Raw genomic sequence first — 112,774 nt, forward strand, 5'->3', positions numbered from 1 at the left:
GGACCACGGCGGCGAGGCGGAACTGAGTTTCGTCGAGGGGTCCGACGCCCACGCCCAGAACATGGACGCGGCCTCGGACGATCTGTACGGCGACGCCGCGCCTGGCGAACGGGTCAGCGACCGTCAGGAGGACGGCGCCGCCCAGCCCGGCCTGAACGACTGGTCCCGCACGGGGGCCGGCGGCATGGCTGACGGCGAAGAGCGCGAGCGCCCCGATCATCGCGACCTGACCCTGTGGGAGCACCTGCAGGCCCAGGCCTCGGCGGCGGGCCTGTCGGCGGCCGATCACGGCATCGCCCTGACCCTGATCGACGCCACGGACGAAGGCGGTTATCTGCGCGCCGATCTGGCCGAGATCGCCGAGCGGCTGGGCGTGGACGTCGCCCGCGTGGAAGCGGTTCTGAGCGTCTGCCACGGCTTCGAGCCGACGGGGGTGATGGCCCGTTCGATCGCCGAATGCCTGACGCTGCAACTGGTCGAGCGCAACCGTTTCGATCCGGCGATGGCGGCCCTGCTGGAGAACCTGGAGCTGCTGGCGCGGCGCGACCTGACCGCCCTGCGCAAGGCGTGCGGCGTCGACGGCGAGGATCTGGCCGAGATGATCGCCGAGCTGAAGGGCCTGACGCCGCGTCCCGGCGCCGGGTTCGGCGGCGAACCGGCCCAGACGGTCGTGCCCGACGTTCATGTGCGCCCCGACCCGGCCGGCGGCTGGCGGGTCGAGCTGAACGCCGACACCCTGCCCCGGCTGCTGATGGACAAGCGCTATCATGCGGTGGTCGCGGCGGGCGCCCGGTCCGACACGGAGAAGACCTTCGTCGCCGACTGCGCCGCCCAGGCCAGCTGGCTGGTCAAGTCGCTGGATCAGCGCGCCAAGACCATCCTGAAGGTCTCGTCGGAGATCGTGCGCCAGCAGGACGCCTTCCTGGCCTTCGGCGTCGAGTTCCTCCGTCCGCTGACGCTGAAGACGGTGGCGGAAGCCATCGAGATGCACGAATCCACCGTCAGCCGCGTCACATCGAACAAATACGTCTCCACCCCGCGCGGGGTGTTCGAGCTGAAGTTCTTCTTCACCGCCGCCATCCAGTCCAGCGACGGCGGCGCCGCACATTCGGCCGAAGCGGTGCGCCGCCGGATAAAGACCATGATCGACGCCGAGGACGCGGACGGCGAGGTGCTGAGCGACGATCGGATCGTCGAAATCCTCAATGAGGCCGGCATCGACATCGCCCGGCGCACGGTCGCCAAGTACCGGGAAGCCTTGAAAATTCCGTCGTCCGTCCAGCGCCGTCGCCTGCTCAAGACCGCCTGATCACGCCCCCGCCAAGCTTCACCACAAATCGGTGATCGACGTTGACACCAAACGCGGTCCGTCGCGTTGTATGGCTATGCAGATACAAGTCAGCGGCAAACAAGTGGATGTCGGCGAAGCGCTAGGCTCGCGCATCTCCCAGGAACTCGAAGAGGGCATCGGCAAATATTTCGCCCGCGGCGCCCAGGACGCCGAGGTCGTGGTCTCCAAGGACCGCCATGGTTTCCGCGTTGACTGCTGGGTGCGCCTGGCTTCGGGCCAATCGCTGGTGACGACCGGTTTCGGCGGCGACGCCCAGGCCGCTTTCTCCGACAGTCTGGACAAGCTGGAGAAACGGGTCCGCCGCTATAAGCGCCGCCTGAAGGATCACCATATCGGTCCCAAGGGCCTGTCCCCCGAGAAGACCGAGGACGCGGCGCGCGAAGTCGCCGCCCTGACCATCTTCCGCGATCCCGATTCGGTCGAGGATGAAGAGTTCGGCGACGCGGGCCGCCCGGACGAGCCGCCTCCGGTGGGCATGGTGATCGCCGAGACCCAGTCCGAGATCCGCACCCTGACCGTGGGGCGCGCCGTGGCCGAACTGGACATGACCGGCTATCCGCTGGTGATGTTCCGCAACGCCGCCCACGGCGGCCTGGCCGTGGTCTATCGCCGCCCTGACGGCAATGTGGGCTGGATCGACCCGGAGCGTACGGTGAACGGCGCGGTCAAACGCGTCGGCTGAAACACTTCCTATGGAAGGGCGAAGGCGCTATTAGGCCCTCGCCCTTCCGCACATGTCGGGTACCGTTTTCGGGGTAGTCATGGACATTGCTGATTTGCTGTCGCCGGACGGGATCGTCCTGCGAGGCGGCGCCTCATCCAAACGTCAGGCGCTGCACGCCGTCGCCGAGGCCTTCGCCAGCGCGACGGGAATGGACGCCGAGCGCGCCTTCGAGGCTCTGCTGGAACGCGAAGCCCTGGGCTCCACCGGCCTGGGATCCGGCGTCGCCGTGCCGCACGCCCGCATCAAGGGGCTGGAGCAGGTGTGCGCCGTCTTCGTCCGTCTGGATACGCCGGTCGCCTATGAATCGCTGGACGATCGTCCGGTCGATCTGCTGTTCGCCCTGTTTGCGCCGACGGACGCCGGCGCCGAACACCTGCGCGCCCTGGCGGCGGTGTCGCGCGCCCTGCGCTCGCCGGAGCTGCGCGAGCAACTGCGCCAAGCGCGCACCGTGGACGCCATCCGCGCCCTGTTCGTCAAGGACGTGTCCAAGACGGCCGCCTGACCGGCCAAAGGCGCGGCGCCCAGCGGCCCGCGCCTTTATTCTTTCAGCAAAATCAATGGACCGAGACCGGCTCAAGCTCGTGCGCGACGGCGGCGGCGAAGGCGGTTTCGCGATCCAGCATGACGGCCAGACGCTCTCCGTCGGCGCCGTGCACCGCGTACAGGATCTGGTCCGGGTCGATCTCGATGTCCGCCGCCGGCTCGACGTGGGCGTCGGCCATCACGTCCGAGGCGCGGATGGCGCGGACGTAGACGAGATCGGGGGCGCCGAAACCGGCGAAGTCCTTCTTGGTCATGATGGGCGTCATAAGACCGCCTCCTTACGCTTGACTGAACGCCCGGAAAGCCGAGCGGTTCGACGGCTTTTTCAGCCCGTCGTGGTGATGGGGATGCGCCGCACCAGCTTTTCCTGCTCCGGGCGGATCAGGTCGACGTGCAACAGGCCGTGCTCCAGCTGCGCGCCGGAAATCTCCAGCCCGTCGGCCAGGACGAAGCTGCGCACGAATCCGCGCGCGGCGATCCCGCGATGCAGAAAAGCCTGCGGGTCGCGGCCGGCGTCCTCGCGCTTGCCGGTGATGGTCAGCTGGCGTCCCTCGACGGTGACGGACAGATCGTCCGGCGTGAAACCGGCCACCGCCAGGGTGATGCGGACGGCCGCCTCGCCGATCTGTTCGACGTTATAGGGCGGATAGCTCTCGCCCGCCGCCTTGGCGGCGCGGTCGATCAGGGCTCGGGTTTGGTCGAAGCCCAGCAGGAAGGGGCTGTCGAACAGCAAGGCGCGGGTGGTCATGGGGTCCTCATGGAAAAGCGACCTCGGCCGTCCGGCGCCTCCCGCGATCGGCAAAGCGCCCGGCCGCTGTTACAGATGGGGGGCCGGGGCCGCGCGGTCAACGCTCGCCGCGGTCGCAACCGCTGTGAAAACCCAGCCGGTTCCGTTCATGACGGGTACAGATTGGAACCTTCACCATATGGCGGCGTTCCTGCGACCGGATCACTATCGAAAGGATCACCTATGCGCGCCAAGCTTGCCGTCACAGGCCTGAGCATCGCCGCCCTGCTGGGCGCCGCCGCCTGCACCACCACTGACCCCTACAGCTCTGCGCCGCGTCGCAACAACACCGGCACGGGCGCCATCGCCGGGGCCGTCGGCGGCGCCCTGCTGGGCTATCTGACCAACACCTCCAGCGGCGAACAGGGCCGCAAGAACGCCCTGATCGGCGCGGGCGTCGGCGCCCTGGCCGGGGCCGGCGTAGGCCAATACATGGACCGCCAGCAGCGCGCCCTGGAAGCCGAGCTGTCGGGCACCGGCGTCGGCGTGGCGCGCCAGGGCGACAACCTGGTCCTGCGCATGCCGTCGGACGTGACCTTCGCGTCCAGCCAGTCGTCGCTGGACGCCCGCTTCCTGCCGGTGCTGGACGACGTGGCCCGCGTGCTGAACGAGTATGACCGGTCGATGGTCGACGTTATCGGCCATACCGACTCCTCGGGCGGCGATGCGATCAACCAGCCCCTGTCGGAGCGCCGGGCGTCGTCCGTCGCCTCCTATCTGATCGACCGCGGCGTGATGCGCGAGCGCCTCTACGTCGCGGGCATGAGCGCCCGCAATCCGATCGCTTCGAACGATACGGTCCAGGGCAAGGCGCAGAACCGCCGGGTCGAAATCCTGATCCGTCCGTTCACCGGCTGATCCCGACGCCGGGTTGAGGATGCAGGGCGGCCCTTTAACGGGCCGCCCTTTTTCTTGGAACCGCCCTGCCCCAAGCCGGTTCGCCTATTGCGGTTCCCTGTCCGCGCGGCTTTGGTGTCCGCGATCAGGGAGCTTCACATGGATGACGACGCGGCGGGTCGGGCGCTGGGCAGGGCGTTGAGGCTTGGCGCCACAGCAGCGTTCGCCGCCGTGGTCACCGCCGCCGTCGTCATCGCGGCGGGACGGGCCCTGTTCTTCTAGAAGCCGTTGATCAGGCGGCGTGGTCGGGTCGGCCGATCGACGTATAGCGGAAGCCCCGCGCCTTCATGTCGTCCGGGCGATAGACGTTGCGCAGATCGACCATGACCGGCTGCTTCAACAGCAGCTTGACCCGGTCCAGATCCAGCGCGCGGAACTGGTTCCATTCGGTCAGGATCACCACCACGTCGGCGCCCTCGACCGCGTCATAGGGGCCGCTCTTGAAGACGACGCCGTCCAGAAGCTTGGCGGCCTCCTCCATGCCCTCGGGGTCGAACGCCTGAACCGTCGCCCCGCGCGCGATCAGGGCCGGCGCGACATCCAGGGACGGCGCATCGCGCATGTCGTCGGTGTTCGGCTTGAAGGTCAGGCCCAGCAGCGCCACCGTCCGCCCCTTCAGATCGCCGCCCAGCGTCTCGGCGACGCGGTCGGCCATCGCCTTCTTGCGGGCGTCGTTGATGGCCACCGTCGTCTCGATGAGGCGAACCGGCGAGCCGGCGTCGGTCGCCGTGCGCACCAGGGCCAGGGTGTCCTTGGGAAAGCACGAACCGCCGTAGCCCGGCCCGGCGTGCAGGAATTTCGAGCCGATGCGATTGTCCAGACCGATGCCGCGGGCCACCTGCTGCACATCAGCGCCGACCGCCTCGCACAGGTCGGCGACTTCATTGATGAAGGTGATCTTCATCGCCAGGAAGGCGTTGGCCGCGTATTTGATCAGCTCGGACGTGCGGCGGCCCGTGAACATGATCGGCGTCTCGTTCAGGTTCAGCGGGCGATAGAGTTCGGCCATGACGGCGCGGGCGCGCTCGTTGTCCGTGCCGACGACGACGCGGTCGGGGCGCTTGAAGTCGCCGATCGCGGCGCCTTCGCGCAGGAATTCGGGATTGGAGACGACGGCGAAGTCGGCGTCGGGACGGCGTTCGCGGATGATGCGCTCGATCTCGCCGCCGGTGCCGACCGGGACGGTCGACTTGGTCACCACTACCGTGAAGCCCTGCATCAGATCGGCGATCTCTTCGGCCGCCGCATAGACGTAGGACAGGTCCGCGTGGCCGTCGCCGCGCCGCGAGGGGGTGCCGACGGCGATGAAGACGGCGTCGGCCCTGCGGATGGCCTCGGCGCCGTCCGTGGCGAAGGACAGGCGCCCGTCCTTGACGTTGGTCGCCACCAGATCGTCCAGGCCCGGCTCATAGATGGGCATGATGTTCTGGTGCAGGCGGTCGATCTTGGAGGCGTCCTTGTCGACGCAGGTCACCGTGTGGCCGAAATCGGCGAAACAGGCCCCAGACACCAGGCCGACATAGCCCGTTCCGATCATGGCGACGCGCATCAAAGCACTCCTCTAGAAGTCGTCCTCAGCAGATAGCCGTCGATGAAGACAGGCGCCAGCAAGGGCGGCTTTGGCGCAAAGAAAAAGGACGATCGGCCCCTGCGGGCTGACCGTCCTTGATCTTATCGACGCTTCTTGGTCGCGGGGGCCGGGATGAACCGGCCCCCTTGAGCCTTAGAAGTTGATGTCGACGGTGGCGCGGCGGTTCAGCGGCTCGCGCACGCCGTCGCCGGTGGCCTTGGCCGGGGCGGTTTCGCCCTTGCCGTCCAGCGAGATCACGCCGCCGTTGACGCCTTGAGCGACCAGGGCGTCAGCCACGGTGCGCGCACGGCGGTTGGACAGGCCCATGTTGTAGGCCGCGTTGCCCGAGGTGTCGGTGTGGCCGACCACCAGCACGCGCGTCGGAGCGCCCGACTTGGCGTAGTTGGCGGCTTGCGTCACCACCGAGCGGGCTTCCGCCGTCAGGTCCGAACGGTCGAAGTCGAAGTAGACCACGAACTGACGGGCAGCCGGCTTGGCCGGAGGCGGCGGAGGCGGCGGCGGGGGCGGGGGCGGGGGAGGCGGCGGGGGCGGCGGCGGCGGGGGCGGCGGCGGCGGGGCGACCGGCTCGGCGCCGAACGCATAGCGCAGGCCCAGCGTCACGGTGTGCGACTGGTCATAGTCGCCCGCCAGGGTGCCGAACGGAATGGCGCCCGTGCCCGAGGTGCGGGTGTCGAACTCCATGTCGCCCGTCAGGTAACGGTACGTCAGGTCGACGTTGGCGCGGTCCGAGACGGCCCAGGCCAGACCGGCGATCGCCTGGGCGGCGAACTTGGTCGAGCTGTCGTCAGCGCCGAAGGTCACGCCCGGCGTCTGACGCAGGCGGCCGACGGTGTCGGTGTTGACGCGGTTGACGCCCACGCCCAGGCCGACGAACGGACGCAGGGTCCAGTCCGGCGTGCCGAAGTCATAGATGACGTTGGCCATCAGGGTGGTCGACGTGATGTCGCCTTCCGGCGAGTGGCACGGACCGGTGGCCGGCGTCAGGTTGCACAGGCCCTGCGGACCCGAGACGGCGCGCACGGTGCCGATGTCGCCCGAGCGGTAGCCGCCTTCGAGTTCAGCGCGCCAGTTCGGGTTGAAACGGTAGCCCAGGCGAGCAAAAGCCGCCCAGCCGTCGTTGACTTCCCAGTTCCAGTTGTGGCCGGTCGCCGAGGCTTCCGTATTGATGTCGTCGATGATGTGGTAGCCGGCGTCGATCGCGCCGTACCAGCCATCGGGCTCAGCCGATGCTGCGCCGGCCGACAGGGCCAGGGCGGCCGCCGCGCTCGACGCCAGGATCAAACTCTTGACACGCATGTGATGCGGCCCTCCGAGATCTGTTGACAATTGGGCGATATTGCAGGGTCACCGCCTAGGGTGACCCTTACCAGCGTCGCCATATGCGGTCGAGCACGAAACGGTTGATTCCCGCATCATGCAACCGCACAGTGTTCTAAAAGCTACAACAAGTTAACTTGCTCCTTAACTCAGAGAAAGTGCGGCAGCGTCGCCCTTCAAGGTTGCTGCTTCAGCTACCTGGGTAAAAGCAGAGACGATATGGTACAAAGAGCTAGCAGGCGACGCCTCTTCAATGAACCGGCCGCTTTCAAGTCTCTTATCTCGCCAAAGCCCATCGTCCGTAAGATACGTCCAGACGGCGCGCTGGGCGCGAGCAGCCTCGGAAAGAAAACGAGCTTCATCGGCCGGGCATAAAGCTGCAAGAAGCAGAGACGCCTTGAGCCACTCTGTCTGAGGCCAGAGCCGCGCACGCCGCTTACAAATGTTCCCATCCTCGTCCATGGCATCCACGGCGACTTGACCCCAAACCTCCACGCCTTCAAGCCCGCGGTAAAACAAGGTTTTTGCGGCTGCGAGCCAACGCGGATCACCTTCATGCCGGTATAGCCGCCCCAGCAGCCAGGCCCACTCGAATTGGTGTCCAGGTTCGACAAGACGCCCGGATTCTCCCGAAGCTGGCATCCAGTCAGCTTCAAAGAACTCTCTCAATCGACCTGTCTTTGAATCCATAAAAACATTGACCGCCAAGCTTGCGACCTGCTCAGCAAGCGCCTTCCATGCCGGATCGTAGCTGACTTCCGACCACGCCAGAGCCGCCTCCAGCAGGTGCATGTGGGCGTTCGACTGGTAGGGCTGATCTCCCGCTTCCACGATGGCACCCGATTGGTCTGCCATCTTGAGCAGACGAATTCTCACGTCGCGGGCAATAGCTTCACCCCGCCCCGCCCAATCGACGCCCGCTTTCTGCGCGGTCGCTAGCGCGAGTAGAAGAAAAGCCTGATCGTAGACCCGGAAATCATTGTCCAGAGGCGAGCCGTCATGCGCCACCAACGTTCGCATGAGGCCGTCAGGACGCAGGAAGGCCCGCTCCAAATATGAGAGTCCCGCAATGACATTCTGACGCCACGCTCCTTGCCAGCCAAGCAGGCCGGCCTGCGCGAAAACATAAATCTGTCGAGCTTGAACGCGCGCACGTCTCTCCGCCGCTACAGTTCGCCCATCAAGATTGAGCAACTCTGCAAAAGCTCCATTCTCAGACTGCCCAACGGACGACCAAAGCGGCAATGCGCGCAAGCGCAACCACTCACTAAATCTGCGCGATCCAACCTCGAGCGTCTCTACTTCCGGCTGAACAAAATCCATGTGCTGTGGAGAAGACTTTCGCAGTCTTTCCACCACCCTCTTCACGTCTTGAGCTCGAGCCAGATCGCATACCAAGACCGCGTCGTCTTCGACCACAATGCCCAGGTTTCGAACCCCCAACGCCGCGACGACCACGCCTTCGGGTGCGCGAGCCATACACCCCTCAGCGTCTTCGAAGATATGGCCGCCGAACTCCCCTTCGCCGGTTGCGGCGACCGCGTCCCAGGCCCCCAGATCCGACCATTGGAAATCCACCGGCATGACCCAAGCGCGCTGCGTACGCTCCATCAAGGCATAGTCGATCGAAATCTTGGGCGTCGAACGAAATTCGACGCCTAGTTCGACGACTTCGCCCGAACAGCCTTCAACCGACGCCATCGCCGCCTGAAGAACATCGGGAGCATAATGGGCGAGCTCAGAGAGAAGAATTTTAGCAGAAATTATAAAGTTGCCACTGTTCCAAAGAAAACCTTTCTTAATGTATTCCTGCGCTACAACTCGGTCTGGCTTCTCTACAAACTGCCGTACTGGGGCAATGCCATCCGCCGCCGCCTGAATATAACCATAAGCTGTCGAGGGCTCTGTCGGCTTGACGCCTAGAGTGACGATATGCCCCTTCGACGCGCATTCGCTTGCCTTCCGTACCGCATCGCAGAAGGCGCGATGGTCCGGAATGTGATGATCTGACGCGACAAAAATGTTCACGCCGTCAGCGTCGTGCTGTTCCGTCCATGCGGCCGCCGCGGCCATCGCGGCTGCTGAATCTCGCGCCTCCGGCTCAAGGAGAACTTGAGCAACGACATCGATTTCATGGAGCTGTTCTAAAATGGCGCCTCGATGCGCCTGGCCGCCAATAACAATTATGCGCCCACCGTCCGAAACCAGCGGCTGAGTTCGTAAAACTGCTTCCTGAAAAAGGGAGCGGTTACCTGAAAGCGGAATGAACTGCTTAGGCCTTGAGGGGCGAGATGCCGGCCAAAGCCTGGTTCCCGCACCGCCGCACATAATGACAGGATATAATCTCATGCGTGGATGCCTAATTTGAGTCGCGTCGAAGAAAGTACCCGATCACAGAATTACGAAAGAATGACAACCTCGCTCACTTCACCAGCACCTTGCCCGTGACTCCCGCGCCCTTGCCCGCTATCGAGCGCGCACCATGATAGAGACTGATCGGCAATCCGAGGAACGCGGCTGGGAGACGGCGAAGACGCTCGCTGAGGCCCTGCCCTATATCCAGGTGTATGACCGCGAGACCGTGGTCATCAAATACGGCGGCCACGCCATGGGCGAGAGCGCCGTGGCCCGGCAGTTCGCCGCCGACGTGGTGTTGCTGAAGCTGATGGGCGTGAACCCCGTGGTCGTGCACGGCGGCGGGCCGCAGATCAGCGCCATGTTGGACAAGGCGGGCGTGAAGTCGGCCTTCGTCGACGGCCTGCGCGTAACGGACAAGGACACCATGTCGGTGGCCGAGATGGTCCTGTCCGGCGCCGTGAACAAAGAGATCGCCCACTGGATCACCGTCGCCGGCAAGGAAGCCGACGTGCGTGGCGTCGGCCTGTCGGGCAAGGACGCTGGCCTGCTGACGGTCGAGAAGACCAAGCGCACCAAGCGCGACCCCGACAGCATGATCGAGCATGAGGTCGATCTGGGCTTCGTCGGCGAGCCGACCAAGGTCGATCCCAAGCTGATCAAGGGGCTGATCGCCTCCGAGACCGAGGACTGGGTGCCGGTCATCGCCCCCATCGGGGTGGCCGAAGACGGCCTGACCTATAACGTCAACGCCGACACCGTCGCCGGGGCCGTCGCCGGCGCGCTACACGCCAAGCGGATGCTGCTGCTGACCGACGTGCCGGGGGTCAAGGGCGCCGACGGGGAGATCATCCGCCAGATGACGCTGGAAGAGGCGCAAGGCCTGATCGACGACGGCGTCGCCACCGGCGGCATGATCCCCAAGCTGGAGACGGCCATGGCCGCCGTCCGCGCCGGGGTCGAGGCCGTGGTCATCCTGGACGGGCGACGTCCGCACGCCATGCTCGTCGAACTGTTCACCGAGCACGGCGCCGGCACCCTGGTGAAGGCGAAGTGACGGCAGACGCTTCGGGCGGGCCGCTCGCGGCGAGCACCGAGATCGGCGCCGACCTGCGCCACGTGCGGTCCTGGGTGTTCGACCTCGACAACACCCTCTACCCGCCGGAAAGCCAGTTCCTGACGCAGGTCGAGCAGCGCATCAACCAGTATGTGGTGCGCACCTCGGGCCTGCCGTCGGCCGAGGCCTTGAGCGTGCAGAAGGGTTATCTGCACGACTACGGCACCTCCCTGGCCGGGCTGATGCTGCACTATCAGATCGACCCGCACGACTTCCTGGCCGAGGTGCACGACGTGCCGTTGGACGTGCTGACGCCCGATCCCGGCCTGCACGCGGCGCTGGAGCGGCTGCAAGGCCCGCGCCTGATATTCACCAACGGCTCGATCGGCCACGCCCGACGGGTGATGGAGCGGCTGGAGCTGACGCGCTTCTTCGACGGCGTCTTCGCCCTGGAGGACGCCGACCTGATCCCCAAGCCGGACCCGCGCACCTTCGACAAGATGCTGGCCCGCTTCGGCGTCGATCCGGCGACCGCCTGCTTCTTCGAGGACACGCCCAAGAACCTCGAACCGGCGCACGCCATCGGCATGACGACCGTCCTGGTCGGGCCCAAGGCCTTCACCGCCGAGGGCGACCACATCCAACACCGGGCCGCCTCCCTGGGCCCCTTCCTGGCTGCCGCCATGCTTGACGGAGATCCGCAATGACCGACCTGACCCGCCTGGAATCCGTGATCGAAGCCGCCTGGGAAGATCGCGCCGAGGTATCCTCGGCCACGCGCGGCGAGGTGCGCGACGCCGTCGAGACCGCCCTGGCCCTGCTGGATTCCGGCCAGGCGCGCGTGGCCTCGCGCGGCGAAGACGGCGTGTGGACCACGCATCAATGGCTGAAGAAGGCGGTGCTGCTGTCCTTCCGCCTGAACGACAACGTCATCATGCGCGCCGGCCACGCGCCGACCCTGCCGCTGTCGGCCGATCACCCGGCCGCGGTCGGCCCCTTCTGGGACAAGGTGCCCAACAAGTTCGGCGACTGGAGCGCGGCCGACTATCAGGCCGCCGGCTTCCGCTCGGTGCCCGGCGCCATCGTCCGTCGCGGCGCCTATGTCGGCAAGAACGTGGTGCTGATGCCCTCCTTCGTGAACATCGGCGCCTATGTCGACGAAGGCTCGATGGTCGACGCCTGGGCCACGGTCGGCTCGTGCGCCCAGATCGGCAAGAACGTCCACCTGTCGGGCGGCGCCGGCATCGGCGGCGTGCTGGAGCCGCTGCAGGCCAATCCGACGATCATCGAGGACGGCTGCTTCATCGGCGCCCGCGCCGAGGTCGCCGAGGGCGTCATCGTGCGCGAGGGCGCGGTCCTGGCCATGGGCGTCTATCTGTCGGGCTCGACCAAGATCGTCGACCGGGCGACCGGCGAGATCTTCCGGGGCGAGGTGCCCGCCTACTCGGTCGTGGTGCCGGGCGCCCTGCCCGACCCGAACGGCGGCCCCAGCCTGTATTGCGCCGTCATCGTCAAGCGCGTAGACGCCCAGACCCGCGCCAAGACCGGCGTCAACGAACTGCTGCGCGACTGATTCCCAAGCGGCGCTGTCGAAACAGGCTCGTCAATCGTTCCGAAACCGGCCTAATGGCCCAATAGGTTTCGGAAGAGGGAACCATGGCTGTTCATCGACTGCGGCGGATCGCGATCTCGATCAGCGTCCTGGGCTTGCTGGCGACGCCGCTGGCCGCTTGCGGCGGGGGCGGAGGGGGTGGTGGAGGCGGCATCGTCACGCCCACGCCTCCACCGCCGCCGCCACCGCCGCCGCCGCCTCCTCCACCACCGCCCCCGCCACCCCCTCCGCCGATCCCGTCGGAAGCCTCGCGCGAATACCAACGCAACTGGGGCGTGGCCGATGCTCAGGCCATCGCCGCCTGGCGCACGGGCGCGACCGGGCGCGGCGTCACCGTCGGGGTGGTGGATTCCGGCATCCGCATGAACCATCAGGATCTGGGCGCGAACATCTCGCCCCTGTCCACAGACATCGTCGCCGGTCGCAACGAGCGCGAGGGCGAGGACCGGCACGGAACGCGGGTGGCGAGCGTCATCGCCGCGCCCTTCAACAATTACGGCACGGTCGGGGTGGCCTTCAACTCGACCATTCTGTCGGTCCGGGCCGACGTCAGCGACTGTACCGATCCGGACGACACGGTCTGCTTCAAGAGCAGCGACCTGGCGCGGGCCCTGGACTATGCGGTGCAGAACGGAGCGCGGGTGATCAATCTGTCGCTCGGCGGCGAGAGCCCCCTGGGCGCCCAGTTCGAGGCGGCCCTGCTGCGCGCGATCAATGCTGGCGTGGTCTTCGCCATCGCCTCGGGCAATGAGGAGGGCGCCAACCCCGAATGGCCCGGTCGCTACGCCAGCGATCCCCGGTTCGCTGGCGCCATCATCGTCACGGGGGCGCATGACCAGGCCCAGCAGATCGCCGCCTTCTCCAACCGCGCCGGCGTGTCGCAGAACGCCTTCCTGTCCGCGCCCGGCGTCGACGTCATTGTCGACTGCGAGGACGAGGGCTGCTGGCGGGTGAACGGCACCTCCTTCGCCTCGCCCGCCGTGGCGGGAGCGCTGGCCCTGCTGCTGGAGGCCTTCCCCAACCTGACCGGACGGCAGGCCATAGACATCCTGCTGCGCACCGGGCGCGAGGCGGGCGATGCGGGAACCGACATCGTCTACGGCCGCGGCCTGCTGGACATCGCCAGCGCCTTCCAGCCGGTGGGCGCGACCTCGGCGCCGATGGCGACCGGGGCGGCGGTGAATATCGCGCTGGAGCCCGGCGCCCATGTCGGCGGACCGTTCGGCGACGCCCTGGGCCGCACGGGGGCGCTGAGCACCATCGCCTATGACGAATATGAGCGGCTGTTCCGCGTGGACCTGGGCGCCGCCTACGGCCCCGCGCCGCGCCGCAGCTATCAACCCAGAAATCCGACGCCGATGCAGCAGTCGCAGGTGACGCTGGATGCGCCGGGCGGGACGCGTCTGTCGCTGGCCGCCGCCACGCAGGTGGCCGTGCCCGAGCCGGTGGTCGCCCGCTACACCCCGTTCGACGCGCCGTGGCTGGGCGACGAGACGCGCAGCGAGGCTCTGTTCGACGTGCAGGCGGGTCGGCTGTCCCTCACCGCCTGGCAGGGTCAGGGCGGTGCCAGTTCGCCCTTCCGCAGCGGGTCCGGCGACGGCTTCGTCGCCCTGACCCAGGCGGACCACGCCCTGCGCGGGGGGCTGAAGCTCGGCGCCCTGACCTTCAGCGCCGAGACCGGGTCGGGCGACCGCCGCGCGCCGCTGCGTCCGGTCGAGCGCGACGCCTCGACCTACGCCCGCGCCGGGCTGGACTGGCGTTTTGCAGGCGAGGAGCAGGATCGCGGCGGCCAAGACCGAGGGGGCCTGTCGTTCAGCGTCGGGGCGCTGGACGAACGGATGGGGCCGCTGGGCGCCTATCTGCCGACGCGCTCGGACTTCGCCCTGCCGTCGCGCACCCGCTTCGCGGCGGTCGGGGCGGATGTGGCGCTGGGGCGCGGTCTGATCGTGTCGGGCGAGGCGGGCCTGGGCCGCACCGAGCTGGAGGGGCGGTTCCTGCATCTGTCGGCCCCGGCGCTCAGCTCGACCTGGCGCATCGCCCTACAGTCGGCCTGCCCGTCCTGGTCCTTGGCCAAGGCGCTGGGCTGCAGCAGCCTGAGCTGGGAGATATCCCAGCCGCTGCGGATCGAGGACGGGACGTTCAGCGCCTTCCTGGCCGACGCCCCGCTGGAGTATTTCGACCCGGTGACCTTCTCGGAGCGGCGCTTCTCGGCCGCGCCCTCGGGGCGGCAGATCGACTTCAGCGTCCGCAGCCTGCACGCCCTGCCCGGCGGGTCGTGGCTGCAGCTGGAGGCCGTGGCCAGCCGCGAGGAGCAGCACCGCGCGGGTGCCCCCACCGGCTACGCCCTGCTGGGCAGCTGGCGGCGGGGATTCTGACGTACAGCTAGAGGATCATGTCTCTGAAAATGCCGAAAGTGGGCAACACCTGGCGCCGGGCGATAGCGGGGGCCGGTCGCGCTCGCCCCGCCAGCTGCCGCGCACTTACGCACGCCCTAATGACTTTATGGACGCTCGCCACAAAAAACGTGTAGACGCCATGGTCTATCCGAAGACGAAAGCGCCCCGCTGAACTCCCCGCCATCGGCCTCTAGAGCGATCGACCTCTAATGATAAATCACGCTAGGATTATCGGCGCCCTGATGATGCGGGAGACGAGCACCCGCTTTGGTCGTGAAGGCATCGGTTTCGCCTGGTTAATCCTAGAGCCGCTTATCTTCTGCCTTGCCGTCCTTGTTCTATGGACTTTGACAAAACCCGATTACTCGAACGGCATCAAAGTTTCCGCATTCATGATGAGCGGATATATGTGCCTAATCCTCCTGCGGCACATGGTGACATATAGCCTTTCCGCATTGCAGGCGAATATGGGGCTTCTTCACCACAGATTCGTCTCGCCCATTCATATATTCGCGGCTCGAAATCTTCTGGAATTCGGCGGCACAACCATCGCTTTTGTCTTCGTATACGCCATACTCATGTCCTTGGGGGAGATGAGCCTGCCAAAAGACATGATTTTGGTTTATTCTGGATGGGTTCTTTTAACCTGGATCGGCCTAGGTTTCGCACTTTTGCTTACCGGACTATCAATGCGATTTGAGATTTTGGAGCGTATTGTGGGACTCATGACCTACTTGCTCGTTCCATTCTCCGGAGCATTCATCATGGTTGCATGGATGCCGCATCAATTTCAGGAGCTTTTTCTTTATATCCCCTTCCCGCACCCAATCGAAATGTTACGGGCTGGCATATTTGGTGAGTTTGTGGAAACTCACTACAATGTAGCATACGCCTTTTTCTGGGGGCTTGGCATGAACACCATCGGGATCATCCTCATCGCCCTATCCCGAGACCGGATCGATGTCGAATAATTATGAACGTTCAAGCAAAGTATACGACCAATGACGCAGGTTGAGATTGAGTATCGCGGCCCAAGCTCAGACAATAACGAAGCAAAAACCAAGTCTCGCCAGTGGTGGAGCAAGCTTCCTGTTAGCTTCCTAGGCGTTGTCGTGGCTCCGACGCTGGCAGCTACCGTCTACTTTACCCTAGTCGCCACCCCCCAATACGTCTCCGAGGCTCGCTTTATCGTCAGACAGCCATCCCAGCCGCAGCCGTCTGGCTTGGGCGTCGCCCTCCAGGGTATCGGCCTGCCGGCAGGACAGACGGACGCTTTCGCCGTGCACGAGTACGTTCTGTCTCGCACAGGCATGCAGGGCTTGGCTAAAGATATCGACCTCCCGCAGGCTCTTCGCGCCAACCATGCGGACCCCCTTGCTCGATATCCCCGGCCCTGGGAGGGACGGTCGCAAGAAGATCTGTTCAAGGCCTACCTGAGATTTGTGGAGGTAGGGTATGATAGCTCGACGGGCATCAGCACCCTTCGCGCCCGGGCTTTCCGTCCTGAGGACGCACGGAGAATGAGCGCGTCGCTGCTCGCCCGCAGCGAACAGCTGGTAAACCAATTGAACGACCGCGCGGCGTCAAACGCCGTCCAGGAGGCGTTGCAATCGCGTGATGACGCCATAGCGCGGCGCGATCTGGCGCAACGCAAGCTAACCTCATTCCGTAACAGCTCCGGGATAATCGATCCGAGCCGCACAGCGTCCGAAATGACCCAGCTCATTGGAGGGCTCCTGGAGCAGGTAGCCGTGTTAAAAGCGGAGAAGGCGCAAGTGGCGTCACTCACGCCCAGCAGCCCACAGATCGAGGTTATCGATGCGCGCATACGCGCCTATGAAAATCAGATTTCGATAGAGCGTGCGAAAATGGCTGGCGCCGCGGGCTCCTTGGCGCCGCAGGTTGGCGGATACGAAGACCTTCTTCTCGCAAGAGAAATTGCGGACCGAGAAGTCACCCAGACAACCGCAGCCTATATTTCCGCTCGAAACGAAGCCCGGCGCCAGCAACTCTACCTGGATCGGATCGTCGAGCCCAACCTCCCGGACAAGTCGACCGAACCCCGCCGGCTGATCTCCATCCTCATCGTGCTCATGTCCACGCTCAGCGTTTATGGGCTGGGGTGGCTAATATGGGCGGGCATCCGGGAACACCGTCAATAATGGCCGCCGAATCCAATTCGCCAGGTCTTGTGGTAAAGGGGCTCGGTAAAAAATACCCGCAGTCGAACCGCCCAGTGTTCGCAGACATCTCGTTCAATCTTGAGCGAGATGGCCGCCTCGCCATTCTCGGCCGCAACGGACAAGGCAAGTCGACGCTCATCAAAATTTTGGGCGGAGCTCTTAAACAAAGTTCTGGCTACATAAAATGGGACATGACCTCGTCTTGGCCTATTGGCTTTGGAGGAGGCTTTCAAGGCAGCCTTACCGGACTCGACAACATTAGATTTCTGGCGCGCATCTACCGGAAAGACTACCGTGAGCTCACTGAACTAGTCGATGATTTTGCTGAATTGGGTCCTGCTCTAAAGAAGCCCGTTAAGCAGTATTCGGCCGGCATGCGCGCCCGCCTTGCATTCGGCCTGTCGCTAGCCATTGAGTTCGACTGCTATCTAGTCGACGAGCTGGTTGCGGTGGGCGACGCAAGATTTCAGCGAAAATGCCAAGAGGAGCTTTTTGAACGTCGCGCCCACCGGGCATTTTTGATGGCTTCCCACGACCTCGCCATGATCAAGCAGAATTGCGATCGCGCTCTGATAGTCGAGGGCGGCCGCGCCAAGATGTTCGCTGATATTGAAGAGGCGGTTGATATATATTCATGGCTGAGATCCTGACCCCTTCTCGTAGAACGTGCGCTATCGTCTATTCGCCGTTTCCAGACGCCAACACATGGCGCGCACAGCTAGATCAATCTGCAGCTAGCAACGGATGGACCGTCCGCGACGCATCGGCCCTCTCACCGGAGCAGGCAGCCACGCACGGGATGCTGATCACATGCGAGAGCATTGAACAGGCGCTGCCCTACACCACAAATATTTTTCTCGTCTCGGCGTCCCCGAACCATTGCGCCGATTATCTAGAAACTGTTGCCTCGATCGAGCCCATGTATGCGGTACAGTGGACCAGCAGGCATTTTTCTTCGTTGCATGAGCGATCCGACATTGGCTGGACCACGCTCGATCCCTACAAAAATTACTCGCCTGAAGAGACCGAACTGTCGTTTCCCATCCAATCCCTGGCGGCGACAGAAGTGCCGAGCCACGAGGTGCTCGATATGTTTCGCGTCCTGCCAGTGCCGGCCGGCTCACAATTCGACTGGCCCGAACGTGCTCTTTTTGAGGAGTCTCAGAATGGTGGCGAATTTCGGCCTCTGACCGGGCGCCGGCGATGCTTGACCTTCGGGCCAAACATCGTCCTCCCCCGTGGATTATGGCGGCTGGACTTCGACCTGGAGCTGCGCACCGACCATGATCCGGTCCTTCTCTCGATCGACTGGGCGCCTGTCGACGCGGCGGATGCAGGAAAGCACTTTTCGCTCGCCGCAGGCATCCATCACGTTTCCCTGAGGCGTCACTGGAAGTCGGGTGAGGTCAATACCCTTCGCTTGATCCTTGAACGACCGCGCATCGATGGATGGTGCCGATTGGGAAGTATAAAAGCGACATATATGGCCGACATATAAATACATGCCCATGGAACGTCCCCGGCTTGCACTAGTCTCTCCCGTTCCTCCGTCACCGACAGGAGTGGCCGACTACGCAATCGATCTCTGCGCCGCCCTGGAGATCGATTACGCGGTGGAGATCGTGACCGAATCCGTCCCGCCAGGGACCTTCGTCACTAGCCTTTCTCGCGCGGTGTCTCCCGCGGACTTTCTCCAAAAACAGCGTAATCACTATGACAGAGTGCTGTATCAGATCGGCAATTCTCGTTTTCACATATATGCTTGCGAACTTCTTCATCGCGTCCTGGGTGATGTCGTTCTTCATGACATCGTTCTTTCCGACCTTCTGACTGCCGCGCTCTGTGGGAGCGAAGAGCTCGATCATGTCACCATGAAAGACGCGCGCGTGCCCCACGACGTTACTGGTACGGCTGGCTACTCCATTGAATTCATAACGCAGCGTGCCAAGAGCGTAATTGTCCACTCCGATCACGCAAAGAGACTCATATCAAGCTCCGTAGATTCACAGAAAATACATTTTGTCCCTCAGATTCACCATATAGTTAGAAAAGACCGAGAAGTTTCGAGGTCTTTTCTTGATATTTCTAGCGACAAACTACTTGTTTGTTCGTTTGGAATTGTCTCCCCCACAAAATTGCACCACCTGATCGCCCATGCTGCGGACATTGCCTACCGCAAGGGGGCCAGAGAGCTAGTTCTCGCGTTTGTTGGAGATGCACCGGGCAAGTACGGACAGGCGCTGCGGCGTCACGCCCGAAATGCACCCTATGAGTTTCGCATAACCGGGCGAATCTCCAAGGACGTTTACGAGGACTACCTCGCCGCCGCCGACATCGCCATTCAACTTCGAGGAAGCTCGAAAGGTGAGAGCTCGCGTGCTGCCTTGGACACCATGTCTTCTGGGATTCCGACCATAACAAACCCGGTCGGATCTATGGCTGAGTTTCCCGACGATTGCACATATGCGATCGCCGCGAGCCCCAATCAGAAACAGCTTGGCGACGCCATTCTGACCCTCAGAAACGACAAGGATTTTCGACTTCACTTAGGCGAGCGCGCGCGCACTTACGTGGAGAAACGACACAGCGCAACAAGCGTCCGCTCCCAACTTAGAAACATATTTGCCTTTGAGCCAGACAGCAAGGATGTAGAGCGTGGTCGAGGGCCATTGTGCATAGACGCAACTGATTTGGCCCAGATAGCCGATCCCGAAATTCGGTCAGCGGCGTTTAGAAGCATCGCTTACCACCTCCAGGACACGGGCGCGGCGCCCAGAGGCATCGTATTTGGCATCCCCTCCCCCGATGGAGCGCCTCCCGAAATCCTTCCGTTGTCTACCGATGGCGCAATCATAAAGAGCGAGGCGTTCTGTCGACCTCGCAGAACATGCTCCGTGACTGACTGGCGCCCCACTCCGCGAGAATCGGAGCAAGTGAATGCAAGATTCCTGGCGGTTACATCGCCAGAAGAATATGACGCGATAGCTCAGGCGATCCATTCATTATCGCTAAACGTCAAATTTGAAAGAATTATTCTGGATCGGGATAAATACGACAGGCCCGGTGAACCCGACGATCCCGTCTCCACGAAGAAAGGAACGACGATTCTTATCTCTTCGTCAGTGGCACTATCCGTTTCATACCTTATTGAAATTCATCGGCATCACACCGGCACCATCTTCTGCGAAGATTCATCTCCGCTAAGACATTTTTTTGGCTCCCGCGCCATTTATGCCCCGGAAAACATATCATTCGCCGCATCATGCACGATGCTAATGCTCCGCTCGCAACTCAACCTCACAGACCGATGATACCTAAAGTCGCAACCACCTCGACGAGAGACCTGTGAAAAACTCCACGAGTTTCCGGCGGATTCTAGCACGCCGCACAAGAGTTCTGCGCGGCCGCCTGCCCAAGCTGTTCCGCCCTGCCGCTGCGGAAAGCCGCGTCACCCGAGAGACGAGCATCAGCCAGGACGTTCTGGAATTTCGCGCGCTCCAGGCAGGATGGCAGCGTTATCTGCCGTCCTTTATAGAAGCTATGGCCCAAGTTGAGCAGCTAAAGGCCGAGGTAGCGTCTCTAAGAGAGCAACAGGTCAGACTTGAAGTCGAGCTTAAGCGCCAATCTCAGGCCAATCCCTAGACGCCGAATCCCGATGGATAGCCCATCCAATCCCGCTAATGTAGCGCTAGTCGTTCCGTCTCTTTTCCATAGAGATGGAATTGGCCATGCTGTTTTATCGACAAGACAGGCGTTAAAGGAAAGCGGCTTCAACGTCACCGTATTCTGCCGAAAATCCGACTTCGAGGACGCCGACATTGTTCTTTTTGATACTGCGTTATCACTTGCCGTAAACGAGTCATACCTAAAGTCAGATATAATAATTTTCTTTGTCGGTATAGATCATCGGATATTCGATATAGTGTGGATGGGGAATGGAAGGGCATTGAAAATAGTACGGTTCCACAACATTACCCCCAACGTAATCGCAAATGATATTGTAGAATCATCATCAGAGTCAGTACAAAATAGCTACCCATACTTCATAAATAGCGCGGATGTCATATGGTGCGATAGTGAGTTTAATAAACGCTCAGTAATTGCCCACAACGTCGCTGCTGAGGTTATACCTCTGCCTGTTAGAAACATAAAGCCGTCTTCGACACGATGGTCGGCAAAACGTCTAATAAAAATTATTTATGTGGGACGTCTAGTTAAATCGAAGAATGTAAAGGACCTTCTTCTTGCCGTAGAAATTCTGTCTGCCGCAGTTGCATTTCCCGTCCAGCTAACTTTAGCAGGCTCATCCCGTCATGCTGATGCCGCCATCCTGGAGCTGATCCGGGATCAGGCGAGCAGGGCGGCCGGATCATATCGCATTCAGCTCAGGCTCGATTTATCCCAAGCCGCCCTCGACCGCCTCTATCGCGAAAGCGACATATTTGCGACAGCGTCGCTTCACGAGGGTTTTTGCATCCCCGTGCTGGAGGCTCTCAGCGCCGGAGCACTCCCCGTCACCTACTCAAACAGCAACCTCAAGTACATCGGAGGCGGCCTTGCCGTGCTTAGCCACAGTGATACCCCGAATGCGCTGGCAGCCGCCCTGGAGGAGGCCAGCCACATGCTCCTGAATCGACCAGCAGATGATCACGAGCCTTACCTAAAAGTGCAGGCCGGCACGTTTAGCTTTGCGGAGTTTGACATAGCTGCAGGAGCTTATTTGCAGAATTTCACTCTAAAAGCTCTGGGTTCGCAAATGATTCGGTCTATAGATAAGAAGATGAGGACGCGAGCGAAGGCGCGCTAACAACGCGTCGCTTCTAACGGTGCCGAATTGGCCATAAGCCATGACGCCATGGAGCTCTTGCTAGAGTTCAAGATGGAGATTGGACGAAATGGATACGCTTCGGCAGTATTTTTTGCGCCTGGTTAACAAACTTCGCGCGCGAAGCTCCGCCTTCAGGCCCACATCCCCGCCTCTTATCTGCCCCGAAACCGGGAACGACCTGCTCTCGAACGGATCGGTGTTAGTCGATAGGCGACACGGACGGAAGTACGACATTATGCACGGGATTCCTTTGCTGGTGCCCGGCACGAAGGCCGCTTCATCCGGGCAGGCCCCAGGCTCAGAACTTGCGGAAATGATCGCAAGAGAATATAATAATGTGATCGATATCGAAGCGATTAGATCCGTCCTTAGCACTCGGTTTGTTTTTCGAGAACGTTGGATTCAGATAGAATCCGACCAATTTATTGATCGGGTGTTCAATAGCAGCCAAGTCGTTCTGTCCGGAACTCCAGCCGACACGATCGACATCGATATGTTCGATGTTGTGCGGGGCGATCACAGCTTAAGCTGTATTTTCGATCTGGAAAGAGTTCCTACGTCCGCCGAATTTTCTATGAATGTAACACTGCGGAATGGCGGAGACATGGTGATAGACTCATCCGGCGCCTATCCATTTCTCATCGGGTATCGCTGGTCCCGAGACATCGGCGGCAGCCAAGACCCGGAGACCTTGGAAGGACATAGAACGCCACTATTGTGTTCCATTAAACCCGGCCACTCGATGACAATCCCAGTCGCTATTGCGACACCGGGCGTGGAGGGCAGCTATCGCCTTGATATAATGCCGCTTCAGGAAAATGCGCTATGGTTCACGGACGCGTGCATCTCGTTCAACGTCCAGGTGAGCGACAACGCAGTTTTCCCCCCCCCATCTTCGTGGCGGCAGACTAACGTCCATAGATCTTACAATGAAGACCACGTTGAGGCGTTACGATTAGCCGAGCTATGGATATCCAATCGCTTCACCGGGCGAGAGCTAAACATCGTCGAGGTTGGAGGCAACGCCAGCCCGATGATAGCCGGTCTGGATTATATTAATCGCATCAACTTCGATGTTGACCCTTACGGTCTTATGATCGGAAAATATGCAAACGCCAATCACGTCACAGTAGGCGGTAGCTATCCGGTCGACTTTGTCCTGGCCGACGGGCTCAACCTACCCATCAAAGACGGGTGGGCGGACGTTATCTGTGTTTTCTCGGCATTTCACCACTTCCCAGATCCAGTCGAACTTTTAAGGCATTTCGAGACTAAACTCTCAGAAAACGGCTTAATACTGCTGATGTGCGAGCCCGTTGGACATGTACATCGCAACGGCATTGACGATGGATACCTTGCTGAGCTTTGCAAGGGAGTGAACGAACAGAGTTTTGCTCTGTGGGAGTACGACCAGATATTCGAAAAATCGCACCTTAAGGTCTACCGATCGCAACAAGATGCTGGATCTCTAAAGGTAGCCCTATCTCGAAGAGGGCCCTAGTGGCTAGGAACCAGCACCAGCGGAATCATTGGCTGATTCTGGCGGCGCTCCCTGATGCAACAACAGGTTGCCCGCCCCAAATAGTTTACCGGTAGGCCAGTACAAAGTTTAACGAGGCGTCTGGCCTTTCTTGGAGAAATGCCTGGCTAAAAGAGGAGTTCCCTCAGTAGTTCGTCGAGAGACCGTTTCGGCCGCCATGCAGTTGCCGTGGTCAACTTGCGATTATCAACAAACGCCTCCTGGATGTCGGAAAGCCTAACTCGCTCGGGATCGACGAGGATGCGAGCTTCGCTGCCAGCCAGCTCTATCATTCGCTCGAGCAACTGTCGCAACGTGGGGCTTTTTCCAGAGGCTACATTGAACGTCGCTCCTCGCCCACACGCCAGTATAGATTGCAAAAGGGCAACATAGGCGTCAACTACGTCTTCAACATGTAGAAAATCTCTACAAACGCCAATATTTCCAACCTTGATCGTCTCCGATCCATCCCTTAGCTGCTTGGCGAATGATGGAAGCGCGAATCTGTCGTCCTGGCCTGCCCCGCTATGATTGGCCGGACGAGCGATGACTAGAGGAGCATGGGATGGGTAGGTATCAAAAAATACATGCTCAGCTGCCAGCTTTGAGCGCGCATACGGGTTCATAGGCTGTGGAGAAGAGAGCTCTGTAGCCACGCCACGATTGAAGGCGCGCCCGTACACCTCAGTAGAACTAACAAACATCATAGCCGGGGCTGCCGCCACCTCCACAGCAGCGGAACAGATATTCATCGCGCCGCCAGCGTTTGTTTCCCACGCCGCTAACGGCGAAGAACTGCTGCCCGAAACCGAGGATTGTGCCGCAAGGTGAATGACAGCAGCTGGCTTGGCTTGATCTAGCGCCCTTACGATAGACTGTTGATCAAACAGGTCAAAATACAGCCGGTCTCCGTCGCCTTCGATATCAAATCGAGCAGTTTCGTATACTCTATAACCATTAGCTCGAAGGCGACGGACAAGCCGCCGCCCCACAAACCCCGAAGATCCCGTAACGAGGATGGCCCCGTCGGACGGGAATATGCCATCTCGCGGCATAAGATCGGCCATATCTGGCGCAGCCCCTTTCAAACGCGTCTTCTACCTAACGGGCATGGCGGGCGAGATCTGCGTCTACCATTTCGCGTATCATGTCTTCCAGGGTCGTTTCCGCCTCCCAGCCAAGGACACGCTTCGCCTTAGCCGGATTACCCAACAGAACATCAACCTCAGCCGGGCGGAAGAAGGCCTGGTCTACCCGGACATAATCTTCGGGATTCAGGCCGACGTGCTCAAACGCGACCTTCACCATCTCACGAACCGTAACCGTACGGCCAGTCGCCACGACGTAATCGTCGGGCTTATCTTGCTGCAGCATCAACCACATAGCTCGGACATAGTCACGAGCGTGCCCCCAGTCACGCTTAGCGTCCATGTTGCCCATAACCAACTCATTGGCTTGGCCCAACTTGATGCGCGCAGCAGCATCAGTCACCTTGCGCGTTACGAACTCCAGTCCGCGAAGCGGGGACTCATGATTGAACAGAATGCCGGAGCAGGCAAAAATATCAAAGCTTTCGCGATAGTTTACGGTGGCCCAATGCCCCATGAGCTTCGCGACAGCATAGGGCGAACGCGGATAGAAGGGCGTGGCCTCACTCTGCTTCTCTTCCTGGATGAGACCGTACATCTCAGATGAAGAAGCTTGGTAGAAGCGAGCATCAGGCCTCTCGAGCCTCACAGCTTCCAGTACATTCACGACCCCAACACCAGTTACTTGCGCAGTCAGCGTGGGTTGCGCCCACGATGTCTTCACAAAAGACTGGGCGGCCAGATTATAAACCTCATCCGGCTTGTATTCGCGAATGATTCTCGCCAAGCCTCCAACATCTAGCAGATCTCCATCCACAAGCTCGACCTGGCTCGTGATCCCAAGCCAGTCGAGGCGCTGCGTCGCGACCCCAAAGTGGCTCAATCGCCGGACCACCCCAACCACTCTATAGCCTTTAGCCAGCAACATCTGCGCCAGATAGGCACCGTCCTGACCAGTAATTCCCGTTATCAGTGCAGTTTTATTTTTCATAACTTGACCTTAATATGCAACATTAGCCTCACAAGTTGCGAACCCGCTATATGCAATGCCTCACGGAAGCGATAACTTGCTCAAATTCTTCCGCTGTTATAGTCGGGTAACTTGGGAGACTTACTCCGCGAGCCGAAATTTCCGTCGAGATTGGGAAGGCTTGGGGAGAGCTAAGAGAAGAATACATCGGCATTTCATGTGCGCAGTGGAAAACAGGGCGGCTATCAACGCCTCTGGAAGCCAATCGGGACATGAACGCATCACGGTCCATCCCGTCGGGTAGCAAAACGCTAATCAGCCAATCGGAACTTGACGTGTTGGGATCGAGATCCTGGAACGTTAAAGGCATATCCGACAGCCTTTCTCGGTAGGCGCGCCCCAGACTCCTCTTCTTGCTAAGAAGTTCTTCAACACGCTCCAACTGAGCAACGCCAATGGCCGCACAGATATTGGTCATTCTATAGTTGAATCCCAACTCCACATGCCAATAGCGCCGCTCCAGCGACTGACCCTGCCCTTTCACCAGGCGCATTCTCGCGGCCAACGCATCATCATTCGTTGTGACCGCCCCGCCCTCTCCGGTGGTGACAGTCTTGTTGCCGAAGAAGCTGAAAGTTCCGACCGACGACAGTCCTCCACAATGTCGGCCGCTTGACGTCGATCCCAGAGCCTCAGCACAATCTTCGATAACATGGAGACCATGCCGCGACGCGACTTGATTGATCGCCTCCATATCGCAAATGCCGCCGTACAGGTGCACCGCCATGATTGCCTTTGTTCTCGGCGTGATGGCGGCCTCCAGCGCCTCAGGATCCAATAGCCAATCGCTGAGACGGCAATCGACAAACACAGGCACGGCACCAGTCTGCGCTATAGCGTTTACCGACGCGATGTAAGTGAACGTGGGGACAAGCACCTCGTCTCCAGGTCCAATCCCAAGACAATGCACCGCCAAATGAAGTGCAACGGTGCCGTTGGAGACGGCAATGGCGTGCTTCACGCCCAGAAAACATGCCAAGTCACTCTCGAAACGATCGACATAACTGCCGACCGATGAAATCCACGTCGTATCCAGGCAATCGTTCACATAAGCCTTTTCATTGCCCGACAGGCTCGGCTTGTAGACAGGTATCATCGACTGTGTCTCGCTCATTGCAATGCGGCGCTCGAGAGGGAAATTAAATTGCTCCAATGCCGGGAGCCACGACGAACCATCAGGTAGTTCCCATCCTCAAAGAAGGCAACATCCGTCAGAAGACTAAGTACATTTCCGCCAGGCTCTGTGGCTATCAAAAAGCAGGAAAAACCTCGCCGATGCATCGCGGCGAACCATGCTTCGCTCTCCCCCCCGGCTCGTTCCACATGACTGTTGGCGAACTCCGCCACCACTACGATGTCGGGGTTGCTAAGATGACGGCTCGCGCCCTGCAAAATATTCAGCTCATACCCCTCAGCATCAATCTTGAGAAAATCCAGACGCCCAGGAATAGCATCGTCGAGCGTCGCGATTTCTACCATCTCGGAGCCCGATTTTAACTCGTCATCAAGCGGAAAAAATGACGAATGGCTGGAGGTAAGGCCTCTATTTATTAGGGCTTGGCCCGCCACGTCGCCAGCAGCAAGGTTGATGACCGATACACGACGATAGAAGCCATTAAGAGCCATAGCCAGCTTCAGGTTGGCGGCAAGATCGGCCAACGGCTCAACGGCATAGACTTTCCCGTTTTCACCTACCAGACGCGCTAACAAGAGGGTGTGCATCCCGACGTTGGCCCCCACGTCGGCCACATGCATGCCTTCCGCAACAACCGTCTTCATCACCTGTGATGTCCCCCACTCGTAACCGTGAACGGCGATGGACATGATATGGAGGATCAGAGGAAGATCGTTATTTGGAACGAGAACATAACCATAGTCCGTTCTTATAGCTTCCGTCGTTTCATTATATCGGATGCTATGACGTCGAACGGTCGCATCTACCTTTGAATGGAGCCCTTCAACGAGAGCCTGAATCTCCGCCTCGTGGACTTGGAGGTCATCCAACTCGGCACTCATCCGCCCAGCCACGGCCTGCGCCAGATCATCCCATTGCACCTGCCGCTCACTATGCAGAGCAATTGTTTTCTGGATCTCCTCAGACAGATCCCTGAAGGACTCGTTCTGCCTGTGCCGCGCGTCTTCAAGAAGTGTGGACACGGATCGACTTGTATGTCCGGAAATTTCACCAAGGATTCTGTCTAGAATACCCTTCAGATTTTCCTCATGTCGGACTTGGGACTCATCAAACAGATGAGAGACCGCCGATCGGCTATGATCAGAAAACCCGGCAATGATGCGATCGAGCAAGGAATTGAACGATGCTTCCTGCTTTGTATGACTTTCACTTAGGAGCGTCGAAATCGCCTGCTTGCCGTAGTCTGTTATATCTTTCACGATTTTATCAGACGAAGCTTCGAGAGCTTGCGAATTGATCGATCGCAACTCTTCGAACAACTGGGATACGGCGGAAATTATGGCCCTTTGAAGATCACTCGAAGCGTAAGAGCGAAGATCACGAATCTCATCACCCACCGCTCCAAGAGCAAGCCGCTCAGATTGTTGTCGCGCGTCTAGAATACCGACCAGGTCATGGATCGTTCTTATATCACCCTGAATCTTGGATGTATCCTTGATAGCTACAGATATATCCGCATTAACTCTACTATATAGGTCTTCATGCAAATGAATGTTGTCTCTACGAACTCCATCAATAGAGTCGGACAAATCTTGGTTGGTGAGAGAACTGTCTTCGACAAACCGGCTTATCCGGCCCGATACATCCAGCAGGCGACGATCAAAATGCTCAATGATACTGGAAACCGCATCCCCGATCTTATCGCTACTTCCGTATAGTCGCCGATCCCATTTGGTGCGGACAGAATGCATGATACTCGGACGCGCCCGCGCCAATTTATGGTGGCGAGACCAAGAGGGCAGGCCGTGCCGTGCCGGCTGGACGCGCACACGCGAGACTTGCACGCCGATCATCCGCGGATCGCCCTCTCCCGCCAGCGAGTGAGGCGACGTCAGGGTCTCCGTACGGACCAGGATTTTCAGCGTTTCCGAACCCACACGCTTCACGCCCGGCAGGCAGACAAGATACTGGTTCCCGTCCCCCTGTGAGAACTTGTACCTTGCCGAGCGGTTCATTACCGAAATCATGATCGACTGCCCGCGGGCGAGCGGCGCGTAGGGCCTCAGGCTGAAATAAACGTCAAGCTTGGCCGAAGAATTCGCCAACCCGTCAAGAGGCAAGACAAGGCGAGCTTCGTGAGATCGCGTCCAGCGCCCCCCTGCCTCCTCAGCCCAGAAACCCAAGGCGCCAAAACCAATGCCCACCGCTTTGGACAAATTCAGATCTATGGCGTCGCGATCATCCTCGCGTCGACACATTCCTTCGTTCGCCTCAGGCAGAGGACGTTCGAGATCATGGGAAACCTGCACGGGCACCGACGAGAACACCGAAGCGCCATGATAGACAACATCGGGCACAGCTTCGACGACGCAATCTCTGGAAGGCGCCAACGCTTGAAGTGAGGTCAGCTTTATCGCCAACTCTCGACTATCGTCGCCCACGAATAGGGACTGCGGGGAACATGCGCGCGGCAGGCACAACTCAAGGCTGACACGCTCATTCTGTACGGGCACCGACTGATAGACGACATGAAGCCTGTGATCTCCCGGTGAAATCTGGACGACCCTCAAACGCTTTCCGCCAGCGGAAATTTCAACCCGCTGTGAATGCTCTGCAGTTACAAACGCCCTGAACGCGATTGCCACCACGACCTCAACTCCGACATCCCGGGGACAGAGAATATCCAGAGTCGCTCGCTTTCCTAGCGACCACACGCCGTCTGGTTCGACGTCGGACCAACCTTCTCGCAAGAAGATTCCCTTTAGACGCCCAGACTTGAACTTGATGACATCATCGAGCGTGACCGGCCTAAAGAGCCCCCTCTCGGCTTGATAGGAAGTAAGCGCCGCCCTAACGGCAGTCTGCCTAGTGTCGGATTTATCAAGGCCGAGCATATTTCAGGTTCCGAGAGCAAACTATATTCTAGCGCGTTCTTCTAGGCTACGCCGACCGATGGTGATGCACCAAGGATTTCGAAATTCCTGATGTTCTCCACAAGCAATGACAAGGTCTCTTCATCGCGGTCGCCCACGCAGATGACTTTCAGCAAGTCTCTGGTTCGTTGCCAAATGACGAGATTCTCACGCCTAGCGGATTGAGCGCCTAGATGCGCCTCGACACCATCGACATAAGTATCGACAGAATAGGTCTGCTCCGCCCATTTGCGAGCATTCCGGCCAGTTAGATCAGCAAACTCAGGATTCTCGAGAGCCAGCCTCATTCCATGGGCAAGACCTCGGACCTCGTCATCCCAAGAAACCTTGACTACCAGATCGTCTGGTACATCCGAATAGCATCCGATATCTGTAACCAGCGTGAGCTTTTCGGATAGCAGAGACTCCACAAGAGTCGCCGATGCACTTTCCGTCGGAGGGTACCTCAGACAACACACCACCGCCGTGGCGTTCATATGCCGAGCGTAATCGTCCGGCGAAACCCGTCCCATGACAATCAGATCCACTCCGAGATCGGTAGCGAAATCGATAAGCTTGCTTTTATAAGCATCGGAAATAGAGCCAACAAGATTATATTGAATGCGTCTTTTCAGAATATCCGAACTAGCAATCCCGCGAATTACGGATTCGATTCTCTTATTAGAATTTGCGTCACCGAACGTTGAAACGATCATCTTGTCGCTAACGCATGATTTTTCGTCGACGTCGGACGCAGCTGTTTGAATGGGCGCCTTATACGCCAGAGGCACGAAACTCACCGGTCCGAGAACGAGCCGCTTCATGCGATGAGCGGCGAATCTTGAATGCGTAATAATAGAACTGAACTTAGGCGCGACCCATTCGAGCATAGGGAAATGTTCGGCGCGATGAGCAAGCACATCCTCCACCAAACGCAAATCAAGTGGCACCGAGGCACCATAGATATCGGCCAAGAACTCATCATGAGCGTCCAGGCTCAACGACCTGATCCACCCATAAAAAAGATCATAATAGTATACGTCGTGGAAGACACCTACGCCGGGAAACTTTTCGCAAATCTCGATTACGCCGCCGTGATAGCCGTAGTTGTTCCCCACGTTATATATAAACTTCGCGCCACTATCGCTTAATGCGCGGAGCGTTTCAGAATCGCCGTAATGAACACAGTCGTCAAACAGAGACTCCCCAATAGCCCCCATGTCAGAAGATACGACCACCACATTCTGATTGCGACGGACAAGTTCATCAACGATTATCTGGCTAAACTGCGCTATAGCCGACTTTTTGCTTACGGGCGTAACCCAAACGATCAACGGCATATCTCAGGAACCCAAAATCGCGGCGATGGAATTATCCCAGTTGAAGCCTAGCGAGCGCCAGGCCGCTCGACCCGCTGCTCCCAGATCCCGCGCGGTCTGGGCGTTCGCGAACATCTCATCGAAAGAATGGGCAAGGCTTTCCGGGTCAGGGTGGACAACGTGCCCCGTCACCCCGTGCTTCACGATCTCCAGAACCCCACCCGAGTCGGTGGTGGTGATCACCGGTTTGGATGAAAGATACGCCTCAACCGTTACATAACCATAAGAGTCCTCAAGGAATGGTATGTAGACGCAGGCTAGCGCGTTGTTAACGTAGCTCGCAATCGTCTCCCTGGGAAGAAATCCAAAGTCGAGCTTCACTCGATCCTTCAGGTCATGGCTTTCCACCTTACGTATCAAGGCAACTGCGTCAGCCTCGTTCTCAGGAGGACCCGCAACAATCAGCTTCACATTAGATCTGACGTGCGCCATCGCATCGATTATCATCGCTTGGCGCTTAGCGCCATTTACTCTGCCACCCGCGAAAATATACCCCTCACTACCGCTGTCGCTAAATAGATGTTCATCATTTACAGGCAGGGGGTTAATTGGGGCATCAATACCCATATACGTGCTTAGACGCTCACTTACCGGGCGAGCAATGCACGCGATTTGTTTCGCGCGAGCGAAAGCCTCGGCGTCGAACCGACGTATTTGATCGCGAAGAGCAACGCCTGCATCGTCATTTGGGATATTGCTTTGCCCGGCATCCCAGAGATCATAAGCCTGACGATATTGATGAACGAGCCATATACGCATATTACGATGCTGAATGCCGTAGTTCGGAAACTTCGAACCGACCACTATGTCATAGTGATCCAAGTCCAGCATCTGGCTAATTTGCATTTCGGTTGCCAGACGCGCAGGCGGCTCCCATCGCATAGGAATCCGGACAAGATCCGCATCAATTGCTCTGCGCCGCATTTCCTTAACAACATTAGCGGCCATCTCCTCAGCGCCGCCCCAAACAAATGGCACTTGTCCGTTGATGACGGCGACCTTCATGCGACCCCCGAAATAAGCCCAGCCGCCTGCACTAGGCTATTTGCGGCGTTTCTCCAGGCAGCATCGTCATCGGAGGGAAACGGCAATAATCTCGCAGGTACGCCAACTTCCTTCATCGCACGCTGGGTCCTTTTCGCCGCACAGAAAACAGCACGCGCCTCCGCAACCGCCGCATCCATGGCCGCAAAATTGAGAGGCGATGAGCCTGCCTTGGATACAAGATCATCGCCTATTCGCCAGATTATCTTTTGCCTATGAAGCGCCACATCAGTAATGGGACTAAGAGATAAAAATACATCGCTCCAGCAATTTAATTCCATAAGGCGGAGGCCAAAAAATTGGGGCGTTATATTGGGACTTACGACATTAAACGGGAACAGGAATGCTTCAGCCTCATGCCCTAGCCCCCGCAGCGCATCTGAAAGCCTGTCAATCGGTTTCTGAAAAAATTTGTCTTGGTGGGCGGCAACAAGTATTTTCATCAGTACTTAGATTCCGAGAAAGGCACTTACCAATTAGCCCATTTGAGAAAATTCGCCAACGAATTCCGCAACACACAAAGCATCGCTCGTCAGCGTTCGACACACAAGGCCACGCCCATGCCGCCGCCTATGCAGAGGGTGGCCAGACCCTTCTTGGCGCCCGACCGCTTCATCTCGTGCAGCAGGGTGGTCAGCACGCGGGCGCCCGACGCGCCGATGGGGTGGCCGATGGCGATGGCGCCGCCGTTGACGTTGACCTTGGCCGGGTCGAGGCCCAGCTCCTTGACCACGCACAGCGACTGGGCGGCGAAGGCCTCGTTGGATTCGATCAGGTCCAGATCGGCGACGGTCCAACCGGCCTTCTCCAGCGCCTTTTTCGAGGCCGGAATCGGGCCCGTGCCCATGAGGGCCGGATCGACGCCCGCCGTGGCCCACGACGCGATGCGGGCCAGCGGCTCCAGACCGCGCGCCTTGGCTTCATCGGCGCTCATCAGCACCAGCGCCGCTGCGCCGTCGTTGATGCCCGAGGCGTTGGCCGCCGTCACCGTGCCGTCCTTGTCGAAGGCCGGCTTCAGCTTCTGCATCGCCTCGAGGGTGGCGCCGTGGCGGATGTACTCGTCCTGATCGACCACCACGTCGCCCTTGCGCGTGGAGATCGTCACGGGCGCGATTTCATCGACGAACTTGCCCGCCTTCTGCGCGGCCTCGGCCTTGTTCTGGGAAGCGACGGCGAAATTGTCCTGAGCCGCGCGGTCGATCGACCATTTCTCGGCGATGTTCTCGGCCGTCTGGCCCATGTGATAGCCGTGGAAGGCGTCGGTCAGGCCGTCCAGGATCATGGTGTCCTTGAGCGCCAGGTCGCCCATCTTCTGACCCGTGCGCAGGTGCTGGGCGTGCGGCGACTGGCTCATGCTCTCCTGACCGCCGGCGACGACGATCTTCGCGTCGCCCTGCACGATCTGCTGATAGGCCAAGGCGACGGCGCGCAGGCCCGACCCGCACAGCTGGTTCAGGCTCCAGGCCGGAGTCTCATTGGCCAGACCGGCGCCGATGGCGGCCTGACGCGCCGGGCCCTGGCCCGCGCCGGCCTGCAGCACCTGGCCCAGGATCACCTCATCCACATCAGCGGCGGCCACGCCCGCGCGCTCCAGCGCCGCCTTGATGGCGACCTCGCCCAGCTTGGAGGCCGGCAGGGTCGACAAGGCGCCGAGGAAGGAGCCGACCGGCGTGCGGGCGGCGGAGACGACGACGACGTCGGTCATTTTTATTCACTCCCTGGAGAAATCTTGGCCGGGTTGTGCCGCATTCGGCCGCGGCCGTCACCTGTTGCGATGCAGCAATCAGCAAAACGTCATCGCCGCGCCGCAGCAAGAGCCGGGAACGATGGCGGCAGCCGCGCTTTGAAACAGGGAAGGAGACGTCGCCCTGTTGAGAGTTCGTCCATGCTGAAACATCTGGCCCGCCGCATCTGCACCCCCGACGAACTCGACATGATCGAGCATTATCAGACGCGCGCCGAGCGCATGGCCGACCTGTGGGTTCACCTGATCGGGCTGGCCCTGGCGGTGGCGGGCGGCGTGGTGCTGGCGGTGCTGGCCAGCGTCTATGCAGGCGTCGGTGCCGCGGTTTCAACGGCGATCTACGCTCTTTGCCTGGTGGCCATGCTGACGGCCTCGACCGTCTACAACCTGACCCATCCCTGCGCGGCGCGGCCCGTGCTGCGGCGGCTGGACGAGGCGGCCATCTTCCTGATGATCGCGGGCAGCTACACGCCGTTCACGGCGGTGCGCTTCGAGGGGGCCTGGTCGGTCGGGTTCACCGCCGCCGTCTGGACGATGGCTTTGGTCGGCGCAGCGGTGAAGATGCTGGCGCCGCGCCTGTCGGACGCCTTCTGGAGCGTGATCTACGTCCTGTTCGGCTGGGTGGCGGTGTTCGCGCTCAAGCCGATGATCGAGACGGTGCACCCGCTGGCGCTGAGCCTGCTGGTCGTGGGCGGGCTGATCTACACGTCCGGCGTCTTGGTCTTCGTCAGCCAGAAGGTGAAGTTCCGCCGCGCCATCTGGCATGGCTTTGTGGTGACGGGCGCGGGCGTCCACTGGGCCGCCATCTTGATCGGCGTGGTTCTGGTCGGGTCCTAGGCGAGACGACCGGCGGAGTCTTTTCACGCCACAGGGCCGCGCTGATGATCATGTCCTGGAGGCTCTTGCGCGGCGCCCACCCCTGCCTTGTCAGACGGCTGGTGTCCGCCACCAGCATCGGCGGATCGCCCTCGCGTCGTGCGCCGACCACCGCTGGAACGCGACGGCCCAGGCAATTCTGTGCGGCCTGAAGCACTTCGCGCACAGAGACGCGCCCGCCGGCGCCCGCGTTTAACACTAGGTCGGTCTGCCCCTGGAACAACTGCTCCAGCACCAGAAGATACGCCGCAGCTAGGTCTTCGACATGCACGTAGTCCCGGATCGGGGTGCCGTTGCGCGTATTGTGAAATCTTCCCCCGAAAGCCGTCAGAGGCGGCGCCTCGCCCCGCGAGGCCCTGACGAGCAGCGGGATCAGATGGGTTTCGGGATCATGATCCTCGCCCAGCTCGCCTTCGCTGTCGGTACCCGCCGCGTTGAAATAGCGCAGGGCGGCGCAACGCCCGCCCGACGCGCGCGCTGCTGCGCAGCACCTCCTCGAACGCCAGCTTGCTGGCCCCATAGGGGGTGATCGGTCGCGTCGAGTCGTCGTCCCTAATCGGCGCAAGCGGCGGGACTGCCGTAGACCGCCGCGGTCGAAGAAAACAGGATGGTCCCGACGCTCGTCGCTTGCAGAAACTCAAGCAGGGCGACGCCCTTGCCTACATTCTCTCGATAATACTTCAGAGGATCCCGCACGAACTCGCCGACCAGGCTCTTGACTGCGAAATGCAGCGCCCCAACGGTATTGTGCGCCTGAACGGCGCGGGCGACGGCGTCGCGATCGGCGATATCCGCCTGAACCAGAGGCCCCAAACGAACCGCACTGGCGTGGCCGCTGGAGAGATTGTCCAGGGCCGCCGGCAGGTAGCCCTCGGCCGCAAAAGCCTTGCAGACGTACGAGCCAATATATCCAGCGCCGCCAGCCACCAGTATCGCACCACGAAAGATGGCCGCCTCCTCAGGTCGAACAGCAAGCCGCCGGGTCCGGCCTCTTTCCTACGATGGATCCGTTCGCCGCAAGCGGGATTTCGCCGCCGCTACGCCTCCTTGCCGCGCCTGGCGCTGCGGGACTCGCCTTCGCGGCCACAACGCGTGATAGTGCGGCGATGCAACATCGCGAGAACAAGCGTGGCCGACAAGAAATCCGAGGGCGGAAAAACCCGTGACGGCATGGTCGTCATCAAGAAATATGCGAACCGGCGGCTCTATAACACCGCCACCAGCGCCTATGTGACGCTGGACGATCTGGCGCGGATGGTGCGCGAAGGCGTGGAATTCACCGTCCATGACGCCAAGACCAACGACGATCTGACGCGCCAGATCCTGACCCAGATCATCTTCGAGGAAGAGAGCCGGGGCGAGGCCCTGCTGCCGGTGCAGTTCCTGCGTCAGCTGATCGGCTTTTACGGCAACTCCATGCAAGGGGTGCTGCCGTCCTATCTGGAGATGTCGCTGGACAGCTTCACCCGCCAGCAGGAGCAGTTGCGCGGCCAGTTCACCCGCGCCTTCTCCGCCGCGCCCGGCGGCAATCTGATGGAAGAAGCCGTGCGCCAGAACATGGCCATGTTCGAGCGCGCCATGCGGATGTTCCCCGGCTTCGCCCACGCCCGCGCCGAAGACGAAGCGGCGGAGGCGTCGCCCGCCGAAGCCAGGCCGGCGCCGGCCAAGGATGACGCCGCGTTGGACGAGATGCGCCGCCAGATGGACGAGATGCGGGCTCAGATCGACCGCCTCGCCCAGTCCAAGGACTGAACCGGCATGACGGACGAGATCCGTCCGATCGGCGCGGCGGGTCCGATGAACGACCCCGTGGTCGATGAGCGGGGCGACAAGGACCGTCGCCGTCGCGAACGGCGTCGCGCGCGCGCCCTGGTCCCGACCGAGGCCGAAGCGGCGGATCAGGCGGCCGATCCTGCCGCCTCCCCGGCAAAGCCTGCCGTCACCCCGCCCCCGCCGCCCGCCGCCTTCGCCGCTCAGGTGCTGGGCCAGTCAGGGCAGAAGCGCGGGCTGAAGGGCGGCGCTCCGGTGCTGGACGCGGCGCGCACCACCTATCTGGGCCGGGAATATTCAGGACGGCACGACCGGCGCCCCTCGCCGGGTCGGGCGCGCAAGACCGAGATCTGACGGCGACTGGCGCCTGACTTGCGAGGACCCAGGCTCAACCGTCCTCGGATCGCGCCATGCCCGCCGCTCTCAGCCTCGCCGCCCGCCTGTTCGACGCCACCGTGGTGGCGGTGATCTTCCTGGCGTTCAGCTAGGGGGCGATGGCGCCCCCGCCCACTGTCCCTGCATCCTCCCCACTGTCCCCTACACTCCGCCGTCACCCTCGGGCTTGACCCGAGGATCGAGCACAGCGGCGTGCTCACGGCCGACCGTTGAGTAGGCAGACAACTGGATCCTCGGGTCAAGCCCGAGGATGACGGGGTGCTGGAAGGAAGGGCGTGGGAGCAGGCCGCTCATGAGCGAGCCGGCCGCCGCTTCAGAACTCCGTCACCGCCCCCGGGCGACGAGAGCGGGACTTCAGCCACATCACGCCCAGCAGGTCCGAGAAGGACGCCCGCAGCCGGCCCCAGTTGGTGTATTTCGACCGGCCCGTCTCGCGGTGGCGGTGATCGACCTCCAGGTAGCGGTTCTCATACCCCTCGCGGATCATCAGCGCCGGCAGGTAGCGGTGGATGTGATCGAAGTAGGGCAGGCGCAGGAAGACGTCGCGGCGGAAGGCCTTCAGCCCGCAGCCGGTGTCATCGGCGTCGTCGCCCAGCAGTTTCCTGCGGATGCGGTTGGCCCAAAGCGACGCCTGGCGCTTGGCGTTGCTGTCCTGACGCTTGGCGCGCACGCCGCCGACCAGGGCGACGCTGGGCGGGGCGGCGATCAGGGCGTCGACCAGGCGCGGGGCGTCGGCGGGCGGGTTCTGGCCGTCGCCGTCCAGGGTGACGATGATCGGCGCCCGCGCGGCCAGGACGCCGGTGCGCACCGCCCGGCTCTGCCCCGCGTTGGTTCCGTGCGACAGCACCCGCAGGGCGGGCAGTTCGGCCATCGCCGCCTGCAGCTCGGCCAGGGTGGAGTCCCGGCTGGCGTCGTTGACGAAGATCATCTCATAGGACCGCCCGGCGAAGGCCTCGGCGATTTCGCGCGCCAGGGGCACGGCGGCGCCGGATTCATCATGCACGGGCACGACGACGGAAATGTCGGGCGAGGAAGCGGAGCGGTCGGTCATCGGCCTTCCTTAGCGCAGGCCGCGCCTCGGCGAAACGGCGCGTCCACAGCCGTCGCACAAGGCGAAGCTTCCGGACGCCGCGTCCGGCGTGATACGAGTGCGCCATGAACCGCCCGAACCTGGATCATTACATCGCCGGCTGGCGCGGCCCTGTCCTTGCGGCCCTGCTGGCCCTGATCGCCGGCCTGCCCGGCCTGCTGCTGCTGCCGCCGCTGGACCGGGACGAGAGCCGCTTCGCCCAGGCGACGGCCCAGATGCTGGAAGGCGGCGACTATGTCGACATCCGCTTCCAGGACGATCCGCGCTGGAAGAAGCCCATCGGCATCTACTGGATGCAGGCCGCCGCCGTGGCCGTGACTTCGGACGTCGAGGACCGCACCATCCAGCCCTATCGCCTGCCGTCGCTGCTGGGCGCCATGCTGGCGGCCTGGGCCGTGGCCTGGGCGGGCGCCGCCCTGTTCGGCAACAGGGCGGGCTTCCTGGCCGGCGTGATGCTGGGCGCGACCTTCCTGCTGTCGACCGAGGCGGGCATCGCCAAGACCGACGCCATGCTGGCGGGTCTGACCACCCTGTCGATGGCGGCGCTGGCGCGCATCTACATGTCCACGCGGGCGGGCGAGAAGTCGAACCGGCTGCACAAGCTGCTTTTCTGGGTCGGGATCGGCCTGTCCATCCTGATCAAGGGACCGATCGGCCTTCTGGTCGTGGCGCTGGCCGTCATCGCCCTGTCGATCTGGGACCGCAACATCAAATGGCTGGGGCAGTTGGGATGGGGCTGGGGCCTGCCGCTGACGGCCCTGCTGGTCGGGCCCTGGGCCATCGCCATCACCATCGCCACCGACGGCGGCTTCTGGCGCGAAGCCATCGGCGGCGACCTGGCACCCAAGATCGCGGGCGCGCACGAAAGCCACGGCGGCTTCCCCGGCATGTATGTGCTGTTGTCGCCGCTGCTGCTGTTCCCCGTCACCCTGATGCTGCCCGCCGCCCTGGCGACGGGCTGGCATCGCCGGGCCGAGCCGGCGATCCGCTTCGCCGTCTGCTGGCTGGTCCCGGCCTGGCTGATGTTCGAACTGGCCCCGACCAAGCTGTGGCACTACACCCTGCCCATCTTCGGCGCGATCGCCCTGCTGGCCGCCGCCGCCCTGACCCAGCCGATTGGCAAGGTGTCGCGGGTGACTGGCGCCTTGCTGGGCCTGTTCGCGGCCGTGGTCATCTGCCTGATCACCGTCTACGGCCTGACCGAGTTCGGCCGCTCGACCGCCCAGACTTGGGCCACCGTCACCATCGTCTTCGCCGTCATGGCCGCGGCGGTCGGAGGCTTCCTGCTGGTCAACCGCGCGGCGATCACCGGGGTGCTGATCGCCGTCGTCTTCGGCATTCTGGCCCATGCGGGCCTGGCAGGGACCATCCGCCAGCTGCGCCCGCTGTCGATCGCGCCCCGCCTGGTACAGACGCTGGACTCGGCCGAGCTGAACCCCGCCCAGGGCCGCTATCCGGGGCCGGTGGCCATCACCACCTTCCATGAGCCCAGCTTCGTCTTCCTGACCGGCAAGGACACCCAGCTCACCGACGGCGCCGGCGCCGCTCGCGCCCTGGCCGAGGGTCGTCCTGCCATCGTCGAGGCCCGCGACGACGAGGCCTTCCGCCGCGCCCTGGCCGACCTGGGCGCCGCCGGGCGGGCCGTCGGCGTGGTCACCGGCCACAACTATTCCTCGGGCGACGACGTGCGCCTGACCGTCTACGCGCCGGCGGGTTCAGGCGAACGGAGGGCCCGCTGATGGGACGTTTCATCCAGATCGTCGAGGTCGGCCCGCGCGACGGCCTGCAGAACGAGAAGACGGTGCTGGAGCCCGCCGTGCGCGCCGACTTCGTCCAGCGGCTGGAGGCGGCCGGGGCGAAACGCATCGAGGCGGTCAGCTTCGTCCACCCCAAATACGTGCCCCAGATGGCGGGCGCCGAAGAGGTCATGGCCGCCCTGCCCCGCCTTGAGGGCCGCAGCCGCATCGGCCTCGTCTTGAACGGCAAGGGCTACGACCGCGCTCTCGGCACGGCGGTGGACGAGGTCAACGTCGCCCTGTCGGCCACCGACGGCTTCGGCCTGAAGAACCAGGGCCTGACCGTCGACCAGCAGGTGCAGATGCTGGCCGCCATCATGGCGGGCCGCGCCAATGCAGACGGCGCGCCCGGCGCGACGCCGAAGCTGTCGGCCACCCTGTCCTGCATATGGGGCTGTCCGTTCGACGGCGAGATTTCAGTCCAGCAGGTCGGCGACTTGGTCGCCCGCATCGCCGCCCTGGGCGTCGAGGAGATCGCCCTGGCCGACACCATCGGCGTCGGCGATCCGTGGAGCGTGACGAAAAAGGTCGAGGCCGCCCGAAAGGCCGCGCCCGACGCGACCCTGCGCCTGCACTTCCACGATACCCGCAACACCGGCCTGGCCAACGCCTATGCTGGCGTCGAGGCGGGCGTGGACGTGCTGGACGCCTCGGTCGGCGGCATCGGCGGCTGCCCCTTCGCGCCCGGCGCGACCGGCAACATCGCCACCGAAGATCTGGTCTACATGCTGGAGCGAGCGGGCTTTTCCACCGGCTACGATCTGAACCAATTGATTGACACTGCCCGGTGGATCAGCGAGCTGATCGATAGGTCAACTAAAAGCGCCGTAGTTCGTTCTGGACCATTTCCCAGAAAATCAGGTTAGCTGTTCGATCGCAAACAATTCGCTATCTTAGTCTTCAAAACGGAGAATATTTATTCTCATAACAACAACTAACGAGTGAAGAAATTACACAATTACATCCAAACAGATTCGCTGCTAAGGAAAGAAAAATGAAACACCAACCAGACACAGGCAATGAAAATAGCAAGGTTATTTTTGGTCTTTTCGGCGCGGGAGGATTCGCCCGAGAAGTTATGCCTATAGTTGATAAAGATTCACTACCGGGATCAGGACATAACGATATAGAGCTCTATTTCGTTGAAATGCACTCGGAGTTCAGTGAAATAAATGGTTACAAGGTTATCTCCGAAGATCACTTTTTTAGCATTCCGTGTAAAGAAAAATTCTTCAACATCGCAATAGGCGACTCAAAACTTCGAGAAAAAATAGCAACGAAATGCATAATGAACGGCGCAAAGCCGATTAATCTAAACTCAAAGAAATGTACAATTGACGAATTCAATGAAATTGGAGAAGGCGCAATACTTTGTCATAACACTATTGTTACATCAAACACCAAGATCGGAAGATTTTTCCACGCAAACATCTTTTCCTACGTTGCGCACGACTGCGTAATTGGAGATTTTGTAACATTCGCTCCGAGCGTGCACTGCAACGGAAATGTTCACATACATGACCACGCCTACATCGGAACAAACGTGGTAATAAAGCAGGGCAGCCTCTCAAAACCATTAGTAATCGGCAAGGGAGCCGTCATCGGCATGGGCGCAGTGGTAACTAAAGATGTACCACCATATACGACAGTCGTGGGAAATCCCGCAAAACCCTTCGTAAAGAGCTAACATAAACTGGCAGGTCTCTTATTGCAGAACGTCAACATGGAGGGAGAGTGTTAGGGGACACTAGGGTTTAGAAAGGGGGGCCAGTGCGGAACAACGTGGGACAAACCTTTACTGGCCAAGGCTTTCCCTCAAAAATTTGTCGGCGGTCGGCGCGCAATCGTTGTCTAACGGAAACGCCGATTTAGACAGACCTCGCTCACTTGATCTTAGACAATTTGTCGGCGGTGGTCGGCGGCGCAAAGAAGCCTTAGGCCGCCCTTAGGCCAGCGCCTGGACGACCCAAACGCCCGCAATGGCGGGCTAAGGTCAGCATGACGCAAGCTTGAGGGAAGCCTGATTGATGGGCTGGATTGGCTGGTGAGCGAGCGCGACGGACCTAAACGCAAGCGGCGGAACCGGGACCTTGTGGTCCCAGTTCGCGTCGAACTGGGCGAATGCCCGCCCTGTCTAGGTTTCAGGCCGAGGTGCCCCCCTCACAGGTTGGCGCGAACTGGGACCTAAATTCTCGCCACTCGCCTGCTCGATCAAACCTTTAATGCGGGAGGCTTGGGCGTCCGCTGCGATCCGTCCAGCCTGACTGAGTTGGCCACACTCAAGCTCGAAATTGGAGATATCACCTTCATGCATTTAGGAGTCGGCAGCATCGATGATGATGACGCGCCAAGCGCAGCCCTGAATCCGATCCGGCACGACGCTGCAGGTGGATGATCGTCGGAAACAAAAGGCGACGTTGCGCTGTGCAGCGTAGTCGCCTTCGCGCGCGGCCTTCCATTCACGCAGGAACATCAACTGATCCATCTGGCAGAGCGTGTCGCCGTCTTCACAGTGGGTGATTTTCGGGTTCGGGAGACCAGGGTAAAGTTCACCATTCGCCAGCCGGGGGAGGAGCGGTTGAAGGTCGTGGCGGACCTCCTCAGCTTTGACGTTGGTTAGGCGCGCTGACGGCTGAGTCGGTGAATTGTTTGCATCGACGACGGCGGTCTTGTCTTACGGGGCGGCGGTTCCGGCGCCATGGACAGGAGTGCGATACAGCCGACGATTACGGCAAGTGATGTCAAACCAAGAGGGGCTAGCGACCCTCCGTCCACGCTCCCCCTACTTCCGATTTTTCCGGCCGCGACGACGCACGGCGTCTGTGGCGCGAGCGCTGGAAACAAACTGGGTCAGCGCCGCCAGCTCTCCCGCGCCGGTCGTCCGCACTGCCAGGTGCCAGGCGGCCGTCGGTCTCCAAGACATAGACGCTGCGACGGTCGGCCCCGTTCGATCAGTTCGCCGTCGTCCAGGATGCGTTGCACCAAGCCCATGTCCTGCGGCCGGGTCGGCGCGTCACCGTGGCCGTGGTCCAGGCGTGGGTCACCGCCGCCTCCATCGCCTCCTTCGCCTGGCGCTCGCCGCGCGACAGGATTCAAACCTCGACTTGTCGTCCAGCCAGCGTCGTTGATACGGGTGGAAGTTGATCAGGGGGCCAGCGTCGGCCCAACGGTCGGCCGCCATCAGCCGAACAGGATGCGCTTGGCTACGCATCGCCTCCGCTTCGGCGTCGCCGGACTGGACGGCCTCGTCCAGCTTCTTGATCGCCTCTTTCTTGAACTCGGCCTGAAGTGACCGGCTCATGAACATGACCTCGGCGTCCAGAACGACGGCCTTCCCGCCCTCTTCACCTTCAGCGCCGTCGCTGGTCGCGGCGGCCATGGCGAGCTTCAGGATGATGGAGTGCATCACCTCGATATTCATGCGCGCCAGCTTATTGTCGGACTCGTCGCCGAACTGCCCGGCCAAGGCGGTGGCGAACCGAATCATCATCCCGCTCGGCCAGCTGTCGTCGGTCGAGCGCCGCAAACAGGCGATGCGCCAGATGCGCCGCGACGGCCTGTCGAACGGCCAGACGGCCAAGGTGCTGGGCGTCCACCGCCGCACCGTCGAACTATACCACCAGGTTAACCGCCGCCTCGGACTGGCGTTCAAAGAGCAGAACACGCTCGATCTTTTCGAGGATTGAGCCCCCGGACCGAAGTTCTTCGGAGTGTGGCCACCCCCGTCATTTTGGCCTGATGACCCTGCGCTCGCGCTAGGGCGGCGCGTCACGGGGGCCACACCCAAAATGACCCAGGGCCAAACGGCTCGCCGTCCGACGCGCGGCGTTCGCAACAACAATCCCGGCAATATCCGCCGCGTCTCCGGCGTCACCTGGCAAGGCCAGGCCAAGGATCAGACGGACGCGGAATTCGTCGTCTACGTGTCCCCGGAAATGGGCGTCCGCGCCCTGGTCCGCACCCTGCTGACCTACAACAATGCGCACAAGTTGGGCGTGGAGGCAGGCAAAATCCTCGCGCCCGCTGTTGGCGCGGCGGCGACCGTGCTGGAGTCCGTCTCCAACTGGATGAGCCGCGCCGGAGAAAGCGAGTCGTTCCTGGCCAAGACCGCCGTTTGGGCAGTGGCCGGGCTGGCCGGGGCGGTCGGCAACGCCGTGGTCGGCATCCTCGGACCCTTGTTCATGGCGAAAACCATGCTCGGCCCTGGGGGCCTCGGCGGTGCGGCGTTCAAGACGGGGGCGACCCAGGTCATCGGCCTCTTCGGCCGGATGCGTCTCGCCGCCATCGGCTTCAACCTGTCGACGCTGGCCAATCCTGTTGTGCTGATCGGGGCGGCCGCCGTTGCCGCAGTCGTCGGCGTCGGCCTTGGTCGTCCGCAAGTATTGGGAGCCCATCAAGGCTTCTTCGGCGGCGTGGGTCAGGCCCTGGGCAAGGCGTTCGCCCCGGCGCTGTCCGCCATCGGCTCGATGCTCGCCCCGCTCAAGCCTCTATGGGACGGCTTCGCGGATGGCGTCGGCAAGGTGGCCGGGTGGTTCGGCCGCCTGCTGACGCCAGTTGACGCCGCCGACAAGAGCGTGACCAGCGCCGCCGAGGCGGGGCGCAAGTTTGGCCGGGTGCTGGCCATCGCCTTCAAGCTATCGCCGGTCGGCCTGTTCGTGGCGGGCATCCGCATGGGCATCCCCAATATTCGGGCGGTCCTGGCGTGGCGGCCCATGGACACGATCCGGGCCGCATGGTCCGGCCTGACGGGTTTCTTCGGCGGCCTTCAGGCGCGGTTCAGCGGCTGGGGCGGGATGATCCTTCAGAGCCTGATCAACGGCATCCGCTCCATGACAGGCAGCGTGAAAAACGCGGTCATGGAGACGGCCAGTCCCGCCGTGGGGTGGTTCAAGTCGGGGCTTGGCATCCGGTCGCCGTCGCGGGTCTTCATGGGGTCTGGGCGCCGACACCATCGCGGGCCTGACCCTCGGCCTGGATCGCGGCGGCCGGACGGCGGTTCGCCGCGTCGCGGCCATCGGCGCGGCCGTGGTCGGCGCCATGCCTGTGGCGGGCGCCGCCTTGCCCGCCATCGCCCAGCCGGCCGCCTCGTCAATGTCCGCCGCCTCGGCCGCTCCCGCCGGGCCGCGCACGGGCGGCGTCCATATCGAAACCCTGACCATCCACGTCTCGGTCCAGAGCGGCGGCGACCAGACCACGGGCCGCCGGATCGACCGAGACATCGCCGCCGAGCTGCGGCGCCGACTGCACGACGCGGCCTGATCCATCACCGTTCTTATGACCCTGGGCGAAATCCGCTTCTCCATGGAGGAGGGCTCCTATCGCCAGCTCTCGCAGACGCTGGAAATCCGCGTCGCTCGCATGGACCGCGCGGGAGGTAGTCCGGCCGCCGAGTGCTGGGCGAAGACATGACCATCGACATTGAAGGCGTTTGCTATCCGGGCCAACGCCACGCCATGGATCGCGTGGATAGCTTTGTGGCCGCCGCCCGCACCCATAAGCCCCAGGTGCTGACGGACGGTCGGGGCAACGTCTGGGGCGAATCCCTGATCGAGCGCGTCGAGCGGCGGACGGGCGAGGGTGCGTTCGACGCCTCGGGCGCTCCCCTCCGCGAAGACTTCCGCCTCTCCCTGGGCGCGGTCCCGCCAGAGACCTCGCCCGACCAGGCCCAGCCCCAGAGCGGCGCCGCATGAGCCGTCAAATCACCACCCGGCAAGGCGACCGAGGCAGTCCTGGGCGCCAACTCGCACTTGGCGGACCTGCCCCCGTTCTTCCGGCCGGTGTTCTCGTGACCCTGCCGGACCTGCCGACTACCCCCGAACGCAGAAGGCTGAAACTGCGGGACTGAAGCCCGACTTTCGCTTGATGGTGGGGGGCGAATGATCGTTCGGCCGTGATCCGGTCGCACTTGATGCGGATCGTCACCGACAACTCGGGCGACGACGCCGACACGTTGGAAATCGTGTTGGACGATGCGGGCTATGTCATCGAGCCGCCGACGCGGAGGGTCGTTCTGGGCGTGTCGCTGGGCTATGTGGGCGGTGAGCTGGCCTATATGGGTCAGTCGACTATAGATGAAACGCAGCCCGAGGGGCCGCCCGATATCCTGACCATTTGCGCCAAGTCGGCCGACATGCGGGCGGGTCTGAAGGCGGCATGACACCACCATCGGAGCCATCGTCGCCAAGATCGCGGCCGAGCAGAGCCTGACGCCCGCTGTCGCGCCCGACCTGGCCGGCCGCGCCGTGGCCCATATCGACCAGGATAATGAATTGGACATGCACTTCCTGACGCGCTTGAGCCGCCTGCATGGTGCGGTGGCGGCGTTCAAGGGCGGCCGCTTGGTCTTCCCTCCCTCAACCACCGGCCAGTCGGTATCGGGCCAAGGCGCTCCCCGGCATCGTCCTGGACCGGGCGAAGGGTGACCTGATCCGTTGGAGCCTGCTAGAGGCCGACCGCGACGAACATGGCTCCGTCCGCGCCCGCTGGCGCGACGCCAGGGCGGGGCGGACGCGGTTCGCCACGGCTGGGTCCGGCGATCCGGTGAAGACCCTGCGAAGCATCTTCCGACTGAGGAGACGGCCAAGGCGGCGGCCGAGGCCGAACTGGCGAAGTCGCAACGCGCCCAGAAGGGCGTGGACCTGACTATGCCCGGCCGCCCCGAAACCCTGGGGCAGACGCCGTTCACGGTTCTGGGCCTGCGTGATGAAATGTTCGGCGACTGGATCACTGAGACCGCCGAACATACGGCTGATTTCGAGGGCGCTGGCTTCGCGTCCAAGATCACCGGCCACCGGACGGCAGACGTGAAAAAGGGGCCTTAAAGGCCCCTCAAACGCCCCTCTAAGTGGCCTCAACCACCGGCCGCTTTTGCTCCAACTTCAAGTGTCCGACATTCCAAATCGAAGTGGCGCGCTACAGAGAGAGCGGGGGGGGGCTGGGATCAAAACCTCAGCCCCATCTAGTTTTTGGCTGGTCGGGTAACTGCTGATCAAGGAGCAGACCAGAACAGCTAACTGTCTCGCCCGCTAACTCAAAGGTTCAGCAGCGCCGGGTCCCCGCCCTGGGCGGCGATGTTTATGCTGATGGCTTTCTCGGCGGCGTAGCGGATCAGGCTGTTGGGGCCGCCGGCCTTGGGGCCGGTGCCGGAAAGGCCTTCGCCGCCGAAGGGCTGGACGCCGACCACCGCGCCGATGATCGAGCGGTTGACGTAGACGTTGCCCGCCGGGACCAGCTCCATCACTTCGCGGGCGAAGGCGTCGATACGGCTGTGGACGCCCAGCGTCAGGCCGAAGCCGCGCGCCGCCAGCTTGCCGGCCACCGTCTCCAGATCCTTCGGGTCGTAGCGATAGACGTGCAGGATCGGGCCGAAGACTTCGCGTTCCAGGAAGTCCGGGGTCGGGATCTCGGCGATGACCGGGGCGAACAGGTCGCCCTTGTCGGCCCCGGCCGGCAGTTCGGCGCGGGCGATGATCTTGGCTTCCCTGGACAGACGCTCGACGTGGGCTTCCAGGTTGGCGCGGCTTTCGGCGTCGATCACCGGGCCGATGTCGGTCCTGGCGTCGGTCGGATCGCCCAGCACCTGGGCGGCCAGCGCGCCCTTCAGGCCCTCGATCAGGGCGTCGGCCGAATCCTTGGGCGCATAGAGGATGCGCAGGGCCGAGCAACGCTGACCCGCCGAGCCGAAGGCCGACAGGATGACGTCGTCGATGATCTGTTCCTTCAGCGCCGTGGTGTCGACGAACATGCCGTTCAGGCCGCCCGTCTCGGCGATGAAGGGGATGATGGCGCCCGGGCGCGCGGCCAGGCCGCGGTTGATGGCGTTGGCGGTGTCGGTGCCGCCGGTGAAGGCCACGCCGTCGATGCCCGGGTGGTTGGTCAGGGCCACGCCGACGGTCTCGCCGCGGCCCGGGACCAGGGCCAGCAGATCGGGGTTCAGACCGGCCTTGTAGTAGAGGCGCACGGCTTCGGCGGCGATCAGCGGCGTCTGCTCGGCGGGCTTGGCCACCACGGCGTTGCCGGCGGCGAGCGCAGCGGCGATCTGGCCGGTGAAGATGGCCAGCGGGAAGTTCCACGGGCTGATGGCGGCGAAGACGCCGCGGCCGTGCAGGACCAGTTCGTTGGTCTCGCCGGTCGGGCCCTTCAGGGTCTGGCGGCCGCCGAAGTCGCGCTCGGCCAGCAGGGCGTAGTAGCGGCAGAAGTCGGCGGCTTCGCGCACCTCGGCCACGCCGTCGTTCAGCGTCTTGCCCGCTTCGCGCGACAGCAGGGCGACCAGACGGTCCAGTTCGGCTTCCAGAGCGTCCGCCATGGCGCGCAGCACCGGGGCGCGGCCCGCGCCGCCCAGACGGTCCCAGGCGACCTGGGCCTCGGCGGCGGCGTTGACGGCGGCGTCGACGTCCTCGACCGAGGCTTCGGAGACATGGCCCAGCACGCGGCTGCGGTCATAGGGGTTGGTGACGTCCTGCGGGTTCACGCCCGCCCGGAGTTTTCCGCCGATGATCGGACCGGCGGTCAGCTTCTCGCTGTCGACGCGCTCCAGGGCCGCCGCATGAAGCTCGCGGTCGGAAGCCTGCGAATAGTCGCGGCCGAGGGAGTTCTTGCGGTCACCGTAGATGTTCATGGGCACAGGGATCTTCGGATGGCGATCGGGCTGGGCCTCGACCGAGGTGATGGGATCGGCGGCCACGTCGGCCGCAGGCACGCGCTCGTCCAGCAGGGCGTGGACGAAGGAGGAGTTGGCGCCGTTTTCCAGCAGACGGCGCACCAGATAGGGCAGCAGTTCCTCGTGGCCGCCGACGGGGGCGTAGGCGCGCACGACGACATCGCCCCACTCGACCTTGGCGCCGTCATACAGCGCCTCGCCCATGCCGTGCAGGCGCTGGAACTCGATGGTCACGCCGCGATCGGCGGCCATGCGGTGCACGGCGGCCAGGGTGTGGGCGTTGTGGGTGGCGAACTGCGAGAAAATATAAGGCGAGGCCTCGATCAGCGCCTTGGCGCAGACGAGATAGTTCAGGTCGGTCGCCGGCTTGGTCGTGAACACCGGATAGTCGGTGCGGCCGTTGACCTGGGCCAGCTTGATTTCGGTGTCCCAATAGGCGCCCTTGACCAGGCGCACCATCAGGCGACGGCCCGACGACTTGGCCAGTTCGGCCAGCTTGGCCACCGTCTCGGTCGTGCGCTTCTGATAGGCCTGAACGGCCAGGCCCAGGCCCTGCCAGTCGCCCAGCGCCGGTTCGCGCGCCAGCCGCTCCAGCAGCTTCAGCGACAGGGCCAGACGGTCGGCCTCTTCGGCGTCGATGGTGTAGTTGATGTCGTATTTGGCGGCGATCAGCGCCAGGCGCAGGATGCGGGGATAGAGCTCCTCCCACACCCGGTCCTCCTGCACCGCCTGATAGCGCGGCGACAGGGCCGACAGCTTGACCGAGACGCCATGGCCGCGCTCGGGGCCTTCGCCCTTGGCGGTCTTGCCCACGGCCTCGATGGCGTCGGCGTAGATCTTTTCATAGCGTTCGGCGTCGGCGGCGGTGCGGGCGCCCTCGCCCAGCATGTCGAAGCTGCACAGCCAGTTTTCGCGGTCGGAACGCTTCAGCGCCGCCTCGATGGTGCGGCCGACGACGAACTGCTCGCCCATGATCTTCACGGCGGTGGCGACGGCCTGGCGGATGACCGGCTCGCCCAGGCGCCCGACCAGACGCTTGAGGAAGTTCGGCAGGTCGCTGCGCGCTTCATCGTCGACGTCGACCAGCTTGCCGGTCAGCATCAGGCCCCAGGTCGAGGCGTTGACGAACAGGCTGTCCGACTGACCCAGGTGCGAGGCCCAGTCGGCCGAGCCGATCTTCTCGGCGATCAGGCGATCGCGGGTGTCGGCGTCAGGCGTGCGCAGCAGGGCCTCGGCCAGACACATCAGCGCCAGACCTTCGCGGGTGCCCAGGGAGAACTCCTGCAGGAAGCTCTCGACCACGCCCTGGCGCTTCTGGCTCTTGCGGGCGCTTTCGACCAGGCCGATGGCGTCGTTCAGGACCGCCGCGCGACCGTCAGGCGTCAGGGGTTCGGCGGCCAGCAGCTCGGCCACCACCTCACGTTCGTCCCGGTACTTGTTCCGGTCCAGCTCATCCCAATGGCGAAGATCGGTCGGCGTCATGAAATCCATCCTGTGAATTTCTGGATATATGGTCAGTGCGCCCGAATGTGCATCGCATGATCACCCATAACTCCGCGTAAGCTTCGGGGCACGCTCGTCATTCCAGGGGAAACCGGCGCCCGGACGGGGGCGTGCGCGGAGATGTTCATCTATCGAGACGAAAACCCTCTGCACAGCGCAATATCATGCCGTCTCGCCTTCGTCATGCGGAGCGTCTAGAAGTTTCACCTTCGCGAACGGCTCAAGGCCCTATCGACTTCATGCGCATTGTTCTGGTCACCGACGCTTGGGAGCCTCAGGTCAACGGCGTCGTCCGCACCCTGACCCGCACCGTGGCCGAATGCCGCGCCATGGGTCATGAGGTGGAGGTCATCGAACCCAGCCAGTTCAAGACCATTCCCTGCCCGACCTATCCGGAGATCCGGCTGGCCCTGGGCGCCGAGGAAGAGATCCGCGAACGCCTGCGCGCCTTCGAGCCCGAAGCCGTCCACATCGCCACCGAAGGTCCGCTGGGCATCGCCACGCGGCGCATCTGCGTGGAGTGGAAGCTGCCCTTCACGACCAGCTATCACACCAAATTCCCGGAATACGTCTCGGCTCGTTTCCCGATCCCGGTTCAGGTCGGCTACGCCTATATGAAGTGGTTCCACAAGCCGTCGGGGCGGCTGATGGTGGCCACCCCGACCCTGCGCGACGAACTGGTCGAGCACGGCTTCAAGAACGTCTCGCCGTGGACGCGCGGCGTGGACACCGAGCTGTTCCGCCCCGACCTTGAACCGATCTACAAGGAGATGGGCGGCGACGCGTGGCCCCGTCCCTTCTTCCTCAACGTCGGCCGCGTGGCCGTCGAGAAGAACATCGAGACCTTCCTCGGCCTGGACCTGCCGGGCACCAAGATCGTCGTTGGCGACGGCCCGGCCCGCGCCGATCTGGAAGAGAAATACCCGGACGCCAAATTCCTCGGGGCCAAGTTCGGGGAGGAGCTGGCGCGCTGCTTCGCCGACGCCGACGTCTTCGTCTTCCCCAGCTGGACCGACACCTTCGGCCTGGTGATTCTGGAGGCGATGGGCACGGGCACGCCGGTCGCCGCCTATCCGGCGCATGGCCCGATCGACCTGATCCCCGGCTCGGGCGCCGGCTTCATCGACGACGACCTGAAGACCGCCTGTCTGAAGTGCCTTGAGCTCGACCGCAAAGACGTGCGCTCCTATGCTGAGAAGTTCAGCTGGCGCGCCTCGGCCGAGCAGTTCATCGAGAACCTGCAGCCCTATCCCGAGCCCGCGCGCGGCCGCTTCTGGCGCCGCCTGCGCCGGGTGGCGCGTCTGAGGCGACGCGCGGCGGCGTAGAGGCGCGCTAGTAGCGCTGGACGCGGACCGCGCGGCTGTTGCCCGTGGTCAGCATATAGCTGCCCAGCGCCGCCCGGCGCACCCTGACGGCCTGACCGGGCCTGTTCTGAAAACGGACGGGATCGAAGTCCACCTGGCCCCATTGGGAGCCGTCCCCCAAGTGGAATCGCCACTTGCCGTCGACCTGCTGAACGGCGCGATCTAGCGTGGTTTCGATAGACTCGACGCGATCGTGGTCTGCGGCGCCGAACAGCGCGCCCATGGCCGGCGCTGCAAAGCCGAACAGTTGCCGCCTCAACTCCGTGACCTTGCCGCGATCGACCACGACGAGGTCCCCGGCTGTCTGCGCCGCCGCCAGCCGATCCGTCACGGCGTCATAGCAATCGACGCGCGCGAGCCTGTCCTCGATCCGGCGGCAGTCCAGCAGGGGGGCGAGCCGGTCCGATCCAGCCTGGGCCTGAGCCGCGACGGAACCTCCCGCCCCCCAGACCAGCATTATCGCGGCTGCTGAAAAAACAGCCCTTTCCTGGCGCCTTAGCCGCAGATTTCTGAAAAATTTTGGCACGAAACCCTCCCTAGCCGACCTAATCAAATCTGACATCAATGCGGCTGATATGTGCTCAATTAGAGACACAGAAGACCTCGTTATATCCGCCATCGCCTTTGACATAGCGAAGACTGACATAACGCGCCTAACATTTGATCGAGATTGATCCGTTATCAATGCTCACGATGTCGATGTCGAAGACCTGATCGATAAAGTCCTTGGGAACCCCATAGGACAGGGCAGACAAGAGGAGGCTTCCTTTGAGTACCTTCATTAATCGCAAGCATTTGCTTGCATCAACGATCATCACAGGCATGACGATCGCGGCCTTCGCGGGCCCGGCCGCCGCGCAGTCGACCCAGGAAGAAGCGGCCCGAGTGGGCGACATCATCGTCACCGGATCGCGCATTCCTCAGCCCAACCTGACTACGACCAGCCCCGTGACCCAGGTGACCGGCGAGGACATCGACGTTCAGGGCGTCACTCGGGTCGAAGACCTGGTGAATCAGCTGCCTCAGGCCTTCGCGGCGCAGAACTCGACCGTCTCGAACGGCGCCTCGGGCACCGCCAGCGTGGACCTGCGCGCGCTCGGACCTGACCGGACGCTGGTCCTGATCGACGGGCGCCGTATGGGCTACGGCTCGCCGAACGACACGGCCGCCGACCTGAACCAGATTCCGGGCCAGTTGGTCGAGCGTGTCGAGGTCCTGACGGGCGGCGCCGCCGCCGTCTACGGTTCAGACGCCATCGCCGGCGTCGTGAACTTCATCATGCGCAAGAATTTCCAAGGTCTGCAGATCGACGCGCAGTACGGCTTCAACCAGCACAACAACGACTATGACGGCCCCGGCAACCTGCGCCGCGTCATCGAGGGCCGCGCCAGCGGCAACCCGTCGCAGTTCCGACTGCCCGACGACAATGTGATGGACGGCTTCAGCCGCGAGGTCACCATCGCCATGGGCGTCAACGCCCCGGATGATCGCGGCAACCTGACCGCCTATGCCGGTTGGCGTAAGAACAACAAGATCCTGGGCCGCGATCGCGACTATTCGGCCTGTTCGCTGGGCGGTGAAGCCGGGGACGACTTCACCTGCGGCGGCTCGTCGACCAACGCCACCGGCCGCTTCCTGTCGCTGGAGAACGGCGCGAACCTGACCGTGGCCGACGGCGGCGGCTTCCGCAACTACACGGGCAACGACGCCTACAACTTCGGGCCGCTGAACCACTTCCAGCGCCCAGATGAGCGCTACACCCTGGGGGCCTTCGGCAACTATCAGGTCAACGACAAGATCGAGGCCTTCACCAGCCTGTCGTTCAGCGACTACAGCACGGTCGCCCAGATCGCCCCGTCCGGCATCTTCTTCGGCGGCGGCACCTCGGCCAACGGCGGCTACAACATCAGCTGCGACAACCCCCTGCTCAGCGCCGCTCAGGCCGCCGGTCTCGGGTGCGCCGCCGGCGTCGAAAGCGTTGAGGTTCTGGTGGGCCGACGCAACGTCGAAGGCGGCGGCCGTCAGGACGACATCAGCTCGCAGAACTATCGCGGGGTGGTGGGCATCCGCGGCGACCTGGACGACGCGTGGAGCTACGACATCGCGGCGACCTATTCGAAGGTCCAGCTGAGCCGTATCTACCGCAACGAGTTCTCCAACATCCGCATCGGCCGCGCCCTGGACGTCGCCATCGACCCCGCCACGGGTCAGGCCGCCTGCGTCTCGGCCATCGATCCGGACGGCCCGACCGGCCCGCTGGCTCCGGTCGACGCCGCCTGCGTGCCCTACAACCTCTACTCGCCAGACGGCGTGACGCAGGAAGCCCTCAACTACATCCAGGTGGCCGGCCTTCAGCGCGGCAAGACCGAGCAGCAGGTTCTGACGGCCGCCATGACCGGCGACCTGACGAAGTACGGCTGGGCCAGTCCCTGGGCCGAACAGGGTCTGCAGGTCGCGTTCGGCGCCGAGTACCGTCGTGACAAGCTCGACGCCGCTTCGGACGTGGCCTTCCAGACCGGCGACCTGGCCGGTCAGGGCGGACCCACCCCGAACGTCTCCGGCTCGGTTCAGGTCTACGACCTGTTCGGCGAGTTCCGGATGCCGCTGATCGAGGGCCAGCCCCTGGCCGAGCAGGTGTCCATCAACGGTTCCTATCGTCGGTCCACCTACGACAAGTTCAACTCGGACGCCTATGGCCTGGGCCTCGACTGGGCGCCGGTGCAGGACATCCGCTTCCGCGCCAGCTTCGCCCGCACCACCCGCGCGCCGAACGTGGTCGAACTGTTCCGGCCGGAAGGCCTGAACCTGTTCGACTCCGACGGCGATCCTTGCGGCCCGAACCCGACGGCCAGCCTGGCGCAGTGCGTCGCCACCGGCGTGCCTGCGGCCCAGTACGGTCTGGCGACGGACGCAGGCGGCCTGCTGGAAAGCCCAGCCGGTCAGTACAACTTCCTGCAGGCCGGCAACCCCGACCTGGCGCCGGAAACCGCCGACACCTTCACCATCGGCACGGTGTTCACGCCGTCGTTCGCTCCCGGGCTGAACATCTCGGTCGACTACTACTCGATCAAGCTGAAGGACCGGATCGACATCATCGATCCGCTGGTGACCCTGGAACGCTGCTATGAGAATGACGACCCGGCCGCTTGCGCCCGCATCGTCCGCAGCGATATCGGCACCCTGTGGACCACCGGCGGCTATGTGGAGGCGTTCAACACCAACATCGGCGGGCTGGAAACCTCCGGCGTCGATGTGAACGTCAACTACGGCTTGGAGCTGGAGCGCTTCAACCTCAGCGAATACGGCAAGCTGGCCTTCAACTTCGTCGGTTCGTGGTTGGAGAAGCTGGAGACCGATCCGGGCGAAGGCGTCACCCCGTATGACTGCGTGGGCTTCTTCGGCAATGAATGCGGCACGCCCAAGAACGAATGGCGTCACCGCGCTCGCGTCACCTGGCAGACGCCGTGGAGCAGCGACCTCTCGCTGACCTGGCGCTACTACGGCGGAGTTGACAATCTGGGCGGGACCGATCGCCTGGACGGCTCGTTCGACGCCCAGAACTACCTCGACCTGGCCGGCACTTGGCAGGTTCGCGAGAACCTGCGCCTGCGCGCCGGGGTCAACAACATCCTCGATCGCGATCCGCCGCTGTCCTACAGCGTCGGCACGACGGGCAACAACAACACCTATCCGCAAACTTACGACGCGATGGGTCGCTACATCTTCGTGGGCCTGACCGCCGACTTCTAAGCAGTCGCCTGCAAATGAAAGGCCCGGCGAGGAGACTCGCCGGGCCTATTTTTTTGGGATGGGGCGCTCTTTAGTTCGGGCGCGACATCGAGGTCATGGCCGCCGCCTTGGCGCGTTCGGCCGCCAGCTGGTCGGCGGGCAGCGGCACCAGGCCGCGGTCCTGCAGATAGCCGCCGCGACCGGCCGAGCCGTCGGACATGAACTCCTGTACGAACTGTTCCAGGCCCGGCGTCACGCCGATGTGGGCTTTCTTGACGTAGATGTAGAGGCTGCGGGCCAGGGGATAGGAGCCGTCGGCGATGGTGGCGACCGAGGGGGCCACGCCGTCGATGGTCTCGGCCTTCACCGTGTCCATGTTCTGCTCAAGGAAGGAGAAGCCGAACACGCCCAGCGAGCCCGGCGTGCGGGTCAGGGTCTGGACGATGGCGTTGTCGTTCTCGCCCGAGTCGACCCAGGCGCCGTCTTCGCGCAGGGTGTGGGCGATGGTCTCGAAGCGGGTCTTGTCCTGCTTCTCGATGGCGGCGACGGCCGGGATCAGCTTGGCGCCCGGCGCCATGCCCAGCTCCAGGAAGGCGTCGCGCGTGCCCGAGGTCGGCGGCGGGCCATAGACCTGGATGCGGGTGGCCGGCAGGGCCTTGTTGACCTCGTTCCAGGTCTTGGCGGGGTTGGCGACGAACTGGCCGTCGGCGCCCGGCACGTCCTTGCCCAGGGCCTCGTAGAGGTCGTTCAATTCGAGGTTGAAGCTCTGGCCGGTGCGGGCCGTGGCGACGACGATGCCGTCATAGCCGATCTTGAGCTCGACGATGTCGGTGACGCCGTTGGCGACGCAACGGTCGAACTCGCTGGCCTTCATCGGGCGCGAGGCGTTGGCGATGTCCGGGGTCGACGGGCCGATCCCCGAACAGAAGGCCTGAATGCCGCCGCCGGTGCCCAGGGCCTCGACCCGGGGCGACGATCCGCCGCCGTTGCGGGAGAAGGTTTCCGCCACGCGGGTGGAGAAGGGGAAGACGGTCGAGGAGCCGGCGGCCCAGATGCCCGTGCGGGCCTTCTGCGAACCGGGGGCGCCGCCCTCGTTGTCGCCGCAGGCCGCCAGGGCCAGCAGGGCGGCCGCGCAGGCCGTAAACTTCAGTGTGCGGATCATGGCCGGACCTTCTCCAGTCGTCAGTGTGCGACGCTTAAAGCAGGAGAGTGTGACGGTCCGGCCAGACCTTTGTGACAGTCAGAGCAAACGTCGACGCATCGCCTGCGAAAGGAAGTCGATTAGGGTCACCGCGACGATGACCACGATGACCACGGCCGAAACGTCGCGGAAGGCGAAACCGTTCATGCGGTCGAACAGGACCTGGCCGATGCCGCCCGCGCCGATCAGGCCCAGCACGGTGGCCGAGCGGCTGTTCGATTCGAAACGGTAGAGGGCGAAAGAGGTCCACAGAGGCGCCACCTGGGGGATCACGCCCCAGACGATCTCGTGCAGCTTGGACGCGCCGGTGGCGCGCACGCCTTCGACCGGGCCCTTGTCGATCGACTCGACCGCTTCGGAAAACAGCTTGGCCAGAACGCCTGCCGTGTTCAGCGCGATGGCCAGGACGCCCGCCAGCGGACCCAGGCCCACGGCGACGACGAACAGCAGACCCATCACCAGATCGGGGATGGAGCGCAGCATGTTCATGATCCAGCGCACCGGCTGCACCACCCAGACCGGGGCGATGTTGCGCGCGGCGGCCAGGCCCATGGGCACGCCCAGGAAGATGGCCAGGAAGGTGCCCCACAGGGCGATCTGGATCGTCTCCCACATCTTGCCGACGAACAGGCGCCAGTCGGCGAAGTTCGGGCGCAGCAGGTCGGCGGCGAAGGTCTGGATATTGGACGAGTTGGTGATCAGGCGCGACAGATTGCCCAGATCCACAGCCTCGATGCTGATCAGCAGCAGGACGGCCAGACCGCCCCAGATCAGGACGTCCAGCGCCCAGGCGCCGGCCGATTTGGCGGGCGCCTTGGGAATGCCGGCGGCGGCGGTAAGCGAAGCGTCGGTCAAGGCTGGACCTCGCGCAGGCGACGCAGGCGTTGCAGTTCAGCCTCGGCGCGCGCGGCGCCGGCGGCGTCGCCCTTGGCCTTGGCCTCGGTCAGGGTCTGGTCTGCGATCATCTCGCGGACCGGGTTCAGATAGGATTCGTCGGCCGGGTTGAAGCCCGAATAGTTCAGGTCCTTCAGGATCTTGCGCTGGCGCTCGGCCTCGGCGCCCTCGCCCCGGCCATAGGTCAGGAAGAAACCGCGGATCTTTTCCTTGATCGCCGGATCCAGGTCTTCGCGGATGACGATGCCCGCCTCCGGGATCGGCGGCGAGCGCCAGATTTCTTCAAGCTGGGCGGCGATCTGCGGGTTGGAGCGGCCGATGAAGACGGTGTTGATGGTGTTCGACGTCGCCACCTGCACCAGGCCGTTGGCCACGGCGAAGGAGTTGGCCTGGTGGTTGGCCGTGCGCACCGTCTTGAAGCACTCGTTCGGCACGACATTGTGCGGATTGAACAGGAAGGTCATCGGCGCCAGCGTGCCCGAGGTCGACAGGGCGTCGCCGATGCCGAAGTCGTATTTCTTGCCGCAGGCCAGCACGTCGTCCAGCGTGATGCCCGAGCCTTTTTTGACGATCAGGGTCGACTGGTAGGAATCGCGGCCTTCGGGATCGACGATGCGGGCGACGACTTCGCCCTTGGAGCGTTCGATCGCCTCGATGGCGGTCTTGGCCGGGAACCAGGCGGCCTGGATCTGATTGCCGCGCATGGCCTCGACCAGCACGGTGTAGTTGGACGCGAAATAGGGCTTCACCGGCACGCCGACGGCCTTGGTCATGTCGTCCAGCAGCGGCTGCCACAGCGGACCGGAGGACGCCTGTCCCTCGGCCGGAAGGATGGCGAAGCTGATCTCGGACGGCGCGCCCTTGGCGGCGCCGGCCTTGTCGCCCTGGCCGCAGGCCGCGAGGCTGACGGCCAGGGCCGCGCCGGCGGCCAGGCCCAGCATCCGGCGGGTCAATTTGGAATGGGTCATGCCTTGGCTTCCCAGAACGCGTCCTCGTATTCGGGACCGTAGATTTCAATCAGGCGCTTGGTGTCCAGGCCGGTCGAGGGCCCGTCGTAAACCACCTTGCCCTTCTGCAGGGCGACGACGCGGTCGCAATAGCGGATGGCGTAGTCCACCTGGTGCAGGGTGACGATGACGCCCAGGCCGTCGCGCTTGTTCAGCTCGACCAGCAGCTCCATCACCTTGCGGGCCGACACCGGGTCCAGCGAGGCGACGGGCTCGTCGGCCAGAATGGCCTTGGCGCCCTGAACCAGGGCGCGGGCGATGGCGCCGCGCTGTTGCTGGCCGCCCGACAGGGTGTTGGCGCGCTGGGCGGCGTATTCGGACACGCCGACGCGGTGCAGGGCCGCCATGGCCTTGTCCTTGTCCGCGCCCGGCCAGACGCCGAACAGGCCGCGCCACGCGGGCAGACGGCCAAGCGCGCCCAACATGACGTTGGAGAACAGGCTCAGCCGACCCACCAGGTTGAACTGCTGGAAGATCATGCCCAGCCGTCCGCGCGCACGGCGCACGGCGCCCGTGACGCGGCCGTTCTGCTGAACGACATCGCCGAAAACCGAGATGGTCCCGCCGGGATCGATCGGGTGCAGACCCGTGATCGAACGCAGCAGGGTGGACTTGCCCGACCCTGAAGGACCGATCAGGGCGACCATTTCACCGGCGCCGACCTCGACGGACACGCCGTCGAGCGCCTTTCTGGCCCCGTAGGTCTTCGAGACGTCGCGGACAGAGGCGACGGCGGCTGTTGAAGAACTCATGAACCCATGGATGAGGTTGCGACAAAGGGGGCGCCGCATGACGCGAGATGGGCGCAAGGGCAAGTCTTAATGGCATGTCTGCGTCGATTACGTCCAGTGGGTGAGCCTTTTCAGCACAGGGCCTCCGCCTTGGAAGCCGCCCGTTCGACCCGATCGCCCCGGCCGCGCAGCGCCGCCTCGCGGCCCCCACCGGCCCCATGTTCGGGACGCCGCGCCCAAGCCGCGTCAGCCCGGGCAACCCCATATAGAAGCAGAAGGGCAAGCGGGCCGGCCCCGTCTCGGCCAAGCCGCCGTCGGGCGGCCCGATGCAGACCGTGGGACGCTATCGCCGCTGCGGATCGGGGAACCGCGCCGCAATATTTCCGCTTTACATGACACGCCAATGCCCCCATATCGCGCGTTCCGGCGGACCCCGTAGGTCCTACTTGCGCCGCTAACGCCGGGTCTGGGTTTAACAATCATCAGGGGGTTACGTGCGTTGCACACGTACCAGTTTCCCCTGGACCTGGTCCGTCAGCGGTCCCCGGAGCGTCCGGTCGCACTCGTGCGTCCTCGCTCCGTTGCCGTAGCGGCGCAGTGGTTCCAGGATAATCTGAAAGCCGACGTCTTCTATGCGGTGAAGGCGAACCCTTCGCGCTGGGTCATCGAGACTCTGGTCGAACAGGACGTCAACGCGTTTGACGTCGCGTCCCTGGCCGAGATCGAACTGGTTCGATCAGTCAGCCCGAACGCGCGTCTGGCCTTCATGCACCCGGTCAAGAGCCGCGGCGCCATCCGTGCGGCCTACGCCGACCACGGCGTGCGCACCTTCGTGCTCGACAGCCATGACGAACTGAACAAGATCCTCGACGCCACCGGCCACGCCGAGGACCTGAACCTGGTCGTGCGTATGGGCGTGTCGGCCGACGGCGCGGCCTATTCGCTGTCGGGCAAGTTCGGCGTCACCCCGGATCAGGCCCCCGCCCTGCTGCTGGCCACCCGCCAGGCGGTTCAGGACGGCCTGATGGGCGTGTCGTTCCACGTCGGTTCGCAGTGCATGCGCCCCTCGGCCTATGAGGCGGCGATGACCCAGGTCGGCCGCGCCATCAAGAAGGCGGGCGTCTTCGTCGACATCGTCGATGTCGGCGGCGGTTTCCCGTCGGTCTATCCGGGCATGGTCCCGCCGGACCTGAGCGAATACGCCGACGCCATCCATCGCGGCTTCAACGAGATGCCGGTGTCCGAAACGACCGAGCTGTGGTGCGAACCCGGCCGGGCGCTGGTGGCCGAATCGTCGTCGGTGCTGTGCCGCGTGGACCTGCGCAAGGGCGACGCCCTTTATCTGAACGACGGGTCGTACGGCTCGCTGTTCGACGCCACCCACTCGCGCTGGCCCTTCCCGACCAAGCTGGTGCGGGACGGAGACGCGGCGTCGGAACTGAAGCCCTTCCGCTTCTATGGCCCGACCTGCGACAGCATCGACCACATGCCCGGCCCGTTCTGGCTGCCCGCCGATGTCCAGGAAGGCGACTTCATCGAGATCGGCATGCTGGGCGCCTATGGCGTGGCCATGACGACGGGCTTCAACGGCTATGGCGAGCATGACATCGCCGTGGTCGAGGACGCCCCGATGGGTTCGATGTACGGCCTGGCGCCGCGCTCCATCCCGACCGTGCGCACCACGGCCGAGGAGAACGCCCGCAAGATCGTTCGCCTGTCGCGTCCCAAGGGCAAGGCCGGCCAGCGCAAGCGCAAGCGCTGATCCACAACACCCCGCCTTGAACTGAAAAATGTCTCAAGGCTTTGGTACAAGCAGCGGCCCGTCGCTCCGTCCGGGCCGCTGTTCCTTATTGACGACGGGCGCTCAAATCCGAGGGAAACCGCTGAAATGAACGCTCCCGTTCAGTCGAACAAAAAAGCCGAACTGCTGGCCACCACCGTCGAGCACGTCGACATCACCAGCTTCGACGCCCGCCCGATCATCGATTCCATGCGCAAGATGTCGTTCAGCTCGCGCGACACCGCCCGCGCGGCCGACATCTTCAACATGGCCCTGGAAGACGAGACCTGCTCGCCGTGGCTGATCCTGGCCGGTTCGACCTCGGCCGGCGGCTGCATGCACGTCTATCGCGACATGGTGCAGTTCAACATGATCGACGCCGTGGTCGCCACCGGCGCCTCCATCGTCGACATGGATTTCTTCGAAGCGCTTGGCTACAAGCACTATCAAGCTGCGGGCCCGGTCGACGACAACATCCTGCGCGACAACTACATCGACCGCATCTACGACACCTACATCGACGAAGAAGAGCTGCAGGACTGCGACAACGCGATCTATGAGATCGCTAATCGCCTGGAGCCGCGCGGCTATTCCTCGCGCGAGTTCATCTGGGAAATGGGCAAGTGGCTGTCGGAAGGCAACGCCAAGAAGCCCGGCTCGCTGATCCAGACCGCCTATGAAAAGGGCGTGCCGATCTTCTGCCCGGCCTTCGTCGATAGCTCGGCCGGTTTCGGCCTGGTCAAGCACCAGAAGGAACGCGCCAAGGCCGGCAAGCCGTACATGATGATCGACGCGGTCGCGGACTTCCGCGAACTGACCGACATCAAGATCGCGGCCGGCACCACGGCCCTGTTCATGGTCGGCGGCGGCGTGCCCAAGAACTTCGCTCAGGACACCGTCGTCTGCGCCGAGATCCTCGGCGAGGACGCCGAGATGCACAAATACGCCGTGCAGATCACGGTCGCCGACGTGCGCGACGGCGCCTGCTCGTCCTCGACGCTGCAGGAAGCCGCCTCGTGGGGCAAGGTTTCGACCACCTACGAACAGATGGTCTACGCCGAAGCCACCACCGTCGTGCCGCTGATCGGTTCGGACGCCTATCACCGCGACTCGTGGAAGAAGCGCGAGCCGCGCCAGTGGGCCAAGCTGTTCGGCAAATAAGAAGACGCCTCCGGCTCGCCGGATGCATCAAGGGCCGGAAGCGCACGCTTCCGGCCTTTTTTCTTGCCGGCTTCGCGCGCGCGCAGGCCCGACGGAACCGCCCCGCCTCCCGGCCGCTTGTTTCTGGTCCAGCCACGGGAGATCTGCATGACCGACCCCAAGACCGAAAACGACGAGAGCCGCGAAGCCGCCGCCATGGGCGAGAAGACTGATCGCGGCCACCTGCGCGACGCGCTGAACAAGGCGCTGGAGGGCACCGATTCGGGCTCCGACACCCGCGCCGGCTCCCTGCGGGGCGGATCGGCGTCGGGCTCCGAGATTGATCCGGACCAGGATGTCATCAACGACGCGCTCGCTCGCGAAGGCGTGGCCGCGCGCGACGCCGCCACGCGCCCTGCCGGCGGGCCTGAACAGGCGCGCAAGTCCACCGGCCAGCCCGGCGACGACGTCGACGCCCCTACCGGTTGAACCGCCTTGCTGCCGCCGCACGGATAGGCCACGGTGCGCCCCATTAGCGACATTGAGGATGTAGTGGGAATGAGGCGTTGCGTGGCGATCGGGGTCCTGGCGTTCAGCATCGGGCTGGCGGCGTGCGACGGTCCCGCTGCGTCCCAGGGCGAAGAGGCTGCGGCCCGCTCGTTCGAGCCTGACGCCGCTTCGGCCGCCGCTTCAGACGCCTCGGCCACCGCTTCGACTGGCGGCGCGTCCCCGGCCTCGGCGGGGGCGATCCGCGGCGCGCCCGCCTTCGCCGTCGTCTACCCCGGAGCCCAGGCTGACGGCGCCCCGATCGCCGCCAATGGGCCCAGCGGGCCCGGCGGCCTGATCACCTTCAGCACCGATGCAGACCCGGAAGCCGTCGTGGCCTTCTATCGCCAGCGGGCTGAGCAGGCGGGGCTGGCCTCGATCATGGCGATGAATCAGGGCGAGGCCCGCGCCTATGGCGCCGCCGCATCCGGCGACAACGGGGCCAGCCTCCAGGTCGTCGCCTCGCCGGGCGAAGACGGCCTGACCTCGGTGCAGTTGTCCTGGAGCGCCGGGGCCTGATGCGCACACCGGGCGGCCCGCGCGCCTTGGCGACGGCGGCTGTCCTGGCCGTCTTGTTAAGCGCCTGCGCCGGAACGCCCGCCGCTCTGCGGCCTGAAGCCGCCCGCGCGCCTGTCGTGGCGGGCTATCTGGACGAAACCGTCGTGGCCGTCCTGGCCGACGCCGTCCCCCCGCCGCCTGCCCCCGGCTCGGCCGAAGATCTGGACGACAAGGCCCGTTCCGCCCGCTTCATCGCCCTGGAAGACACCGACCGCTGGCTGCTGGCCACGGCTCACGCCGAGTTGCGCCCGCCGCTGGCGCTGCAGCATTTCGACTGCGCCCTGGACGCGCGCCTGGACCCGGCCGCCGTTCCGCAACTGACCCGGCTGATGCAGCGGCTGTTTCATGACGCCGACACCGTCGCCGAACGGGTCAAGGCCCGCGCCCATCGCCCCCGCCCGGTCGGCGACGATCTTCAGCGCAACGCCTGCCAGCGGCTGACCGAGGCGGGCCGACGCAGCGCCTCCTATCCGTCGGGCAGTTCGACCGTCGGCGCCGTCTATGGCGAAGCCTTCGCCGCCCTTGATCCGGCCCGCGCCGAGGCCGCCCGCCGCATGGGCGACGAACTGGGCCGCAGCCGACTGGTCTGCGCCATGCACTATCCGCGCGACGTGGCCGCCGGCGACGAACTGGGCCGCGCCGTGTTTCAGGCCGCCGCCGCCCAGCCCGCTTTTCAGGCCGACCTGATCGCCGCGCGAGCGGAACTGGCCGCCGTGCGTGCGACGGGCGCGCGCAACCCCGGCTGCGCGGCCGAGGCGCGGGCCCTGGCCACGCCCCTGCCCTGACGGCCGCGTCCTGTTGACCGCGACGCGATGAGCATTCTGGCGACCTTCCTGCTGCTCTCCGCCGAAGCCTGGTCCCTGCCCGCGGCCCGCCCCTGCGACGCGCAGGACATCGCCGCCCTGACCGCCGAGGCCGATACCCCCTACCTGCTGGCCTGCCGCGCAACGCTGACGCCGGACCAGGCGATCGTCCGTCCCGTGCGCATCATCGGCGCAGAAGCTTCAGGCGCCCAGTTGGACTGCGGCGGCGGGACGGTCGGCCGCCCGGACGTTCCGGTCGCAGCCTCGGCGCCGACCATCGCCATCTGGTCGCGCCGCATCGACGCCGCCCTGTGGAGCCGTCCGACGGATGTCCGCATCCGCAACTGCCGGATCAACGGCGCCGTGCGGGTCTGGGGCATAGGCGCCGATGGACGCTATGACGACCTGCGCGCCTCTTCGCGCACAAGGGATCACACCGACCGCATGCAGGCGACGGCGCCCAGTCATGTGACGCTGGAGAACGTGACGATCCGCGCGGCGGGGACGATCCCACTCTATGTCGGTCCGGGCGTCACCCGTCTGAGCCTGCTGGGGTCGACCCTGGAGGGCGACAGCGTCTCAACCGCCATCTATCTGGACGCCGAAAGCGCCGACAACCGGATCGAGGACAACCTGCTCCGCACCCGGACCCAGCGCGAGATGATCGCCATCGACGGTTCGGCCCGCAATCGCATCATCGGCAACCGCTTCGAACTGGGCGGGCGGCCCGGCGTCTTCCTCTATCGCAACTGCGGCGAGCGGGGGGTCATCCGCCACCAGACGCCGTCCTACAACACCATCACCGACAACCTCTTCAGCGGCGCCGCCCGGCTGCGCCCGCGCCTGGTGGTGCAGAACGCTCGCCAGGGCCGACGGTCCTACTGCGGCGACGATAAAGGCTACCCCTGGGGCAGCAGCGCCGACGATCGCGACGGCGCCTCACACAACGTCGTTCGTTACAGTTTTGGGAATTGAGCGTATTTTTTGCGCCTCATCCCGAATTTCCTTCATTTGTCAGTATTTTTTCCTGCTCTGTGCCATTATTGACGTAATTCCGACTTGCTTGTGGCAGGCCTCGCCGTAATGTCCCCCGCGCAGGGCGAACGGCCCTGATGTGCCGCGAGCCGTCGATCGGTCCCTTCGTTCAAGGGGCGACGGGGGCTTGTTTTGTTCAGGAGAGGGTCTCTTTTTGAAAAAGAGAATTGTTCGCGAGTCCTTGCTCGCTTCGACCATTATCGGGGGCGCCGCCCTCAGCTTCATGGCCGCCACGCCGGCGTTCGCCCAGTCGGCGAATGAAGAAGTCGCCGAAGTCGCTTCCATCGTCGTTACCGGCTCGCGCATCCGCCAGCCGGGCTATGAGGCGTCCAGCCCCATCACGTCGCTGAGCTCTGAATCGATCGCTATGTCGCAGCCGGTGGCTGTTGAAGAGCTGGTCAAGGACCTGCCGGCCGCCGTGCCGGCCGTCGGTTCGGCCACCAACAACGGTTCGGGCGGCGGCGCGACCATCAACCTGCGCGGCCTGGGCACCAACCGTACGCTGGTGCTGATCAACGGCCGCCGCGTGGTGCCGTTCAACCTCGAAGGCGTGGTCGACACCAACACCATCCCGCTGGCCCTGGTCGAGCGCGTCGACACCGTCACCGGCGGCGCCTCGGCCGTGTACGGCGCTGACGCCGTCGCCGGCGTGGTCAACTTCATCCTGAAGAACAACTTCGAAGGCGTCGAGGTCAACTCCTCCTACGGCTTCTCGGGCGAAGACGACGCCGTGCGTCGCAAGTTCGACGTCACGATGGGCGGCAACTTCGCCGATGACCGCGGCAACGCCGTCGTCAGCTTCGGCTACACCAAGACCGACCCGCTGTACCAGGTCCGTCGCCCCTGGGGCGAGGTCGCTCTCTCCTCGACCTCGGGCAAGCCGCTGGGCTCGGGCACCTCGGTCCCCGGTCGCTTCGACCTGACCCCGGTCAAGGGCGGCGTCGCCCTGCCGACCGGCGCCGAGCTGGACCCGACCACGGGCGCTCTGATCGGCTCGAACCACCCGAACTACAACTCGGCAGGCTACAACTACAACCCGTACAACCTGTATCAGACGCCGCTGAGCCGCTATCAGATCAACGGTCTGGGCAGCTTCAAGATCAACTCGGCCGCTGAAGTCTACAGCCACCTGACCTACGTCCAGAGCAACGTCTCGCTGGACAACGCGTCGAGCGGCACCTTCGGCAACACCTATAAGGTGCCGATCGGCAACCCGTTCATCCCGGACGCCATGCGCCAGCAATTCTGCGGCGCCCTGCTGATCGATCCGGCCAAGTGCGTCGCCGGCGCTGGCGGCGACACCATGATGGACCTGACCATCAACCGTCGTTTCACCGAGATGGGCACCCGTCCGGTCGACATCGAGAACAAGACGGTCCAGCTGCTGGCCGGCGTCCGTGGCGACATCAACGCCGACTGGAACTACGACGCCTATGTTTCGCACGGCGAGACGCAGCAGCTGCTGACGCGTCGTAACTGGGGTTCGCTGTCCAAGCTGCGCAACGCGCTGAACACCGTCTCGGCGACCGAATGTCTGGTTCCGGGCGCCTCCACCCCCGTGGCGGGCTGCGTGCCGATCAACGTCTTCGGTCCGGAAGGCACGATCACGCAGGAAATGATCGACTACATCAACCTGTCGTCGATGAGCAAAACCACGATCAAGCAGGACGTGGCCTCGGGCTCGATCTCGGGCCTGCTGCCGGAACGCCTGTCCAGCCCGTGGAGCGAGCGCCAGGTCGCCGTAGCCTTCGGCGCCGAATGGCGTCGGTCGGGCGCCTCGACGCGCGGCGATGCGGCGTCTCAGACCAACGGCGAAATCCTGGGCACCGGCGCGCCGGTTCCGGATCGCAACGGTCAGTTCGAACTGCGTGAAGCCTTCGCCGAACTGGCGGTGCCGCTGATCGAGAACCTGCCGTTCATCCACAGCCTGAACCTGGAAGCCGGCTACCGCCAGACCGAGTTCAAGGCCGGCAGCTCCAAGACCAACTACGGCAGCTACAAGATCGGCGGCGACTGGTCGCCGATCGAGGACGTCCGCGTCCGCGCCATGTATCAGCGCGCCACCCGCGCCCCGAACATCGGCGAACTGTTCAACCCGCAGGTCACCGGCCTGGGCAATATGGCGATCGATCCGTGCCAGTTGAACCTGATCAACTCGGCTGACGCTAACACGGCCGGCACGCTGAGCAACCTGTGCCGTCTGACCGGCGTGCCGCTGGGCGCGATCGGTTATGTGGCTGCGCCGAACTCTGGCCAGGTCAACCAGCAGACGGGCGGCAACCCGAACCTGGGGCCGGAAGAAGCCGACACCTGGACCATCGGCGCCGTCTGGCAACCGTCCTTCGTGCCGAGCCTGCGTCTGAGCCTGGACTACTACGACATCAAGATCGACAAGACGATCAACAGCCCCAGCCTGGCTGATGTCATGAACGGCTGCTACGACAAGGCTCTGAACCCGACGCTGGCGTTCAACGACAGCTGTAAGGCCATCCAGCGCAGCGCCGCCAACGGCTCGCTGAACGGCGTCGACGCCAAGGGCGTGATCCGTCCGTCGACCAACGCCGGCAACGAGCGCGTCTCGGGCTTCGACATCGCGGGCAACTACCGCGTCGAGCTGTCCGACTTCGGCTGGGGCGACATCGGCCGCCTCGACCTGAGCGTCAACGGCAGCATCCTCACCAAGCACGAAACCCAGGCCACCCCGGCCTCCGTGCTGCGTGACTGCGTCGGCTACTACTCGGTCTCGTGCGGCGAACCCAAGGTCAAGCAACGCTGGAACAGCCGCGCGACCTGGACGCTGGGCGACTACTCGGCCTCGCTGAACTGGCGTCATCTGTCCGGCGTCGAAGTCGAGCCGAGCAACACCAAGTGGTTCCCGGACTACGCCCAGATCGACAGCTACGACTACTTCGACCTGAGCGGCCGCTGGGACATCACCCAAACGGTGCGTCTGACGGCGACGATCAACAACCTGTTCGACAAGTCGCCGCCCATCGTCGGCTCGCAGATCGGCACCACCTCTGCGAACAACGGGAACACCTTCCCGCAGACCTACGATGCGATCGGCCGCTACTTCACCTTCGGCGCCACGCTGAAGTTCTGATAGCGTTCAACGCATAAAATGAGAGAGGCGGAAGACCCCGGTCTTCCGCCTCTTTTCTTTTGGGCTCAGATTTTCACAAAAGCCGGATCAGGCCGGGCGGCCCGTCGCCAGGGCGCCGTACAGGTCGGTGCGGCGGTCGCGGAAGAAGCCCCAGGCCGCGCGGTGGCGATCCAGGAAGTCCAGGTCGAAGGTGTGCACCAGCACGCCCTCCTCCCGGTCCAGGCTTTCGACCAGGTCGCCGCGATGGTCGGCGATGAAGGAGTGGCCGTAATAGGTCTGGCCCGCCTCGGTCACCTGCTCGTGGCCGATGCGGTTGGCGCCGACGACCGGCACGACGTTGGACACGGCGTGGCCCTGCATGGCGCGCCGCCACGGCGCGGCGGTGTCCAGGGTGTCGTCATGCGGCTCGGTGCCGATGGCGGTCGGGTAGAGCAGGATCTCCGCCCCTTGCAGCATCATGGCGCGGGCGGTCTCGGGGTACCACTGATCCCAGCAGATGCCGACGCCGATGCGGCCGAAACGCGTGTCCCAGACCTTGAAGCCGGTGTCGCCGGGGCGGAAGTAGTACTTCTCCTGATAGCCGGGACCGTCAGGAATATGGCTCTTGCGATAGACGCCCATCAGCTCGCCGTCGGCGTCGATCATCACCAGGCTGTTGAAATAGTGCGGGCCCTCGCGCTCGAAAATGGAGACGGGCAGGACGACGCCCAGTTCCTTGGCCACCGGCTGGAGTTGCGTCACAGCCGGGTGCTCGCGCCAGGGATAGGCTGCGCCGAACCACTTCTCTTCCTGAGAGACGCAGAAATACGGCCCCTGGAACAGCTCCGGCGCCAGGATGACCTGGGCGCCCTTGGCCGCCGCTTCGCGGATGAAGCCGATGGTCTTGTCGATGTTCGCCTGCATGTCCTCGCCGTAGGAGGTCTGGATGGCGGCGACGGTGATTTGACGGGTCATCACGCGGGCTCCTGCTGGCTGATGCAGTGGAAGGAACCGCCGCCCGACAGGGTGGCGATCGACGGCAAGGGGATGATCTCGCGATCGGGGAAGACGGTGGACAGGGCTTCACAGGCCAGGCGGGCGGCCATGTCGTCGCCATAGGTCGGCACGATGACGGCGCCGTCGGCGATCAGGAAGTTCATGTGGCTGGCCGGAACCGGGCGCTCGTCCTCATCCAGGATCAGGCCCGGCGAGGGGATGCGCAGCACCCGGATCGGACGACCGGCGGCGTCGGTCATGGCGGCTAGGGCCTCGGCCGCTTCGTCATAGACTTCGGCGTTGGGATCCTTGGGGCCGAAGGCGATCGGACAGGCAACCACGCCCGGCGCGACGAAGCGGGCCAGGTTGTCGACATGGCCGTCGGTGTGGTCGTTCAGCAGGCCGTCGCCGAGCCACAGCACCTTCCGGGCGCCCAGGGCCTGGGCGAAGGCGGCTTCGGCCGTTTCCTCGGTCCAGCCGGTGTTGCGGTTGGGGTTCAGCACGCACTGGCGCGTGGTCAGCACCGTGCCTTCGCCGTCGTGGTCCACGGCGCCGCCTTCCAGGATGAAGTCGTGGCGGGTCAGGGCGACGCCCGTCTGTTCGCCGATCTGGTCGGCGACTTCGTTGTCGTGGGGCAGGTCGTACTTGCCGCCCCAGCCGTTGAAGACAAAGGCCTGGCCCGAGGCCGATCCGGCGCCGAAGATCGGCCCGGTGTCGCGCAGCCAGATGTCGCCGAAGCGCCCGGCCACGACGGTGACGCCCGGCACGTCGGCGAAGCGCGCCTGCGCGTCGGCCAGGGCCTGGTCATTGCCGACCATCAGCTTGACCTGCTCGCGGCCCGGCCCGGCCAGGGCGCGCACCAGAGCCTCGACCTCAGCCTGGGCCGGTTCGAGGTTGTCCTCCCACAGGTCAGCGTGGCTGGGCCAGCCGACCCACATCGCGCGATGCGGCGTCCACTCAGCGGGGATAGGCGGGGTCATGGGCGAAGTCATGGGCCGAAAACGTCCACATAAAAGGGATGAAGCACGAAGGGGGCGAGATAGGCCCTGCAGGCCTCGGGTTCAATGGCGGCCGGCCTCGCCGGGTCAGCCGCTTTAACGCACCTGGCCTGCTCAACTCGCCTCAAGCAGGGCGAAAGCGCGATAGGCCCACTTTACAATGGCCTCAAGCAGCACGAACGCGCGGTAGGCCTACTCAAAAACCCCTCAAGTAGCGCGACTGCGCGGTAGGCCACCAAAAAGAAAGGGCGGCCCGTTTCCGGACCGCCCTCCCCTAGTCTTCGTTCAGCGTCGCTTAGAAGCGATAGCGGACGCCGACCTTCACCTGCCACACCGACTCGGTGCCGAAGGTGCTGGGGCTGCGAGGCGTGAACAGCGTGTAGTTGTACTTGCCGTCCACGATCGAGGCCCCGACGTTGTTCGAGGTGTAGGGGAAGCCGATCTGTTGGATCGTGCCCCACTCGTCGTTGATCAGGTTGCCCAGGTTCTTGACGTCGACATAGCCTTCCAGCTTGGCGCCGCCCGGGAAGAAGGCCGGCAGCTCCTGCGAGATGTGCAGGTCGACCGTCGTCACATAGGGCGACTTGAAGGCGTTACGCGGCGAGATCTCGCCAGCGTATTTGATCAGGCCCGTCGAGTGCAGGAAGTCGTTGAAGGCGCCGACGTTGAAGTTCGGGCCGTAGGTGACGCGCGGGTCGCTGGTCGCCGTGACGTTGCCGGCCGAGTCGGCCGCCGGCACGTACAGCAGCTGACGCTGGGTCGTGACGTGTTCGCCGTACAGGTTCGCCGGGCTGGTGCCGAAGGTGTAGCTGTAGGGCAGGCCCGAACGACGCTGGGCGTACAGGTTGAAGCGCGTGCGGTAGTCGCCGAAGAAGGCGCGCGAGTAGGTCAGGTTCAGCTTCAGCGCGTGCTCGATCTCATAGTTCGAGTCCGCCAGTTCCGGGTTGTTCGGATCCGACAGGGCGTTGTTGCCGAAGTTGGAGCTGGCCGTCGACGAGGTCGCCGGCGAACGGTCCGTGCTGTCCAGATAGGTGTAGGACAGGTTGAAGCCCGCGCCGTCCAGCCAGCCGTCGTACCAGGCCTTGTCCAGGCCGATGGCGAACTGGTCGGTCTTGCCGCCGTTCAGGTTGGTCAGCATCAGCACCTGCTGACCGCGACGGACCGGGTTTGGACCAAAGATCGGACGACCGTCAGGCGCCGTGCCGTTCTGGGTCTGGGCCATGCTGAGGTCGACCCAGCCGATGGCGTTTTCGAGCTCAGAGTGAACGTACTCGGCCGTCAGGCTCCAGCCCGAGCCCATGTTGAAGCGGCTCAGATCGAAGATCTTGTTGACGCCCAGCGAGGTCTTCCAGATCGACGGCGTCTTGAAGGCCGGGCTGATCAGGTTGATGTTGCCGGTGCCCAGTTGGGCGCTCTCGGTGACCTTGTCCTTGAGCTGCTGGTTCGGGTTCAGACCATCGACGTTGGTCAGATACGAACCGTTCGGGCAGACGCCGAAGCCGCCGGCGAACTGCGACTGATAGTTGGCCGCCGACTTGCACTGGAACGAGCCCGTCAGGTTGCCCGGGTTCGAGTAGGAGTTCGAAATCCAGACGTTGGGGGAACCGCCCTGGAAGCGACCGAAGCCGCCGTAGACGGTCAGGGTGGGGTCCGGGCGCCAGTTGAAGCCGAAGCGCGGCTGCAGGATGCTGATGCCGTCCAGGTTGGTGTCGTTGCCGAAACCAAAGCGGTCATAGAAGGCTTTGTTGTACTTCGGCTTATCGTCCGAGGTGTACCAGTCGTAGCGCAGGCCGGCCGTCAGGGTCAGGTTCGGGCTGACCGACCATTCGTCCTGCAGGAACAGGGTGTTCAGGGCGTAGCTGAAGCTGGCGCCGCCGTCGTTCTTGTTGTTGCTGGCGGCGTTGGTGTAGCCGACCGACGACGCCTTGCGGGCCTCGAAATCGGCCAGCGACGCGAACTCGTACTCGGCGTTGGCGACCTGAACGAACAGGTTGAAGATGTCCTGCTCTTCGCGCTCATAGCCGCCGGTCAGGCGGTGACCGAAGCCGGCTTCCCAGTTGCCGACCAGGCGATACTGCATCGTGTCGACCGTCAGCATGTTGGCGTGACGCGAACGCTCAGGACCGAAGCGGATCGAGCGACGCACGCCGGTGTTCGTGCCGATCGGCGGGTCCAGATAGACCTGCATGGCGGCGAAGTCGTTGCCGCCCAGGCCGTTCGACAGGTTCTCGGTTTCCTTGCGGCTGATCGAGAACTCGGTCGAGAAGGTGTCGGTCCAGTCCGAGAACAGCTGAGCCTTGTAGGCCGTCAGGTTCTGGTCGATCTGGTAGGCCGAGGACAGCAGGCCGACGCTGACGTAGGCGCCGTTGGTGACCGTGTTGTTCAGGCGCAGATCGCTGCCCTTGGTCTGCTGGTACGAGACGACGGCGCGGTGCTGGTCGTTGATGTTCCAGTCCAGCTTGGCGAAGTATTTCTCGTCCTGAACCGTCAGGGCGTCGGCCGACCAGTCGAGCGGGTCGTAGCCGTAGATGCGCTTTGCGATGTCGCGGACCTGGTCGACCTGGGCCTGGGTGATGCCCGGCGCCTGGTTGACGGCGCCCGAGCCTTCCGGACCCGACAGGACCGGCTGGGTCGATTCATACTTTTCGTAGTTCACCAGGAAGAACAGGCGGTCCTTGATGATCGGACCGCTGAGGGTCGCGCCCCAGGTCGTCTCTTCGAACTCGCCGGTCAGCGAGCGGTTCTGACGCTCGCCCGAGACGAAGTCCTTATAGCTGAAGCTGTCGCCGCGCAGGCTGTCGTTGGTGACTTCCCAGAAGGCTTCGCCGTGGAACTCGTTGCCGCCCGACTTGGTGACCGAGTTGATCACGCCGCCGGTGAAGCTGCCGTACTGGACGCCGTAGGGGGCGACGTCGACGCTGACCGCTTGCAGCACCGAACGCGAGATCGGCGAACGCAGGGTCGGATAGCCGTTGCCGTTCAGGCCGAAGTCGTCGCCCTGCTTGATCCCGTCGATCAGCATGGCGTTGTAGCGGGTGTTCTGGCCGCCGATCGACAGGGCGTCGTTGTTCGTCGGGTCCACCGTGGCGAACGGGGTCGTGCGCACGATGTCCTTGATGTCGCGGCTGATCGACGGCAGCGTCTCGATGTCTTCCAGGTTCAGGCGAGCGGTCGGCGAAGTGCGCACAGCACGCACGCCGCGCACGACCACTTCGGCCACTTCGGTCGCGCCGGCGTCGGCGGCCATGGCCGAAACGGTCACGTCGAACACGGTCGGAGCGCCGATGCCGACGCTGCCCAGTTGAGCCGTCTCGGTCTGGCCGTCGACCATCACCGTCACCGAGTACGGGCCGCCGACGCGCAGGTTGCGCGCGGTGTACAGGCCTTCTTCATTGGTGACCGTCGTGGTGCTGGTGCCCGACGGAATGTGGGTGACGACGACAGCCGTGTTGGCCACCGGCGCGCCCGCCGCGTCCGTGATCACGCCCCGGATGCCGCCCGTGGTTTCCTGGGCGAAGGCGGCGCTGGAGGTCGCCAACAGGATGGCTGCGGCGGAAACCCCATAGGCGAGGTTGCGGTTCAACATGGGTGCTGTGATCCTTTTCGACGCAGTTGCCAGAACGACAATCAGCGCGGTCATTGATGGGGCGGCTTTAGGCCCCCCATCAGACGCTCGGACGACAACTGGATGACAGAACGATGACAGCGCTCAAGGGTGTCCTGAGAGCCACACCATACCGAGAGCCGTTCGGCGACCCTAGGTCAGGCGTGTCGCCAGGGCGTCGGCCACGCGCTCGGCGGTCGCATCCAGAGCGCGCGGCTCGTGATAGTTCCCGTTGATCTGGGTCCTGTTGATCACATAGGCGCGGAAGGCCGTGAACAGGCTGCGGTCCGCGGGAGCGGGCGCGCGCCAGAAGGCGTCCAGAGGCTTCTGGTCGGTCAGCCCCTCGAAATCAAAGAAGGCCTGGCCGAGGACCTTCACCGGCGTGCCGAAACCAAGCGCCGACAAGGCCGCGCTGGAGTTATTGACGACCATACCCTGTGACGCACGGCACAGTTGGGCCAGATTGCCGCCGTCGAGGAAGTCGACCCGGCCGGTCAGACCATGCTTGGCCGCCAGGCGTCGCGTCTCGCGGCCCAGGTTGATCACGCCGGGATCCAGCGGATGATTTTTGACAAGCAGCCGCGTCGACGCAGGCGCTGAGCGGGCGAAGCTGGCCATCACCCGATCCAGGAAGGACAGATTGTCGTGAATCTCGGAGTAGCGCAGCAGTTGGGCGTCGCCGTCCCGCTGCAGGCAGGCGATGAAGAAGTCGCCCTTGGCCTGAAGACGCTCGACATCCCGGCTTTTCGCGCCCGAGACCGCCAGGGCCAGATATCGCCGCACGTGGCCCACGCACTGTCGCCAAGGCGAAGCGCTGTAGTAGTGGCGATAGTGCGGGAACATCAAACGCCCGAACGGCTGGACCGCATGATAGAAGCTGATGTTGAGCACGTGATGCGGCAGGATCTTGCCGACAGGCCTTGAAATCGGCAATTCCGGCGGCGGCGGCGGATAGCCTGCGCCCGAGCGCGGCAGTCCGCTCGACGCATTGACGCCGTTGCGCTCCAAAGTGATCCAATCGGGGCGGAAGTAGCCGTTTTCCAGCACCCAGACACGGGCGGGAAGCTGTTTGGCCTGGGTCAGCACGCCCTGATTATAGGGGCCGCCCTCTCCAAAAAGGATGATGTCAGTGAACGCTTCAGCCAGACGCGCGACGTCCTGCGGCCACTCGCTGGCGGGACGGCGATAAGCGAGTCCGCCGGTCCGTGCCCAGTTCGAAAGGTCGCCGGCGTTGAACAGCATGCGGCGCACTTCACCGCCCCGGCTCTCGATGGCGCGCGCCAGCCTGCGGCCGAATCGGCCGAAGGGCACTGACACGACAAGGAACCGCCGCCCTGTCAGATCGACAGGAGCTTGGAAGCCGGCGACCGGCTGGTCTGGATCGAAGGGCGCGAGCAAAGGCTGATATCTCTCTAGCGACAGAGCCTTATTAAACTTCAGACCCGGATGGACAAGCGAATAAGGCTTGGGTGCCGATTGAAGCCAAAACACAACCGCCGAACTCAGAAACCTGAGCTCGGCGGGAGGTTCTTATCGACGCTTCTATGGTCGCGGGGGCCGGGATGAACCGGCCCCCTTGAGCCTTAGAAGTTGATGTCGACGGTGGCGCGGCGGTTCAGCGGCTCGCGCACGCCGTCGCCGGTGGCCTTGGCCGGGGCGGTTTCGCCCTTGCCGTCCAGCGAGATCACGCCGCCGTTGACGCCTTGAGCGACCAGGGCGTCAGCCACGGTGCGCGCACGGCGGTTGGACAGGCCCATGTTGTAGGCCGCGTTGCCCGAGGTGTCGGTGTGGCCGACCACCAGCACGCGCGTCGGAGCGCCCGACTTGGCGTAGTTGGCGGCTTGCGTCACCACCGAGCGGGCTTCCGCCGTCAGGTCCGAACGGTCGAAGTCGAAGTAGACCACGAACTGACGGGCAGCCGGCTTGGCCGGAGGCGGCGGAGGCGGCGGCGGGGGCGGCGGCGGGGGAGGCGGCGGGGGCGGCGGCGGCGGGGGCGGCGGCGGCGGGGCGACCGGCTCGGCGCCGAACGCATAGCGCAGGCCCAGCGTCACGGTGTGCGACTGGTCATAGTCGCCCGCCAGGGTGCCGAACGGAATGGCGCCCGTGCCCGAGGTGCGGGTGTCGAACTCCATGTCGCCCGTCAGGTAACGGTACGTCAGGTCGACGTTGGCGCGGTCCGAGACGGCCCAGGCCAGACCGGCGATCGCCTGGGCGGCGAACTTGGTCGAGCTGTCGTCAGCGGCGAAGGCCACGCCCGGCGTCTGACGCAGGCGGCCGACGGTGTCGGTGTTGACGCGGTTGACGCCCACGCCCAGGCCGACGAACGGACGCAGGGTCCAGTCCGGCGTGCCGAAGTCATAGATGACGTTGGCCATCAGGGTGGTCGACGTGATGTCGCCTTCCGGCGAGTGGCACGGACCGGTGGCCGGCGTCAGGTTGCACAGGCCCTGCGGACCCGAGACGGCGCGCACGGTGCCGATGTCGCCCGAGCGGTAGCCGCCTTCGAGTTCAGCGCGCCAGTTCGGGTTGAAACGGTAGCCCAGGCGAGCAAAAGCCGCCCAGCCGTCGTTGACTTCCCAGTTCCAGTTGTGGCCGGTCGCCGAGGCTTCCGTATTGATGTCGTCGATGATGTGGTAGCCGGCGTCGATTGCGCCGTACCAGCCATCGGGCTCAGCCGATGCTGCGCCGGCTGCGAACAGCCCTGCCGCAGCGACACTGGCCAGAAGTTTCAGCTTCATGGTGTCCTCACACTCCTTAGTTAATTCGATAGCCGACACGTATCCCGCGAAGGCGCTCGAGACCCGAACGACGTTGCAGTGCGGCAGTTCCCTCTTCTAGCGCTGATTGTGGCGACTGTGGCGCCGTTTCAACACAAAAAGCCATTCCCGCCCCGGGGTTAGACAACAGAGCTTCCCTGTCTGGACCAAGCTGAACGAGCGATGAACCTGCCGTCGCGCTGACGAATTACCTGCGGGCTCATAACCGGCGTCGGCGATGAATTCCACAGCAGCCCGCGCCACAGATAGTTCAAGGCCAAACGGTCAGGACTCTCAATCGCCACGACCCACCCTCTGCGTCTGCGCTAGGAGGGTCATAGCCAGACGGGTTCGCCGCGTTACCGCCGCGCCGCACCGCGCAAATGAGGCGTTGCGCCGCCGCGCTAGCTCTCTGCCAGCAGCGCGCGCACGAACTGATCGCGCCAGTGGGCGACGTCGGTGTCGCGGACGACCTGCATCAGCGCCTTCCACTTTCGAATGCGCTCTTCCAGGGGCATGGTCAGGGCCTTGTGGATGGCGTCGGACAGTTCTTCACGGCTGAAGGGGTTGACCAGCAGGGCCTCGCCCATCTGTTCAGCGGCCCCGGCGAAGCGGGACAGGATCAGCACCCCGGGATCGTCGGGGTTCTGGGCCGCGACGTATTCCTTGGCCACCAGGTTCATGCCGTCGCGCAGCGGAGTCACCAGCCCGACCCGGGCGGCGCGATAGATGCCCGCCAGTTGGTCGCGTCGGAAGGTCCGGTTCAGATAGCGGATCGGCTGCCAGTCCATGTCGGCATAGGCGCCGTTGATGCGCCCGGCCAGGGCGTCCAGGCGCGCCCGGATGTCCTGGTAGGTATCCACGTCATCGCGCGAGATCGGCGTCACCTGCAGCAGGAAGACATCGCCGCGCATCGACGGATTGTCTTCCAGGAACTGCTCATAGCCAAGCAGGCGCTGTTCCAGCCCCTTTGAATAGTCGAGCCGGTCCACCCCCACGATCATGGAGCGGAAGGCGGCGCTGGCCGCGATCCGGTCATAGGTCTTCTGGCCCAGCAGGGAATCGCGCGCCGCCAAGAAACCGTCCACGTCGATGCCGATCGGAAAGACGCCGAGTTGGACGCTGCGGTCGAAGGCTTCGACCCGGCCGCCGGGTCCGACCACGCCCTTGGCCTCGACCTCGACGTAGCGCTGGAACAGCTCCATCCACTCGCGGGTCTGGAAGCCCAGCAGGTCGAAATGGAACATGGATTTCACCAGCCGCCGGTGATGCGGCAGGGTGACGAGCAGTTGCCGCGCAGGCCAGGGCGTATGCAGGAAGAAGCCGATGCGGTTCTTCACGCCCAGCCGGCGCAGGTCCCGCGCCATCGGGATCATGTGGTAGTCGTGAATCCAGATCACGTCGTCGGGCTGGAGCAGGGGCTGCAGCACCTCGGCGAAACGGCGATTGGTGCGCTCATAACCCTCGCCGTAAGACCGCTCATAGGCGGTCAGGTCGACGCGGTGGTGGAACAGCGGCCACAGGGTCTTGTTGGCGTAGCCGTTGTAATATTCATCGACATCCTGCGGCTCCAGATCGACGGTGGCCACCGTGACGCCGGCGCGATCCTCGATGTTGAGCTCGCCGGTGAACCGCTCCACGGTCTCGCCGGACCAGCCGAACCACAGGCCCTCATACTTCCGCAGCGCCGCCGACAGCGCCATGGCCAGCCCGCCCGCAGAGCCCGCCGCCGGGTCTTTCGGCGCGGAGACGCGATTGGAGACGACGATCAGGCGGCTCATCGGGCGTCCTGCCACGAACGACTGAGCAGGACCGCGCAGTTGATGATCCCGACCAGGGAATAGGTCTGGGGGTAGTTGCCCCACAGCTCGCCGTCTTGGATCGAAATGTCCTCGCTGAGCAGGCCCGCATGGGTGCGGCGGCTGAGCATCTCCTCAAAGATGACGCGCGCCTCCTCGACCCGGCCGTTCAGCGCCAACGCCTCGATGTACCAGAAGGTGCAGAAGTTGAAGGCGGTCTCCGGCTCGCCGAAGTCGTCCGGGTGGATGTAGCGGAACAGATAAGGGCCGCGCTTCAGGTCGCGCTCGATCGCCTCGAAGGTCTTCACCTGGCGCGGATCGCGGGCGTCGAGGAAGCCCAGGTCGGTCATCTGCAGCAGGGCGGCGTCCAGTTCCGTCCCGCCGAAGCTGGCGGCGAAGCGACCCTCGTCGGGCAGATAGGCCTCGGCCTCGATGCGCTCGCGGATGACGCGCGCCCGCTCGCGCCACACCTCCCAGCGGTCGTTCAGGCCCAGGTGATGCGCCGCGCGGGCAAGACGGTCGCAGGCCGCCCAGCACATGACCGAGGAATAGGTGTGCACCCGCGCGATGGTGCGGAACTCCCACAGGCCGGCGTCGACCTGATCGTGCATGGCGAAGGCGCGGTCGCCGACCTTTTCCAAGGCGCGGAAATCCTCGACCGTGCCGGGACGCAGCAGGCGCTGATCGAAGAAGGCCTGAACCAGCGGCAGGACGATCTGGCCATAGACGTCGTGCTGAAGATGCTCATGCGCCTGATTGCCGACGCGCACCGGCTTCATGCCGCGATAGCCTTCCACGCTGTCGACGATGCGCTCGACGATGGCGGGCTCCAGCCCCACGCCATAGACCGGCTGCACATGGCCGCCCGCCGAGGCGTCGACCAGATTGCGCAGATAGCCGAGGTAGTGCTCCAGGATATCCACCGCGCCGAGGCGGTTCAGCGCCCGTACCGTGTAATAGGCGTCGCGGATCCAGCAGTAGCGATAGTCCCAGTTGCGCCCGCTCTCGGGGAATTCGGGCACCGACGTCGTCATGGCGGCGACGATGGCGCCGGTCTCTTCATAGACGCACAGCTTCAGGGTGATGGCGGCGCGGATCACCGCCTCCTGCCAGTCCAGCGGCAGATAGAGGGTGCGGGTCCAGTGCTTCCAGTGGGCGATGGTCAGGTCCAGCGCGGCATTGACGCCCGCCAGCACCGCCTGATCGTAGCCTTCGTCCGGGCCGAGGAAAAAGGCCATCTCTTCTTCCAGGCGGAAGGTGCGCTCGTTCAGAACATGGCTGACGGGACAGTTGGTGGTCAGGCGCAGGGTCACGTCGCTGCACAGATAGCGGATGTGATTGGAGCCGGAAGTCCGCTCAGCCGCGCGCGCGCCCCAGTCCGCCGAGGGGCGCAGCCGCACGGCGATGCGCGGCGAGCCCGACAGGGGCCGCACCACCCGCGCAAAGGCGGTCGGCCGATAGATGCGCGAGTGCTTCAGATGGCGGGGGCAGAAGTCGATGATCTCGACGGCGGCGCCGTCCGCGGCCGTCATCACCGTGCGCAGAACGGCTGTGTTGCGCACATAGGCCTGTTCGACCGAGGCCAGGCCCTCCAGCTCGATGGCCCAGAAGCCGTGCTCTGGCGCCTCGCCGTCCATCAGGGCGGAAAAGACCGGGTCGTCGTCGATCCGCGGAGCGCAGGCCCAGACAAAGCGGCCGCGCCGATCGACCAGGGCGCTGACGGAGCAGTTGCCGATGGGGGCGAGGTCGAGGTCAGGCTTCATGGCGGGCCTCCTTGTGAGCGTCTGCGGCGACGGCTTCCAGCCAGTCGAGAACGTCAGCGACATCGGCCAGTTGATAGCGGGCGGCGGTTGGCCGCGACGGCCCGACCAGCACGCCGAACCCGCCCAGGTCCTGCGCCGCCTCGAACCCGGCCTCGTCGGTCAGATCGTCGCCGACCATGACGGGCGTCGCGCCGAGGAAGGGCGGTTCCTGCATGAAGGCGCGAACCGCCGTGCCCTTGTCCGCCCCGGGGGTCTTCAGCTCCAGCACCATGGAGCCCGGCTGCAGGGTCAGGCCCGTCGACGCCGCCAGATCGGTCGCCAGCCGCGTCGCCGCGTCGCCCTCCTCCGGAGCCTGGCGGAAGTGCAAACCCGCCGACAGGCTCTTGTCCTCGACCAGAACGCCGGGACGGGCGGCGGCGAAGGCGTGGAAGGCCTGCAGCGCCTGCTTGATCGCCGGCGACGGATCCGCGCGCAACAGGGCGCCGTCGTCGCGCCGGCGTTCCAGGCCATGCACGCCGGAGGCGGCGCGCGCGGCGCCGTCGCTGATCCGGTCGATCTCCGCAAGCGTGCGGCCGCTAACGACGGCCGCGCGTCCCTGCAGGGCCTGCGTCAGCCGGGTCAACACCGCCGTGCGGCGCGCGTCCGGCCCGACGGCGTCGGGCGTCGGCGCAAGGGGGGCGAGGACCCCGTCGAGGTCGAGAAACAGGGCTGCGCTGGGCAAGCAGACGGGCGGGTGAGGCAGGCGCGGGGGAGCGGCCCCCTGAGCATCGGACATCAGGCTGAGGTTTCGACTTTCCCATTAGTGAGATCGTCACAACGCGCGAGCACCGCAAAGGTTGTAAAAGATTCTCAACGGGCCGGATCGAAACGTTTTGTCCGGCGCTTTTCCGACCACGCCATTGTGTAGAGCAGCTTATTGGGGCAATTCCGGCTGCTGTACGAAGAGCCGCAGAAGCGGCCCCGGCACCTGGAACCGTGATGACCGCCCTCTCCGCTCCTTCTGAACAGCTCGCCGCCATGTCAGACCGCGCCCGCGAGGTCGTGCGCCTGAACATAGAGGCGCTGGAGGCGCTGGAGCGGTCGCTGGATTCTTCGATCGCGCGGGCGGCCGACGTCATCCTGTCGCGGCCGGGCTATGTCGTGGTGACCGGCATGGGCAAGTCCGGACACATCGGCGGCAAGATCGCCGCCACCCTGGCCTCGACCGGCACCAACTCCTTCTTCGTCCATCCGGCCGAGATGAGCCACGGCGACCTGGGGATGCTGCGCCCGGACACCACGCTTCTGGCCCTGTCCAACTCGGGCGAGAGCCGCGAACTGCGCGATCCGCTCATCTTCTGCGCACGCAACGACATTCCGGTGATAGGCCTCACTCAGAGGCCACAGAGCTTCCTGGGTCGCCACTCCGACGTCTGCCTGACCATGCCCAAGGTGGCCGAGGCCTGCCCCAACGGCCTGGCGCCGACGACCTCGACCCTGATGTCCCTGGCCATGGGCGACGCCCTGGCCATGGTGCTGATGGACCGGCGCGGCTTCACGCGGGAGGATTTCGGCCTGCACCATCCGGGCGGCTCGCTGGGCATGAGCCTGCAGACCGTGCGCGAATGGATGGGCGACAACGCCGCCGCCCCCGCCAGCGTGCCGCTGGACGCCGATTTCAGAACCGTCGTCTCGGCCATCACCGAGGGGCGCAAGGGCGCCGTCGCCGTGCTGGCGCCGGACGGCTCTTTGGCCGGGATGATCACCGACGGCGACGTGCGCCGCGCCTTCACCAACGACATCACGGCCCTGCACGCTGAAGACATCATGAGCCGCAGCCCGATCACGGTCGATCCTCAGGCCCGGATGAGCGACGTGGTCGATCTGTTGAGCGCCAACAAGATCAGCAATCTGTTCGTCATCGATGAGCGGCGCCCCGTCGCCATCATCCACATCGCCGAGTTGATGCAGGCGGGATACGTCTCCTGATGGTGCAGGACGTGCTCTTTGACGCCAGTCGATTGCTCAGCCGGACCGAACGCAGCGCGCCGACCGGCGTGGATCGGGTCTGTCTGGCCTATGCCGAATGGCTGATCGAGCATCCCGTCTATCGGATGACGCCGGTGCGGGCGCGCAAGGACCAGCTGGCGCGCGTCGACAACGACTGGTTCCGTCAGCGCCTGACCGAGCTGCGGACGCGCTGGACCGGCCCCGGCGCGGTGTCCGAACTGAACGGCGAGGCCCGCAGGCTGTTCGACGCCCTGAACTCGCCCGACAACGGCGCCTCGGTGATCGGCCACGTGCCTGAGGAAAACCCGCAACTTCGCAAGAAGCCGAAGCGGGTTTGGAAACAGTATTTCCGGTCGCGCCGCATCGCCGCGCCGCCCTCGGCCCGCGCCTATATCAACGTCGGCCACACCAGTCTGAACACGCCGGACATCCTGACGTCGCTGGCGGACGGCGGCATCGAACGGATCATCATGGTCCACGACCTGATCCCGGTGACCCACCCCGAGTTCTGCCGCCCCGGCGACGGGGCCAAGCATGCGCGGCGCATGCAAAATGTCCTGCGCCACGCCTCGCGCATCCTCGTCAACTCCCACTACACGGCGGACGAGCTGAAACGGTTCGCCGCCCGGTCCAACCTGGCCGCCCCGCCGATCGAGGTCGCCCACCTGGGGCTGGAGCGCACCTTCGACAGCCGCACCGCCATCACGGCCGCCCGCCCCTACTTCCTGCACGTCGGCACGATCGAGGCCCGCAAGAATCTGGCCTTCCTGCTGACGGTCTGGCGGCGCCTTCAGGAGACGATGGGCGACGAGACGCCGCGTCTGGTCCTGGTGGGGCGTTACGGCTGGGAGAATGAGGCGGTGCTGGACCATCTGCAGCGCTCGCCCAATCTGCGGGGCCTGGTGCATCAGGCCGAAAACCTGCCCGACTGCGCCCTGTCTGCGTTGATGCGCGGCGCCCGGGCCATGGTGGCGCCGTCTTCGGTGGAAGGGTTCGACCTGCCCGCCGTCGAGGCCAGCGCCATGGGCGTGCCCCTGATCGCCTCCGACATCGCCGCCCACCGCGAACTGGTGCCCCACGCCCGCCTGATCGACCCGCTGGACGGGCTGGGCTGGCTGAGCGCGCTGGAAGACTGGACCCGAAACCCGCCCGTCGCCCCGCCCTATTGCGCCCCGGACTGGGCGCGCCATTTCAATGTCGTTCAGGAACGGGTGCTGTCTTCCTCTGGCGGCGCGACCGCCTGAAGGGTAAGCATCTGATGAAATTGAACAGAGGCCCCATGACCAGAACCGCCGCCAGCCTGCTCATCGTCGCCCTTCTGGCCGGGTGCTCCACCCTGCCGCGCGACGGGCCGTCCGGGCGCAATGTCGTTCAGGGCGCCTCGTCGCCCGAACGCGCCGGCGACTACGCCCTGATCGATCTGGATTTCGCCCTGAGCGAACGTCTCAAGGCCGCGCCGCCGCCGTCCTTCTCGACCCTGGCCCTGGCGTCGTCGGACGCCCCGACCGACGTGATCGGCGTCGGCGACACCCTGGCCGTGAGCGTGTTCGAGCCCGGCGGCGCCCTGTTCGGGGGCGGCTCCAACAATGCAGGATCCAGCGGCAACCAGACCCTGCCGCCGCTGGTCGTCAACCGCAACGGCGCCGTGCCGATCCCCTTCGCGGGCGAGGTGAATGTTCAGGGACTGACGCCGACGCAGGCCTCGGCCGCCGTGCGCCGCGCCCTGATCGGCAAGGTGGCCAATCCGCAGGTGATCGTCACCATCGCTGGCAATACGTCCAACGCCGTCACCGTGTTGGGCGAGGTCCGCAATCCGGGCCGCCAACCGCTGACGAGCAACCACAACCGCATTCTGGACGTGATCGCCGCTGCGGGCGGCCCGTCGCGGTCGCTGTATGACATCGACGTTCGGATTCAGCGCGACGGCAAGACCTACGCTGCGCCGATGTCCGTCGTGACGACCGAGTTCAATGAAAACGTGCGCCTCCAGCGCGGCGATCAAGTTAATCTGGTCTACAAGCCCCGCCGCTTCAGCTCCTTCGGCGCCTTCAACGCCGTGGCGCGCAGCGAGCTGCCGTCCGGGCCCTTGACCCTGGCTGAAGCGCTCAGCGGCGTCGGCGGGCTGGATTCCAACCTGGCCAACGCCCGGTCGGTGCTGGTCTTCCGCTTCGAGCGGCCGGAGGTCGCCCAGGCGTTGGGCATCCAACAGCCGGTCACCTCGCGCGGGGTGCCGGTGGTCTACCGCCTGAACCTCAACGAGGGCGAGGGCTTCTTCATCGCCAGCAACTTCCAGATGCAGCCCGACGACGTCATCTACGCCCCGCGCGCCGGAGCCGCAGAGATGCGCAAATTCTTCGAGTTCGTGCAGAGCATCACACGCGTCGTCTACGACGTCTCCGTGACCAGCACGCTGAACCTGAACTAAGCAAAGCCCGTGCTGGAGCGTTTCGGCCGCGCCCTGTTCGGTTCGCCCGCCAAGGTCGCGATCGAACCACGCAGTGCGGACGCCGACGCCAGCCGTGATCTGTTGGAACAGATAGCAGGGCTGGAGCGCGCCGCCGCCACTGTTTACGCTCGGCACGGCCTACCGGACCAGCCGGGGCAGTATCGGCGGAAGGGCGACGCTGGGAGCTGGGAACGGCTAAGCGAAACCATGAGCCCTGCCGATAAATGGAGCCTCGTCCAGTCGGCACCCGCAGGCGAGGGATGGCGCTTCGCCTCGTTGTCGGGTCTAGGCGCCCGCTCCGATATCGCCGAGGTGCGCCAGGCTGCGGCGATCCTGAGCGCCTGTCAGGGCCTGCGACAGAGGTTGACCGCACAGACTCCGATATCGCCGCAAGACCTGGCCGACGCGATTCGTCTGGGCGCGGCATGGCGGCGGCTGGGCCAGAGAGCAGAGGACAGCAATGACACGACGCCACCGCTGCGTTTTCTGCCGGACGGCCCGGACGGGAACGACGCCTAGATTCCCGCCGCCTCGGCCAGCAGCTCCAGCGATCGTATCCGCGCGGCCGGGTCCCAAATCTGGCTGGTGAGCATCAGTTCGTCGGCCCCGGTACGGGCGATAAAGACGTCGAGGGCGGCCCGGGCCGTCGCCGGAGCGCCGACGGCCGAACAGGCCAGAGCCGCGTCGATCATGCCGCGCGCGGCCCCGTCCAGACGCTCGTAATAGCCCTCGACCGGGGGCGGCAACTTGCCGGGGCGGCCGGTCCTCAGGTTGACGAAAGCCTGCTGGACCGAGGTGAACAACAGGCGCGCCGCCTCGTCCGTCTCGGCCACGAAGGCGTTATAGCCCAGCATGACGTAGGGCTTGTCCAGATGCGGCGATGGACGGAAGGTTTGCCGATAGATGTCGATGGCCCGCATCATCTCGCCGGGCGCGAAATGGCTGGCGAAGGCGTAGGGCAGGCCCAGATGCGCCGCCAGTTGGGCGCCATAGGTCGAGGAGCCCAGGATCCAGATCGGCACGTCCTGCCCCTCGCCCGGATTGGCGATGATGCGCTGATCCGGCGCGGCGGGCGCGAACCACTGCATCAGTTCCATCACATCCTGCGGGAAGGCGTCGTGGTCGCCCTGAAGCGTCCGGCGCAGGGCCCGCGCCGTCGCCTGATCCGAGCCCGGCGCGCGCCCCAGTCCCAGGTCGATGCGGCCAGGATATAGCGCGTTCAGCGTGCCGAACTGCTCGGCGATGACCAGCGGGGCGTGGTTGGGCAGCATGACGCCGCCGGCTCCGACGCGGATGGTCTGCGTCGCCGCCGCCACCGCGCCGATGACGACCGAGGTCGCGGCGCTGGCGATGCCCGGCATGTTGTGATGCTCGGCCAGCCAGTAGCGATTGTAGCCCAGCCGTTCGGCGTGGCGGGCCAGATCGATGGTGTTGGCGAGCGCCTGGCCCACGTCGGAGCCTTCGGGGACGGGGGCGAGGTCGAGAACGGACAAAGGGATCATCCGACCGATATGGGGCCGCGTCGCAGCGGCGCCATGTCCGCCCGGACAATCGGCCTCTTTTGCCAGGCGTCGGCCCGCGAGCGATTACTGACTGGCGGGGCAGTCGCCGATGCGCTCGGCCGTCATGGTGATCTTGGTCGGGGCCATCTGGGGCGTCGGCGCCGGGTCCATCCTAGTCGTCACTTCGGTCACGTAGCGGCTGTTGAAGTCGCCGGTGACGCGGATGGTGGAATCAGCCTTCATATTGCCCGGCAGGGCGCAGGTCGAAGTGGCGACCATAGCGTCGCCTTGGCGGGCGAAGGGCTGGGTCGTGCAGTCGGCGCCCGGCTGCTGGGCATTGGCGGGAGCCTCCAGCCTGGCTTCCTTGATGCAGACATCCTGCGGCGCCATGGCCGCGCCGCCGGGCATGCCTTCCATGGCGGTGGACACGCGCCATAGGCCCGGCTTGGGCGCGTCAAGCCTCGCAGGCGCGGCGGCGGTCGAGGCGGTCTCAGCCCCGTCAGCAGCTGGGGCTTCGGCCTTGTTGTTGTTTCCGCAGGCCGACAGACCCAGCAGGCAGGCGGCGGCGACGCCGCCCATGATCGCTGAACGCATGGCGCGCTCCCCTCTCGTTAAGAACCGAGCGGATAACGCGGGTCTAGCTTAACGGTTCATACCGCCGCGAGCGATTCAGTCCAGGGTGACGCCCGTGGTGCGCATGATCTCGGCGCGCAGTTCGGGCAGACCGAAGCCCTTTTCCGACGACGTGACAGCCACGTGCGGATAGGCGGCGGGGCGTTTGGCGATGGCCTTCAGCGTTGCAGCCTGGACCTTCGCTGCCTCGCCCGCCTTCAGCTTGTCGGCCTTGGTCAGGACGATCTGATAGGAGACGGCCGACAGGTCGAGCGCGTCCAGCGCCTCGTCATCGACCTTCTTCAGGCCGTGGCGGCTGTCGATCAGCAGATAGACGCGCTTCAGCGTCACCCGGCCGCGCAGGTAGTCGCGGCCCAGGTCCTGGAACTTCTTAACCGTCGTTTTCGACGCCTTGGCCCAGCCGTAGCCGGGCAGGTCGACCAGACGCATCCGGCCGTCCAGGTCGAAGAAGTTGACCTCGCGCGTACGGCCCGGCTCGTTCGAGGCTCGAGCCAGCTTGTGCATGCCCACCAGGCCGTTGATCAGGCTGGACTTGCCGACGTTGGAGCGGCCGGCGAAGGCGATCTCGGGCAGGTCCGGCGTCGGCAGCTGCTCGATCTTGGCGCAGCCCATGATGAAGGTCGCGGTGCGCGCGAACAGGATGCGCGCCGCCTCGATCTCGGCGTCGGCGTATTCGCCGACCTTGGGCTCGTCAGAAGCGTCCAAACGATCAGGCCTTCTTGAAACGGGCGATGAAGCTGTCGATCGGGTTCTCGGCCCCGAAGCGATGCATGATCACATATTGCTGGATGATCGACAGGACGTTGTTCCAGGCCCAGTAGATCAGCAGGCCGGCCGCGAACGGGGCCATGATGAAGGTGAAAACGATCGGCATCAGCTGGAAGATCTGACGCTGCATCGGGTCCTGTGCCGGCGGGTTCATCGCCATCTGCAGCCACATGGTGAAGCCATAGACCAGAGGCAGCACGCCCAGGTGCAGCGGGCCGTTCAGGATGCCGCCCAGCACCGGCAGGGTGGCCGGGTCCCACGGCACGGCGCCGAACAGGTTCCAGATCGTCGACGGGTCGCGCGCGGACAGGTCGCGGATCCAGCCGAAGAAGGGGGCGTGACGCATTTCGATGGTCACGAACAGCACCTTGTACAGGGCGTAGAAGACCGGGATCTGCACCACCATCGGCAGACAGCCCGCCAGCGGATTGATCTTCTCCCGCTGATAAAGGGCCATCATCTCCTGCTGCTGCTTCTGCGGGTCGGAGCCGTGCTTCTTCTTGATCTCCTCCATCTTGGGCTGGAGGGTCCGCATCTTGGACAGGCTCTCGTAGGACTTGTTGGCCAGCGGGAAGAGGACCAGCTTGACCACGACCGTCAGGGCCAGGATGGCCAGGCCGAAGTTGCCCAGCACGCCGTAGAAGAACTCCACCACGGTGAAGATCGGGCGCGTCAGGAACCAGAACATGCCCCAATCGATAGCGTAGACGAAACGCGGCAGGCCCAGCGATTCCTCATAGCCCTTCAGCACTTCGGCGCGCTTGGCGCCGGCGAACAGGCGCTGGGTCTCTTCGATCTGGCGGCCCGGCTGGATCGTGCGGGTGGCGCCCAGCACGGCGGCTTCGTGGACGTTCATGCCGTCGGCGTCGCGCACCGAGAAGCGGCCTTCGATAGCTTCGTCCTGGGTCGGGATCAGGGCCGCCAACCAGTATTTGTCGGTGATGCCCATCCAGCCGCCGACCGAATCCTTCTGGATGCGCGGCTTCTTGGCCCAGTCCTTGTACTTGACCTGTTCGGTGGTGAATTTGCCGTCCGAACCGAAGGCGCCGATGGCCCCCTCGTGCAGGATCATCTGCTTGCCCAGGTCGACCGGGACGCCCTGGCGCTCGACGCGGCCGTAGGGGGCGATGGCGATGGCCTGGGTTCCCAGGTTGGCCACCGTGTCCTTGACCGTGAACATATACTGCTCGTCGATCGAGACGAGGCGGGTGAAGCGCAGGCCCGAACCATTGTCCCAGGTCAGTTCGACAGGGGTGGTCGGCGTCAGGGTCTCGCCCTTGGTCAGGCGCCAGACGGTGTTGGGGCCGGGAACGCCGCCGGCGACGTTGGGGCCGCTCCAGCCGAACTGGGCGAAATAGGCGTGCTCCATGCCCTGCGGGCGGAACAGCTCGACCGGCGGCGAGCTCTTGTCGAGCGTTTCCTTGTAGTTGGTCAGATACAGGTCGTCGATGCGCGCGCCCTGCAGCGACAGCGAGCCCTTCAGCGTCGGCGTCTGGATCGGCACCCGGGCGACGGCGCCCAGGGCCTGGCCCCGGTCCTTGATAAAGACGCCCGGCGCGGGGCCCGTCGGCGTCACGCCGGCGTCGGCCGAAGCCTCGCGGGCCTTCTGCTGCTCGGCGGCGACGATCTGCGCCTGACGGCGGCTCTCGGCCTGCGGGCGCATCACCATGAAGTAGTAGACGCCCATGATCAGGGCCGCGCACACGAAGAAGATGATGGTGTTGCGCGAATTCTGGGTCTGCATCGAAATCAGCGGTCCTGGTCGGCGGGGCGCGGGCTGGTGGCGGCGCGGGTCGGTGTCGAGGCGGTCGAAACGGCCCGGTCTCCCATATCGGAAGCCGCGCGCGGGGTTGCGAGCCTTGTAAGGGCCGATTTCACATCGTCAAGCAAGCGGTCCCAGTCGCGGTCCGCCGTCCCCATGCGGGCGATGAACACATAGTCGCATCCCGCTCGCCCGTGCAGCGGCGTCAGCAGGCGCGCGGCCTCGCGCAGACGGCGCTTGGCGCGGTTGCGCACGACGGCGCCGCCGATCTTGCGGGTGGCGGTGAATCCAAGGCGCACCGAAGGGTCCCCGTCGGCGCGGTCCAGCTGCTGGACCACCACGGCGCCGCGGGCCTGGGAAACGCCTTTGGCGGCCGCCAGAAACTGGGGCCGCCTCAACAGGCGATCGATTTTCATCAGATCGGTCATGCGCCCCGCCCTGAAGGGAAATGGGCGCGTGACGTCAGGCCGTCAGGCGCTTGCGGCCCTTGGCGCGGCGACGCGCGACAATCTTTTGGCCGTTCGCGGTGGCCATCCGCGAACGGAAGCCGTGACGGCGCTTGCGCACGAGTCGCGACGGCTGATAGGTCCGCTTCACGGTCGGCTCCGGGTTACTGGGGTTGGCGACAGACACAAGCGTCAGCCGCGAGAGAGGCGGGCGTATAAGCGGCGACAGGACGGGAGTCAACGCCACAGCCGCTTTTCCGTGCGCTCGACAGACGCGCACGACGGCTGGAAATCCGCTAGGGATGCAGAAGAAAGAGGATGGAGCGCGGTTTGGACCGGGTCAAAAGATTTCTGCCCCTGGCCGTGCTGCTGGCCGCCGCCGCCCTGATCTTCGGCATGGGCTGGAATCGCTATCTGTCGCTGGACACGCTGCGCGAGCATGGCGCAACGCTGGAGGCCCTGGTCGCCGGACATTATCTGCTGGCCCTGGGCGTCCTGATGCTGATCTTCGCCGTGCTGACGGCCAGCGTGGTGCCGGGCGTGGTCTTCATCACTGTGACGGCGGGCTATCTGTTCGGGCCATGGGTCGGGGGCGTGGCCACCGCCTTCGCCGCCACCGTCGGCGCCCTAGCCGTCTATTATGTCGGGCGCACCGCTCTGGGCGATTCCCTGCGCCGCCGCGCCGCCGCCGATACGGGCCTGCTCAACAAGGTCTGCGCGGGGGTGGACAAGGACACCTTCTGGTATGTGCTGATCGCCCGTCTGGTCGTCACCGTGCCGTTTCACATGATCAATGTGGCGGCGGGCGTGATGGCGGCCCCCTTGCGCCCCTACGTCATCGCCACCTTCGTCGGCCTGCTGCCCGCCCACATCATCTATTGCTGGATCGGCGACAGCCTGCATGAGGTGCTGATCACCAATCCTAACCCCGACATCCGCAGCCTGTTCGCCGAGTTCTTCTGGCCCCTGATGGGCGTGGCCTTCCTGTCGATGCTGCTGCCCCTGCTGCTCAGGCTGGGCCAAACGCTGCGCGGCCGCCGCCGCACGGAGGCGTCATGACGGTGGGCGAGATGCAGTCCCATGCGCCCGAGGTCACGCCGGTGACGGAACGGCCCGAGCCGCGCCGCCGGTTCGCCCTGCCGTCGCCGGACGGCCTGTCGGTGCGGCTGCTGGTGCTGACGGTCGTCTTCACCCTGTCGGTCGTCGGCCTGATCATCGTGCCCAGCGCCGCCTCCTTCCAGGAGCGGTGGCTGATGGATCGGCTGCAGGCGGCGGAACTGGCCTCGGTCGGGGTCGAGGCCCTGCCCTATTCGGCCGTCGAGGACACGACGGCGGAGCAGCTGCTCAGTATCGGCGGAGTGCAGTCGGTCGTGGTCGGCGAACAGGGCGTGCGCCGCCTGCTGCTGCAGGCCCCCAACCTGCCGCGCGCGCCCGAGCTGATTGACCTGCGCCAGCGCAATATCGGGGCGCGGCTGCTGGACCCGTGGAAGACCCTGTTCGGCCACCCCGACCGCTCGCTGCGGGTGCAGGCGGCGCCGCGCTATCGCTCGGGCGACCTGATCGAGATCCTGGCCCCGGCCCAGCCGCTGAAGAAGGAGCTGGCGACCTTCCTGCGCAACAACCTAGCCGTGGCCCTGCTGATCGCGGCGGTGGCGGGCGGTCTGCTGTACGCCGCCCTGTCCTATCTGGTGCTGCAGCCGCTGGGCCGCGTCACGCGCTCGATCGAACGCTTCGCCGCCGATCCCGAAAGCCCGGCCGAACCGCCGTCCAGCCGTCGCGACGAGATCGGCCGGGTCGAGCGCGAACTGGCCCGGATGCAGGAGGAGGTGCGCCAATCGCTGCGCTCGCGCGCCCGCCTGGCGGCGCTGGGCGAGGCGGTGGCCAAGATCAATCACGACCTGCGCAACATGCTGACCTCGGCCCAGATGGCGTCTGAGCGGCTGTCGACCTCGTCCGACCCGCTGGTGGCGATCGCCCTGCCACGGCTGGAGCGGGCGCTGGGGCGCGCTTCGACCCTGGCGCGCAACGTCCTGGCCTATGGCAAGACCGAAGAGCCCGCGCCCCAGCGTCAGAAGATGTTGCTGGCCCGCGCCGTGGCCGCCGCCGCCGAGGACGCCGGGCTGGAGCCGGACGGAGTGAAACTGGTGCGCGACCTGCCCGCCCGCTTCACCGTCAACGCCGACCCCGACCAACTTCACCGCATCCTGGTCAATCTGATGCGCAACGCCCGTCAGGCCATCGAGGCGAATCCAGAGAGCGGGGGCAAGGGCGCCATCACTGTGAGCGCCGCGACCGAAGGGGCTGAGGCCGCCATCCTCATCGCCGATAACGGACCCGGCATCCCGCCGCGCTTGGCCGAGCGCCTGTTCGAGCCCTTCGTCAGCGGCAGCAAGGCGGACGGCACGGGGCTGGGACTGACCATTTCGCGTGAACTGGCGGCGAACCACGGCGGCTCGCTGACGCTGGTCGACACCGGGCCGTGGGGCGCGCGGTTCGAACTGCGCCTGCCGATGTGACCGGCAGCCAAACCGGCCCGTGAAGCGTTGTTCCCCTGAAGCCTCGGAAACGCCAAGCTTGCAGCGTTCCGTCGCCGCGTCCGAAGGAGATTTTCGATGATTCGCTTTTCCGCCCCGCGAAGCGCCGCGCCGGTTCTGTCCCAGACCTTGGCCTTGACCCTGGGGCTGGCGGCCCTGGCCGCGCCCGCCGGCGCCCAGACCACGACGCCCCGCGCCGACCTGCCTCAAGCCCAAAGCTCAGCTCAAGCCCAGAGCTCGGCTCAAGCCCAGTCGCGCGACCCCGTCGCCGAAATGCTGACCAAGGGCGAGCGCTACCGCCGCGCGCCTGATTCCAAGCAGGACCCAGACGAACTGCGTCAGACCCAGGCCCTGAACGCCGAAATCGTCGCCCAAAACGACCTGGCCGAGAATGAAGACCGCGCCAATCAGGCCGCACAGGCCGAGGCCCAGCGGCGCTGGCAGGCCGAGCTTAGTCAGACGGAGGCCGACGCCCGCGCCGCCCGTGAACGCCACGAGGCCGATCTGCGCGCCGCCGGGGAAGCCCAGGCCCGCTATGACCGAGAGATGGCCGACTGGCGCGCCACCGTCGCCGCCTGCGAACGCGGCGACCGCGCCCGCTGCAACGCCGGGCGTCAGGGGCCGAACTAGGCCTTCCGCAACAAAAAAGGCGCCGCCGACCGTGCGTCAGCGGCGCCCTTTTTACTTAGCCACCGCGGGCTGGATCAGGCCTCAGCGCTGTGCGTGCGGCGCTTCATCATATTGTCGAAGCTGTCCCAGACGCCGTCGGCGCCGTGCCACGACCCTTGCGTCGCCGCCTTGGAGTATTCGGTGGCGCGCGCCTCGAAGAAGTTGGCGTGCTCCACGCCGCTGAGCAGCGACTGCAGCCACGGTAGCGGGTTCTCGGTCACGCCGTAAACCTCGGGCAGGTTCAGCTGGCGCAGGCGCCAGTCGGCGATGAAGCGGATGTAGGCCTTGATGTCGTCGGGCGTCATGCCGTTCACCGGGCCCATTTCGAAGGCCAGGTCGATGAACTTGTCCTCCATCTGGATCACCGTCTTGCAGCAGTCGACGATGTCGTCGGCCACGGCTTTGGTGACGGCGCCCGTCTCCTTGTTGAAGGCGTGGTACAGCTTGATGATGCCTTCGCAGTGCAGGCTCTCGTCGCGCACCGACCAGGACACGATCTGACCCATGCCCTTCATCTTGGACTGGCGCGGGAAGTTCATCAGCATGGCGAAGCTGGCGAACAGCTGCAGCCCTTCCGAGAAGCCCCCGAACATGGCCAGGGTCCGGCAGATGTCGGCGTCGCTGTCGACCCCGAACTGGCCCATGTAGTCGTGTTTGTCCTTCATGGCCTCGTATTCCATGAAGGCGCCGAACTCGCTGTCCGGCATGCCGATGGTCTCGAGCAGAAGGGCGTAGGCCGCGATATGGATGGTCTCCATATTGGCGAAGGCGGCCAGCATCATCTTCACTTCGGTCGGTTTGAACACCCGGCCGTAGCGCTCCATGTAGTTGTCCTGCACCTCGATGTCCGCCTGGGTGAAGAAGCGGAAAATCTGGGTCAGCAGGTTGCGCTCGCCGTCGTTCAGATTGGCGGCCCAGTCCTTGACGTCCTCGCCCATCGGGACTTCCTCGGGCATCCAGTGGACCTGCTGCTGCTTCTTCCACATGTCGAAGGCCCACGGATAGCGGAAGGGCTTATAGGCGGCCGAAGGGGTCAGCAGGCCGGGCATGTCGGGACGAATGATAGCGGGGGCGTTCATCGAAAAAGACCTGTCGCGAATCCAGGAGAGGGCGCCCGCACCATGCGTCCCCCGGCGCGTCCGAACAAGGGAAGATGCGCACATCTAGCGATCAATTTTCGCACGACCGCTAGATGTGGTGTTTGGATGACAGGAAACTGGGGAGGAAGATGGGGACGGTTTGTTAAACCTAGAGCAGGCCCATCGCCCTGGCCTCGCGCTCCAGCCCTTCGCGGAACTCCGGCGCGGCCAGGCCGATCAGGGCGCGGGCGCGGGCGTGGTCGGTCAGCCCCTTCAGATTGACGGCCCCATGCTCGGTGACGACGTAGTGGATGTCGTTGCGGGGCGTCGTCGCCGGACCGTCCAGCCGCGCCACGATGCGCGAGGCGGTCCCCTTCGCCGCCGTCGAATGGCAGGCGATGATCGACTTGCCGCCCTTTGACGCCGTCGCGCCGCGCACGAAGTCCAGTTGGCCGCCCGCCGCCGTATACTGCCGCCCGTTCAGATATTCCGAGCAGCAGGCGCCGAACAGGTCGATCTGAAGGGTGGCGTTGACCGACACCATCCGATCGTTGCGGGCGATGACGGCCGGGTCGTTCACATAGTCGACCGGATAGGCTTCGACAGCCGGGTTCTCGTGCAGGAACTCATAGGTCGAACGGTCGCCCATGGAGAAGGTGAACACCGTCTTGCCCGGATGCAGGGTCTTGCGCGCATTGGTGACGACGCCCGCCTTCATCAGCTCGACCAGACCGGGCGTCAGCATCTCGGTGTGGACGCCCAGGTCGCGATGGTCGTGCAGGGCCGCGCACACGGCGTCCGGCAGGGCGCCGATGCCCATCTGCAGCGTCGCCCCGTCCTCGACCAGCCCCGCGATCAGGGCGCCGATGGCGCGATCCTGCGGCTGCTGCGGCGCCTTGCCCGCCTCCAGCAGGGGCGCGGCATGTTCGACCAGGGCCGCGACCTGAGAAATGTGGACGCGGCAGTCGCCGAACACGCGCGGCATGTACGGATTGACCTCCAGGATCACCCGCTGCGCGCTCTGCGACACGGCCAAGGCGTAGTCGGTGTTGGTCCCGAAACTGAAATACCCTTCGGCGTCCATCGGCGAGACGGTCGCCAGCAGGGTGTCGACGCCGATCTCCTGCGTCAGCACCCGGGGCGCCTGCTGAAAGCCGGTCGGCACGAACCAGACGGCGCGGCGGCCCTCCTCGCGCCCGCGCGCCTCCAGCTTCCGTTCGATGGCGCCGTGGAACAGGCTGTGCGGGCGGATGCGGTCGGTGAGTTCGTAGCGCATCACCGTCTCGCCCGCGATGGCGGTGGACAGCAGGTAGTAGAGGTTGATGTCGCCGACCTGCCGCGCCTCGGCCCGCTCGGCCAGGGCCTTCAGCAGGGCCGGCGGCTGGCCGACGCCCAGGGCGATGGCCACCTTGGCGCCCGACGGGATCAGGGCGGCCGCCGCCTCGGGCGTCGTCAGCCGTTCGGCGTAGTGGGCGGCGAAATCGGTCATGGGCAACTCCTGAAACGTCGTCCGTCTTTATCCGTCAGCTGCGCGCCGTCGCGGCGCTAGACCTTGGTCTAAGGGCGGCGATCAGGGCGCGTCCTGAAGCGGCGCGTCGTGCAGGCGCTGGCGGCGCTCGGCGGCATAGGCGACCAGCCACAGCGCCATCGACCAGGCGGCGCCCACGCTCCAGCCCGCAAACACGTCCGAGGCCCAGTGCGCGCCCAGATAGATGCGCGTCAGCCCGATCAGAAGGGCGATCACCACCGCACAGCCCAGCACATAGGCCTTCAGCCGCCGGCGCGGAAAGGCCCGCGTCAGCATGACGCCCAGCGTCAGATAGAAGACCGTCGACAGCAGGGCGTGACCGGAGGGGAAGCTGGCGTTCAGCGTATCGACCGCCTGATAGATCTGCGGCGGCCGCTCGCGCTCGAACAGCGCTTTCAGCCCCTCGCTCAGGGCCACCCCGCCCGCCAGGCCGACCACCAGCATCAGCGCCGACAGCCGCTTTTTCATGATCAGCAGGAAGCCGATAGCGATGATCGCGAACAGCGTCAGAACCGATATGCCGCCCAATGACGTCAGGTCCGCCGCCGCCTCGTGCAGCCACCACGGCCCCCAGGGGCGGCCGGGATCGTCGGCGAAGGGCCGGACCGCCGCCAGCACCGCCTGATCGAAGGCCTGGCCGTCCGCTTCGCGCATGTCGTCGGCCACCTCGATGAAGGTCAGCACCCCCAGGGCGACGACCAGCATGGCGGCCACAGCGGCGATTTCAGTGCGCGCGACACGCAGGGCGCGGGTCAAAAAGGCGGTGGGATGCGGAGCCATGGGGCGCTAACGGTCAAGCTGAGGGGACGTTCCACCGGCCTTACGGCAGATAGAAACAGTCACTCCGACTCCCAGGAGTCACCACCTGGGCCCCAAAGCCCGCCCGTCGGCCATTCCCGCCATAGCAAGTGAAAAATCCGACTCTGGCGCCAAAATATCATTTGAACCGGCGCGAGCCTTAACACTACATTTAGGGACAGCAAGGTGTTATCCACACAACATCTGGCGTTATCCACACAGGTACCGGGGACTGATGATGGCAGGCGGCGAAGCGTTGCAGACAACGGAATTCTCTCAGGTTTCCCCGGCTCCGATCGAGCTGAAGCCGGACCTGAAGGTGGTGGGCGGCCTGAAGCTGGACCGCTCGCGCGACGCCCTGCTGACGGATTTCGGCAAGAAGACGCTGGAAGACCGCTACCTGCTGGCGGGCGAGAGCTATCAGGACATGTTCGCCCGCGTCGCCACGGCCTACGCCGACGACGCCGAGCACGCCCAGCGGGTCTATGACTATATGTCCAAGCTGTGGTTCATGCCGGCCACGCCCGTCCTGTCGAACGGCGGCGCTGATCGCGGCCTGCCGATCTCCTGCTTCCTGAACGCGGTCAACGACAGCCTCGACGGCATCCAGAACGTCTGGAACGAGAACGTCTCCCTGGCCTCCAACGGCGGCGGCATCGGCACCTATTGGGGCGGCGTCCGCTCCATCGGCGAGAAGGTCAAGGGCGCGGGCCAGACCTCGGGCATCATCCCCTTCATCCGCGTGATGGATTCGCTGACCCTGGCGATTTCGCAAGGGTCCCTGCGTCGCGGCTCGGCCGCCGTCTATCTGGACGTGCACCACCCGGAGATCGAAGAGTTCCTCGAGATCCGTAAACCCTCGGGCGACTTCAACCGGCGCTCGCTGAACCTGCACCACGGCATCAACATCACCGACGCCTTCATGGAAGCGGTGCGCGACGGCAAGAGCTTCGACCTGGTCTCGCCCAAGACCGGCGAAGTGCGCAAAACCGTCGACGCCCGCAACCTGTGGACCAAGATCCTCGAGATCCGCATGCAGACGGGCGAGCCCTATCTGATCTTCTCGGACACGGTGAACCGGCAGATGCCGCAGCACCAGAAGGACCTGGGCCTGTCGGTCAAACAGTCCAACCTGTGCTCGGAAATCATGCTGCACACGGGCCTGGACCATAAGGGCGTCGAGCGCACCGCCGTCTGCTGCCTGTCGTCGGTCAACGCTGAGACCTTCCTGGAGTGGCGCGAGGAGCCCCGCTTCATCGAGGACATCATGCGCTTCCTCGACAATGTGCTCGAGGACTTCATCACCCGCGCCCCGTCGTCGATGGCCGCCGCCGTCTATTCGGCCCAGCGCGAGCGTTCGGTGGGCCTGGGCCTGATGGGCTTCCACTCCTTCCTGCAGGCGCAGGGCGTGGCCTTTGAATCGGCCATGGCCAAGAGCTGGAACATGCGCCTGTTCAAGCACCTGCGCCGCGAGGCCGACAAGGCCAGCGTCAAGCTGGCCGAGGAGAAGGGCCCCTGCCCCGACGCCGCCGATCGCGGCGTCATGGAGCGCTTCTCGCACAAGCTGGCCATCGCCCCGACCGCCTCGATCTCGATCATCTGCGGCGGGACCTCGGCGGGCATCGAGCCGATCCCGGCCAACATCTACACCCACAAGACCCTGTCGGGCTCCTTCGCGGTCAAGAACCCCTATCTGCAGAAGCTGCTGGGCGAGAAGGGCATCGACACCGAGGCCGTCTGGTCGTCGATCCTTGAGCACGAAGGCTCGGTCCAGCACCTGGACGCCCTCAACGACGAAGAAAAGGCCGTCTTCAAGACCGCCTTCGAACTGGACCAGCGCTGGGTCATCGAACTGGCCGCCGACCGCACCGGCGACATCTGCCAGGCGCAGTCGCTGAACCTGTTCATCCCCGGCGACGTCAACAAGTGGGACCTGCACATGCTGCACTGGTCGGCGTGGGAGCGGGGCCTGAAGTCGCTCTATTATCTGCGCTCCAAGTCGGTGCAGCGCGCTGCCTTCGCCGGCGCTGAAGACAAGGTCGAAGCCGAGATCGATCCGAACCAGCCGGACCTCTTCTCCGTCACCCGCATCGACTACGACGAGTGTCTGGCCTGCCAGTAAGGCAAGCCTTAGCCCTCATCGCCATCGCCTTTCAGCCGCCCGGGGGAACCCTCTCCGGGCGGCTTCGTTCGTTTGACTAGGATTAAGGCGCAAAAGAGTCCGTTGCGGTTCCCCGGCGTTCGTGCACAGTGGAACCGTTAACGGGTCGGGAGGGACCGTTGATGCGGCGCATGACATGGGCAGGACTGACGATCGGGGCGGCGACAGTCGTCTCCATGCCCGTTTCCGCCCTGCCGCAGATGGAAGCCGACGGCCCCATCGTCGCGCGCGGCGGCGAGGCGGTCCGGTTCGAGGACGCCGCCGCCCTGGCCGACAGCCGCCTGCCCTTCTCGGCTGAGCCTGAGGCGGCCTTCGGCGCCCCGGTCCAGATCAACACCGCCTCTCGTTTCAGCGCTGACGCCGGCCAACTGCGGCAAGAGGCCTGGTTCGCGGGCGACGGCTTCACCGACCGTCTGCGGATCACGACCACCGGCGAGCTGCGCCACGCCGACGGCTCGCCCGCGCCGCCCCGCGCCCTGGACCCCGTCGCCTTCTCGGGCGAGAGCTATGACGTCACCTACACGCGCGGCTGGACCGCGGCCAGCGGCCGCACCGCCTCGGGGCTGGAAGTGTCCCTGACGCCGCACGCGGGCTTCGGCGTCGGCAGCGACGGCCCGTCGGCCGAGGCCGGGGCCACCCTGCGCATCGGCGAAAACCTGGACCGTCTGGCGCCCAACGGCGACGAAGCGTTCGGCGACCGCCCGCGCTGGTATCTCTACGCCGCAGGCTCCAAGCGGGCGGTCGGCTACAACTTCGCCCGCACGCGCGACGGCGAATTCGCCGGTTCAGGCGTGACCCAGGACGCCGGCACCTATCTCGGCGACGCCTCGATCGGCGTGGCCTATCGCCGGGGCGCCATCCAGAGCTCCTTCGGCGTGGTCTACCGCGAAATCGAAGCCAAGGGCCTGCGCGGCTATCAGGGCATCAACACCGACGTGTCGGAAGGCCTGGTGGCCTTCCAACTGACGATCCGCCCGCCGCGCTAGGCTCCTCCTCCTCCTACTGCGTCCGCGCCACGCCCTCGCGGCGGCTGTCGGCCGCTCCGTCCCAGCGGCCGTCCCGCCACAACCCGCCATGCAGACCCGAGGTCTCGGTCGTGTTGGGCCTCAACTCCACGCCGCGCGCCGCCATCCCTTCGCGCACCGCCTCTGGGAAGCCCTCGGTGTCGGCGCCGAAACCGTCGCCCTTGGCCACCAGGTTCGGCAGGTCGAACGCCTGCCGCAGCGGCAGGCCCCAGGCCAGGGCGCCGATCAGCGCCTTGGCGTTATAGGCCAGGATCGACGAACCGCCCGGCGAGCCCAGCAGGCCTACCAGCCGCCCCTCGCGATCCAGGATCAGGGCCGGCGACATTGACGAGCGCGGCCGCTTGTTCGCCGCCACGGCGTTGGCCGCAGGCGTGCCGTCCGACGCCGTCGGAACCATCGAGAAATCGGTCAGCTGATTGTTCAGGAAGAAGCCGCCCGCCATCCGGCCCGAGCCGAACAGGCTCTCGACCGTGGTGGTCATGCTGACGGCGTTGCCTTGCGCGTCCACCACGACCAGGTGCGACGTCCCCGCCGGTTCGCGCGTGGCGTCCGCGCCGACGTTCGGCGCCCCCGCCGGCACGCCGTAGGGCGCCGCGCCCCGCAAGGCCGGCGCCAGCGCCGCCCGCTCCGCCACATAGGCCGGGTCCAGCAGACCCGCCACCGGCACGCTGACGAAGGCCGGATCGCCGAAATAGCGGTCGCGGTCCGCGTACATCAGCCGCTGCAGCTGGCCGAAGGCGGCCCAGGCCTCGGGGCTGTCAGGGCCCTTGTCGATATCCGGCGTCCGCTCAGCCATCGCCAGCAACTCCAGGATGGAGGCCCCGCTGGACGGCGGCGGCGGCACGCAGATGGTGTAGATCTTATAGGGACCGCACACGGCCTCGCGCACCAGAGGGCGATAGCCGGCGACGTCGGCCGTGGTCAGGGCGCCGGGACGCGGTCCCGCCTGCACCGCCGCCACAATGGCCTCGGCGAGCGGCCCCTGTTGCAAGGCCGCGGGGCCGTCCCGGGCGATCCGGCGGACCGTCTCGGCATAGGCGGGATTGCGCAGGACATCACCCGCCTGATAGCGCGTCCCGTCCGGCCTGGTGAAATACTCGCTCGCCCAGCGGGTCTTGGCCTGAGGCGCGTCGCTGTTGATCATGCCCGCCAGCCGCTCGCTGACGACAAAGCCGTCCTGCGCCAGTTTCTCGGCGTCGCCGAACAACTCGGACCAGGCCAGGGCGCCGTGCTGCTTCTGCGCCAGGGCCAGCATGGGCACCACGCCCGGCGCCCCGGTCGAGCGCCCGCTCAACACCGCATCGACAAAGGCCAGCGGCTGGCCGTTCTCATAGAAGAGTTCAGGCGTGGCGGCCGCCGGCGCCGTCTCGCGCCCGTCATAGACGGTCACGGCCCCGCTCTGCCCATCATAGAACATCATGAAGGCGCCGCCGCCCAGGCCCGACGACTGCGGCTCGGCCAGACCCAGCACCGCCTGCACGGCCACGGCCGCATCCACGGCCGACCCGCCGCGCGCCAGCACCTTCATCCCCGCCTCGACCGCCAGGGGATTGGCCGCCGACACGAACGGCCCGCGCGCGATGGTCTGGCTTCCCTGCGCCTGCGCCTGCGCTCCCGGCGCGACGCCAGCATCCAGCGCAGAGGTGGCGCACCCGCCCAGCAACAGGGTCGCAGCCGCTGTCCCGGCGATCAACGCCGACATTCTACGGGCAGGACGGAAGGTGAAAAATGGCAAGGCGCGCACGCAATTTCTCCAGCACGTTGCAGGGCGCCTTATGCCTAGGCCCCACGCCCCCTCAGGCCAACCCTGCATTTTCTCAAGTTTTTCTTAGAAAACCGACTTGCCAGCCCGGAAGCGACCCGCTAGATACCCGGCCCTGCCCGCAAGGCGGTGCGCACCCGTAGCTCAGCTGGATAGAGCACCAGACTACGAATCTGGGGGTCAGGAGTTCGAATCTCTTCGGGTGCGCCACTTGCTTTTCAACTACTTAGGGCAGGGTCGAGGTTGCGACGCGCGAGCGTGTTACAGTCGCGTTACATGCGCTGTTACAAGGCCCCGTAGCCTAACGTTGCCATATTAAAGATGACGCGAATCCGCTAGCTAGCGTCACATGCGTCGTCTTTCTCGCAAGCAATACCTAGCCCAGAAGCGGCTCCAAATCAGGCGAGAACGGCGCCGAGTTCGGCGGCTGTCGAGCGTCCGGCGGTCTAACGCCGAATTCGTCGGACTCATCCGGTCGTATCAAGCTGCGCTACCGCCTGGCGCACCACGGCGCAACCGTGTGCCCCTAATCGTGCCTCCCGTACTTTCCCTGAGAGAAAACTATGCGGAGACCGTGAGGTTTATTAACGAAATCCGCCTCCATGCACTTAGGGAATACCGCCCAGTTGATTTGTTTTTCGGAGCCGTAGAGCGGCTCGAGCCGGCAGCCCTCACGGTGCTTACAGCAGAGATTCACCGATGCCGAAACCTGCGAGGGAAAAGCTCGGTCTCCGGTTACTACCCCTCCGACCCGGAGATATTCAGGCAGCTCAGCGACATCGGCTTCTTCCGCCTTCTTTCAATCACCGACAAGGCCCCCCCTCGACCCGATGAGGAAGTTGAGCCGACCAAGTTCGTGCTTCCGTTTGTAACTAACGCGGTTGTCACGGCTGAACGCTCCGCCGCCTTTATCGACGTTCTGGTCGGCCTAGTGGGCGGCGTCGTGACCATGGACGCCACGAGCCAGCGGTATCTCCAAGGCGCGATCGTTGAGGCGATGAAGAACGCAGCGGAACACGCTTATAAACACCGCCCGGCGCTCCAAGCGCTCGGCCATAGATGGTGGTTGACCGGCGCTTTTGATCAGGAAGCGAGAGAGGTCTCTATTCTCCTCTTCGATCAAGGGGTCGGGATACCCGCCACTCTTGAGCCCGATTTATTGGATATTATTCAATCGCTCATTGCCGCGGAGGGCATCAAAGCCAGAGACAGCCTCATGATTGAGGTGGCTACCCGGCCTGACAAAACGTCAACCGGGCAATCAGGGCGTGGCCAAGGCTTCAAGACGATGCGGAAATTCATCGATTTTTGCGACGATGGCGATCTTATTGTTTACAGCAACTTTGGTCACTATCTATATGCGCGGGCCGGATCGGCTCGCGGCGATGAAACGTTGTCGCTCGGTGGAACATTGATACAATGGCGCTTCAGACATTCGGAATCTGTGACGGTGAGCGGGCTGTGAGACACCCTGTTTCTGTTGCTCGAGATTTTTCGAAGACTCCTGGTCCCCGTTATATCCGCCAAGGCAAATGGAGCGGAGAGAAGTTTCGCGAACTGTTGGTTCAGCGGATCAAGAAATTTGGGGCGGTTGTCGTCGATCTCGATGGGACCCGTGGCTACGGCTCTTCCTTCTTAGATGAGGCCTTCGGCGGCTTAATCCGCGAGGGATATATGACCAAGAATGAGTTTCCGCTGAAGGTCGCCATCGTTTCTGACGAAGATCCCTCCTACAAAATTGAAGCTCTAGAAGCTGTGCAAAAGGCGCAGCTGCGTCACTAGTTTTTAGGCGATAATGAGCTCGTCGTCAGAGGTGGCGCAAAAGCCCTCAACTATCCAAGCGGTTCCACGCCCAAAGGGTGCGGGACAGCAGTTGCAAGGGCACAACTTACCTAACCCTCGAGATAAACCGGCCGTCCAAGCGATGAGCGGGTGCAAGCGCGTCGAAATTAGTGGCGAGGCCATGATGCTCTGCGTCGAAGCGCCACCGCGCTGGATCCCTGCAGTTGATGCGTTGCCTGGCGTCGCCACCGCCTTCCTCGGCTTCTGGGTAGTTCACCATTTCTCAGTTCGGCGCCAGAAGCGTGACGAGCAGTTTAAGTTAGTTCTAGCGACACGAGAGTTATTGGATGTCGTGACCAAGGAAGCTGATGGAGCTTGGTCCAAAAGGTCGGGCCGCCAAGTTGCTGGTCAAAGACTCATCCATAGGGTAGCCTCTATCAGTTCTGCTCTTTCAGTAATCCAGAAAAGAAACAGTAATTTCGACTGCACCGAATATATGGTCGCGTATCGGCGCGCAGTGACAAACAACTTTGAAGCTGGAAGCGTCGCTCTCTCCAGACGGACTGAAATTGCCGCGGCCGCCGACGCGCTTGATCAAGCAATAATGGAACAATACATCAGCATTTACGGATAGACTTAACTACTCCGTCCCTTCTTAATGCTATGATATTGTCCACTTTGGTTTGTGCCGCATCCGCCATCTGCCGGCGGTCGGCTTGGCGGCGGTAGATCTTCGCGGCGCGGTCGGTGGCGTGTTCCAGTTGGGACATGATCTCGGCGTCGGTGGCGCCGGCGAGCGCCAGCTCGACGCCGCGAGCGTGGCGGAGGCCGTGGATCGTAAGGTTGGGGCGAACCCGGTTCGCCTTGGCGAGGTGATCGATGAGGCGGTCGACGGCCTGGTTCAGCTGGCGCGGCTTCCAGGGATCGCCGCGTTGGTTATAGGCGATGGTCAGGGCGCGGTTGGGGGTTGAGGCCAGCAGCGCCGTCAGGCGGCCGTCCTCACGCTTGTCGGCCAGCACCCGGCGCTTTTCCGTGATCCAGTAGAGCCGCTTGTACGCCCTGCCCTGCTCGTCGTGCGCGTCCAGTCGGGCGTTGCGCGGCAGGCTGCAGATCGTCCCGCGCCGGAACCCGCCCCAGCGGCCGAGCGCGACGGCGCGGGCCAAGCCGGGCATCTTGCGGGTCAGGGCCAGATCGATGACCGACTGAACCTCATGATCTTCCCATGTGGGGTGCGCCTCGTCCGTGTCGTGCGGGCGGCGAACTTTCTTCAGGCGGGCGAAGGGGTCTTCCTTGACACGCCCGTCATCAATGGCGGGCTCGAGCGCGTTCTTCAGGACCTGAAGCCGATCGTTGGCGGCCTTGTAGCCGCGCACGGCCCAGGCGTCGCGCATGTCGCGCATCCATGCGGCGGTGATCTCGGCCAGCAGAGTGTCGCCGGCGTCGTCTTCGATCTCGTCTATCAGGCGCTGGTACTCGCGCTGCGTCGAACGCGCGAGGGCAAGGAACTCGGCCGACCTGTTGTATTGCCTGAGCATGGCGCCGACCGTGCCGGCGCGCGGCGCTTTGGCCCGGACCGCCTGCTCGATCCGCCGAAGGATCGCGTCAACCTCGGCGCGCAGCTCCTCGGAGTTGTCAGGCGACAGAAGCGGACCCTCGCGGAAGTCTCCGCGGCGGAAGTAGAGGTCTATGCGCCCGTTCGCGCGCTTGATCCGTTGGACGAAGGGGATTTTCTCCACGTCGATCTTCCCTTGCCGCTCAGACCGAGGGCGCGTTTGCGAGCCCTTTCCACGGCGGCGGATGGGCGGGTGTCAGGTTCGTCGGCCACATCGCCTGCGGCGGCGTCGACTTCGGACGCAGGAGGCTGACTCTCGTGACCGTCACCCTGCAAGGCCTTCGGCAGGCGGGGCGGAAGGCTGGCCGCCCAGGCGTCGATCTCGGGCCGGCTGTAGCGCAGGACGTTGGCGCCGAGATCCAGCGGCGCCACGGGCAGGACCTTGGCCAGGGTCGGCCAGGAGAGGCCGCCCAGGTAGGCGCACAGCTGCTCGCGCGATAGCAGGAGCGGCCAAGCGGGGATGTCGGCGGCTGATCTCACGGCCCGCTCCGCGAGCGCATGCTCCCTGATTGCGGCTGTTGTGCCGGGCGACGGCCACAACGACCGTGCGTCGACCCGGCTGGTTTTTGCCCCTCTTTAAGAGACCGCGTTGCGGTCCCGCGATCGGTCGGAAGCTCCCGTGACGACACAGGAGAAGCGACCTTGGATCTTGAGACAGTCTGGACTGCCGTGGAGTGGGTCAGCGCCGCTTGGCGCGTCATGCAGCTTGCACAGCTCGCCATCAGCCTTGCTCGCTGGCTCTTGCAACGGCTGCGGATGCGGAGAGGGATTTGATGATGCGCGCCTGATAGACCTCCAGCTCCGTGATGGCGTGCTCGACCTCGCATCCGTTTCGTAGCCACGCGATCACATGAGACAGGTCCGGCATGGCTCTGCGCAGCTTCTCAGCCTCAGGCGCGGGGTGGTTGTCTTCATCGAAGACGAGCGCGCCGTCGTCGTTCTCGCGAAACTCGGCCGGGCATCGCTGACAGAGCCAGCCAGCGATTCCGCCGCCGCATTTCTGGCAGGTCGGAGGCTGCGCTTCCTCGCGGAAGGCGAGTTGGGATTTGAGCGCGCGAATGCGCCCAGAGGCTTCGCGGGTCAGGTCGTCCCACAAGCTGCCCTTGACCCACTCTCGACCTTGCTTCTGAGCTTTGGCGGCCATCTCAAGGATCGCGGAGGCTTCCACCGACCTGCCTTCCTCGCGCACAGGGGCGGCGGTGAGAGGTTGGGTCCAGCCTTTGATGGCCTCCGGCAGGCCCTCGGCGTGTTCCTCGGCTGTCCCGGTCCAGATGGCGGGAACAGCCACGCACAGGACGCCAGGCACTCTCGGGGCAATGACGCGGTTAAGGTATGCGCACCACTTGACGGCGGTGGCGTGATCGGGTGCCGGGTAAATGTCGTCCGGCCCGATGACGTGCATCATCCAAAGCGGTTCCGGCACGGACACCATGCGGATAGAGCGGGGCATCAGTAGTCTCCCACCGAAGTGACGACGGCGTCCTCGTCGAGGATGATCCTGGTGCCAGCGGCGTAGTAGGCCCGGATTTTGTCGCCCAGCCCCCAGTTGCGGCCGATGTGCTGGGTGTCCTTGAGGTCGCGCTTGTCGATCCGCGCAGCGCTGATCGTGCCGTCTTTGCTGAGGAGAAGGCTATGGCGGCACTGGTGTTTGTCACGGTCGCTGTGGTGCTGCTCTTCATCCAGATAGAGCCATGTCGAGCCATATTCGTTGTGCTCGACGATGACGGTGATGACCTCCCCGTAGCCGTCACCGCCATGCTGGCCGTCGATCATCTCTTTGGCGATCTCCGACAGCTTGATTTCGGCAGGCGCGATGTTCAGAAGGTCGCGGATGTCCTCGGCCAGACGGGCATCGATCAGGGCCCCAGCGTGGTCTTTGACCTGCTTCTCAATCATGCCGGTGACCAGCAAGCCGTAGGACGGCAGGTTGAGGTCGTTGACCTTAAGGCTGGCCTCGACCGCCTCCTTGATCTCCTTTCCGATGTCGCTGTAGCTGCGAAGGGCGGCGTCCACCGCCTCGACCACCAGTTTCTTGACGCGAGTGGCCACCTGCGCCTTGACGAAATCGGGCGTCATGGTTTCGGCCACTGCCTTGTTGATCAGGTCGATGGTGTCGGTCATGCCGCATCTCCAGTCGTCAGCGGGTCCAAGCCCTTGGCGGCTCGCCAGGCGTCGACCGAGCCGTCGCCGTCGAGGACGACGCGGGCGGCCATGACGGCGGTCTGGACCGCCTCCTTGCGGACATTGGCCGCGGGCTCGTCCAGGACCGCTTTGACCAGCTCGCCGAACTCCTCGGCCATGGCTAAGGTCATGAGCCGGTCGCCTGGGAAGAGGGTGCGGGCGCGCGTCAGCTCGGCCCGCACTTGGTCGAGGAAATTCTCGACGGGATTCGCCTGCAGGGCGACGGCGGCGATCTCGTCCAGATCCTTCTCGCCCTGGAGGACGGCGTCGCCCTGCCAACCCGCCTCTTCCTGCGCCGCGACCCAAGGGGCGGCGAAGAGGCTGATCAGGTCTTTCCGCTGCCAGTCGGCGCGGCCGGTCTTGGCCCAAGTGAGCCCGGCCTGAAGGCGGGCACCGTCGATGCCGTCAGAGAAGCCCATGAGGATATCTTCGAGCGCGAGGAAGCGCTGGAGCTGGGCGACAGGCCCGCCAAAAAGTTGCGAGTTGGCCGCAGGTTCTTGGCGTGCGGCGATTTCGTTGAGGGCGTCCGTCATCATGCGGCCTCCGCGCAGGCGGCTTGGCCGACAGTCGGGCGGTTGCGGCGCAGGGCGGCGCGGAGGGTTTCGAGGCCGGCGTCGTTGAGGAAGGCGAAGCCGAGGAAGCGGTCGCGGTCGTTGCCTTCGTTCATGGTCCAGATTTCGACGCCGCGGGTCGCCTCGGCGCTGCCGGCGATCTCCATGTCCTCGACCTCGTTGAGATCGAGAGGTGCTGAGCCGCGTTCGCGGTGGATGGCGCGGGCCAGGGCGTTGAGGTCGGGGAAGGCCCTGATCTGGGCGCCGGCGTTCAGGCTGGGCAGCAGGGCGTAGCGGATGTCGGCCGACATGGCGGGTCCTTTGCGGAAGCGGATGGGGGCGGCGCGATGGCCGTGGGCGCCCAGCAGGGCGGCGTCGATGAAGGGGCGGGCCATCAGGCGGCGTCCTCGTCTTCGTCGGCCTCGTCAGCCTCCGCCACGTCCGCCTCGTCAGCCGCTTCGTCGTCGGCCTGCGGTTCTGGGTTCTCGACAGCGGGGGTGGCGAAGCCGGCCGCCGTGTTGGCGGCGACGACGATCATCTGGTTGATGGCGAGTTCCTGATCAGACGGAGCATCGGGGCCGTAGTACTTGCGGTCCTTCACGGTTGCGCCGTTGGCGGCGACGATCTGGCCGTTGGGGAGCATGCGCCACGGGAAGGGGCGGTCGACGTCGGCGGCGATCGCAGCGACCTCGCTCGGATCGCCCGCGACGGGCGCAGCATGGGCCGCCTGCAGCAGCCGGATGTGACGGGCGCGGGCCTCGGCCCAGATGCGGGTCCGCTGGGCGCGCTCGTCGTCCTGGCGTTGGCGCTCCCTGGCGTTCGCCTCCTCGCGAAGGCGGGCCGCCTCGGCGATCTCCTGCCCCTCGGCGCTGAGCTCGCCGAGGTCGGCCAGCCAGGGGGTGAAGTAGGCCGCAGGCTCGCCGTCGACTGGGTCGGCGGGCGTATGGCCGGCGCGGAGCTGTTCGTCACGCAGGGCCTGATCGCGGGCGGCGGCATCGCCGGTTGCGACATCAAGGGGCGAGTCGAACACGGGGTAGGGCCAGGTGTGGCCGCGGCCGATCTCGTTCCAGCCTGCGTTCTTGCCGTATTGCGCCCGCCCGTCGTGGCGAAGCGCGCCGAGAGCGACCAGCTGCTGCAGGTCTTCGGACTGCAGGGCGGTCTCGTTGACGCGGATGGACGCCCACATGCCGCCTCCCCGCGCGAAGGTGGCGTGCTGAACCTCGGCCAGGGCCAGACGCGCCGTCGGCCTGAGCACGATCGCGGCGGGCTGGTCGGACTTCTTGGCCAGTTTCTGGCGGGCGTCGCGCACGGACAGGCGGCGCGGATCATCCGTGGCCAGGGTCATGCGCTGCTGGTCGGCCTCGTCCAACTGGAGGAAGCGGCGGTGTTGCTGGACATGCTCGGGCGTGCAGGAGACGCGGTCGGCGATCTCCTTGTTGGAGAGGCCCGCGTCGGCCAGGGCCTCGAAGGCCTGTGCCTTCTCCAGCGGGTTGAGGTTGCGACGCTGGAGGTTCTCGGCCAGGGCTGCGAGCCGGTGGCCGAGGTCGTCGGTTTCCAGAAGTCGGCAGGGAATGGGGGTATCGACCTCCCAATCGCCGTCGGTGATGGCTTCGCCGATGGCGCGCCAGCGGCGTTCGCCGCCGACGAGGGTGTAGAGGGGGGCGTAATCGCCCTGCCCGTCCGCGATGCGCACGCCGCCGATGTCAGCTTCCGGGCCGCGCACGACGAGGTTCTGCAGCAGGCCGTTCTGGAGGATGTCCTGGCGCAGGGTGTCCAGTTCATCGCGCGCCTCGTCGCTGTCCCAGTCGCGGCGGGCGTTGGCGGGGTCGGGCAGGATCTGGGCGTGGGTCAGGAAAAGGACGCCGCCGATCCGGTCGGCGGACGCGCCGGGGTCTGCGCCCTGCCCGGCCGCACCGCCCTCGGCCCGGTCGATCATGGCCAGCTGGGCGAGCCCGTCGCTGGTCAGGCCGTGCGCGAGCGGGTTGAAGGCGGCCAGTCCTTCCGCCTCCAGCTTGTCCAGCGTCTTGGCGAGGTTTGACCGGTCGCGGCTCAGGTGGTTGGCGAGGGCCGGGACGTTATCCCAGCCGCCGTCGGGGCGGTCGCGCAGGGCGCGCAGAACGGCGGCGTTCTGGACGGCCAGAAGATTGAGAGCGGTGCTCATGATCAGCGTTTCCGGGTGGGGATGGACAGGACGGCGAGCGCCCCGGCGACGAGGAAGAAGAGGTGGACGCCGTTCACGACGGTAGCCCCGCCAGCAGGACCCACGGCCCGAGCCCGAGGAGCAGGGCGGCGGCGACGGCGGGGGCGTTGAAGCGCGGGCGACGGCGCGCGGCCTGGGCGCGGCGAACCTGGTTCGCGGCGGCTTCGAGACCGGCCAGGGCGTCGGCCAGGGCGGCGTCGGCGCGGCGCGCGTCTTTCGTCTCGAAGGCGTCAGCGATCGAGAGGCAGTCGATGACGCCGCCGGCGTAACTGCGGGCCGCGATAATCGGAAACTCTTGGGGGTTGGGCATGGGACACGCTCCGCGAAAGAGGGTGTCCGCACCGGCGCCGGGAGGGGAAACCGGCGTCGTCTCTGGAGGTCGGGTTCAGACGCTCGACCGATGCGGACGAACGGAATGTGCATAACGCACACTCTAACGTCAAGCGAAAATGTGCATAACGCACTTTACCGGCTAGGTCGGTGGACCTGTGCTGACATTTGCGGTTGGCTGGACGGCGTTATGCATTGGGGGCGCAGATGGGTTGGCTGGGGCGGTTGATGGGCGGCGGACGGACGACGCCCTTGATGGAAGTGGTCGTCGAGACGGAGCCGGATTTCGTCGTCATCGACGTGGAAACGGCGTGCTCGGACTATGGCAGCATCTGTCAGGTGGGCGTTGTCGGCTTCGCCGGGTCAAGGGAAGTTCTGGCCTGGGAGCAGCTGGTCGATCCCCGGCAGGCTTTTGACGCCTTCAATGTGCGGCTGCATGGCATCGACGAGAGGCGCGTGCGCGGCGCGCCCGACTTTCGAGGGGTGCACGGCCAGATCCGACAACTGCTGAGCGGGCGGGTGGCGGTGGCGCATTCCGGCTTCGATCGCGGGGCCTTGCGGCGCGCCTGCGAAGACTGCGGCCTGGATGAGGTCGAGGCGCGCTGGCTGGATAGCGTCGGCGTGGCCCGGATCGCCTGGCCTGAGCTGCCGAACCACAAGCTGAGCACCTTGGCGGCTCACCTCTCGCTGCCCCTGAACCACCATGACGCGCTCAGCGACGCCCGAGCGGCGGGGCTGGTCATGCTAAGGGCGATGGAGGCGACCGGCGCTGGGCTTGAGGACTGGTTTTGCGGTCGTCGGCGCGCTGAACTGCGCGCGCCCCCGGACGCGCCGCCCAACTTTTCCAGCGTCAGGAAGCCCTCCGGCGAAGGGGCGCTGAGCGGGCATCGCGTGGTCATCACGGGCACGCTGAGCGTTTCTCGCGAACAGATGGCCGACAGGATCGCCATGGCGGGCGGGCGGGTGGGCTCGACATTGGCGCCGTCCACCACGCTGCTGGTCCTAGGCGAGGAGCGTGGCGGACCGAGCGCGAAACACCGAAAGGCGATGGCGTTGCGCGAGGCGGGCGGAAATGTGCAGATCGTCAGCGAAGGCGAACTGCAGGCGATGCTGCAGGCCTAGCCGCCCAGGCCTAGCTGCGAGCGTACAGCCGCTCGAACGGCAGCGCCCACTCCAGCGCCACGTCCTCGATGGGGTCATAAGCGCTGTTCAGGCTGAATAGCGTGTAGAGCCCATCTCGCGAGCCCTGACGCAAGATCTTGAACAGCTTCCGCCCATCGGTAAGGCGGGCCATGACGCGACGCCCTATGAGGCCGCGCGGGTCGTCGTATCGCCGGCCAAACACCACGGTGTCGCCGGGATGGGCCAGGGGAGCCATGCTGTGCCCCTCCACGATTAGCGCGATCTGGTCTTCGTCGGCCGAAGGCGTGAGCCAGTCGTCCGCCGCGCCATGGGCGAAGTCGTCTGCGAACTCGCCTTCCGCCCCCGCCCCTACGCGACCGATGATGGGGATGCCTTTGCGGGTCTTGCGGCGGCGGTTGTAGAGAATCCATTCCGGCTCGACGTTGAAAGCCCGCGCATATAGCTCGGCGCTCTCCGGCCGTATGCCGCGCGTCCCGTTTTCGTGTTGAGCATAGGAGTAGTAGGCGACGCCGACGCGGGCGGCCGCCTCCTTGGCTGTGGGGTACCCCGCGGCAAGGCGGGCCTGCTTCAGGCGTTCGCTCGGCGTGCTCATTGCACATTCTTACAAGAAACGAGTGTGCAAAAGGCACTTGCGGCTATGGTGTGCGTAAGGCACATTCCCTGCCCATGCGTGCACATCGACAAATCATCGAAGACGCCGGCGGCGACCAGGGCATCGTAAGAGCGCTCGGCAGCCCGCCCGGCGTCCGCCCCGGTCGTGTCCGGTTCTGGCGCCGAAGGAACAGCATACCCGCCGAGTGGTGGTCCGCTCTTGCGCAAAGCGGGGTCGCTAGCCTGGACGAGCTGGCGGCGGCGGTCGCCAGTCCGGTTTCGAGCTTCGGTCATGCATCGACCTTGGCGCCGGTTGAGACGCTTGGCGCCGAGAATCCCGAGCGGAACGTCTCGCGAACGGGCGAACCCGGTTCGTCAGCGGCCCCGACCGCCTTCCCTGAGGCCGCGGCGGCGCATCAGACGGCCGAGGCTGGTTCCGTTCAGGGCGCACCGGGCGACGACCCGGTCGTAGGAGCGTCGGCCGGCGATGCAATTGACGCGGCGGCGCATGGCGATGTCGGTCAGGGCGTCGCGCGAGGCGCGTCCGCCCGGCTCGGAGAGTTCGGGGGCGTAGAAGTCCGCCAGGCGGACCTCGACCCAGCCGTCGCCACCCCGGCCCGGAATGGTCTCGACGCACAGGCTGTCACCGTCGCCGACATAGACGACGGGGCCGGCGAAGGCGCGTCCCGGCGCGAGTTCAGGCGGCATGGGGCCGCGGTCGGGAATGCGCTTGCACGGGTCGGCCAGGACGGGCGTGGCGAACAGGACGGCGGCGGCGGTCAGGGCGATTCGGAGCATGGCGTCAGCCTAGCCGCTGAATCCTGTCGCGGGGCGTCGGCATGACGCGCCGCACGACGGTCTATCCCGCCACGGGCGCGGCCGATCTGGCGGCCTATGACGACCTGCCGCCTGCGGTGAGGGCGAAGGTGCGCGCAGCGGACGCCCCCGTGGCGGCCATTCCCCTGCGCCGTTTCTGGACCGCCGAGCCCGGCGCGCGCGGCGCGGCGCGGGAGGCAGCCCTGCTGCGCGCGCTCGATCTTCACTTCCCGGAGTTGGCGGCATGAATCCCCGGCGAAACTGGTTGAAGCTGCGGACGCGGATGCTGATCCGGGCCTGTGGCGGGTTGGAGGAGGCCTCGGCGGCCTGCGCGGCCGAGTGCCGGCCGTATTCTGACAAACAGCTGTCGCGGTGCCAGAACCCGCGCGCGCCCGACCTGCTGCCCATCGATATCGTCGATTGCCTGGAGGCCTATTGCGGGCAGCACCTGATCACGCGCGCCATCGTGGACAGCAGCGTCCACACCGGCACCTCGGGCGAGCTCCGGGATCAGTCGTGCGAGGTGACGGAAGCTGCGGCAGACCTGCAACGCGAAGTGCGCGCGGCCGTGGCCGACGATGACGTGACGCCCGAGGAGGCGGCCGCGCTGCTGGACGCGCTGCAGCACATCAAGAGTCTGGCGGCCGACATCGAGGCCAGTCTGCACCCCCTGACGAAGCGAGGCGTGGCGTGACGCGGGCCGAGGACGTGAGCGCGGCCTTCGTGGCCGGGAAGCGCCGGATGGGGGCGGGCTGGGGCGCGATCGCGCGCATGACCGGCGCGCCAGAGCGCGACCTGCGGCGGCTGTATGACGACGGCTGGTGCGACCCCAGCCTCAGGGCGGCGGAGGAGTTGTCGCCGAGGGATCAGGTGCGGGCGGGCCTGCGGCGCGCGGGCTTTGCGCAGCAGGACGCCGAGATCCTGGCGCGGCTGTGGCACGCCAACGGGTCGAGGCTGCCCAGCAAGGTGCTGGCGGCGGGGATCGCCGGCGGGGGCGCCACCTATGACGTGGTCCGGGCCGCCAAGATCGTCGCGGAGCAGCGCGGCGTCCGGTTCGCCAATACGGCGCAGGGGTTCGCCCTGGCCCCCGAAGGCGTG

The 112,774-nt window shown here is 64.8% G+C and carries 105 protein-coding genes and 1 tRNA gene (2 of these 106 running past the window's edge); 54 read left to right on the forward strand and 52 right to left on the reverse strand.

Features of this window, described 5'->3' with window-relative positions:
* The 3 genes from rpoN to ptsN form a co-directional block, all read left to right on the forward strand.
* On the forward strand, positions 1–1,309 hold the 3' portion of the coding sequence (gene rpoN / locus PIB44_RS13805) for an RNA polymerase factor sigma-54 (protein ID WP_278069795.1). It extends 218 nt beyond the left edge of the window; only the last 1,309 of its 1,527 coding nucleotides appear in the window; the start codon falls outside the window, past its left edge; its stop codon occupies positions 1,307–1,309.
* 76 nt (positions 1,310–1,385) lie between these two features.
* The gene (hpf, locus tag PIB44_RS13810) at positions 1,386–2,033 is read left to right on the forward strand and encodes a ribosome hibernation-promoting factor, HPF/YfiA family (protein ID WP_025977763.1); all 648 of its coding nucleotides are present in this window, start codon (positions 1,386–1,388) and stop codon (positions 2,031–2,033) included.
* A 79-nt stretch (positions 2,034–2,112) separates the two neighbouring features.
* Positions 2,113–2,577 (forward strand): PTS IIA-like nitrogen regulatory protein PtsN, encoded by a 465-nt coding sequence (gene ptsN, locus PIB44_RS13815; RefSeq protein ID WP_025977764.1) that lies wholly within the window; start codon positions 2,113–2,115, stop codon positions 2,575–2,577.
* Between the two features lie 52 nt (positions 2,578–2,629).
* Here the strand turns inward: ptsN and PIB44_RS13820 are convergent, their stop codons facing one another.
* Together PIB44_RS13820 and PIB44_RS13825 are read right to left on the reverse strand one after the other, a co-directional pair.
* Positions 2,630–2,884, reverse strand: a complete 255-nt coding sequence (locus PIB44_RS13820) for a DUF1150 family protein (protein ID WP_003169641.1) — start codon at positions 2,882–2,884, stop codon at positions 2,630–2,632.
* 59 nt (positions 2,885–2,943) lie between these two features.
* Positions 2,944–3,366, reverse strand: a complete 423-nt coding sequence (locus PIB44_RS13825; protein WP_025977765.1) for an Hsp20 family protein — start codon at positions 3,364–3,366, stop codon at positions 2,944–2,946.
* A gap of 222 nt (positions 3,367–3,588) precedes the next feature.
* On the opposite strand from PIB44_RS13825, the gene PIB44_RS13830 reads away from it, so the two are divergent.
* Positions 3,589–4,263 carry a YiaD family glycine zipper/OmpA-like lipoprotein gene (locus PIB44_RS13830; RefSeq protein WP_025977766.1) on the forward strand — a complete coding sequence of 225 codons (675 nt, stop codon included), beginning with the start codon at positions 3,589–3,591 and terminating at the stop codon, positions 4,261–4,263.
* 138 nt (positions 4,264–4,401) lie between these two features.
* Positions 4,402–4,524: a hypothetical protein gene (locus PIB44_RS13835; protein WP_268750894.1), complete on the forward strand. Its 123-nt coding sequence runs from the start codon at positions 4,402–4,404 to the stop codon at positions 4,522–4,524.
* A 10-nt stretch (positions 4,525–4,534) separates the two neighbouring features.
* On the opposite strand, the gene PIB44_RS13840 is transcribed toward PIB44_RS13835, so the two are convergent.
* The 3 genes from PIB44_RS13840 to PIB44_RS13850 all read right to left on the reverse strand — a co-directional run bounded on the left by PIB44_RS13840 (position 4,535) and on the right by PIB44_RS13850 (position 9,559).
* Positions 4,535–5,851: a UDP-glucose dehydrogenase family protein gene (locus PIB44_RS13840; RefSeq protein WP_278069796.1), complete on the reverse strand. Its 1,317-nt coding sequence runs from the start codon at positions 5,849–5,851 to the stop codon at positions 4,535–4,537.
* 174 nt (positions 5,852–6,025) lie between these two features.
* Positions 6,026–7,189 carry an OmpA family protein gene (locus tag PIB44_RS13845; RefSeq protein ID WP_278069797.1) on the reverse strand — a complete coding sequence of 388 codons (1,164 nt, stop codon included), beginning with the start codon at positions 7,187–7,189 and terminating at the stop codon, positions 6,026–6,028.
* 165 nt (positions 7,190–7,354) lie between these two features.
* A complete protein-coding gene (locus PIB44_RS13850) occupies positions 7,355–9,559 on the reverse strand; it encodes an AGE family epimerase/isomerase (protein WP_278069798.1) in 2,205 nt (734 codons plus the stop codon).
* 133 nt (positions 9,560–9,692) lie between these two features.
* Between PIB44_RS13850 and argB the strand changes: the two genes are divergently transcribed.
* The 12 genes from argB (at position 9,693) to PIB44_RS13910 (ending at position 23,142) form a co-directional block, all read left to right on the forward strand.
* Complete coding sequence (argB, locus tag PIB44_RS13855) at positions 9,693–10,622, forward strand: acetylglutamate kinase (RefSeq protein WP_025978669.1); 930 nt, start codon at positions 9,693–9,695, stop codon at positions 10,620–10,622.
* Positions 10,619–11,329 (forward strand): pyrimidine 5'-nucleotidase, encoded by a 711-nt coding sequence (locus tag PIB44_RS13860; protein WP_134581662.1) that lies wholly within the window; start codon positions 10,619–10,621, stop codon positions 11,327–11,329. The genes argB and PIB44_RS13860 overlap by 4 nt, the downstream gene beginning before the upstream one ends.
* Entirely contained in the window at positions 11,326–12,195 is an 870-nt protein-coding gene (dapD, locus tag PIB44_RS13865; protein ID WP_278069799.1) for a 2,3,4,5-tetrahydropyridine-2,6-dicarboxylate N-succinyltransferase, read from the forward strand. The genes PIB44_RS13860 and dapD overlap by 4 nt, the downstream gene beginning before the upstream one ends.
* 83 nt (positions 12,196–12,278) lie before the next feature.
* Positions 12,279–14,609 carry a S8 family peptidase gene (locus tag PIB44_RS13870; protein ID WP_278069800.1) on the forward strand — a complete coding sequence of 777 codons (2,331 nt, stop codon included), beginning with the start codon at positions 12,279–12,281 and terminating at the stop codon, positions 14,607–14,609.
* A 263-nt stretch (positions 14,610–14,872) separates the two neighbouring features.
* Positions 14,873–15,601 (forward strand): ABC transporter permease, encoded by a 729-nt coding sequence (locus tag PIB44_RS13875; protein WP_278069801.1) that lies wholly within the window; start codon positions 14,873–14,875, stop codon positions 15,599–15,601.
* A 30-nt stretch (positions 15,602–15,631) separates the two neighbouring features.
* Positions 15,632–16,792, forward strand: a complete 1,161-nt coding sequence (locus tag PIB44_RS13880) for a KpsE/RkpR family capsule polysaccharide export protein (protein ID WP_278069802.1) — start codon at positions 15,632–15,634, stop codon at positions 16,790–16,792.
* Positions 16,792–17,463, forward strand: coding sequence for an ABC transporter ATP-binding protein (locus PIB44_RS13885; protein WP_278069803.1), 672 nt, complete (start codon positions 16,792–16,794; stop codon positions 17,461–17,463). Before PIB44_RS13880 ends, PIB44_RS13885 begins: the two co-directional genes overlap by 1 nt.
* On the forward strand, positions 17,448–18,311 hold the full coding sequence (locus PIB44_RS13890; RefSeq protein WP_278069804.1) for a hypothetical protein: 864 nt from the start codon (positions 17,448–17,450) through the stop codon (positions 18,309–18,311). Before PIB44_RS13885 ends, PIB44_RS13890 begins: the two co-directional genes overlap by 16 nt.
* Positions 18,312–18,375: 64 nt before the next feature.
* Positions 18,376–20,124: a glycosyltransferase family 4 protein gene (locus PIB44_RS13895; RefSeq protein ID WP_278069805.1), complete on the forward strand. Its 1,749-nt coding sequence runs from the start codon at positions 18,376–18,378 to the stop codon at positions 20,122–20,124.
* 34 nt (positions 20,125–20,158) lie between these two features.
* Complete coding sequence (locus tag PIB44_RS13900) at positions 20,159–20,455, forward strand: hypothetical protein (RefSeq protein WP_278069806.1); 297 nt, start codon at positions 20,159–20,161, stop codon at positions 20,453–20,455.
* 13 nt (positions 20,456–20,468) lie between these two features.
* Complete coding sequence (locus tag PIB44_RS13905; protein WP_278069807.1) at positions 20,469–21,620, forward strand: glycosyltransferase family 4 protein; 1,152 nt, start codon at positions 20,469–20,471, stop codon at positions 21,618–21,620.
* Positions 21,621–21,708: 88 nt separating this feature from the next.
* Positions 21,709–23,142: a class I SAM-dependent methyltransferase gene (locus tag PIB44_RS13910; RefSeq protein WP_278069808.1), complete on the forward strand. Its 1,434-nt coding sequence runs from the start codon at positions 21,709–21,711 to the stop codon at positions 23,140–23,142.
* Positions 23,143–23,288: 146 nt separating this feature from the next.
* Here the strand turns inward: PIB44_RS13910 and PIB44_RS13915 are convergent, their stop codons facing one another.
* The 8 genes from PIB44_RS13915 to PIB44_RS13950 all read right to left on the reverse strand — a co-directional run bounded on the left by PIB44_RS13915 (position 23,289) and on the right by PIB44_RS13950 (position 33,453).
* Positions 23,289–24,227 carry an NAD-dependent epimerase/dehydratase family protein gene (locus PIB44_RS13915; RefSeq protein WP_278069809.1) on the reverse strand — a complete coding sequence of 313 codons (939 nt, stop codon included), beginning with the start codon at positions 24,225–24,227 and terminating at the stop codon, positions 23,289–23,291.
* Between the two features lie 34 nt (positions 24,228–24,261).
* Positions 24,262–25,239 (reverse strand): GDP-mannose 4,6-dehydratase, encoded by a 978-nt coding sequence (gene gmd, locus PIB44_RS13920; RefSeq protein WP_278069810.1) that lies wholly within the window; start codon positions 25,237–25,239, stop codon positions 24,262–24,264.
* Positions 25,240–25,285: 46 nt separating this feature from the next.
* Entirely contained in the window at positions 25,286–26,374 is a 1,089-nt protein-coding gene (locus PIB44_RS13925; RefSeq protein WP_278069811.1) for a DegT/DnrJ/EryC1/StrS family aminotransferase, read from the reverse strand.
* A 14-nt stretch (positions 26,375–26,388) separates the two neighbouring features.
* A complete protein-coding gene (locus PIB44_RS13930) occupies positions 26,389–29,307 on the reverse strand; it encodes an FkbM family methyltransferase (protein ID WP_278069812.1) in 2,919 nt (972 codons plus the stop codon).
* Positions 29,308–29,348: 41 nt separating this feature from the next.
* Positions 29,349–30,665: a glycosyltransferase gene (locus tag PIB44_RS13935; protein ID WP_278069813.1), complete on the reverse strand. Its 1,317-nt coding sequence runs from the start codon at positions 30,663–30,665 to the stop codon at positions 29,349–29,351.
* Positions 30,666–30,668: 3 nt separating this feature from the next.
* Complete coding sequence (locus tag PIB44_RS13940) at positions 30,669–31,709, reverse strand: glycosyltransferase family 4 protein (RefSeq protein ID WP_278069814.1); 1,041 nt, start codon at positions 31,707–31,709, stop codon at positions 30,669–30,671.
* Positions 31,706–32,191 carry a hypothetical protein gene (locus tag PIB44_RS13945; RefSeq protein WP_278069815.1) on the reverse strand — a complete coding sequence of 162 codons (486 nt, stop codon included), beginning with the start codon at positions 32,189–32,191 and terminating at the stop codon, positions 31,706–31,708. Before PIB44_RS13945 ends, PIB44_RS13940 begins: the two co-directional genes overlap by 4 nt.
* A gap of 89 nt (positions 32,192–32,280) precedes the next feature.
* Complete coding sequence (locus PIB44_RS13950) at positions 32,281–33,453, reverse strand: acetyl-CoA C-acetyltransferase (RefSeq protein WP_278069816.1); 1,173 nt, start codon at positions 33,451–33,453, stop codon at positions 32,281–32,283.
* 180 nt (positions 33,454–33,633) lie between these two features.
* On the opposite strand from PIB44_RS13950, the gene trhA reads away from it, so the two are divergent.
* Complete coding sequence (gene trhA, locus PIB44_RS13955) at positions 33,634–34,329, forward strand: PAQR family membrane homeostasis protein TrhA (RefSeq protein WP_278069817.1); 696 nt, start codon at positions 33,634–33,636, stop codon at positions 34,327–34,329.
* Here trhA and PIB44_RS15200 read toward each other — a convergent pair.
* Both PIB44_RS15200 and PIB44_RS13960 read right to left on the reverse strand, forming a co-directional pair.
* A complete protein-coding gene (locus PIB44_RS15200; RefSeq protein WP_376787717.1) occupies positions 34,220–34,888 on the reverse strand; it encodes an NAD-dependent epimerase/dehydratase family protein in 669 nt (222 codons plus the stop codon). The two genes, trhA and PIB44_RS15200, sit on opposite strands and share 110 nt — an antisense overlap.
* A gap of 32 nt (positions 34,889–34,920) precedes the next feature.
* Complete coding sequence (locus tag PIB44_RS13960; protein ID WP_278069818.1) at positions 34,921–35,295, reverse strand: NAD-dependent epimerase/dehydratase family protein; 375 nt, start codon at positions 35,293–35,295, stop codon at positions 34,921–34,923.
* Between the two features lie 201 nt (positions 35,296–35,496).
* Between PIB44_RS13960 and phaR the strand changes: the two genes are divergently transcribed.
* Entirely contained in the window at positions 35,497–36,120 is a 624-nt protein-coding gene (gene phaR / locus PIB44_RS13965) for a polyhydroxyalkanoate synthesis repressor PhaR (RefSeq protein WP_376787718.1), read from the forward strand.
* 6 nt (positions 36,121–36,126) lie between these two features.
* Positions 36,127–36,492 carry a hypothetical protein gene (locus tag PIB44_RS13970; RefSeq protein ID WP_025978662.1) on the forward strand — a complete coding sequence of 122 codons (366 nt, stop codon included), beginning with the start codon at positions 36,127–36,129 and terminating at the stop codon, positions 36,490–36,492.
* Between the two features lie 355 nt (positions 36,493–36,847).
* On the opposite strand, the gene PIB44_RS13975 is transcribed toward PIB44_RS13970, so the two are convergent.
* Positions 36,848–37,585, reverse strand: a complete 738-nt coding sequence (locus PIB44_RS13975) for a glycosyltransferase family 2 protein (RefSeq protein ID WP_025978661.1) — start codon at positions 37,583–37,585, stop codon at positions 36,848–36,850.
* Positions 37,586–37,689: 104 nt separating this feature from the next.
* Here PIB44_RS13975 and PIB44_RS13980 point away from each other — a divergent pair, with 104 nt between their 5' ends.
* From PIB44_RS13980 to PIB44_RS13990, 3 genes are all read left to right on the forward strand, one after another.
* Positions 37,690–39,363 carry an ArnT family glycosyltransferase gene (locus tag PIB44_RS13980; RefSeq protein WP_278069819.1) on the forward strand — a complete coding sequence of 558 codons (1,674 nt, stop codon included), beginning with the start codon at positions 37,690–37,692 and terminating at the stop codon, positions 39,361–39,363.
* Positions 39,363–40,286, forward strand: a complete 924-nt coding sequence (locus PIB44_RS13985) for a hydroxymethylglutaryl-CoA lyase (protein ID WP_278069820.1) — start codon at positions 39,363–39,365, stop codon at positions 40,284–40,286. Before PIB44_RS13980 ends, PIB44_RS13985 begins: the two co-directional genes overlap by 1 nt.
* A gap of 128 nt (positions 40,287–40,414) precedes the next feature.
* Positions 40,415–41,107: an acetyltransferase gene (locus tag PIB44_RS13990; protein ID WP_278069821.1), complete on the forward strand. Its 693-nt coding sequence runs from the start codon at positions 40,415–40,417 to the stop codon at positions 41,105–41,107.
* Positions 41,108–41,734: 627 nt separating this feature from the next.
* Here the strand turns inward: PIB44_RS13990 and PIB44_RS13995 are convergent.
* Both PIB44_RS13995 and PIB44_RS14000 read right to left on the reverse strand, forming a co-directional pair.
* Positions 41,735–41,893: a hypothetical protein gene (locus PIB44_RS13995; protein ID WP_278069822.1), complete on the reverse strand. Its 159-nt coding sequence runs from the start codon at positions 41,891–41,893 to the stop codon at positions 41,735–41,737.
* 567 nt (positions 41,894–42,460) lie between these two features.
* On the reverse strand, positions 42,461–42,907 hold the full coding sequence (locus PIB44_RS14000; RefSeq protein ID WP_278069823.1) for a hypothetical protein: 447 nt from the start codon (positions 42,905–42,907) through the stop codon (positions 42,461–42,463).
* Here PIB44_RS14000 and PIB44_RS14005 point away from each other — a divergent pair.
* From PIB44_RS14005 to PIB44_RS14025, 5 genes are all read left to right on the forward strand, one after another.
* Positions 42,891–43,106, forward strand: a complete 216-nt coding sequence (locus PIB44_RS14005; RefSeq protein ID WP_278069824.1) for a helix-turn-helix domain-containing protein — start codon at positions 42,891–42,893, stop codon at positions 43,104–43,106. The two genes, PIB44_RS14000 and PIB44_RS14005, sit on opposite strands and share 17 nt — an antisense overlap.
* A 102-nt stretch (positions 43,107–43,208) precedes the next feature.
* On the forward strand, positions 43,209–44,798 hold the full coding sequence (locus tag PIB44_RS14010) for a hypothetical protein (RefSeq protein ID WP_278069825.1): 1,590 nt from the start codon (positions 43,209–43,211) through the stop codon (positions 44,796–44,798).
* Between the two features lie 27 nt (positions 44,799–44,825).
* Positions 44,826–45,110 carry a phage tail protein gene (locus PIB44_RS14015; protein WP_278069826.1) on the forward strand — a complete coding sequence of 95 codons (285 nt, stop codon included), beginning with the start codon at positions 44,826–44,828 and terminating at the stop codon, positions 45,108–45,110.
* A gap of 200 nt (positions 45,111–45,310) precedes the next feature.
* Positions 45,311–45,577: a phage late control D family tail protein gene (locus PIB44_RS14020; RefSeq protein ID WP_278069827.1), complete on the forward strand. Its 267-nt coding sequence runs from the start codon at positions 45,311–45,313 to the stop codon at positions 45,575–45,577.
* 274 nt (positions 45,578–45,851) lie between these two features.
* Positions 45,852–46,241: a hypothetical protein gene (locus tag PIB44_RS14025; RefSeq protein WP_278069828.1), complete on the forward strand. Its 390-nt coding sequence runs from the start codon at positions 45,852–45,854 to the stop codon at positions 46,239–46,241.
* Between the two features lie 209 nt (positions 46,242–46,450).
* On the opposite strand, the gene putA is transcribed toward PIB44_RS14025, so the two are convergent.
* Entirely contained in the window at positions 46,451–49,561 is a 3,111-nt protein-coding gene (putA, locus tag PIB44_RS14030) for a bifunctional proline dehydrogenase/L-glutamate gamma-semialdehyde dehydrogenase PutA (protein ID WP_278069829.1), read from the reverse strand.
* Between the two features lie 260 nt (positions 49,562–49,821).
* Here putA and PIB44_RS14035 point away from each other — a divergent pair, with 260 nt between their 5' ends.
* A complete protein-coding gene (locus PIB44_RS14035) occupies positions 49,822–50,907 on the forward strand; it encodes a glycosyltransferase family 4 protein (RefSeq protein WP_025978655.1) in 1,086 nt (361 codons plus the stop codon).
* A gap of 7 nt (positions 50,908–50,914) precedes the next feature.
* On the opposite strand, the gene PIB44_RS14040 is transcribed toward PIB44_RS14035, so the two are convergent.
* Positions 50,915–51,403, reverse strand: coding sequence for a hypothetical protein (locus PIB44_RS14040; protein ID WP_278069830.1), 489 nt, complete (start codon positions 51,401–51,403; stop codon positions 50,915–50,917).
* Positions 51,404–51,768: 365 nt separating this feature from the next.
* Here PIB44_RS14040 and PIB44_RS14045 point away from each other — a divergent pair, with 365 nt between their 5' ends.
* Positions 51,769–54,696 (forward strand): TonB-dependent receptor domain-containing protein, encoded by a 2,928-nt coding sequence (locus PIB44_RS14045; protein ID WP_278069831.1) that lies wholly within the window; start codon positions 51,769–51,771, stop codon positions 54,694–54,696.
* 70 nt (positions 54,697–54,766) lie between these two features.
* Here PIB44_RS14045 and PIB44_RS14050 read toward each other — a convergent pair whose 3' ends face one another.
* The 4 genes from PIB44_RS14050 to phnC form a co-directional block, all read right to left on the reverse strand.
* Positions 54,767–55,837, reverse strand: a complete 1,071-nt coding sequence (locus PIB44_RS14050) for a substrate-binding domain-containing protein (RefSeq protein WP_278069832.1) — start codon at positions 55,835–55,837, stop codon at positions 54,767–54,769.
* 78 nt (positions 55,838–55,915) lie between these two features.
* Positions 55,916–56,731, reverse strand: coding sequence for a phosphonate ABC transporter, permease protein PhnE (gene phnE / locus PIB44_RS14055; protein WP_278069833.1), 816 nt, complete (start codon positions 56,729–56,731; stop codon positions 55,916–55,918).
* Positions 56,728–57,738, reverse strand: coding sequence for a phosphate/phosphite/phosphonate ABC transporter substrate-binding protein (gene phnD, locus PIB44_RS14060; RefSeq protein ID WP_134581676.1), 1,011 nt, complete (start codon positions 57,736–57,738; stop codon positions 56,728–56,730). Before phnD ends, phnE begins: the two co-directional genes overlap by 4 nt.
* Positions 57,735–58,529: a phosphonate ABC transporter ATP-binding protein gene (gene phnC, locus PIB44_RS14065; protein ID WP_025978649.1), complete on the reverse strand. Its 795-nt coding sequence runs from the start codon at positions 58,527–58,529 to the stop codon at positions 57,735–57,737. Before phnC ends, phnD begins: the two co-directional genes overlap by 4 nt.
* A 478-nt stretch (positions 58,530–59,007) precedes the next feature.
* On the opposite strand from phnC, the gene PIB44_RS14070 reads away from it, so the two are divergent.
* From PIB44_RS14070 to PIB44_RS14100, 7 genes are all read left to right on the forward strand, one after another.
* Positions 59,008–60,270, forward strand: coding sequence for a type III PLP-dependent enzyme (locus PIB44_RS14070; protein ID WP_278069834.1), 1,263 nt, complete (start codon positions 59,008–59,010; stop codon positions 60,268–60,270).
* A gap of 126 nt (positions 60,271–60,396) precedes the next feature.
* Positions 60,397–61,449, forward strand: coding sequence for a 1,9-bis(guanidino)-5-aza-nonane synthase (locus PIB44_RS14075; protein WP_024355263.1), 1,053 nt, complete (start codon positions 60,397–60,399; stop codon positions 61,447–61,449).
* A gap of 147 nt (positions 61,450–61,596) precedes the next feature.
* Entirely contained in the window at positions 61,597–61,917 is a 321-nt protein-coding gene (locus PIB44_RS14080; RefSeq protein WP_025978647.1) for a ribonuclease, read from the forward strand.
* An 81-nt stretch (positions 61,918–61,998) separates the two neighbouring features.
* Positions 61,999–62,493, forward strand: coding sequence for a hypothetical protein (locus PIB44_RS14085; protein ID WP_278069835.1), 495 nt, complete (start codon positions 61,999–62,001; stop codon positions 62,491–62,493).
* Positions 62,493–63,317: a phosphatase PAP2 family protein gene (locus PIB44_RS14090; RefSeq protein WP_278069836.1), complete on the forward strand. Its 825-nt coding sequence runs from the start codon at positions 62,493–62,495 to the stop codon at positions 63,315–63,317. Before PIB44_RS14085 ends, PIB44_RS14090 begins: the two co-directional genes overlap by 1 nt.
* A 27-nt stretch (positions 63,318–63,344) precedes the next feature.
* Positions 63,345–64,310 (forward strand): right-handed parallel beta-helix repeat-containing protein, encoded by a 966-nt coding sequence (locus PIB44_RS14095; RefSeq protein WP_278069837.1) that lies wholly within the window; start codon positions 63,345–63,347, stop codon positions 64,308–64,310.
* Positions 64,311–64,551: 241 nt separating this feature from the next.
* Entirely contained in the window at positions 64,552–67,473 is a 2,922-nt protein-coding gene (locus PIB44_RS14100) for a TonB-dependent receptor domain-containing protein (protein ID WP_278069838.1), read from the forward strand.
* An 87-nt stretch (positions 67,474–67,560) separates the two neighbouring features.
* On the opposite strand, the gene aguB is transcribed toward PIB44_RS14100, so the two are convergent.
* The 8 genes from aguB to otsB form a co-directional block, all read right to left on the reverse strand.
* Positions 67,561–68,427, reverse strand: a complete 867-nt coding sequence (aguB, locus tag PIB44_RS14105) for an N-carbamoylputrescine amidase (RefSeq protein WP_278069839.1) — start codon at positions 68,425–68,427, stop codon at positions 67,561–67,563.
* Entirely contained in the window at positions 68,427–69,428 is a 1,002-nt protein-coding gene (locus PIB44_RS14110; protein WP_278069840.1) for an agmatine deiminase family protein, read from the reverse strand. The genes aguB and PIB44_RS14110 overlap by 1 nt, the downstream gene beginning before the upstream one ends.
* 313 nt (positions 69,429–69,741) lie before the next feature.
* The gene (locus tag PIB44_RS14115; protein WP_278069841.1) at positions 69,742–73,032 is read right to left on the reverse strand and encodes a TonB-dependent receptor; all 3,291 of its coding nucleotides are present in this window, start codon (positions 73,030–73,032) and stop codon (positions 69,742–69,744) included.
* A 171-nt stretch (positions 73,033–73,203) separates the two neighbouring features.
* A complete protein-coding gene (locus PIB44_RS14120; RefSeq protein ID WP_278069842.1) occupies positions 73,204–74,448 on the reverse strand; it encodes a capsular biosynthesis protein in 1,245 nt (414 codons plus the stop codon).
* Between the two features lie 185 nt (positions 74,449–74,633).
* Positions 74,634–75,788 carry an OmpA family protein gene (locus PIB44_RS14125; protein ID WP_278069843.1) on the reverse strand — a complete coding sequence of 385 codons (1,155 nt, stop codon included), beginning with the start codon at positions 75,786–75,788 and terminating at the stop codon, positions 74,634–74,636.
* A 422-nt stretch (positions 75,789–76,210) separates the two neighbouring features.
* Entirely contained in the window at positions 76,211–77,587 is a 1,377-nt protein-coding gene (locus PIB44_RS14130; protein ID WP_278069844.1) for an alpha,alpha-trehalose-phosphate synthase (UDP-forming), read from the reverse strand.
* Positions 77,584–79,368, reverse strand: coding sequence for a glycoside hydrolase family 15 protein (locus PIB44_RS14135; protein WP_278069845.1), 1,785 nt, complete (start codon positions 79,366–79,368; stop codon positions 77,584–77,586). The genes PIB44_RS14130 and PIB44_RS14135 overlap by 4 nt, the downstream gene beginning before the upstream one ends.
* Positions 79,358–80,143, reverse strand: coding sequence for a trehalose-phosphatase (gene otsB / locus PIB44_RS14140; protein WP_253121839.1), 786 nt, complete (start codon positions 80,141–80,143; stop codon positions 79,358–79,360). Before otsB ends, PIB44_RS14135 begins: the two co-directional genes overlap by 11 nt.
* A gap of 203 nt (positions 80,144–80,346) precedes the next feature.
* Between otsB and PIB44_RS14145 the strand changes: the two genes are divergently transcribed.
* From PIB44_RS14145 to PIB44_RS14160, 4 genes are read left to right on the forward strand one after another with little or no spacing between them, the layout of a single operon-like run.
* Positions 80,347–81,336: a KpsF/GutQ family sugar-phosphate isomerase gene (locus PIB44_RS14145; RefSeq protein WP_278069846.1), complete on the forward strand. Its 990-nt coding sequence runs from the start codon at positions 80,347–80,349 to the stop codon at positions 81,334–81,336.
* Entirely contained in the window at positions 81,336–82,601 is a 1,266-nt protein-coding gene (locus tag PIB44_RS14150) for a glycosyltransferase family 4 protein (protein ID WP_278069847.1), read from the forward strand. Before PIB44_RS14145 ends, PIB44_RS14150 begins: the two co-directional genes overlap by 1 nt.
* A 35-nt stretch (positions 82,602–82,636) precedes the next feature.
* Positions 82,637–83,782: a polysaccharide biosynthesis/export family protein gene (locus PIB44_RS14155; protein ID WP_278069848.1), complete on the forward strand. Its 1,146-nt coding sequence runs from the start codon at positions 82,637–82,639 to the stop codon at positions 83,780–83,782.
* A gap of 9 nt (positions 83,783–83,791) precedes the next feature.
* On the forward strand, positions 83,792–84,322 hold the full coding sequence (locus PIB44_RS14160) for a hypothetical protein (RefSeq protein ID WP_278069849.1): 531 nt from the start codon (positions 83,792–83,794) through the stop codon (positions 84,320–84,322).
* Here PIB44_RS14160 and PIB44_RS14165 read toward each other — a convergent pair.
* The 6 genes from PIB44_RS14165 to rpmH all read right to left on the reverse strand — a co-directional run bounded on the left by PIB44_RS14165 (position 84,319) and on the right by rpmH (position 89,065).
* Entirely contained in the window at positions 84,319–85,305 is a 987-nt protein-coding gene (locus tag PIB44_RS14165) for an LLM class flavin-dependent oxidoreductase (protein ID WP_278069850.1), read from the reverse strand. The two genes, PIB44_RS14160 and PIB44_RS14165, sit on opposite strands and share 4 nt — an antisense overlap.
* Positions 85,306–85,389: 84 nt before the next feature.
* The gene (locus PIB44_RS14170; protein ID WP_278069851.1) at positions 85,390–85,899 is read right to left on the reverse strand and encodes a DUF3617 domain-containing protein; all 510 of its coding nucleotides are present in this window, start codon (positions 85,897–85,899) and stop codon (positions 85,390–85,392) included.
* Between the two features lie 75 nt (positions 85,900–85,974).
* Entirely contained in the window at positions 85,975–86,643 is a 669-nt protein-coding gene (gene yihA, locus PIB44_RS14175; RefSeq protein WP_278069852.1) for a ribosome biogenesis GTP-binding protein YihA/YsxC, read from the reverse strand.
* A gap of 4 nt (positions 86,644–86,647) precedes the next feature.
* Positions 86,648–88,450 (reverse strand): membrane protein insertase YidC, encoded by a 1,803-nt coding sequence (gene yidC, locus PIB44_RS14180; protein WP_278069853.1) that lies wholly within the window; start codon positions 88,448–88,450, stop codon positions 86,648–86,650.
* Between the two features lie 5 nt (positions 88,451–88,455).
* Positions 88,456–88,896 carry a ribonuclease P protein component gene (gene rnpA, locus PIB44_RS14185; protein ID WP_025976620.1) on the reverse strand — a complete coding sequence of 147 codons (441 nt, stop codon included), beginning with the start codon at positions 88,894–88,896 and terminating at the stop codon, positions 88,456–88,458.
* 34 nt (positions 88,897–88,930) lie between these two features.
* Positions 88,931–89,065, reverse strand: a complete 135-nt coding sequence (gene rpmH / locus PIB44_RS14190; protein ID WP_024354913.1) for a 50S ribosomal protein L34 — start codon at positions 89,063–89,065, stop codon at positions 88,931–88,933.
* Positions 89,066–89,232: 167 nt separating this feature from the next.
* On the opposite strand from rpmH, the gene PIB44_RS14195 reads away from it, so the two are divergent.
* The 3 genes from PIB44_RS14195 to PIB44_RS14205 all read left to right on the forward strand — a co-directional run bounded on the left by PIB44_RS14195 (position 89,233) and on the right by PIB44_RS14205 (position 92,078).
* Positions 89,233–89,973 (forward strand): TVP38/TMEM64 family protein, encoded by a 741-nt coding sequence (locus tag PIB44_RS14195; protein ID WP_278069854.1) that lies wholly within the window; start codon positions 89,233–89,235, stop codon positions 89,971–89,973.
* Positions 89,970–91,430: a sensor histidine kinase gene (locus PIB44_RS14200; RefSeq protein ID WP_278069855.1), complete on the forward strand. Its 1,461-nt coding sequence runs from the start codon at positions 89,970–89,972 to the stop codon at positions 91,428–91,430. Before PIB44_RS14195 ends, PIB44_RS14200 begins: the two co-directional genes overlap by 4 nt.
* Before the next feature lie 96 nt (positions 91,431–91,526).
* Positions 91,527–92,078 carry a cell wall hydrolase gene (locus tag PIB44_RS14205; protein WP_278069856.1) on the forward strand — a complete coding sequence of 184 codons (552 nt, stop codon included), beginning with the start codon at positions 91,527–91,529 and terminating at the stop codon, positions 92,076–92,078.
* 74 nt (positions 92,079–92,152) lie between these two features.
* Here PIB44_RS14205 and PIB44_RS14210 read toward each other — a convergent pair whose 3' ends face one another.
* The 3 genes from PIB44_RS14210 to PIB44_RS14220 form a co-directional block, all read right to left on the reverse strand.
* Complete coding sequence (locus tag PIB44_RS14210; protein WP_025976624.1) at positions 92,153–93,196, reverse strand: ribonucleotide-diphosphate reductase subunit beta; 1,044 nt, start codon at positions 93,194–93,196, stop codon at positions 92,153–92,155.
* A 169-nt stretch (positions 93,197–93,365) separates the two neighbouring features.
* On the reverse strand, positions 93,366–94,685 hold the full coding sequence (locus tag PIB44_RS14215; RefSeq protein ID WP_278069857.1) for an acetyl-CoA hydrolase/transferase family protein: 1,320 nt from the start codon (positions 94,683–94,685) through the stop codon (positions 93,366–93,368).
* An 81-nt stretch (positions 94,686–94,766) separates the two neighbouring features.
* Complete coding sequence (locus PIB44_RS14220) at positions 94,767–95,504, reverse strand: phosphatase PAP2 family protein (RefSeq protein ID WP_025976626.1); 738 nt, start codon at positions 95,502–95,504, stop codon at positions 94,767–94,769.
* A gap of 256 nt (positions 95,505–95,760) precedes the next feature.
* Here PIB44_RS14220 and PIB44_RS14225 point away from each other — a divergent pair, with 256 nt between their 5' ends.
* Together PIB44_RS14225 and PIB44_RS14230 are read left to right on the forward strand one after the other, a co-directional pair.
* A complete protein-coding gene (locus PIB44_RS14225; RefSeq protein WP_376787749.1) occupies positions 95,761–97,644 on the forward strand; it encodes a ribonucleoside-diphosphate reductase subunit alpha in 1,884 nt (627 codons plus the stop codon).
* 161 nt (positions 97,645–97,805) lie between these two features.
* Positions 97,806–98,669: a lipid A-modifier LpxR family protein gene (locus tag PIB44_RS14230; RefSeq protein ID WP_278069858.1), complete on the forward strand. Its 864-nt coding sequence runs from the start codon at positions 97,806–97,808 to the stop codon at positions 98,667–98,669.
* Positions 98,670–98,682: 13 nt separating this feature from the next.
* Here the strand turns inward: PIB44_RS14230 and PIB44_RS14235 are convergent, their stop codons facing one another.
* The gene (locus tag PIB44_RS14235) at positions 98,683–100,410 is read right to left on the reverse strand and encodes a gamma-glutamyltransferase family protein (protein ID WP_278069859.1); all 1,728 of its coding nucleotides are present in this window, start codon (positions 100,408–100,410) and stop codon (positions 98,683–98,685) included.
* 193 nt (positions 100,411–100,603) lie between these two features.
* On the opposite strand from PIB44_RS14235, the gene PIB44_RS14240 reads away from it, so the two are divergent.
* The 4 genes from PIB44_RS14240 to PIB44_RS14255 all read left to right on the forward strand — a co-directional run bounded on the left by PIB44_RS14240 (position 100,604) and on the right by PIB44_RS14255 (position 102,886).
* A tRNA-Arg gene (locus PIB44_RS14240) sits at positions 100,604–100,680 on the forward strand.
* A 364-nt stretch (positions 100,681–101,044) separates the two neighbouring features.
* Entirely contained in the window at positions 101,045–101,935 is an 891-nt protein-coding gene (locus tag PIB44_RS14245) for a hypothetical protein (protein ID WP_278069860.1), read from the forward strand.
* Positions 101,932–102,252: an STAS-like domain-containing protein gene (locus PIB44_RS14250; RefSeq protein ID WP_278069861.1), complete on the forward strand. Its 321-nt coding sequence runs from the start codon at positions 101,932–101,934 to the stop codon at positions 102,250–102,252. The genes PIB44_RS14245 and PIB44_RS14250 overlap by 4 nt, the downstream gene beginning before the upstream one ends.
* 181 nt (positions 102,253–102,433) lie before the next feature.
* On the forward strand, positions 102,434–102,886 hold the full coding sequence (locus tag PIB44_RS14255) for a hypothetical protein (protein ID WP_278069862.1): 453 nt from the start codon (positions 102,434–102,436) through the stop codon (positions 102,884–102,886).
* Here PIB44_RS14255 and PIB44_RS14260 read toward each other — a convergent pair.
* The 8 genes from PIB44_RS14260 to PIB44_RS14295 form a co-directional block, all read right to left on the reverse strand.
* Positions 102,870–103,988 (reverse strand): tyrosine-type recombinase/integrase, encoded by a 1,119-nt coding sequence (locus tag PIB44_RS14260; RefSeq protein ID WP_278069863.1) that lies wholly within the window; start codon positions 103,986–103,988, stop codon positions 102,870–102,872. The genes PIB44_RS14255 and PIB44_RS14260 overlap by 17 nt on opposite strands.
* On the reverse strand, positions 103,937–104,344 hold the full coding sequence (locus tag PIB44_RS14265) for a hypothetical protein (protein ID WP_278069864.1): 408 nt from the start codon (positions 104,342–104,344) through the stop codon (positions 103,937–103,939). Before PIB44_RS14265 ends, PIB44_RS14260 begins: the two co-directional genes overlap by 52 nt.
* Positions 104,345–104,585: 241 nt before the next feature.
* On the reverse strand, positions 104,586–105,314 hold the full coding sequence (locus tag PIB44_RS14270) for a hypothetical protein (RefSeq protein ID WP_278069865.1): 729 nt from the start codon (positions 105,312–105,314) through the stop codon (positions 104,586–104,588).
* Positions 105,314–105,985 carry a hypothetical protein gene (locus tag PIB44_RS14275; protein WP_278069866.1) on the reverse strand — a complete coding sequence of 224 codons (672 nt, stop codon included), beginning with the start codon at positions 105,983–105,985 and terminating at the stop codon, positions 105,314–105,316. The genes PIB44_RS14270 and PIB44_RS14275 overlap by 1 nt, the downstream gene beginning before the upstream one ends.
* Positions 105,982–106,581 (reverse strand): hypothetical protein, encoded by a 600-nt coding sequence (locus PIB44_RS14280; protein WP_278069867.1) that lies wholly within the window; start codon positions 106,579–106,581, stop codon positions 105,982–105,984. The genes PIB44_RS14275 and PIB44_RS14280 overlap by 4 nt, the downstream gene beginning before the upstream one ends.
* A complete protein-coding gene (locus PIB44_RS14285; protein WP_278069868.1) occupies positions 106,578–106,991 on the reverse strand; it encodes a hypothetical protein in 414 nt (137 codons plus the stop codon). Before PIB44_RS14285 ends, PIB44_RS14280 begins: the two co-directional genes overlap by 4 nt.
* A complete protein-coding gene (locus PIB44_RS14290; protein ID WP_278069869.1) occupies positions 106,991–108,757 on the reverse strand; it encodes a ParB/RepB/Spo0J family partition protein in 1,767 nt (588 codons plus the stop codon). The genes PIB44_RS14285 and PIB44_RS14290 overlap by 1 nt, the downstream gene beginning before the upstream one ends.
* Positions 108,758–108,830: 73 nt before the next feature.
* Complete coding sequence (locus PIB44_RS14295) at positions 108,831–109,106, reverse strand: hypothetical protein (protein WP_278069870.1); 276 nt, start codon at positions 109,104–109,106, stop codon at positions 108,831–108,833.
* Positions 109,107–109,333: 227 nt separating this feature from the next.
* On the opposite strand from PIB44_RS14295, the gene PIB44_RS14300 reads away from it, so the two are divergent.
* Positions 109,334–110,248, forward strand: a complete 915-nt coding sequence (locus PIB44_RS14300; protein ID WP_278069871.1) for an exonuclease domain-containing protein — start codon at positions 109,334–109,336, stop codon at positions 110,246–110,248.
* 10 nt (positions 110,249–110,258) lie between these two features.
* On the opposite strand, the gene PIB44_RS14305 is transcribed toward PIB44_RS14300, so the two are convergent.
* Positions 110,259–110,861 (reverse strand): LexA family transcriptional regulator, encoded by a 603-nt coding sequence (locus tag PIB44_RS14305; protein WP_278069872.1) that lies wholly within the window; start codon positions 110,859–110,861, stop codon positions 110,259–110,261.
* A 374-nt stretch (positions 110,862–111,235) separates the two neighbouring features.
* Positions 111,236–111,658 (reverse strand): thermonuclease family protein, encoded by a 423-nt coding sequence (locus PIB44_RS14310; protein WP_278069873.1) that lies wholly within the window; start codon positions 111,656–111,658, stop codon positions 111,236–111,238.
* Positions 111,659–111,699: 41 nt separating this feature from the next.
* Here PIB44_RS14310 and PIB44_RS14315 point away from each other — a divergent pair, with 41 nt between their 5' ends.
* The 3 genes in view from PIB44_RS14315 to PIB44_RS14325 are tightly spaced (each overlapping or abutting the next) and all read left to right on the forward strand, a layout consistent with a single transcriptional unit that may run on beyond the window.
* Positions 111,700–111,924: a DUF6525 family protein gene (locus PIB44_RS14315; protein ID WP_278069874.1), complete on the forward strand. Its 225-nt coding sequence runs from the start codon at positions 111,700–111,702 to the stop codon at positions 111,922–111,924.
* Positions 111,921–112,370 carry a hypothetical protein gene (locus PIB44_RS14320; protein ID WP_278069875.1) on the forward strand — a complete coding sequence of 150 codons (450 nt, stop codon included), beginning with the start codon at positions 111,921–111,923 and terminating at the stop codon, positions 112,368–112,370. The genes PIB44_RS14315 and PIB44_RS14320 overlap by 4 nt, the downstream gene beginning before the upstream one ends.
* Positions 112,367–112,774 carry the 5' portion of a hypothetical protein gene (locus PIB44_RS14325; RefSeq protein ID WP_278069876.1) on the forward strand. 51 nt of this gene lie beyond the right edge of the window, so 408 of the gene's 459 nt are visible here — the first part of the coding sequence; its start codon is at positions 112,367–112,369; its stop codon lies off the right edge, out of view. The genes PIB44_RS14320 and PIB44_RS14325 overlap by 4 nt, the downstream gene beginning before the upstream one ends.

The organism is Brevundimonas sanguinis (genome assembly GCF_029636725.1).
Taxonomy (GTDB): domain Bacteria; phylum Pseudomonadota; class Alphaproteobacteria; order Caulobacterales; family Caulobacteraceae; genus Brevundimonas; species Brevundimonas sanguinis.

Bases quoted from the DNA above. Each gene is read 5' to 3' on its own strand.
- PIB44_RS14205 (WP_278069856.1), top strand. From the start codon at position 91,527: ATGATTCGCTTTTCCGCCCCGCGAAGCGCCGCGCCGGTTCTGTCCCAG.
- phnD (WP_134581676.1), bottom strand. From the start codon at position 57,738: ATGACCCATTCCAAATTGACCCGCCGGATGCTGGGCCTGGCCGCCGGC.
- PIB44_RS14225 (WP_376787749.1), top strand. From the start codon at position 95,761: ATGGCAGGCGGCGAAGCGTTGCAGACAACGGAATTCTCTCAGGTTTCC.
- PIB44_RS13870 (WP_278069800.1), top strand. From the start codon at position 12,279: ATGGCTGTTCATCGACTGCGGCGGATCGCGATCTCGATCAGCGTCCTG.
- putA (WP_278069829.1), bottom strand. From the start codon at position 49,561: ATGACGCCGACCGATCTTCGCCATTGGGATGAGCTGGACCGGAACAAG.
- PIB44_RS13945 (WP_278069815.1), bottom strand. From the start codon at position 32,191: ATGAAAATACTTGTTGCCGCCCACCAAGACAAATTTTTTCAGAAACCG.
- PIB44_RS14115 (WP_278069841.1), bottom strand. From the start codon at position 73,032: ATGTTGAACCGCAACCTCGCCTATGGGGTTTCCGCCGCAGCCATCCTG.
- PIB44_RS14130 (WP_278069844.1), bottom strand. From the start codon at position 77,587: ATGAGCCGCCTGATCGTCGTCTCCAATCGCGTCTCCGCGCCGAAAGAC.
- PIB44_RS14155 (WP_278069848.1), top strand. From the start codon at position 82,637: ATGACCAGAACCGCCGCCAGCCTGCTCATCGTCGCCCTTCTGGCCGGG.
- PIB44_RS14270 (WP_278069865.1), bottom strand. From the start codon at position 105,314: ATGCCCCGCTCTATCCGCATGGTGTCCGTGCCGGAACCGCTTTGGATG.
- PIB44_RS14200 (WP_278069855.1), top strand. From the start codon at position 89,970: ATGACGGTGGGCGAGATGCAGTCCCATGCGCCCGAGGTCACGCCGGTG.
- phnC (WP_025978649.1), bottom strand. From the start codon at position 58,529: ATGAGTTCTTCAACAGCCGCCGTCGCCTCTGTCCGCGACGTCTCGAAG.
- PIB44_RS13905 (WP_278069807.1), top strand. From the start codon at position 20,469: ATGGATAGCCCATCCAATCCCGCTAATGTAGCGCTAGTCGTTCCGTCT.
- PIB44_RS13935 (WP_278069813.1), bottom strand. From the start codon at position 30,665: ATGCCGTTGATCGTTTGGGTTACGCCCGTAAGCAAAAAGTCGGCTATA.
- rnpA (WP_025976620.1), bottom strand. From the start codon at position 88,896: ATGACCGATCTGATGAAAATCGATCGCCTGTTGAGGCGGCCCCAGTTT.
- argB (WP_025978669.1), top strand. From the start codon at position 9,693: ATGATAGAGACTGATCGGCAATCCGAGGAACGCGGCTGGGAGACGGCG.
- trhA (WP_278069817.1), top strand. From the start codon at position 33,634: ATGCTGAAACATCTGGCCCGCCGCATCTGCACCCCCGACGAACTCGAC.
- PIB44_RS14310 (WP_278069873.1), bottom strand. From the start codon at position 111,658: ATGCTCCGAATCGCCCTGACCGCCGCCGCCGTCCTGTTCGCCACGCCC.
- PIB44_RS14315 (WP_278069874.1), top strand. From the start codon at position 111,700: ATGACGCGCCGCACGACGGTCTATCCCGCCACGGGCGCGGCCGATCTG.
- PIB44_RS13990 (WP_278069821.1), top strand. From the start codon at position 40,415: ATGAAACACCAACCAGACACAGGCAATGAAAATAGCAAGGTTATTTTT.
- PIB44_RS13885 (WP_278069803.1), top strand. From the start codon at position 16,792: ATGGCCGCCGAATCCAATTCGCCAGGTCTTGTGGTAAAGGGGCTCGGT.
- PIB44_RS14215 (WP_278069857.1), bottom strand. From the start codon at position 94,685: ATGACCGATTTCGCCGCCCACTACGCCGAACGGCTGACGACGCCCGAG.
- PIB44_RS14195 (WP_278069854.1), top strand. From the start codon at position 89,233: ATGGAGCGCGGTTTGGACCGGGTCAAAAGATTTCTGCCCCTGGCCGTG.
- PIB44_RS13970 (WP_025978662.1), top strand. From the start codon at position 36,127: ATGACGGACGAGATCCGTCCGATCGGCGCGGCGGGTCCGATGAACGAC.
- PIB44_RS14235 (WP_278069859.1), bottom strand. From the start codon at position 100,410: ATGTCGGCGTTGATCGCCGGGACAGCGGCTGCGACCCTGTTGCTGGGC.
- PIB44_RS13910 (WP_278069808.1), top strand. From the start codon at position 21,709: ATGGATACGCTTCGGCAGTATTTTTTGCGCCTGGTTAACAAACTTCGC.
- PIB44_RS14210 (WP_025976624.1), bottom strand. From the start codon at position 93,196: ATGAACGCCCCCGCTATCATTCGTCCCGACATGCCCGGCCTGCTGACC.
- PIB44_RS14080 (WP_025978647.1), top strand. From the start codon at position 61,597: ATGACCGACCCCAAGACCGAAAACGACGAGAGCCGCGAAGCCGCCGCC.
- PIB44_RS14285 (WP_278069868.1), bottom strand. From the start codon at position 106,991: ATGGCCCGCCCCTTCATCGACGCCGCCCTGCTGGGCGCCCACGGCCAT.
- PIB44_RS14230 (WP_278069858.1), top strand. From the start codon at position 97,806: ATGCGGCGCATGACATGGGCAGGACTGACGATCGGGGCGGCGACAGTC.
- PIB44_RS13975 (WP_025978661.1), bottom strand. From the start codon at position 37,585: ATGACCGACCGCTCCGCTTCCTCGCCCGACATTTCCGTCGTCGTGCCC.
- PIB44_RS14125 (WP_278069843.1), bottom strand. From the start codon at position 75,788: ATGAAGCTGAAACTTCTGGCCAGTGTCGCTGCGGCAGGGCTGTTCGCA.
- ptsN (WP_025977764.1), top strand. From the start codon at position 2,113: ATGGACATTGCTGATTTGCTGTCGCCGGACGGGATCGTCCTGCGAGGC.
- PIB44_RS13980 (WP_278069819.1), top strand. From the start codon at position 37,690: ATGAACCGCCCGAACCTGGATCATTACATCGCCGGCTGGCGCGGCCCT.
- PIB44_RS14145 (WP_278069846.1), top strand. From the start codon at position 80,347: ATGACCGCCCTCTCCGCTCCTTCTGAACAGCTCGCCGCCATGTCAGAC.
- PIB44_RS14150 (WP_278069847.1), top strand. From the start codon at position 81,336: ATGGTGCAGGACGTGCTCTTTGACGCCAGTCGATTGCTCAGCCGGACC.
- PIB44_RS14000 (WP_278069823.1), bottom strand. From the start codon at position 42,907: ATGATTCGGTTCGCCACCGCCTTGGCCGGGCAGTTCGGCGACGAGTCC.
- PIB44_RS14075 (WP_024355263.1), top strand. From the start codon at position 60,397: ATGAACGCTCCCGTTCAGTCGAACAAAAAAGCCGAACTGCTGGCCACC.
- PIB44_RS13875 (WP_278069801.1), top strand. From the start codon at position 14,873: ATGATGCGGGAGACGAGCACCCGCTTTGGTCGTGAAGGCATCGGTTTC.
- PIB44_RS13840 (WP_278069796.1), bottom strand. From the start codon at position 5,851: ATGCGCGTCGCCATGATCGGAACGGGCTATGTCGGCCTGGTGTCTGGG.
- PIB44_RS14015 (WP_278069826.1), top strand. From the start codon at position 44,826: ATGACCATCGACATTGAAGGCGTTTGCTATCCGGGCCAACGCCACGCC.
- PIB44_RS14035 (WP_025978655.1), top strand. From the start codon at position 49,822: ATGCGCATTGTTCTGGTCACCGACGCTTGGGAGCCTCAGGTCAACGGC.
- PIB44_RS13830 (WP_025977766.1), top strand. From the start codon at position 3,589: ATGCGCGCCAAGCTTGCCGTCACAGGCCTGAGCATCGCCGCCCTGCTG.
- PIB44_RS14305 (WP_278069872.1), bottom strand. From the start codon at position 110,861: ATGAGCACGCCGAGCGAACGCCTGAAGCAGGCCCGCCTTGCCGCGGGG.
- PIB44_RS15200 (WP_376787717.1), bottom strand. From the start codon at position 34,888: ATGGGGCCAGCAAGCTGGCGTTCGAGGAGGTGCTGCGCAGCAGCGCGC.
- PIB44_RS14135 (WP_278069845.1), bottom strand. From the start codon at position 79,368: ATGAAGCCTGACCTCGACCTCGCCCCCATCGGCAACTGCTCCGTCAGC.
- PIB44_RS14170 (WP_278069851.1), bottom strand. From the start codon at position 85,899: ATGCGTTCAGCGATCATGGGCGGCGTCGCCGCCGCCTGCCTGCTGGGT.
- PIB44_RS14045 (WP_278069831.1), top strand. From the start codon at position 51,769: ATGACGATCGCGGCCTTCGCGGGCCCGGCCGCCGCGCAGTCGACCCAG.
- PIB44_RS14295 (WP_278069870.1), bottom strand. From the start codon at position 109,106: ATGCCCAACCCCCAAGAGTTTCCGATTATCGCGGCCCGCAGTTACGCC.
- PIB44_RS13950 (WP_278069816.1), bottom strand. From the start codon at position 33,453: ATGACCGACGTCGTCGTCGTCTCCGCCGCCCGCACGCCGGTCGGCTCC.
- yidC (WP_278069853.1), bottom strand. From the start codon at position 88,450: ATGCAGACCCAGAATTCGCGCAACACCATCATCTTCTTCGTGTGCGCG.
- PIB44_RS13845 (WP_278069797.1), bottom strand. From the start codon at position 7,189: ATGCGTGTCAAGAGTTTGATCCTGGCGTCGAGCGCGGCGGCCGCCCTG.
- PIB44_RS13880 (WP_278069802.1), top strand. From the start codon at position 15,632: ATGACGCAGGTTGAGATTGAGTATCGCGGCCCAAGCTCAGACAATAAC.
- PIB44_RS14050 (WP_278069832.1), bottom strand. From the start codon at position 55,837: ATGATCCGCACACTGAAGTTTACGGCCTGCGCGGCCGCCCTGCTGGCC.
- PIB44_RS14040 (WP_278069830.1), bottom strand. From the start codon at position 51,403: ATGCTGGTCTGGGGGGCGGGAGGTTCCGTCGCGGCTCAGGCCCAGGCT.
- PIB44_RS14010 (WP_278069825.1), top strand. From the start codon at position 43,209: ATGACCCAGGGCCAAACGGCTCGCCGTCCGACGCGCGGCGTTCGCAAC.
- PIB44_RS13850 (WP_278069798.1), bottom strand. From the start codon at position 9,559: ATGAGATTATATCCTGTCATTATGTGCGGCGGTGCGGGAACCAGGCTT.
- PIB44_RS13825 (WP_025977765.1), bottom strand. From the start codon at position 3,366: ATGACCACCCGCGCCTTGCTGTTCGACAGCCCCTTCCTGCTGGGCTTC.
- PIB44_RS14255 (WP_278069862.1), top strand. From the start codon at position 102,434: ATGATGCTCTGCGTCGAAGCGCCACCGCGCTGGATCCCTGCAGTTGAT.
- otsB (WP_253121839.1), bottom strand. From the start codon at position 80,143: ATGTCCGATGCTCAGGGGGCCGCTCCCCCGCGCCTGCCTCACCCGCCC.
- PIB44_RS13890 (WP_278069804.1), top strand. From the start codon at position 17,448: ATGGCTGAGATCCTGACCCCTTCTCGTAGAACGTGCGCTATCGTCTAT.
- PIB44_RS14275 (WP_278069866.1), bottom strand. From the start codon at position 105,985: ATGACCGACACCATCGACCTGATCAACAAGGCAGTGGCCGAAACCATG.
- hpf (WP_025977763.1), top strand. From the start codon at position 1,386: ATGCAGATACAAGTCAGCGGCAAACAAGTGGATGTCGGCGAAGCGCTA.
- PIB44_RS13925 (WP_278069811.1), bottom strand. From the start codon at position 26,374: ATGATACCTGTCTACAAGCCGAGCCTGTCGGGCAATGAAAAGGCTTAT.
- PIB44_RS13985 (WP_278069820.1), top strand. From the start codon at position 39,363: ATGGGACGTTTCATCCAGATCGTCGAGGTCGGCCCGCGCGACGGCCTG.
- PIB44_RS13835 (WP_268750894.1), top strand. From the start codon at position 4,402: ATGGATGACGACGCGGCGGGTCGGGCGCTGGGCAGGGCGTTGAGGCTT.
- PIB44_RS14165 (WP_278069850.1), bottom strand. From the start codon at position 85,305: ATGATCCCTTTGTCCGTTCTCGACCTCGCCCCCGTCCCCGAAGGCTCC.
- PIB44_RS13995 (WP_278069822.1), bottom strand. From the start codon at position 41,893: ATGTTCCTGCGTGAATGGAAGGCCGCGCGCGAAGGCGACTACGCTGCA.
- PIB44_RS13820 (WP_003169641.1), bottom strand. From the start codon at position 2,884: ATGACGCCCATCATGACCAAGAAGGACTTCGCCGGTTTCGGCGCCCCC.
- dapD (WP_278069799.1), top strand. From the start codon at position 11,326: ATGACCGACCTGACCCGCCTGGAATCCGTGATCGAAGCCGCCTGGGAA.
- PIB44_RS13930 (WP_278069812.1), bottom strand. From the start codon at position 29,307: ATGCTCGGCCTTGATAAATCCGACACTAGGCAGACTGCCGTTAGGGCG.
- PIB44_RS13940 (WP_278069814.1), bottom strand. From the start codon at position 31,709: ATGAAGGTCGCCGTCATCAACGGACAAGTGCCATTTGTTTGGGGCGGC.
- gmd (WP_278069810.1), bottom strand. From the start codon at position 25,239: ATGAAAAATAAAACTGCACTGATAACGGGAATTACTGGTCAGGACGGT.
- PIB44_RS14095 (WP_278069837.1), top strand. From the start codon at position 63,345: ATGAGCATTCTGGCGACCTTCCTGCTGCTCTCCGCCGAAGCCTGGTCC.
- PIB44_RS14320 (WP_278069875.1), top strand. From the start codon at position 111,921: ATGAATCCCCGGCGAAACTGGTTGAAGCTGCGGACGCGGATGCTGATC.
- aguB (WP_278069839.1), bottom strand. From the start codon at position 68,427: ATGACCCGTCAAATCACCGTCGCCGCCATCCAGACCTCCTACGGCGAG.
- PIB44_RS13915 (WP_278069809.1), bottom strand. From the start codon at position 24,227: ATGGCCGATCTTATGCCGCGAGATGGCATATTCCCGTCCGACGGGGCC.
- PIB44_RS14220 (WP_025976626.1), bottom strand. From the start codon at position 95,504: ATGGCTCCGCATCCCACCGCCTTTTTGACCCGCGCCCTGCGTGTCGCG.
- PIB44_RS14300 (WP_278069871.1), top strand. From the start codon at position 109,334: ATGGGTTGGCTGGGGCGGTTGATGGGCGGCGGACGGACGACGCCCTTG.
- PIB44_RS14280 (WP_278069867.1), bottom strand. From the start codon at position 106,581: ATGATGACGGACGCCCTCAACGAAATCGCCGCACGCCAAGAACCTGCG.
- PIB44_RS14290 (WP_278069869.1), bottom strand. From the start codon at position 108,757: ATGAGCACCGCTCTCAATCTTCTGGCCGTCCAGAACGCCGCCGTTCTG.
- PIB44_RS14090 (WP_278069836.1), top strand. From the start codon at position 62,493: ATGCGCACACCGGGCGGCCCGCGCGCCTTGGCGACGGCGGCTGTCCTG.
- PIB44_RS14110 (WP_278069840.1), bottom strand. From the start codon at position 69,428: ATGACCCCGCCTATCCCCGCTGAGTGGACGCCGCATCGCGCGATGTGG.